Source organism: Streptomyces sp. NPDC001231, from assembly GCF_042896885.1.
Taxonomy (GTDB): domain Bacteria; phylum Actinomycetota; class Actinomycetes; order Streptomycetales; family Streptomycetaceae; genus Streptomyces.
The window spans coordinates 1-114516 of record NZ_JBIAXS010000002.1 but is presented as its reverse complement, the minus strand read 5'-3'; the positions used below and the strand labels follow the sequence as shown (position 1 = coordinate 114516).

Sequence of the window (114516 nt, the reverse complement as noted above, 5' to 3'; positions counted from 1 at the left end):
CCAGAAGCCCTGCGCGGTGGCGATGAACAGGTAGTTCGACAGGTCGGTGCGCTCGTCGGTGGCGAACATCGACTCCCAGGCCGCGCGCTTGGCCTCGGCGTCGGGCAGCGCGGCCCGGCAGCGGGCGGCGCCCTCCTGACCGGTGGCGGACGGGTCACGGTCGAGTTCCCGGGCGATGGCGGCCTCGTCGACGGCGCCGAGGACGGCGAGGCGGCCCAGGACGCGCCAGCGCAGCTCCGGGTCGAGTTCGGGGCCGCCGGGGACGGTGCCGTCGGCGAGCCAGGCGGCGATGGTGTCCGGGTGCGCGGCGACGTCGATGAAGTGGCGCACGGCGATCAGGCGCAGACCGGGGTTGTCGCCGTCCTCGGTGCGGCGGATGAGGTCGCGGCACAGGGAGCCGAGGGCGGCCAGGGCGGCGGGCCGCTGCCCGGGGTGGACGTACCGGTCGGCGATCTGCCCGGTGGCGAAGGCCAGGACGCCCTGGACGAGGGCGAGGTCGGTCTCCTCGGGCAGGTGGGCGGAGGCGGTCGCCAGGTAGTCGGCGGGGGCGAGTTCACCGTCGCGGACCATGTCGCGCAGCGTGTTCCACACCACGGCGCGGGTGAGCGCGTCGGGGACGCCGGACAGGCCGCGCAGGGCGGTCTCCAGCGAGGTCTCGTCCAGGCGGATCTTGGCGTAGGTCAGGTCCTGGTCGTTGGGCACGATCAGGGCGGGCCGGGTGCCGGAGCGTGGTTGGCCGGTGCCGTCCTGCGGGACGTCGGTCTCGTAGCGCTCCCGGACGACCAGGCTGTGGCCGTCGCCCAGGTCGCGGTCGTAGACGCCGACGGTGACGCGGTGCGGGCGGCTGCCGTCGCGGTCGAGGGCGAGGGTCCACTGGCCGGGCGCGGCGTCGACGGACGCGGTGAGCGTGTCCACGCCGGTGGTGCGCAGCCAGGCCTCGGCCCAGGCGTGCACGTCGCGGTCGGTGGCGGAGGCGAGGGAGTCGATGAAGTCGGCGAGGGTGGCGTTGGCGAACCGGTGCCGCTTGAAGTGGGTGTTGATGCCGGCCAGGAAGTCCTTCTCGCCCAGCCAGGCGACCAGTTGCCGCAGGGCGGAGGCGCCCTTGGCGTAGGAGATGCCGTCGAAGTTGAGCAGGGCGGAGGCGGTGTCGTCGACGGCGTCGGGGGCGACGGGGTGGGTGGAGGGGCGCTGGTCGGCGTCGTAGCCCCAGGACTTGCGGGTGACGCCGAACTCGACCCAGGGTTCGGTGAAGCGGGTGGCTTCGAGGGTGGTCTGGTAGCCCATGTACTCGGCGAAGGACTCGTTCAGCCAGATGTCGTCCCACCACTTGAGGGTGACCAGGTCGCCGAACCACATGTGGGCCATCTCGTGGGCGATGACCATGGCGCGGGTCTGCCGCTCGGTATCGGTGACGGCGGAGCGGTAGACGAACTCGTCGCGGAAGGTGACCAGGCCCGGGTTCTCCATGGCGCCCGCGTTGAACTCGGGGACGAAGGCCTGGTCGTAGGAGTCGAAGGGGTAGGGCTCGTCGAACTTCTCGTGGTAGCGGTCGAAGCAGGCGCGGGTGACGTCGAGGATCTCGTCGGCGTCCGCGTCGAGGTGGGGCGCCAGCGAGCGGCGGCAGTGGATGCCGAAGGGCAGGCCGCGGTGCTCGGTGCGTACGGAGTGCCAGGGGCCGGCGGCGACGGCGACGAGGTAGGTGGAGATCAGCGGGGTGGGCGCGGCCCTCCAGACACCGTCGCCGGTGTGCTCGGTGACGCCGTTGGCGAGGACGGTCCAGCCCTCGGGGGCGGTGACGGCGAGTTCGAAGACGGCCTTGAGGTCGGGCTGGTCGAAGGCGGCGAAGACGCGCTGGACGTCTTCCATGAACAGCTGGGTGTAGACGTAGGTCTCGCCGTCGGTGGGGTCGGTGAAGCGGTGCATGCCCTCGCCGGTGCGGGAGTAGCGCATGGCGGCGTCGACGCGCAGCTCGTGTTCACCGGGGGCGAGGTTCTTCAGCGGCAGGCGGTTGCCGGTGAGATCGCGCGGGTCGAGGGGCTGTCCGTCGAGGGTGGCGGAGCGCAGGTGGGCGGGCTTGAGCTCGACGAACGTGTCCGTGCTGTCCCGGTCTGCCCGTACGGTGAACCGGATCACGGTCCGGGAGTCGAAGGTGTCGTCCCCGCCGGTCAGGTCGAGGTCGACGGTGTAGCGGTGGACGTCGAGGAGCTTGGCACGGGTATGCGCTTCGTCGCGCGTGAGTACGGACATGTACGCCATGCTGCCTGATGGCCCGGAGCGGGCACGAGGGGGTGTCGCCGACGGACGCAAGGCGTTCGCGGTCCGCGGGGGGCGCGTTCGGCGGCGCGCGGGCGGGCGGGGGTCAGGTCGCCGGGGTCTCGCCGTTGCCGGCGTCCTCCGCGATGCGCTCGTGGTGGCGGATCACCTCGGCGATGATGAAGTTCAGGAACTTCTCGGCGAACGCCGGGTCCAGTTTGGCGTCCTCGGCGAGGGCGCGCAGCCGGGCGATCTGCCGGGCCTCGCGGGCCGGGTCGGCGGGTGGCAGCTGGTGGGCGGCCTTGAGGTGGCCGACCTGCTGGGTCGCCTTGAACCGCTCGGCGAGCATGTGGACGACGGCCGCGTCGATGTTGTCGATGCTGTCGCGCAGGCGCGCGAGCTCCTCGTGAACGGCGGGGGCGACGTCACCGGTACCGGTGCTGCTGGTGGTCATGGGCTCCAACCCTACGGGGTGGGCGGCGCTCCGATCATGAGCGTCCGACCCGTGGTCAACGGCGGGCACCGGGCGCCACGGGGCGCGGACGCCGGGCGGAATCGGGGCTCCCGCGCATAAAGTGGGAGAGAGTTCAGGGCGTCTTTGGGGGTTCGGACGTGGCGAACGGCGGACCGGTGGTGCACGGCTACCCGCATCTGGAGACGGTGCGGGCCGCGATCACCTCCCTGTACAAGCGGCTCTCGTACGGCACCGTGCAGACGTTCGCGACCAGCGTGGCCCCGGCCGACGTGGCCTTCTGCGACACCGACGACCTGCATCTGGGGGCCCAGCGCGTGGCCCGCGAACTGGTCCGCCACTACCGGCTGCCGGACGCCCGCATGATCGTCAGCTTCCGCGAGATGACGCACGCGGCGAACGTCGAGCTGGCGGCGGGCCCCGAGTACTTCGTCGAGCTGAACGACCGCTTCCGCACCCACCGCCGGGACATCGGCGCGGCCCTCGCCCACGAGGTGGCCCACGTCTACCTGCACCGGCTGGACCTGTCCTTCCCCGGCACCCGCGACAACGAGATCCTCACGGACACGGTGGCGACGTACCTGGGCGCGGGCTGGCTGCTGCTGGACGCCTTCCGGGAGGACGGCGTGTCGTCGCAGAAGCTCGGCTACCTCACTCCGGAGGAGTTCGGCTACGTGCTGGCCAAGCGGGCGCTGGTGTTCGGCGAGGATCCCTCGACGTGGTTCACCAGCCCCCAGGGATACGAGGCGTACGTCAAGGGCATGGCCCGGGCCCGCGGTGACGAGCAGCAGCCGCCCCTGACGGCGGCGGGCTGGGCGGGCCGCCGCCGGTACGCCCGCGACCGCCGGCACGCCCAGGACCACGGCCGTGCGCCGCTCGCCCAGCCGGAGGCGCCGTACTCCTTCAGCCGCGGCGGCCGGGAGCCCCTGCGGGTGTCCTTCTCCTGCCCCACCTGCCACCAGCTCATCAGGGTCCCGGTCGGAGGCCGTATGCGCGCCCGGTGCGCCCTGTGCCGCACCGTCCTGGAGTGCGACACCTGACCTGATCGCGGTTCCGGGATCGCGGGCCCCACCTTTACCATCTGTCACAGCACTTCGCTATTTTGTTCGCCGCCGTCCCCACCGGCTCAGCCATGTCCCCGCGTTTTCCGAGGAGCCGGCCGTGGATGCCGAATCCGCCGTCACCACCTGCTACCGCCACAGCAGAGTGGAGTCCCACGTCCGCTGCGTCCGCTGCGACCGGTACATCTGCCCGGACTGCATGCGGGAGGCCTCCGTCGGCCACCAGTGCGTGGAGTGTGTGAAGGAGGGCGCCCGGTCGGTACGGCAGGCACGGACGGCGTTCGGCGGCCGGATCAGCGCGGTGCCGGTCGTGACGTACGTTCTGATCGGGCTCAACGTCCTCGCCTATCTGGGCGAGTTGGTGCGCCCGGCGGTCGTGGACAGTCTGGGGATGCTCGGGCGCGGACTGGCGGGAACCGACGGCGGGCACTACCTGTGGGAGTACCCGTACGGCCCCGACGTGCACGCGGAGGGGCTGGTCGGCGGCGAGTGGTACCGGCTGCTGACCGGCGCGTTCCTGCATGTGCCGGTCACCGAGGGGACGTTCGGCATCCTGCACATCGTGATGAACATGACGGCGCTGTGGAGCATCGGCCGCGTGGTCGAGGCGCAGTTGGGCCGCGCCCGCCACCTCGCCCTGTACCTGCTGTCGGCGCTCGGCGGCTCCGTCCTGGTCCTGCTGATCGATCCGGACGCCCTGACGGTCGGCGCGTCCGGCGCGATCTTCGGTCTCGGCGCCGCGTACTACGTCATGGCCCGCCGTCTGGGCTACGACATGAGCGGGGTCAACCGGTACATGGCGGGCCTGCTGCTGTGGCTGGTGATCTCCGCCGGGCTCACTTCCTGGCAGGCGCACCTCGGTGGCCTGCTGGCGGGCGGCGTGGTGACCCTGGCGTACGCGTACGCGCCGCGCGGCGGCCGTCGCACTCTGGTCCAGGCGGGCGTGTGCGTGGCCCTGCTGGTCCTGCTCATGGCGCTCAGCTGGGCGAAGGTCTCGGAACTGTCGGGAGGAGCGGCCTGATCAGGGCCGTAGGTATCTGTCATGAAACGTCCTGGAATATTGTTTTTGGTGGCCACCCCGGTCCTCGCGTTGGCGGTGCTGCTCGCCTTCGATCCGCGGGACCCGGAGCCGGCCGCGGCGAAGCGGCACACGGCCGCGCACGAGTCCCGTGAGGACGCCAAGGCGCGGGCCGAACGGTCGGAGAAGGGCCAGGACGAAGAGGTGGTCTCCGAGGCGCCCCCGGGCCTGACCGCGCCCGCGAAGAAGGAGCTGGCCCAGCGGCTCGTGGCGAGCGCCGAGAACTCCACGCCCGACTGGCGCAGCACCTACGGCCACATCCAGGACGCGGGCGACGGCGACGGCTACACCGCGGGGATCATCGGCTACTGCACCGGGACCCACGACCTGCTCATCCTGGTCGAGCGCTACACCAGGGCCCACCCGGACAACGGCCTCGCCCGGTTCCTGCCGGCGCTGCGCGAGGTGGACGGCACGGACTCCCACGAGGGCCTGGACCCGGACTTCACCGCGGCGTGGAAGGCGGAGTCGGAACGTCCGGCCTTCCGCAAGGCCCAGGAGGACGAGCGCGACCGCGCCTACTTCAATCCGGCCGTCCGCCTCGCCAAGCTCGACGGCCTCGGCACGCTGGGCCAGTTCATCTACTACGACGCGATGGTCTTCCACGGCCCCGGCGTCGACAAGGACGGTTTCTACGCCCTGCGCGAGCGCGCCCTGAAGGAGGCCGACACCCCGGCCGCGGGCGGCCGGGAGAAGAGCTACCTCGACGTCTTCCTGGACATCCGCCGCGAGGCCATGAAGGCCCGGAGGACGAACCGCGACACCAGCCGTATCGACACCGCCCAGCGGCAGTTCCTGTACGACGGGAACATGGACCTGAAGACCCCGCTGGTGTGGAAGGTGTACGGGGAGACGTACAAGGCGCCGTAGTCCTTCGGACATGCGGCGGCGCCTGCCCTGTGGTCCGGTCGGGGACTGGGCAGGCGCCGCCTGTGTTCCACACGCCTTTGTGTGGGACGTATGTGAGTGACCGTCAGGTCACCGTTGTGCCGTCAGACCGTCAGCGCGCGGTCCGTCGGGCAGATCGGGGCCGGCAGGTCGCCGGCGCCCATGAGGTGGCGGTCGACGCCGCGGGCGGCCGAGCGGCCTTCGGCGATCGCCCACACGATGAGGGACTGGCCGCGGCCGGCGTCACCGGCGACGAAGACACCGGGCACATTGGTCTGGAAGTCCGCGTCACGGGCGATGTTACCGCGCTCGTCCAGCTCCAGGCCGAACTGGTCGACCAAGCCGTTCTCCCGGTCGGTGCCGGTGAAGCCCATGGCGAGGGTGACCAGCTGGGCCGGGATCCTGCGCTCGCTGCCCGGCTTCCGGGTCGGCCTGCCGTCCACGAACTCGACCTCGGCCAGGTGCAGCCACTGCACGTTGCCGTCCTCGTCGCCCTCGAAGTGGGTCGTGGAGGCCGAGTAGATCCGCTCGCCGCCCTCCTCGTGGGCCGAGGTGACCTTGTAGAGGATCGGGAAGGTCGGCCAGGGCTGGTCGACCGGGTGCCGCTCGTCGTTCGGGCGGGGCATGATCTCCAACTGGGTGACGGAGGCCGCGCCCTGGCGGTGGGCGGTGCCCACGCAGTCCGCGCCGGTGTCACCGCCGCCGATCACGACGACGTGCTTGCCCTCCGCCGAGATCGGCGCCACCACGTAGTCGCCCTCCTGGACCTTGTTGGCCAGAGGCAGGTACTCCATCGCCTGGTGGACGCCCCCCAGTTCGCGACCGGGGACGGGAAGGTCGCGGGCGGTGGTGGAGCCGGCGGCGATGACGACCGCGTCGTAGCGCTTCTTCAGGTCGGTGGCCTTCAGGTCGCGGCCGATCTCGACGCCGGTACGGAAGCGGGTGCCCTCCGCGCGCATCTGCTCGATACGGCGGTTGATGTGCCGCTTCTCCATCTTGAACTCGGGGATGCCGTAGCGCAGGAGGCCTCCGACGCGGTCCGCGCGCTCGTAGACGGCGACCGTGTGGCCCGCCCTGGTCAGCTGCTGGGCGGCGGCCAGGCCCGCCGGGCCGGAGCCGATGACCGCGACCGTCTTGCCGGACAGGCGCTCGGGGATCCGCGGGGCGACGTCGCCGTTCTCCCACGCCTTGTCGATGATCGAGACCTCGACGTTCTTGATGGTGACCGGCGGCTGGTTGATGCCGAGCACACAGGCCGACTCGCAGGGCGCCGGGCACAACCGGCCCGTGAACTCGGGGAAGTTGTTCGTCGCGTGCAGCCGCTCGGAGGCGGCGGCCCAGTCCCCGCGGTAGGCGTAGTCGTTCCACTCCGGGATCAGGTTCCCGAGCGGGCAGCCGTTGTGGCAGAACGGGATGCCGCAGTCCATGCACCGGCCGGCCTGCTTGCTGATGATCGGCAGCAGCGAGCCGGGGACGTAGACCTCGTTCCAGTCCCTCTTGCGCTCCTCGACCGGACGGGACTCGGCGACCTCACGGCCGTGGTTCAGAAAGCCCTTCGGGTCAGCCATGGATCGCCGCCTCCATCATCTTCTCGGTGATCTCGGTCTCGGACAGACCGGCCCGCTCGGCGGCGTCCTTGGCGGCGAGCACTGCCTTGTACGTGCTGGGAATGATCTTGCTGAAGCGCTCCACCGCGGTGTCCCACTCGGCGAGCAGCTTCTCGGCGACGGTCGAGCCCGTCTCCTCCTGGTGCCGGCGCACCACGTCGTGCAGCCACTGCCGGTCGGAGTCGTCCAGCGGCTCGACCGCGTCGGCGTTGCCGGGGTTGACGTTGTCCCGGTCGAGGTCGATGACGTAGGCGATGCCGCCGGACATGCCGGCCGCGAAGTTGCGGCCGGTCTCGCCGAGGACCACCGCGCGCCCGCCGGTCATGTACTCGCAGCCGTGGTCGCCCACGCCCTCGGATACGACCAGCGCGCCGGAGTTGCGCACGCAGAACCGCTCACCGGTCCTGCCGCGCAGGAACATCTCGCCGCCGGTCGCGCCGTAGGCGAGGGTGTTGCCCGCGATGACGCTGTACTCGGCGAGGTGGTCGGCGGCGCGGTCCGGGCGGACCACGATCCGGCCGCCCGAAAGACCCTTGCCGACGTAGTCGTTGGCGTCGCCCTCCAGGCGCAGTGTGACGCCGCGCGGGACGAAGGCGCCGAAGGACTGGCCGGCCGAGCCGGTGAAGGTGATGTCGATGGTGTCGTCGGGCAGTCCCGCACCGCCGAACTTCTTCGTCACCTCGTGGCCGAGCATGGTGCCGACGGTGCGGTTGATGTTGCGGATGGCGACCTGGGCGCGCACCGGCTGGGCGTCGGCGGCGCCGGGCGCGGCCAGGGCGTCGGCGGCGAGCCTGATCAGCTCGTTGTCGAGCGCCTTCTCCAGGCCGTGGTCCTGGGCGGTCACCTGGTGGCGCACCGCACCCTCGGGCAGATCGGGCACGTGGAACAGCGGCTCCAGGTCCAGGCCCTGCGCCTTCCAGTGGTCGACCGCCCGGGTCACGTCGAGGACCTCGGCGTGGCCGACGGCCTCCTCCACGGAGCGGAAGCCCAGTTCGGCGAGCAGCTGGCGGACCTCCTCGGCGATGAACCGGAAGAAGTTCACCACGTATTCGGCCTGGCCGGAGAACCGCTCGCGCAGCACCGGGTTCTGGGTGGCGATGCCGACCGGGCAGGTGTCCAGGTGGCACACGCGCATCATGACGCAGCCGGAGACGACCAGCGGAGCGGTCGCGAAGCCGAACTCCTCGGCGCCCAGCAGCGCCGCGATCACCACGTCACGGCCGGTCTTGAGCTGACCGTCGGTCTGCACGACGATGCGGTCCCGCAGTCCGTTGAGGAGAAGCGTCTGCTGGGTCTCGGCCAGGCCCAGCTCCCAGGGGCCGCCCGCGTGCTTCAGCGAGGTCAGCGGGGAGGCACCGGTACCACCGTCGTGGCCGGAGATCAGGACCACGTCCGCGTGCGCCTTGGAGACGCCCGCGGCGACCGTGCCGACACCGACCTCGGAGACTAGCTTGACGTGGATCCGCGCCCGCGGGTTCGCGTTCTTCAGGTCGTGTATCAGCTGGGCCAGGTCCTCGATGGAGTAGATGTCGTGGTGCGGCGGCGGGGAGATCAGGCCGACGCCGGGGGTCGAGTGCCGGGTCCTGGCGACCCACGGGTAGACCTTGTGGCCGGGCAGCTGGCCGCCCTCGCCGGGCTTGGCGCCCTGGGCCATCTTGATCTGGATGTCGTCGGAGTTGACGAGGTACTCGCTGGTCACCCCGAAGCGGCCGGAGGCCACCTGCTTGATGGCGGACCGGCGGGCCGGGTCGTACAGGCGGTCCGCGTCCTCGCCGCCCTCACCGGTGTTGGACTTGCCGCCCAGCTGGTTCATGGCGATGGCGAGGGTCTCGTGCGCCTCCTTGGAGATGGAGCCGTACGACATGGCGCCGGTGGAGAAGCGCTTGACGATCTCGCCGACCGGCTCGACCTCCTCGACGGGGATCGGCGCGCGGCCGGAAGCGAAGCCGAAAAGTCCGCGCAGCGTCATCAGGCGCTCGGACTGCTCGTTCACCCGGTCCGTGTACTTCTTGAAGATGTCGTAGCGGCCGGAGCGCGTGGAGTGCTGGAGGCGGAAGACCGTCTCCGGGTCGAACAGGTGCGGCTCGCCCTCGCGGCGCCACTGGTACTCGCCGCCGATCTCCAGCGCGCGGTGCGCCGGGGCGATCCCGGAGGCCGGGTAGGCCTTGGCGTGGCGGGCGGCGACCTCCTTGGCGACGACGTCGATGCCGACACCGCCGATCTTGGTGGCGGTGCCGTTGAAGTACTTGTCGACGAAGGCCTCGTCCAGGCCGACGGCCTCGAAGACCTGGGCACCCCGGTAGGAGGCGACGGTGGAGATGCCCATCTTGGACATGACCTTCAGCACGCCCTTGCCGAGGGCGTGGATCAGGTTGCGCAGGGCGCTCTCGGGCTCGCCGCCCGGCAGGAAGGTGCCCGCGCGGACCAGGTCCTCGACGGACTCCATCGCCAGGTACGGGTTGACCGCGGCGGCGCCGTAGCCGATCAGCAGGGCGACGTGGTGGACCTCGCGGACGTCGCCGGCCTCCACCAGCAGGCCCACGTGGGTGCGCTGCTTGGTGCGGATCAGATGGTGGTGGACGGCCGCGGTGAGCAGCAGCGACGGGATCGGGGCGTGCTCGGCGTCCGAGTGGCGGTCGGACAGGACGATCAGGCGGGCGCCGTTGCCGATGGCGGCGTCGGCCTCGGCGCAGATCTCCTCGATGCGCGCGGCCAGCGTCTCGCCGCCGCCGGAGACCCGGTACAGGCCGGAGAGGGTCGCGGCCTTCAAGCCGGGCATGTCGCCGTCGGCGTTGATGTGGATGAGCTTGGCCAGCTCGTCGTTGTCGATCACCGGGAAGGGCAGGACGACGCTGCGGCAGGAGGCCGCGGTCGGCTCGAGCAGGTTGCCCTGCGGGCCGAGCGAGCTGCGCAGCGAGGTGACCAGCTCCTCGCGGATCGCGTCCAGCGGCGGGTTGGTGACCTGCGCGAACAGCTGGGTGAAGTAGTCGAAGAGCAGCCGCGGGCGCTCGGAGAGGGCCGCGATCGGCGAGTCGGTGCCCATGGAGCCGATCGGCTCGGCGCCGGTCTTGGCCATCGGCGCGAGCAGGACGCGCAGTTCCTCCTCGGTGTAGCCGAAGGTCTGCTGGCGGCGGGTGACCGAGGCGTGGGTGTGCACGATGTGCTCGCGCTCGGGCAGGTCGCCCAGCTCGATCTCGCCGGCCTGGACCCACTCGGCGTAGGGCTGCTCGGCGGCGAGGGTCGCCTTGATCTCGTCGTCCTCGATGATGCGGTGCTCGGCGGTGTCGACGAGGAACATGCGGCCGGGCTGGAGCCGGCCCTTGCGGACGACCCTGGCCGGGTCGATGTCGAGCACGCCGACCTCGGAGCCGAGGACGACGAGGCCGTCGTCGGTGACCCAGTAGCGGCCGGGGCGCAGGCCGTTGCGGTCGAGCACGGCGCCGACCTGGGTGCCGTCGGTGAAGGTGACGCAGGCCGGGCCGTCCCAGGGCTCCATCATCGTGGAGTGGTACTCGTAGAAGGCGCGCCGGGCCGGGTCCATGGCGTCGTGGTTCTCCCACGCCTCCGGGATCATCATCAGCACGGAGTGCGGCAGCGAGCGGCCGCCGAGGTGGAGCAGCTCCAGGACCTCGTCGAAGGAGGCGGAGTCGGAGGCGCCCGGCGTGCACACCGGGAAGATCCGCTCCAGCGTCTCCTGGGAACCGAACAGGCCGGAGGCCAGCCGGGACTCACGGGCGCGCATCCAGTTGCGGTTGCCCTGGACGGTGTTGATCTCGCCGTTGTGCGCGACGAAGCGGTACGGGTGCGCGAGCGGCCAGCTCGGGAAGGTGTTCGTGGAGAAGCGGGAGTGGACGAGCGCGATGGCCGAGGCGAAGCGGCGGTCGGACAGGTCCGGGAAGAAGGGCTCCAGCTGGCCGGTGGTGAGCATGCCCTTGTAGACGAGGGTGCGGGCCGACAGCGACGGGAAGTAGACGCCGGCCTCGCGCTCGGCGCGCTTGCGCAGCACGAACGCCTTGCGGTCCAGGGCGATGCCCTCGCTGACGCGGTCGGTGACGAACAGCTGGCGGAAGACGGGCATGGTGGAGCGGGCGGTGGCGCCGAGCAGCTCTGGGGCGACCGGGACCTCACGCCAGCCGAGGACGGTCAGGCCCTCGTCGCCCGCGATCGCCTCGATGCGCGAGACGGTGTCCTCGGTGCCGTCCTCGGGCAGGAAGGCGATGCCGACGGCGTAGGCACCGGCCGCGGGCAGTTCGAATCCGGCCACCTCGCGCAGGAACGCGTCGGGCACCTGGGAGAGCAGACCGGCGCCGTCGCCGGAGTCGGGCTCTGAGCCGGTCGCGCCGCGGTGTTCCAGGTTGCGCAGAACCGTGAGCGCCTGTTCGACCAGCGCATGGCTCGCCTCGCCGGTGAGGGTGGCCACGAAGCCGACGCCGCAGGCGTCGTGCTCGTTGCGGGGGTCGTACATACCCTGCGCGGCAGGGCGGGCATCCATGAACGACCAGTTCTGGTCGTTCGCGGGATGCTGGGACGGCTGGCGCGGCATACGCATCGGCTCTCCCGTCGTCGTCATGTGGCTGTGGGTCCCTCCCAGGCCGTTCAGGCTCTGGGGGAGCGAGTGCCGAGGGACGACGTTGGCCCTCTGCCTGAAATGCGAAATTTCGTGCAGATTACATGATGGGGGGTTTCTCGGGAATCGGAAACTCCGTTCCAGCATGCGGGCACCGGGGGTCGCCAGGGGGTACCGCGACCGGCGGTGAAAGATGTGGGGCGGGCGGCGGACGAGATCGGTCGGATCCGTGTCCGTCGGCCCAGAAGGAACAGGGAGGGCGAAGTCGCCCGGCCCTGCGCATGCGCGACAGGCCTCATTGCCTGCGGGTGCTTACGGCTCATGCCCCGTGGTCACGCGGCCGAAACCAACGGGTAAACAAGCAACAGCGTACTTATACGACTATCCGCATAAGTTCCAGCGCCCTATCCTACGGCGGTTCCGAACAGGGTGCCCAGGGCGTAGGTCACACCGGCGGCGGCACCACCCAGGGCGAACTGCCGCAAACCGCTGTACCACCAGGTCCGCGCCGTCACCTTGGCCACCACCGCGCCACAGGCGAAGAGCCCCAGGAGGGCGAGCAGCACGGCCGGCCACAACGCGTTAGCGCCCAGCAGATACGGCATCACCGGCAGAAGCGCGCCGAGCGCGAACGAGCCGAACGACGACACCGCGGCGACCAGCGGGGAGGGCAGGTCGCCGGGGTCAACGCCCAGCTCCTCGCGGGCGTGTATCTCCAGGGCCTGCTCCGGGTCCTTCGACAGCTGCCGGGCCACCTCCTCGGCGAGCCCGGGCTCCACGCCGCGCGAGACGTAGAGCGCGGCCAGCTCCCGCTCCTCGTCCTCCGGGTGCTTGCGCAGCTCGCGGCGCTCGACGTCCAGCTCGGCCTCGACCAGCTCACGCTGCGAGGCGACGGAGGTGTACTCGCCGGCCGCCATGGAGAAGGCACCCGCGGCCAGGCCCGCGAGGCCGGTGAGGACAATGGTCTGCTGGCCCACCGCGCCGCCCGCCACACCGGTCATCAGGGCGAGGTTGGAGACCAGGCCGTCCATCGCGCCGAAGACCGCGGGACGCAGCCAGCCACCGTTCACGTCGCGGTGCGTGTGGTTGTCACGGTGCGCCTCGTGGAGCGTCGCTTCGGTGTCGATGATGGCCATGAAGAGGTCCCCCTGAGCTGGGCGAGAACTTAGGTAAGGCTGACTTTTGGACGAGTTCTATTTTTTGACAACAACGAATCTACGCTGGAAATTTCGCCGCCGCCAGCAAGGGAAGGCTGGGCTAACCTGCGGTTTTATGCTGCGGCGCTCATCCGTGAAGCAAGGCGCACAGATGTCGTATGGGTGATGGTGAGGTTCCCGAGGCTGCACAGGGCCCCACGCCGGGGACAGTTCCGCTGAGGGCTCCCCGCCCTGCGGGGCGCCCCGAGAGGAGAGCCCGCCATGGGATCGACCATCCACGCCCCGCAGACCCCGGCGCCGACCCCGGCCGCCTCGCGTGAACGGGCACGCGGCGCACTGCTCGGCCTCGCCGTCGGAGACGCGCTCGGGGCGCCCGCGGAGAACCTGAAGCCGTCCGAGATCCGCGCCCGCTGGGGCCGGATCACCGGCTACGTCACCGACCGGCCGGCCGGCACGGACGACACCGAGTACGCCATCTTCTCCGGGCTGCTGCTGGCCCGGCACGGCCATGCGCTCACGCCCGCCCTGGTGGAGGCCGCCTGGCACGAGTTCATCGCCGACCGCGCCGAGGGCCCCTTCCGCGGGGCCGGGTTCAGCGAGCGGGGCACGCTGGAGAACCTGCGCCGGGGGCTGGCCGCCCCCATCTCCGCCCAGCACCGGCACGCCTGGAGCGACGGGCTCGCCATGCGGGCGGCGCCGTTCGGGGTGTTCGCCGCCGGGCGGCCCGCCGAGGCGGCCCGGCTGGTGGCGATCGACGGCTCGGTCAGCCACGAGGGCGAGGGCATCCACGGCGGCCGGGCGGTGGCCGCCGGGGTCGCGGCGGCGATGGCGGGCGCGCCGCCGGTCGCGGTCGTGGCCGCCGCCCTCGCCGTCGTCCCCGACGACTCCTGGACGGCCCGCTCGCTGCGCCGGGCCACGGCCGCCGCCCACCGCGGCGAACGCGCGGTCCGCTCCGCGGTGGTCATCGGCGGCTATCCCTGGACCGACCTGGCCCCCGAAGCGGTCGCCCTCGCCTTCGGCGCGTACGCCGCCGCCGACGGCGACTTCCGCGAGGCGGTCCTCACCGCCGTCAACATGGGCCGCGACGCGGACACCACGGCGGCGGTCGCGGGCGCGCTGGCCGGCGCGACGCAGGGCCTCTCGGCCATTCCGGACGAGTGGGCGACGGCCATCGGCCCCGCCCGGGGCAGCTGCCTGCCGTCGATGGCGGGCCGGCACGTACTGGACGTGGCGGACCTGCTGGTGAGCGCCTCCACCGGTCTCCCCCGCCACGAAGCCCCCGTACGACGTGAGGCACTCCCCGTTCCGGACCGGTCGGCGTACGCGCTCACCGCCGGCGAAGAGGAGACACAGCCGTGAGCCACCGGACGGGGCCCGCCGCGGGGGACGCCCCCGAGCGCCCAGCCACACGGGGTCACCCCGCCGCAACGACGACCGATCACCCGGCCCGGAACGGCCACCCGCCGATGACACCACCCTGCACGCCCGGCACAACCACGCCCCCACCAGCAACGAAGGCGAGGCGCGACCATGAGCCCCCGGACCGACGAGCCGGCGGTCGATCACCCGGTACGGAACAGCCAGCCGCCGGTGACGGCAGCCCGCACGCCCGGCGCAACCACGCTCCCCACCAGCGACGAGGACGAGGCGCAACCATGAGCCGCCGGATCGAGAAGCCCGTGGCCGACCACCCGGCACGCAGCAGCCACCCGCCGGTGACGGCAAGCCCGCACGCCCGGCACAGTCACGCGCCCACCGAACGCGAGGCGCGGCCGTGACGCGGCGGGTCGAAGGGCTGTTGTTGGGGCTGGCCGCCGGGGACGCCGCCGGGTGGCCCGCCGCGCGGCACCGGGCCGCTCGGATGCCGGAGTGGACCCGGCGGCTCACCCGCGAGCTGGACACGTTCGCCGAACTGAACGCGACGACGACGCTGCCCGTGCCCATCGCGCTCAACCAGCCTCCGGAGCCGCTGCGCCTCGGCCCCTCCGACGACGCCGAGTGGGCGGTGTTCGCCGCGGAGGCCCTGCTGCGGGCGGGGGACGACGGGGCGCTCGGCGACCTCGGCCGGGAGCGGCGTATCCGGGCCGCGATCGACCTGACCTGGAACGCCGTCGCCGGCGAGGTCGCGGCGGCGGCCGAACGCGCCCCCGAGGTCGAGTCGGCGGTGCTGCCGCTGCGCGCCCGAATCTCCGTCCGGGCCGGGCTCGGCAACCTGGCGACCGGACTGCGCCCGCCGGCCAGCGGGCACGACAACCCGCACTACTTCGACGACGCCGCCTGCGTACGGGCCTGTGTGCTGGCCACGGCCCACCCGGGCGACCCCGGGTGCGCCGCCGAACTGGCCGAGTTCGACGCCCGGTACACCCAGGACGGCGACGGCGTCCACGGAGCCCGCGCGATGGCGGCGGCACTCGCCGAGGCGCTGGCGGGCGCGGAGGTCGGGGCGTGCGTCACGGCGGCGCTGGCCGAGCTGCCCGAGCGGACGGAGATCGGCCGCAACGCGCGGCACGCGCTGCGCCTGGCCCGGGACACCGAGGGCGCGTTCGCGCTCGTCCCGCTCCTTGAGCACCGAATCGTCGACCACGTCTACAGCTACGGCATCGCCGCCGCCGAGACGGTTCCGGTCGCCCTCGCCCTGGCCACGGCGGCGGACGGCCGGATCGCCGAGGCGCTTCCGGCGGCGGCCTGCCTGTCCCGGGTCGCCGACTCCGCCCCGGCCCTGGCGGGCGCGCTGACCGGTGCGCTGGGCGGCGGCGAGGCGATCCCGGCGTCCTGGCGGGATGCCTGCCGCACCCTGTCCGGCTGCGTGCTGCCCCGCCTCACCGGCACCGACCTCGTGGAACTCGCCGAACTCCTGGAAGCCGCACAACCGGCCCCTCCAGGAGGATGATTCCGGGCATGACGCCCAAAGGAGAACAGAGCCGAGGCGTGGTCCGGGACGCGGACCTGGAGGAGCGGATCGCCGGCGCGCTCGTGGGAGCGGCCGTCGGCGACGCGCTCGGCGGCCCCGTCGAGGGCTACTCCCCCGACCAGATCCTCGAGCGCCACGGCGGCCGCGTGCACGGCGTCGTCGGCCCCTGGCACGGCGAACGGTGGCGCACCGCCCGCCCCATCGCCCCGTACCACAAGGGCGACGGCCACGTCACCGACGACACCTTGATGACGCACGCCCTGGTGCGGGTGTACGCACGCGTCCGCGACCATCTCGACGCCCACGCGATCGCCGACCACCTGGTGCCCGACCTGATGACGAACCCGCGCTGGATCCCGGAGCTCCAGGCGGAGGCGCTGCCGCTGCACCGGGTCTTCCTGGCGGAGAAGTGGCTCGTGGCACGGCTGCACTACGGCCACGTCGACCCACGCGAGGCCGGCACCGGAAACATCGTCAACTGCGGTGCCGCGATGTACATGGCGCCGGTGGGACTGGTCAACGCCGCCAATCCGGCGGCCGCTTACGCCGAGGCCCTGGACATCGCGGGCGCCCACCAGTCGTCGTACGGCAGGGAGGCGGCGGGCGTCCTGGCGGCCGGGGTGGCGGCGGCGTGCGCGCCGGGGGCGAGCCCGGACTCGGTGGTGACGGCGTGCCTGTCGCTGGCGAAGGACGGTACCCGCGCCGCGATCGAGCGGGTCTGCGAAGTGGCCCGCGGCCACACGGACTTCGAGTCGGCGCTGGGCCCGCTGCGGGAGGCGGTGGCGCCGTACGACACGGTCGGGCCGGACTACCGGAACCCGTCCCTGGGCGCCCGCCGCCCCTCCCGACTGCACGCGATCGAGGAACTGCCCATCGCGCTGGGCATGTTGACGGTGGCGCGCGGCGACTTCCGGCAGGCCGTTCTCGGCGCGGTGAACTACGGCCGCGACTGCGACTCCACCGCGACGATGGCCGGGGCGCTGGCGGGAGCGCTGGGCTCGCCCGTCCCGGAGGACTGGGCGAAGACGGTGGCCGAGGCCAGCCGCCTGGACCTGGGGGAACCGGCGCGCACACTGGCCGGGGTGACCCGGGAGGTCTTCGAGAAGGACGTACGGCGGCGGCGCGCCCACGAGCGGGCGTTCGCCGGAATGGGAGGCCCGGAATGCTCCGAGTGACCTGGGTCCAGCCGGAGGACCTGCTCGGCCACGAGGTGCGCCAGGCGGTGCAGGACGGCCGCGAACCGTCGGCGATCGCCGCCCGCTGGCGCGCGGCGGGCGGACCCGAGGCGCCGGCGCGTGCGGGCGCGTCCCCCGGGCGCGCCTCCCGCTACCTGCGCCTCCTGGCGGAGGACCTCCTGGACGAACTGGCCGAGCTCCCCAGCCGGCTGGCGGACGCGGAACCGACGGACCTGGCCGCGATCAAGGCCCTGTGCCCGGCCTGGCCCGGGCAGCCGGGCGCCCCCGCGCCCCCGGCGACCGCCGAGCGCCTGGAGGCCGCCTGGCTCGGCCGGGCCGCCGGCTGCCTGCTGGGCAAACCCGTGGAGAAGCTGCCCCTCACCGGCATCCGCCAACTCGCCCGGGCCACCGGCAACTGGCCCCTCAGCACCTGGTTCACCGGCAAGGGCGTACCCGAGGACCTGACCGCCGCGTACCCCTGGAACCGCCGCTCGGCGGCCGGCTCCCTGGCCGAGAACATCGACGGCATGCCCGAGGACGACGACCTCAACTACCCCCTGCTCAACCTCCTCCTGCTGCAACGCCACGGGAAGCGGTTCACGACCACCGACACCGCCCGCCTCTGGCTGGACGAACTCCCCGCGGGCCGCACCTTCACCGCCGAACGCGTCGCCTACCGCAATCTGCTGCTCGGCATCGAACCCCCGCTGACCGCCCGGCAGCGCAACCCCTTCCGCGAGTGGATCGGCGCTCTGATCCGCGCCGACATGCACGGCTGGACCAACGCCGGCGACCCGGCGGCCGCGGCCGCACAGGCCCACCGCGACGCCACCCTCACCCACACCGCGAACGGCGTCTACTCCGCGATGTTCGCCGCCGCCGTCATCTCCACCGCGGCGACCGGAACCCACGACGTCCACACCTGCCTGGCCACCGGCCTGACCGTCGTGCCGCCCGGCTCCCGGCTCGCCCGCGCCGTGCGCCACGCCGTCCAACTGGCCCAAACCCACGAGGACTTCGACACGGTCGTGGACGAACTCCACGCCACCCACGCCGACTGTCACTGGGTGCACGCCGTCCCCAACACCGCGCTGGTCGCCGCCGCCCTGACCCACGCCGACGGCGACTTCACCGGCTCCGTCTGCCGCGCCGTCTCCGGCGGCTGGGACACCGACTCGAACGGTGCCACGGCCGGCGGTGTCGCGGCCCTCCTCGCCGGTTCCCCGAACGAGCTGCCCGACCGCTGGACGGCGCCCCTCAAAAACCGGCTGGCCACATCGGTGGGCGACTTCGACGGCACCGGCTTCGACACCCTGGCCCACCTCACGCACCTGGAGGCGTCCCGCCCCATGAGCGACATCGACCGGCCCGCCTCATGACCGCGCCCCACGACGCCGCGCCCCACGACACCGCACCCGACGCCTCCGGGCCGCTCGCCGGTCTGCGCGTGCTCGACCTCGCCACCCTCTTCGCCGGACCCATCGCCGCCACCATGCTCGGTGACTTCGGCGCCGAGGTGATCAAGGTGGAACACCCGGTCAAGCCGGACCCGTCCCGGGGCCACGGGCCGTCGAAGGACGGAGTCGGCCTGTGGTGGAAACTGCTCGGCCGGAACAAGCACACCATCACGCTGGACCTGTCGAAACCCGGTGGCCGCCGCACCCTGCTGCGGCTGGCCGCCACCGCCGACGTGATCGTGGAGAACTTCCGGCCCGGCACCCTGGAGAAGTGGGAGCTCGGCTGGCCGGAGCTGTCGGCGGCCAATCCGCGCCTGGTGCTGGCCCGGGTCACCGGGTTCGGGCAGTTCGGTCCGCACGCCTCCCGGCCCGGGTTCGGCACCCTGGCGGAGGCGCTGAGCGGGTTCGCCGCGATCACCGGCGAGCCGGACGCGCCACCGACGCTCCCGCCGTTCGGGCTCGCCGACTCGATCGCGGGCCTGGCCACGGCGTACGCGGTGATGACCGCGCTCGCGGCGCGGGAGCGCACCGGGGCCGGCCAGATCGTGGACATGGCGATCATCGAGCCGATCCTGACCGTCCTCGGCCCGCAGCCCCTCTGGTACGACCAGCTCGGCTACGTCCAGCCCCGCACCGGCAACCGCACCCGGAACAACGCTCCGCGCAACACCTACCGCACCAGTGACGGCACCTGGGTGGCGGTCTCCACCTCGGCGCAGTCGGTCGCGGAACGCGTGATGCGGCTGGTGGGCCGCCCCGAGCTGATCGACGAGCCCTGGTTCGCGACCGGCGCGGAGCGGGCCGCGCACGCCGACGTGCTCGACGAGGCGGTGGGCGGCTGGATCGCCCGGCACACCCGCACCGAGGTCCTGGCCGCCTTCGAGAAGGCCCAGGCGGCGATCGCGCCGATCCAGGACGTACGGGACGTGATGGCCGACCCGCAGTACCGGGCCCTCGGCACCCTGACCACGCTGCACGATCCGGAACTCGGCCGGATGCGCATGCAGAACGTCCTCTTCCGGCTCTCCGCCACCCCGGGCGCGATCCGCTGGGCGGGCCGCCCGCACGGCGCCGACACGGACGCGGTCCTGACCGAACTCGGCCTCACCCCGGAGGAACTGGCCGCACTGCGTGCGGAGGGCGCTCTGTGACGGCGACCGCCTTCTGCCCGCTCACCTGGCTGTACGCCCCCGGTGACCGCCCGCACGTCGTGGCCAATGCCCTGGCCTCCGGCGCGGACGTGGTGATCGTCGACCTGGAGGACGCGGTCGCCCCGGACCGCAAGGAGTACGCCCGCGCGGCGACCGCCGAGCTGCTGACCGAGCCGCCGCCGGTCCCGGTGCACGTGCGGATCAACGCGGTCGACGGGCCGCTGGCCGCCGCGGACCTGGCTGCGGTGGCCCCCCGGCCGGGCCTGGCCGGGCTGCGGCTGCCGAAGGTGACGTGCGCCGGGCAGGTCGCCCGGGTCGCGGCGCGGACGGAGACCGTGCAGGGCCCGCCGCCGGCGGACGGTTCGGGGCCCCCGCTGTACGCCCTCCTGGAGACCGCGCTGGCCATCGAGCGCGCCTACGCCATCGCCTCCGCGCATCCCTCGCTGCGCGGCGTCTCGATCGGCGAGTCCGACCTCCGCGCCGACCTGGGCGTACGGCAGGATTCCGGTCTGGACTGGTGCCGCGCCCGGGTCGTCGTGGCCGCCCGCGCGGCCGGCCTCTCCCCGCCGCCCCAGTCCGTCCACCCCGACATCCGGGACCTGGAGGGCCTGGCGGCCTCCTGCGCACACGGCCGCGCCCTGGGCTTCCTCGGCCGCGCTGCCATCCATCCGCGCCAGCTCCCGATCATCGAGCGCGCCTATCTGCCGACCGACCGGGAACTCGAGGAGGCCGAGACGGTCATCAAGGCGGCCACCGCGGACCTGGGCGCGCAGGCCCTCCCCGACGGCCGCTTCATCGACGCGGCGGTGGTGGCGGCGGCCCGGCGCACCCTCGCGCTGGCCCGGCGGTGCTGACACCACGAGGGCGCCCCCGTGATCCGGGGCGCCGTCGTCGGTGTACGGCCGCTTTCGAGGGGCGTCAAGGCCGGTCGTCGGTCGGGGAGAGGCAAACCCATCGTCCGTCGTGGCCGGCGGCCCCCCGACCGGGTCCGGCGCGGCGCCGGAGCGCCTCGAACCCGGATCGACCAGCGCGCTGGATCCGAGGCCACAGCACAGCACCCAGGAGCAACGCAGGTCCCCAGCGGCGAGGTGGCGCAGCAGCCATACGGCGGTGGCGGCCGTGACCAGCACGGTCGCCACCGCCATCGGCACGGTCGTCATTCGGCCCGGCGGTCACGCCCCGTGAGTTCAGCAGGCAGACTCCACTACGAGCGGGGCTTCCGCTGCTTCTCCCCCGACATCACTGGAGCCTCACCAGCCACCGCATCCTGACCGGAGATGGACGTTTCCTCACTCGCGGTCTCCGGAGCGTCCTTGTCCAGCACCACGGGACCCTCCGCGCCTGCGCCCTCTTCCGCGTCCTGCGTGCCGTCCGTGGCATCCGTGGCATCCGTGGCATCCGGCTCGACAGTCTCCTCCCGGCCGGGCCGGAGCCGGGCCGAGAGGACCATGTAGATCACGGCCGCGATGAAGACGATCAACGCGGTCCAGTTGTTCAGCCGCAGGCCCAGGATGTGGTGGGCCTCGTCGACCCGCATGTACTCGATCCAGAACCGGCCCGCGCAGTACGCGGCGACGTACAGGGCGAACGCCCTTCCGTGGCCCATCTTGAACCGGCGGTCCGCCCAGAACACCAGCAGCGCGACGCCGACGCACCACAGCGACTCGTACAGGAACGTCGGGTGGTAGTACCCCGGCACCCGGCCGTCCGCCGAGGACGTGATGTGCAGGGCCCACGGAAGGTCCGTCTCCCGCCCGTACAGCTCCTGGTTGAACCAGTTGCCCCAGCGCCCGAACGCCTGCGCGATCGCCAGGCCGGGAGCCACGGCGTCGGCATACGGCGGCAGCGCGATACCCCGGCGCCGGCAGCCGATCCAGGCACCGAGCGCGCCCAGCGCGACGGCTCCCCAGATACCGAGTCCGCCTTCCCAGATCTTGAAGGCGTCGACCCAGTTCCGGCCTTCACCGAAATAGAGTTCGTAGTCGGTGATCACGTGGTAAAGGCGACCGCCCAGCAGGCCGAACGGGACGGCCCAGACGGCGATGTCCCAGGCGGTGCCCTTCTTCCCACCACGCGCGACCCACCGGCGGTCGACGATCCAGAGGGCGACGAAGAGACCGACGAGGATGCTGAAGGCATAGCCGCGCAGCGGAATGGGACCGAGGTACAGCACACCGCGCGACGGGCTGGGGATGTAGGCAAGTTCCATGGCAGGGTCGACGCTACCGCAGCCGGAGCGGGGCCAAGGCAAGCAGTCCGGCTACGGGTCCATAACGGGCGGCTCGTGCCTCACTCATTTGCTGGCGGCCGCCTCCACCATCTGCTTCAGCTTCGCCGGGGTCATCGTCCGGTCCTGGAGGATGTTCTTCCCGTTCAACAGGACGGTCGGGGTGCCCGAGAAGCCGCCGGCCTCGAAGGCCTGGTTGGACTTGTCGACCCAGCTGTCGTGCGTGCCGTCCTTGACGCACTTGTCGAAGGCCGGGGTGTTCAGTCCGCTCACCTTGCCCGCGAGCTGGATGAGCTTGCCGTTGTCGGCGAAGGCGTCGTCGGACTCCTTGGGCTGGTTCCGGTAGAGCACGTCGTGGTAGGCGGGGAACTTGCCCGCGTCCTGGGCGCAGGCCGCCGCGTTGGCCGCGCGCAGGGAGCCGGTGCCCCCGAGGCCGCCGTCGATCAGTCTGACCAGGCGGTACTCGACTTTGAGCTTGCCGGCGTCGGCCAGCTCGTGGACCGTCGGCCGGTACACCGTCTCGAAGGCCTGGCAGGCCGGGCAGCGGAAGTCCTCCCACACGGTGAGCGTCGACTTGGCTCCGTCCCGGCCGACCGGGATCGCCAGGCTGTCCTTGCCCCGCGCGCCGGAGGGCGCCACGACCGGGCCCGCGCTGCTGCTCTTGTGCTTGCCGGAGTTGGCGGCGACCACGCCGATCACCGCCGCCAGGCCCAGGACGCACACGACGGTCGCGGCCACGATCAGTGTGCGCCGTCGCCTCTCCGCGTTCTTCTGCTTCTCACGCTCGGCCGCCAGTCGCTGCCGGGCGATGCGTTTTCCCTGATGGTTCTTCTCGCTCACACCCCCTGAACGAACCGGGGAGGCGCATTGCGCCTCCCCGGTGCCAGGACCACCCGTTCGGGCGATCGAAGGATGTGCCGCGGCCGTCGTTACGCCTGTCCGCGCACCCCGCTCGCCAGCTCGCCCGCGAGAGCGCGGACGGCCTCGACGCCGGCCGCCGGGTCCGGGGCCTCCAGCATCCGCTTGACGAAGGCCGAACCGACGATCACGCCGTCCGCGAAGCCGGCGACCTCGGCGGCCTGGGCTCGGCTGGAGACGCCGAGGCCGACGCAGACGGGCAGGCCGGTGCCGGTGGCCCGGGTGCGTTCCACCAGGTCCTGGGCCTGCGTGCCCACCGACTCACGGGTGCCGGTGACGCCCATCAGGGAGGCGGCGTAGACGAATCCGGAGCCGGCCGCGGTGATCTCGGCGAGCCGCTCGTCCCTGCTGCTGGGCGCGACGACGAACACCGTCGCCAGGCCGTGCTTCTCGGCGTGCTCCCGCCACAGGGCCGACTCCTGGACCGGCAGGTCCGGCAGGATGCAGCCGGCGCCGCCCGCCTCGGCGAGTTCCGCGGTGAACCGCTCGACGCCGTAGCGGTCGACCGGGTTCCAGTAAGTCATGACGAGCACCGGCTTGCCGGTGGCCGCGTGGGCCTCCCTCACCGTCCGCATGACGTCCGCGATCCTGACGCCGCCGCGCAGCGCGATGTCGTCCGCGGTCTGGATGACCGGACCGTCCAGGACCGGGTCGCTGTGCGGCAGCCCGACCTCGACGACGTCGGCGCCGCCGTCGAAGACGGCCTTGATCGCCTCGATGCCGCCGTCCACGGTCGGGAACCCGGCCGGCAGGTAGGCGATGAGCGCGGACCGGCCCTCCGCCTTGGCGGCGGCCAGGGTGTCGGCCAGCAGCCGGCCCTGTCCACCGGTCGATGCAGTCCCGCTCACTTGGCGTCCCCCTCGATCTCGGCGGTGTCGGCTTCGTCGGCGGCCACCTCGGCGTCGGTGTCGTACAGGCCGAAGTAGCGGGCGGCGGTGTCCATGTCCTTGTCGCCGCGTCCGGAGAGGTTGACCACGATCAGTCCGTCCTCGCCCAGTTCCCGGCCCACTTCCAGGGCACCGGCCAGCGCGTGCGCGCTCTCGATCGCCGGGATGATGCCCTCGGTCCGCGACAGCAGGCGCAGCGCCTGCATGGCCGCGTCGTCGGTGATCGCGCGGTACTCGCCGCGGCCGGAGTCCTTGAGGTAGGAGTGCTCGGGGCCGATGCCCGGGTAGTCGAGGCCGGCGGAGATGGAGTACGGCTCGGTGATCTGGCCCTCGTCGTCCTGGAGGACGTAGGAGCGGGAGCCGTGCAGGATGCCGGGCTCGCCCGCGGTCAGGGTGGCCGCGTGCTCGCCGCTCTCGATGCCGTGCCCGGCGGGCTCGCACCCGATGAGGCGGACGCCGGTGTCCGGGATGAAGGCGTGGAAGAGGCCGATGGCGTTGGAGCCGCCGCCGACACAGGCGACGGCTGCGTCGGGCAGGCGCCCGGCGCGCTCCAGCAGCTGGCGGCGCGCCTCGACGCCGATGACCCGGTGGAAGTCGCGGACCATGGCCGGGAAGGGGTGCGGTCCTGCGACCGTCCCGAACAGGTAGTGGGTGTGGTCGACGTTGGCGACCCAGTCGCGGAACGCCTCGTTGATGGCGTCCTTCAGGGTGCGGCTGCCGGACTTCACGGCGACGACCTCGGCGCCGAGCATGCGCATCCGGGCCACGTTCAGGGCCTGCCGCTCCGTGTCGATCTCACCCATGTAGATCGTGCACTGGAGACCGAAGAGCGCGCAGGCGGTGGCGGTGGCGACGCCGTGCTGTCCGGCGCCGGTCTCGGCGATCACCCGGGTCTTGCCCATCCGCTTGGTGAGCAGGGCCTGGCCGAGCACGTTGTTGATCTTGTGGGAGCCGGTGTGGTTGAGGTCCTCGCGCTTGAGGAACACGCGGGCGCCGCCGGCGTGCTCGGCGAAGCGGGGCACCTCGGTGAGGGCGCTGGGACGGCCGGTGTAGTGGGCGAGCAGGTCGTCGAGTTCGCGGGCGAACTCGGGATCGGCCTTCGCCTTGTCGTACTCGACGGCGACCTCGTCCACGGCGGCGACGAGCGCCTCCGGGATGAACTTGCCGCCGAACGCGCCGAAGTAGCCCTCGGCGCTCGGCACCTGGCCCTCCGGGTCGGGAATGAAGAACTCGCTGGGCATGCGGATACCTCACAGGGGCGTCTGCCCCGGGATCGGTGGGTCTGACGGTCACGGTGGTCGCGTGCGCGTGCCGTGCTCCGGGTGTGCGGGCACGGGCGTCAGCGGGCGGGCCACTCGGCCGGCGGGCGGACCGCGGTCGCGGTACGGCGGCACGGGCCGGGAGCGGCGGAGACGGGGCGACCGGCCCGGGGCCGGACGACGCTGCTCAGCTCACCGCTGGTGGCGCGCACGCGGGCGACGCCATCGCATGCCGTTGACCTGGCCCGGTTCGTCACCGATGACGTACCGCACCCTGCGGCCGTGCACACGGCGTGCGGGCGCGCGGCAGCCACGGGGCCGGCAGCCGCGCGCGAGGCGGGCGTACGGGTCCCGGAAGGGTTCGGCGATCGGGAGGGTCATCGGGGCACACTCTACCGGCGTACGGCCACTCGGGTGAGCGGCTCGCTCAGCTCCGCCCGTGCCGCAGTGCCGGGTGCGCCCCGGCCGCCACCAGGTCGGCGACCGCCGTCTTCGGGTCGCGGCCGGTGACGAGGGACTCGCCGACCAGTACCGCGTCGGCGCCGGCGTTGGCGTAGGCGATGAGGTCGTGCGGGCCGCGCACGCCGGACTCGGCGATCTTGACGAGATCGTCCGGGATCTCCGGGGCCACCCGCTCGAAAGTGTCGCGGTCGACCTCGAGCGTCTTCAGGTTGCGCGCGTTGACGCCGATCACCTTGGCGCCCGCGTCGACCGCGCGCTCGACCTCCTCCTCGTCGTGGACCTCGACGAGCGGGGTGAGTCCGATGGACACCGCGCGCTCGATCAGCGACCCCAGGGCCGACTGGTCCAGGGCGGCGACGATCAGCAGGGCGAGGTCGGCGCCGTAGGCCCGGGCCTCCCACAGCTGGTACGAGGTGACGATGAAGTCCTTGCGCAGGACCGGGATGTCCACGCGCGCGCGGACCGCCTCCAGGTCGGCCAGCGAGCCGCCGAAGCGGCGCTGCTCGGTCAGCACCGAGATGACGGAGGCGCCGCCCGCCTCGTAGTCCGCGGCGAGCCCGGCCGGGTCGGCGATCGCGGCCAGTGCGCCCTTGGACGGGCTGGAGCGCTTGACCTCGCAGATCACCTTGACGCCGTCGCCACGCAGCGCGGCGGCCCCGTCCTTGGCCGCGGGTGCCTTCGCCGCGCGCTCCTTGAGCTCGTCGAGGCTGACGCGCGCCTGCCGCTCCGAAAGGTCGGCACGGACTCCGTCGATGATCTCGTCGAGCACACTCACGCGAGCGGCCCCCTTCCAGACGGTGGACTGTTCCAGCGGGTCGAACGGCCTCCGGCGGTCCGCCGCGAACCGATCAGGCGGGCGGAACCGGTGGTTACTGCGATGGTATCCGGAGGCGGGCGCCGACCTCGCATCCGGTGGACGGCGGTCCCACTACCTGGACATACCGGGCCCGATCAAGGATGGAGCCAGCCACCGAACGGCAGGTTCCGGACAACGGTGAACACCAGCAGCAGGGCACCGAGGCTCCACAGGTGCGCCGTCCCGAGTGCGAGGCGCGGCGGCCGCCCGCGCACGGCGCGCAGGACCCACAGCGTCCACACCACGGCGAAGACCGGATAGCCCGCGGTGGCCAGGGCGTTGTCGTGCAGGGCCGTCACGAAGTCGCCGTGGACGAAGGCGTGGGCGCTGCGCAGCCCGCCGCAGCCGGGGCAGTAGAGACCGGCGTAACGCAACAGGGGGCAGACCGGGTAGTGGCCGGGCTGGTTGGGGTCCACGGCCCCGACGTAGGCGAAGGCGCCGGCGACGGCGGTCAGGACCCCGGCCGGGACCGCGAGCCGCCTGAGCACGGCCGTGGCGTGCAGGGGAACGGCGGTGGCGTCCTGGGTGCGCCGCGGGCGGGGTATGGGCGTCCGGCCGTGCGTCACCCTCCGGCTGTCGGGATTCACGCCTCGCATTCTCCCCCGGACCGGTCGCACACGCGCGAGGGGCGGCACCGGGCCGCCCCTTGGACTGTCGAGTGGTACGGGTCCGCCCCGTGCGGACCTCAGCTCTCGGCGCGGGCCGGCTCGCGCGGGCCGACCTGGTGCACCGGGTGCTCGTTCTTCTGGCCGAGGCCCATCATGCGCATGATGCCGCCGACGACGCCGCCGACCAGCACGATCCCCATGCCGGCCCAGAAGCCGACCGGCTGGGCCATCACCATGAAGGCGCCCGCGACGCAGAAACCGATGAAGGCGATGATGACACCGGTCCAGGCGGCCGGGGTGTGACCGTGGCTGCTGCCCGCCATGACTTGCTCCTCGTTGCTGTGTTCTTGTCTGAGCCGGACGCTCGGCTCCATTGTCCCGTACGCGTGCACACGACGTGAGCGGGGGTGGCTCCTCGCGACCGCCGTCCGGGCACGGCGGGAGGCGCGCCCCGGCCGGCTCGCGGTCAGGCGGGTCCGGAGCCGGTCGGGTCCTCGCCCCGGTCGAGGGCCTTCCACAGGTCCTCGGGGCGGTCGGGGTCGACCGGGCGGGTCGCGCGGGCGCGGGGGGCGCCGGAGCGCTCGTAGCGGCCGGACATGGCCGGCCACAGGCGGCCGTAGCGCAGGGCGAGCAGGCCGGCCAGGAGCAGCAGCGCCCCGCCGACGGCCGCGACGTAGGGCCAGCCGGTGTGGCTGAGCGCGGCGGCGGTCGCGGCGGTGTCGCCGGAGACCTGGGCGGCCTTCTCGTCGAGGGCGCCGCCGTCGTCGGCGCCGAGCAGGGCGGCGGCGACCGTGCCCGCGCCGGAGAGCGCGAGCAGCACGGCGACCAGGACGCGGCCGGAGCGGCGGACGGCGAAGACGGCGACGAGCGCGGCCAGGCCCACTATGGCCAGCGCCGCGGGCACGCCCGTGACCTCGCTGCCCTTGGCGGTCAGCGGGAAGGCGCCGCCGGCCACCGTCGCGGTGCCCTCCGCCCAGCGCTGCCGGGTGGCGAGCAGCGCCACGGCCGCGCCGAGCGCGCCGCACAGCAGGGCGACGGCGAGGCTGCGGCGGCCGGACCGGGCGGGTGCGGCGGCTTCGGAACGGGGGTGAGGTAGGGCAGTCACGTACTCCACTATCGCTCGGACCGCGGGCGCCGTGTCATCCGGGGTTCATGTGCCGGACGTGAGAAACGCCCTACTGTCCCAGCCGGTTCGCGGTGTGCACCGCCCGCAGCACGGCCGCCGCCTTGTTGCGGCACTCGGTGTCCTCGGCCACCGGGTCGGAGTCGGCGACGATGCCCGCGCCCGCCTGGACGTAGGCGGTGCCGTCGCGCAGCAGGGCGGTGCGGATGGCGATGGCGGTGTCGGAGTCGCCGGCGAAGTCCAGATAGCCCACGCAGCCGCCGTACAACCCCCGCCGGGACGGCTCGAGTTCGTCGATGATCTGCATGGCCCGCGGCTTCGGCGCGCCCGAGAGGGTGCCGGCCGGGAAGCAGGCGGTCAGCACGTCGAAGGCGGTGCGGCCCGCCGCGACCCGGCCGGTCACGGTGGAGACGATGTGCATGACGTGCGAGTACCGCTCGACGGACATGAAGTCGACGACCTCCACGGAGCCCGGCTCACAGACCCGGCCCAGGTCGTTGCGCCCGAGGTCGACGAGCATCAGGTGCTCGGCGCGCTCCTTGGGGTCGGCGAGCAGTTCCTCGGCGAGGGCCTGGTCCTGCTGCGGGGTGGCGCCGCGCGGCCGGGTGCCGGCGATGGGGTGGACCATGGCCCGCCCGTCCTCGACCTTCACCAGCGCTTCCGGGCTGGACCCGACGACGTCGAAGGCGTCTCCGTCACCGCAGGGGAACCGGAACAGGTACATGTACGGCGAGGGGTTGGTGGCCCTGAGCACCCGGTAGACGTCCAGCGCGCTCGCCGTGCACGGCGTTTCGAAGCGCTGCGAGGGGACGACCTGGAAGGCCTCGCCCGCGCGGATGCGCTCCTTGACGTCCTCCACGGCCGCCTGGAAGTCCTCGCCGCCCCACAGCGCGGTGTACTCGGGCAGTTCGGAGGGCGGCAGCGCGGCGGGCGGCTGGACGACCGGGCGGGACAGGTCCGCCTCCATGGCGTCCAGGCGGGCCACGGCGTCGGCGTACGCCTCGTCGACGCCGGTGTCCAGGTCGTTGTGGTTGATCGCGTTGGCGATCAGCAGGACCGTGCCGTCCCAGTGGTCGAGGACCGCGAGGTCGGAGGTGAGCAGCATGGTCAGCTCGGGCAGCCGCAGGTCGTCGCGCTCGCCGGGGCCGATCTTCTCCAGGCGGCGCACGATGTCGTAGCCGAGGTAGCCGACCATGCCTCCGGTGAAGGGCGGCAGGCCCAGGTCGTGGGCCAGGTCGCGGGGAGTGTGCAGGGTCTCGACGGTGGTGCGCAGGGCGGCGAGCGGGTCGCCCTCGGCGGGGACGCCGACGGGCGGGGCGCCGAGCCAGTGGGCCTGGCCGCCGCGCTCGGTGAGGGTGGCGTCGCTGCGGACTCCGACGAAGGAGTACCGGGACCAGGTGTACGCGGTACTGCCGTTCTCCGCGGACTCCAGCAGGAAGGTGCCGGGGCGCTCGGCGGCGAGCTTGCGGTAGAGCCCGACCGGGGTGTCGCCGTCGGCGAGGAGCTTGCGGGTGACCGGGATGACGCGGCGGTCGGTGGCGAGCTTGCGGAACGTCTCGAGGTCCATGGCGGCCGACCTTACTGACCTTCGGCCGGCGCGCCGGAACCGGCGTCCTTCAGCAGGACGTCGGCGTCGAAGCAGGTGCGGTCGCCAGTGTGGCAGGCGGCGCCCACCTGGTCGACCTTGACCAGCACGGTGTCGGCGTCGCAGTCCAGGGCGACGGACTTGACGTGCTGCACGTGCCCGGAGGTGTCGCCCTTGACCCAGTACTCCCGGCGGCTGCGCGACCAGTAGGTGCAGCGGCCGGTGGTCAGCGTGCGGTGCAGCGCCTCGTCGTCCATCCAGCCGAGCATCAGCACCTCGCCGGTGTCGTACTGCTGGGCGATGGCGGGCAGGAGCCCGTCGGCGCTGCGCTTGAGGCGGCGGGCGATCTCCTGGTCGAGGCTGCTGGGCGCGGGCGTACCGGGCGTGCTGGTCATGGGTGCCATTGTGCCGCGCGGGACCGACGGCCGGGGCGGCGTTCCACTGACTGGGCGCCGCGGCGCGACGGGGCCCTTCGGGCGCCGGGCGCTTGGGCGGCTCGGCGCCGTGGGGTGGCCGGTCGACGGGTGGGCGGACTCGCTGCGTGGTCGTAGGCTGACCACATGTCGACCTTTGCCAAGCGTGAACGGCTCCTTCTCGCCGATCTCTTGGAGACCGCCGGTCCTGAGGCGCCCACTCTCTGCGAGGGGTGGCTCACCCGGGATCTGGCGGCGCACGTGGTGGTGCGCGAGCGGCGTCCCGACGCGGCCGGGGGCGTGCTGATCAAGCCGCTGGCGCCCCGCCTCCAGAAGGTGATGGAGGAGTACGCGGCGAAGCCGTACGAGGAGCTGATCCAGCTGATCCGTACCGGCCCGCCCCGCTTCTCACCCTTCCAGCTCAAGCAGATCGACGAGGCGGCCAACACCGTCGAGTTCTACGTCCACACCGAGGACGTGCGCCGCGCCCAGCCCGACTGGACGCCGCGCGAGCTCGACCCGGTCTTCCAGGAGACCCTGTGGTCCCGGCTGGAGCGCACCGCCCGGCTGCTGGGCCGGGGCATCCCCACCGGCCTGGTCCTGCGCCGCCCCGACGGCCGGACTGCCGTCGCGCACCGGGGCACGCCGGTGGTGACGGTGACGGGCGAGCCGTCGGAGCTGCTGCTGTTCGCGTTCGGCCGGCAGGGTACGGCGCGGGTCGAGACGGTCGGTGACCAGGACGCGATCACGAAGCTGTCGGAGACCAAGCAGCTGGGGCTCTGAACCCCGCCGCGACGCTTCGGCGGGGTCAGTGGGGCAGTTCGGCGCGGCGCAGGGCGGGGGCGGCCAGGACCACGACCCCGCCCAGGCCGCACACCGCCGCGCTGACGACGAACACCGGGCCGGTCCCCCAGGCCCCGATCGCGGCGGCCGACAGCGGCATGCTGAGCGGGGCGAAGCCGAGGCTGATCAGGCCGCCCACGGCGGTGACCCGCCCGAGGTAGGCCGGATCGGTCTGGGTCTGCAGCAGTGCGCCGCACAGGGCGCCGCTGAGTCCGACGAGGAGGCCGATCAGTACGGCCACCGAGGCGGCGGCGACGACGCTCGGGACGAAGGCGAGGGCGCCGATGGCCACGGAGCCGGCCAGGATCATGTACGCGGCCACGTGCCCGGCGTGCGACAGCCGGCCGCGCACCGCCAGCAGCAGGGAGGCCGCGCCCGCCCCGGTGCCGAATCCTGCCAGTACCCAGCCCATCCCGGAGGCACCCCAGCCGCGCTGGTCGGCCAGCAGGGCCAGGCCCACGTTGAGCGGGGCGACGAAGCCGAGGTCGCCGAAGACGATGGCCAGCATCAGCGGGCCGAGGACACGGTGGCGGCGGATGTAGCGCAGGCCCGCCACCAGGTCGCGCCAGGGGGTGCTGTCGGCGGCGTCGGCGGCGTCGTCCTGCGGCAGGTCCCGGATCCGTACGGAGAGCAGCAGTGGCAGGGACACGGCGATCAGCAGTCCGGCGCACCCGAACGCCGCCGCCGCGCCGCCGAGTGCGACGCCGAGGCCGCCGAGCGGCGCGCCGACGACGCTCGCGAACCGGATCGCCAGCCCCCGCATGCCCTGCACGCGCGCGAGCTGGTCCCGGCTCGTCACCCGCGCGGGCAGGGCGCCCACCGCGGGCATGAACACGGCGTCCACGGTGCCGAAGACCAGGGCGAGCAGGGCCAGCAGCCACAGACCGGGGCTGGCGAGCCACAGCAGGGCGGCCACCGCCAGGACGGCGACGCAGCGTACGGCGTCGCTGCCGATCACCACTCTGCGCGGCCCGAGCCGGTCGGCGACCACTCCCCCGCCCAGCATCAGCAGCGCCCTGGGCAGCGCGCCGACCGCCATCACCACTCCGGCCTGCGCGGGCGACCCGGCACGGATGGCCGCCCAGGACAGGGCGAGGTAGTAGACGTTGTCCCCCATCATCGAGGCGGTGTAGGCGGCGAGCCAGCGCAGAACGTTGCCGTCGCGGTGGGCGGGGCGCCCGGCGGCGCGCTCGCCGGCGGATATCGCAGACGCGGTGGTCAAGGCAGTGACCTCTCTCAGACGCGGAACGGGAATCCGTACATGTGCAGCGCGACGTGTTCGCGCCCTTCGGTGTCACCGGCCGCCTCGCGGGCCCGGCCCAGCTCGTCGTACTTCGTCACCAGGTCGTGCATGGCTTTGTTGAGCTCGGCCAGTTCGGCGGCCGTCAGCCGCAGCAGCGACTCCGAGTCGAACGCGGCCTCGTTCCACTCCGCTCCCCAGTGGGGGCGCTCGTCGAGGTAGGTGCGGTACATCTCGACGCGCTGCTCCAGGAAGAGCCGGGAGGCCGCGAGGTGCGCCGCCAACTTCTCCGGCGCGTCCCGGAAGTCCTCGTCGCGGATGGAGACGCCGTCCGAGGCCGGCTGCCACCAGCGTTCCCGCGCGTCCCCGCTGCGCGGCTCGGCCGCCTCGATCAGACCGTGCTCGGCGAGCTTGCGCAGGTGGTAGCTGACCAGGGACACAGCTTCGTCCACCTGTTCGGCCAGGTGTGAGGCGGTCGCCGCCTCGGCCACGAACAGCAGCCGGTAGAGCTTCATGCGCAATGGATGGGCGAGCGCCTTGAGCGTGCCCAGATCAGTGACTTTCCGATTCTCCTCGCGTGGCATGCGCCCACCATAGATGCGAAAGGAAAGTTGCACAACAAGAATTGCGCAACTTCTCTTTCGCGTATCGGCACGAGAAGGCCCCGGCCGCTTCGGGGCGACCGGGGCCATGCGCTGCCTCGGGCTACCGAACGGGGTGTCCCGCCCCGCGCAGTGCCTCCTTGACCTGGCCGATGCGCAGGTCGCCGAAGTGGAAGACCGAGGCGGCCAGGACCGCGTCCGCGCCCGCTGTGACGGCCGGAGGGAAGTCGGCGAGCTTGCCGGCGCCGCCCGAGGCGATCACCGGTACCGTCACGTGCTTGCGGACGGCCGCGATCATCTCCAGGTCGTAGCCGTCCTTGGTGCCGTCCGCGTCCATCGAGTTGAGCAGGATCTCGCCCGCGCCCAGCTCCGCCGCCCGGTGCGCCCACTCCACCGCGTCGATGCCGGTGCCCCGGCGGCCGCCGTGGGTGGTCACCTCGAAGCTCCCGGAGGGAGTACGGCGGGCGTCCACCGACAGGACCAGCACCTGGCGGCCGAAGCGCTCGGCGATCTCCCGGATCAGGTCCGGACGGGCGATCGCGGCCGTGTTGACGCCCACCTTGTCCGCGCCCGCCCGCAGCAGCTTGTCCACGTCCTCGGTGGTGCGGACGCCGCCACCCACCGTCAGCGGGATGAACACCTGCTCGGCGGTGCGGCGCACCACGTCGTACGTCGTCTCCCGGTCGCCCGAGGACGCGGTGATGTCCAGGAACGTCAACTCGTCGGCGCCCTCGGCGTCGTACACCTTGGCCATCTCGACGGGGTCGCCGGCGTCACGCAGGTTCTGGAAGTTGACGCCCTTGACCACCCGGCCGCCGTCCACGTCCAGGCAGGGGATGACTCGGACCGCCAGGGTCATGAATCCACGGCTCCTCTGTATGCCTCTAGCTCGATCTCGACCAGGATGCGCGGATCCACGAAGCCCTCGACCACCAGCAGGGTCGAGACCGGACGCACCAGGTCGAACAGTTCCTTGTGGGCCCTGCCCACCTCGTCCACGTCCCGCAGATGGGTCAGGTACATCCGGGTCCGGACCACCGCCCCGGGGCCCAGTCCGAACTCGGCGATCGCCTCCAGCGCGCTGGTGAGCGCTACCTTCGCCTGCTCGTACGGATCGCCCTCCCCGTACAGCACACGGCCCTTGAAGGCCGTCGTGCCGGCCACCAGGACCCGGTCGCCCGCCGCTACGGCGCGCGCGTAACCGAATGTCTCTTCCCAAGGACTTTCGCTCTGCACGCGCCGTACGGCTTCCGACGTCATGACGCCACTGCCTCCAAGGCCTCTTCCAGGGTGAACGCCTTCGCATACAGGGCCTTCCCGACGATGGCGCCCTCGACACCGAGCGGCACGAGGCCGGCGAGCGCCCGCAGGTCGTCGAGCGAGGAGACACCGCCCGACGCCACCACCGGGCGGTCGGTCGCCGCGCAGACGTTCTTCAGCAGCTCCAGGTTGGGGCCCTGAAGGGTGCCGTCCTTGGCGATGTCGGTGACGACGTAGCGCGCGCAGCCCTCCTTGTCGAGGCGCTCCAGCGTCTCGTACAGGTCGCCGCCGTCGCGGGTCCAGCCGCGGCCGCGCAGCGTGGTGCCCCGTACGTCCAGGCCGACCGCGATCCTGTCGCCGTGCCGGGCGATGACCTCGGCGACCCACTCGGGGGACTCCAGGGCTGCGGTGCCGAGGTTCACGCGGGTGCAGCCGGTGGCCAGGGCGGCGGCGAGGGTGTCGTCGTCGCGGATGCCACCGGACAGCTCCACCTTGATGTCCATGGCCTTGGCGACCTCGGAGATCAGCTCGCGGTTGTCGCCGGTGCCGAACGCGGCGTCCAGGTCCACCAGGTGCAGCCACTCGGCGCCCGAGCGCTGCCAGGCCAGGGCGGCCTCCAGCGGAGAGCCGTACGAGGTCTCCGTGCCGGACTCGCCGTGCACGAGGCGCACGGCCTGGCCGTCGCGGACGTCGACGGCGGGGAGGAGTTCGAGCTTGGCCATGTCTCTACAGGGTTCCGATCCAGTTGGTGAGCAGCTGCGCTCCGGCGTCGCCGGACTTCTCGGGGTGGAACTGGGTGGCCCACAGGGCGCCGTTCTCCACGGCGGCCACGAAGGGCTTGCCGTGCGTCGCCCAGGTCACCCTGGGGGCGTTCAGCACCGGGTTGTGGGTCTCCAGCCGCCAGTCGTGGACGGCGTAGGAGTGCACGAAGTAGAAGCGGGCGTCCGCGTCCAGGCCGGCGAACAGCTCCGAGCCGGCCGGCGCCTGAACGGTGTTCCAGCCCATGTGGGGCACGATGTCCGCCTGGAGCGGCTCTACCGTGCCGGGCCACTCGTCCAGGCCCTCGGCCTCCACCCCGTGCTCGATGCCGCGCGCGAAGAGGACCTGCATACCGACGCAGATGCCCATCACCGGGCGCCCGCCGGACAGCCGGCGGTCGATGATCCAGTCGCCGCGCACGTCCTTCAGGCCCCGCATGCAGGCGGCGAACGCACCCACGCCCGGCACCAGCAGACCGTCGGCGTTCATCGCCGCGTCGTAGTCGCGGGTGATCTCGACGTCGGCTCCCGCGCGGGCGAGGGCCCGCTCGGCCGAGCGGACGTTGCCGAAGCCGTAGTCGAAGACCACCACCCTTTTCGCGCCGGTGCTCAATTCCACACCTCCAGCCGCATCACGCCCGCGACGAGGCACATCGCCGCACCGATGGACAGCAGCACGATGAGGCTCTTCGGCATCTGCTGCTTGACGAAGGAGATGATGCCGCCGAGCAGGAACAGGCCGACGACGATCAGCAGGGTGGACAGACCGGTCACAGCGCGCCCTTCGTGGAAGGGATGATGCCGGCCGCGCGCCGGTCGCGCTCGGACGCGTACCGCAGGGCCCGGGCCAGCGCCTTGAACTGGCACTCCACGATGTGGTGCGCGTTGCGCCCGTAGGGCACGTGCACGTGCAGCGCGATCTGCGCCTGGGCGACGAAGGACTCCAGGATGTGGCGGGTCATCGTGGTGTCGTACTCGCCGATCATCGGCGCCATGTTCTCGGGCTCGGTGTGCACGAGGTACGGGCGGCCGGACAGGTCGACGGTGACCTGGGCGAGGGACTCGTCCAGCGGGACCGTGCAGTTGCCGAAGCGGTAGATGCCCACCTTGTCGCCGAGCGCCTGCTTGAAGGCGGCACCCAGCGCGAGGGCGGTGTCCTCGATGGTGTGGTGGGAGTCGATGTGCAGGTCGCCGTCCGTCTTCACGGTCAGGTCGAACAGACCGTGCCGGCCGAGCTGGTCGAGCATGTGGTCGTAGAAGCCGACGCCGGTGGCGATGTCGGTCCTGCCGGTGCCGTCGAGGTCGATCTCGACCAGGACCGAGGTCTCCTTGGTGGTGCGCTCGACCCTTCCGATGCGTCCCTCGCGAGTCATCCGCTCTGCTCCTGTTCCTTCTTCAGTTCCCGTACCGCGTCGAGGAACGCGTCGTTCTCCTCCGGCGTTCCCGCGGTGACCCGCAGCCATCCCGGTACGCCGTTGTCCCGGACCAGGACGCCCCGGTCCAGGATCCGCCGCCAGGCGGTGTGGGCGTCCTCGAACCGCCCGAACTGGATGAAGTTGGCGTCCGACTCGATCACGTCGTAGCCGATCGCGCGCAGTTCGCCGACCAGCCGGTCCCGCTCGGCCTTCAGCTGCTCGACATAGCCCAGCAGCGTGTCGGTGTGTTCCAGGGCGGCCAGTGCCGTCGCCTGCGTGATCGCCGAGAGGTGGTACGGCAGCCGGACCAGCTGCACGGCGTCCACGACCGCCGGGTGCGCCGCGAGGTAGCCCAGGCGCAGACCGGCGGCGCCGAACGCCTTGGACATGGTGCGGGAGACGACCAGGTGCGGCCGGCCCTCGAGCAGCGGCAGCAGCGAGGCGCCGTGGCTGAACTCGATGTACGCCTCGTCCACGATCACCATGGACGGCCTGGCGGCCTGCGCCGCCTCGTACAGCGCGAGGACCGTCTCCGGCGACACCGCGTTGCCGGTGGGGTTGTTGGGGGTGGTGACGAAGACGACGTCCGGGCGGTGCTCCGCGATCGCCCGCTCGGCGGCGGCGAGGTCGATCGTGAAGTCCTCGCGGCGCGGCCCGGAGATCCAGCCCGTGCCCGTGCCGCGCGCGATGAGCGCGTGCATGGAGTACGAGGGCTCGAAGCCGATCGCGGTGCGGCCCGGACCGCCGAAGGTCTGGAGCAGCTGCTGGATGACCTCGTTGGAGCCGTTGGCCGCCCAGACGTTCTCGGCGCCGACCCGGTGGCCGCCCGTCCTCGTCAGGTACCTGGCGAGCTCGGTGCGCAGCTCCACCGCGTCCCGGTCGGGATAGCGGTTGAGGCTGCGGGCGGCCTCGCGCACCCGCTCGGCGATCCGCTCGACCAGCGGCTCGGGCAGCGGGTAGGGGTTCTCGTTCGTGTTCAGCCGTACGGGGACGTCCAACTGGGGCGCGCCATAGGGGGACTTGCCGCGCAGCTCGTCCCGTACGGGAAGATCGTCGATTCCGAAGCTCACTTGCCGCTCACTTGCTCGTCGGTACCTTCCAGCCGAACCTCGCCTTGATCGCCGCGCCGTGCGCCGGGAGGTCCTCCGCCTCCGCCAGCGTCACCACGTGGTGGGCGACCTCGGCGAGGGCGTCCCGGGTGTAGTCCACGATGTGGATGCCGCGCAGGAAGGACTGGACGGACAGGCCCGAGGAGTGGCAGGCGCAGCCGCCGGTGGGGAGCACGTGGTTGGACCCGGCCGCGTAGTCGCCGAGCGAGACCGGCGCCCAGGGGCCGACGAAGACCGCTCCGGCGTTGCGCACCCGGTCGGCGACCGCCGCCGCGTCGGCCGTCTGGATCTCCAGGTGCTCGGCGCCGTAGGCGTCGACCACCTTCAGGCCCTCGTCGAGGCCGTCGACCAGGACGATCGCGGACTGCTTGCCGGACAGGGCCGGGCGGATCCGGTCCTCGATGTGCTTCGTCGCCTCGACCTGCGGCCCCAGCTCCCTCTCGACCGCGTCCGCGAGCCCCACGGAGTCGGTGACCAGGACGGCGGCGGCCAGCGGGTCGTGCTCGGCCTGGCTGATCAGGTCGGAGGCCACGTGCACCGGGTCGGCGGTGGCGTCCGCGAGGATCGCGATCTCGGTGGGGCCGGCCTCGGTGTCGATGCCGATCTTGCCGGTGAAGTGGCGCTTGGCGGCGGCGACCCAGATGTTGCCGGGGCCGGTGACCATGTTGGCGGGCGGGCAGGACTCGGTGCCGTGGGCGAACATCGCCACGGCGGTGGCGCCGCCCGCCGCGTACACCTCGTCGACGCCGAGCAGGGCGCAGGCGGCGAGGATCGTCGGGTGCGGCAGCCCGTCGAACTCGGCCTGGGGCGGCGAGGCGAGCGCGATGGACTCGACGCCGGCCTCCTGGGCGGGCACGACGTTCATGACCACGGAGGACGGGTAGACCGACCGGCCGCCCGGCGCGTACAGCCCGACGCGCTCGACGGGCACCCACTTCTCGGTCACCGAGCCGCCGGGCACCACCTGGGTGGTGTGCGTGGCGCGGCGCTGCTCGCGGTGGACGAGCCGGGCGCGCCGGACGGACTCCTCCAGGGCCGCGCGCACGTCCGGGTCGAGCTTCTCCAGCGCGTCCTCGAGTGCCTGGATCGGGACCCGCACCGACTCCAGACGTACGCCGTCGAACTTCTCGGCGAAGTCGATCAGCGCCGCGTCGCCGCGATGATGCACGGCCTCGCAGATCGGGCGCACCTTCTCCAGGGCGGCCGAGACGTCGAAGTCGGCTCGGGGCAGCAGGTCGCGCAGGGCGGGTCCCTCGGGGAGGGCGTCGCCGCGCAGATCGATTCGGGAGATCACGGTGTCAATTCTCTCAGACCGCGCGCGGGCACCGTCCGTCCGTATCAGTGGCTGATACAGAACGCCGTACCAGTGGCTGGTACGGAACACGGAAGGTCCCCTTCACATTTCGTGTTCAGAGCGTCACCGATCGGGCATGACCGGTTGTACGAAGCGTAATCAACCAGCGAGTAGCCGGGGAGGGAGGGAGGACCGTGTCCGAGGGGGCCGGCTTAGGCTCCGGTGACCTGCCCGACGACCTGACCGCCACCGAGGCGGGAATGTGGCAGGCCTTCCGCAACGGCAGCCTGTACGACCTGCGCAGCGGCGACGCCGTGGTGGACGATCCGCACGGCGGGCAGCCGTGGGGGCCCGAGCGGACCGTGCGGGCGCGTGTCGTCTGCTGGCTGCTGCTGGACGGGCCGCCCGCGCTCGCCGGGCGCGTGTCGTCCCTGAAGCTCCGCGGCCTGCGGATCACGGGCGCCCTGGACCTCGCCGGGGGCGCGGTGCTGCCGTACATGGAGCTGAACGGCTGCCGGTTCGACCAGGAGGTCCTGCTGCCGGAGGCGCACTTCACCACCGTGCGGCTGGTGGACTGCTCGGTGCCGCGGCTGGAGGCGGCCCGCGTGCGCACCGAGGGCGACCTCCATCTGCCGCGCTGCCGGTTCACCGGCGGGATACGGCTGACCGACGCGCACATCGGCACGGACCTGCTGCTCAACCAGGCGGTCGTGCACCGGGACCGCGCCGGCCGCTCGATCGCCGCCGACGGGATGACGGTGGGCCAGGACCTCCAGGCGGAGCTGCTGGAGTCGTACGGCGAGTTCAGCCTGCGCAGCGCGAAGATCGGCGTGTCGCTGAGCCTGCGCGGCGCGCGGCTCGCCAACCCGCGGGAGCGGTTCGCGCTGAACGCGCCGCAGCTCACCGTGGAGCGCACGCTGTACCTCACGCCGGCAGGCGTCGGCGGACCGCTGAGCGGGGTGACGCCCGCGCACGGGACGCGGATTCAGCCCTTCGAGTGCCGGGGCGGGGTGCGCCTGGACGACGGGCGGTTCGGTGACGCCGTCGATCTGGAGCGGGCCCGATTCACCCTCACCGACGAGCAGGTGCTGTCGCTGCGCCGGGTGCAGACGCCGGAGCTGCGCTTCCTCGGGGAGCGGCCGCCGCGCGGGCAGGTGCTGCTGTCCGGGGCGCGGGTCGTCACCCTCGTCGACCGGGCGAGCAGCTGGCCCGCGCCCGGCAGCCTGCACATGGGCGGCTTCGCCTACGAGAACCTGGTGCCGCGGGGCCCGTTCCCGCTGACCGAGCGGCTGAACTGGGTGGCGGCGGCGACCGCCGAGTACAACCCGGAACCGTACGAGCGGCTCGCCGCCGTGCTGCGGGAGGCGGGCGAGGACGTGGACGCGCGCGAGGTGCTGCTCGCCAAGCAGCGCCGCCGCCGCGAGACCCTGCCGCTCGCCGCCAAGCTCGTGGGCTACCTCCAGGACTGGACGGTAGCCTACGGGTACCGGCCGGGCCGCGCCGCGGTGTGGATGGCGGTGCTGTGGGCGGCCGGCTCGCTCGCCTTCGCGCGCGCGGGCCCGCCCCCGGCCGACTCCGGCGGCCACCCGGAGTGGAACCCCGCCCTGTTCGCCCTGGACCTGCTGCTGCCGGTCGTCGATCTGGGCCAGGCGGGCGAGTGGCAGCTGCGCGGCGGCTGGCAGTGGCTCGCGGCGGCACTGATCCTGCTCGGCTGGACCCTGGCCACGACGGTGGCGGCGGGCGCGACGCGGCTGCTGCGGCGGAGCTAGTGCCGCGGCAGGCAACGTTTGCCCGTAAAGGAGCGGCGCCCGGTGCGTTGCCCGTCGGGGCACTGGTGCTGTGACCGGAAAGGTTTGCCGGGAAGCAACGTTCGTGATCAATGCACCTGGGGGCTCTCGTTCGCAACCCTGGGCCCGAGTGGCGCTCCCGCGCGGGACTGGGTTCGCGCGGCTCCTCCGGTGGAGCCGTTCTTGTCGAACCACAGCTTGTGCACGGCGACCTCGAGCATGCACTCGGTCTCGATCACGCCGTCGAGGGGGCGAACGCGCTCCTGGAGGAACCTCCACAGCTCGGTGTCGTCGGCGGTGAGGACCTGGGCGAAGACATCGGCCCTGCCGAGCGTCGTGGAGACGTAACTGACCTCGGCGCACGCCGTCAGCTCCGTCACGACGTGGTCGTGGTGCTCGGGGGCGACCTTGAGGAACAGCAGCGCCAGCCGGGCGGTGCTGAAGCGGCCTGGGTCGGCGAAGGCGGTGATCTTGAGGATGCCGCCGTCCTCGAGCCGGCGGAACCGGCTGCGCACGGTGCCCTCGGAGACGTCCAGCGACCGCGCGATCTCCCGGAAGGCCCGGCGTCCGTCCTGCTCCAGCTCGGCGATGATCGCCCGGTCGAGGCTGTCGAGTTCGATGGTCATGGCCAGATCCTAGGCCGCCCGGACGGCGCACGGACCACGCATTGCGAGGCCTGGACGGGCATTCGCTCCATCATCGCGCACCGCAGCGGGCTAAAACTTTTCGCATTACGTAGCATCGACCCCTTGCGTCCACGCATTGCGGGCTCTAGCGTCCCGGCTTAACGCAATGCGCATCCCCAGAGACACATCACTGCCTGGATGCGCAGCTTCATGCATCTCTGGATACGCAAGGAGCAGACCATGTCGCTGCCCGCACCCGCCCCGCCCCCCATACCGTCCGGGACCGACTTCGCCTGGCCCTCGGGAGCCGAGGCCGCCGTGTCGTTCACCTTCGACGTGGACGCGGAGGCGGGCCGGCTCGGCGAGGGCGAGGCGTACGCCCGCCGTCTGACGACCCTGTCCGAAGGGCGCTACGGAGTCGTCCGCGGCATGCCGCGCATTCTGCGGCTGCTCGCCGAGCACGGCGTCCGCGGCACGTTCTTCGTGCCCGGTTTCACCGCCGAGCTGTACCCGGGCACCGTGGTGGACATCCTCGAGGCCGGGCACGAGATCGCCCACCACGGCCATCTGCACCTGCGCAGCGACAAGGTGTCCGCGGCCGAGCAGCGGGCCGGGATCGAGAAGGGGCTGGCCGCGCTCACCGCCGCCGGGGCGCCCGTACCGGCCGGCTACCGCTCGACCTCCTGCGAGCTGACCCCGGAGACGTTCGACCTGCTGATCGAGCACGGATTCGGCTACGACTCGTCCTGCATGGGCGACGACCGGCCCTACTACGAGACGTACGGGGGGCGTTCCCTCCTGGAGCTGCCCGTGCACTGGTCGCGGGACGACTGGCCGCGCTACGGCTGGAACATCGACACCGGGGGCAACAGGGCCGCTCCCGGGGAGCTGTTCACCTCCTGGCTCGCCGAGTACCAGTGGGCCAAGGCCGAGCGGCGCCACGTCTGCTACACCATGCACCCCGAGGTGATCGGCCGGCCGCAGCGCTTCGCCGAACTCGCCCGGCTCGTCGAGGCCGTGGCCGGGGACGGCCGGGCCTGGACCGCCCCGCTCGCCGACGTCGCCGCGCATGTGCGCCCGCTGCTGCCGCCACCCTCCGCCCCGGCCCCGGCCCCGGCGGTGGACCGGTGAGCAGCAACGGCACCCACACCCGGTTCGTCTCGACCGCGGTCGAACCGCGCGAGCGCGGACGGGAGTTCGGCGAGACCTGGCGCCAACGGGTGGCCGCCACCGCCGACGGCTACCGGGAGCTGTTCGCCCGCGCCGGTGTGCGGGACCTGTCCGGCCCCGGGGCCTGCGCGCTGGCCGCCGTCGAGGGCTGGGCCCCGCGCCTGGCCGCCGAGATCCGGGGCATCGCCGAGGGCGCCGCCCTGCCCGTGGAGACCGTCGCGGCGGTCAACGCCCGTACCGAGATCCTCGCGAGCACCCGCGCGGGGGGCGAGTGCTCGACGGTCGTCGCGCTGCGCGACGGCGACGAGGAACCGGTGGCCGCGCAGAACTGGGACTGGTACGCGGGCCTCGCGGCGAACTGGCTGGAGTGGGAGATCCCGCACGCCGGCGGCGGGCGCACCACGACGCTCACCGAGTACGGGATCGTCGGCAAGATCGGCGTGAACGACCGCGGGGTGGGCTGCCTGTTCGACATCCTCCACCACCGCGCCGACACCGGCGCCCACGGCGTCCCCGTGCACGTCGTCGCCCGCCGGCTGCTCGACGAGGCCGACACCGTCGCCGACGGGCTGCGGATCATCGGCGGGGCGCGGACCTCCGCGTCCACCACGATCACCGTCGTCGGCGGGCGGCGGGCCGGACGCGGTGCCGTGGCCGCCGAGTTGTGGCCCGACGGACCCGGGCACGTGCTGCCGGACCCCGACGGGCTGCTGCTGCACACCAACCACTTCCTGAGCCGGCCCGGCGCGGACGGCGACACCGAGCCGCGCACCGACCCCGACACGCTCGTGCGCTACGAGGTGCTGCGCCGGGCCCTGCACGGGCGCGGCCGGGACCTGACCCCCGCGCAGGCGCTGGCGGCGCTGGCCGACCACGGCGGAGGCGTGTGCGTGCACGCCCCCGGGGGACGCGACGACGCCTTCCAGACCCTGGCCGCCGTCCGCATCGACTTCACCACCCGCCGGCTGGACATCCACGCCGGCCCGCCCTGCCGCACCCACGGCAACCGGACCGACGCCAACGGCGACTGACCCGGCACCTACGTCAACCGACCCGACCGACCAAGCACTTCGACCCGAGGAGCGAGCAGTGCTTCAGCTCAAGCGCATCGACAACACGGACATCCTCACCCACGACGTCCAACGGCTCGTGGACTTCTACCACGGCGTCCTGGGGCTGCCCTTCCACCTGCCGTACGTGCCCGAGGAGAAGTGGGCCGCCATCGACCTGGGCAACGTGACGCTCTACCTGTTCGCCTCCGAGGCGGGCGAGCACGCCCCGCGCCGCACCGAGGTCAACGCCGAGAACCCGCCCGGCCTGGACTCGTTCGCCTTCGAGGTGGACGACCTCGACGCCGCGTACGCCGCACTGGACGGCCGGGTCGAGTGGGTCACCGACAAGGAGATCGTCTGGAACCACCCGTCGGGCGTGTGGTACCGCTACCGGCCGTTCTACGACCCGGACGGCAACATGCTGTACATCACCGAGCCGCACCGGGCGCGGGCGTGAGCGCCCCCGCCGCCGGCTCGCTGGCCGGCCGCAGCGCCCTGATCACCGGTGCCGCCCGCGGCATGGGCCGTACCCACGCCCTGGCGCTCGCCGCCCGCGGCGCGGCCCTCGCCCTGGCCGACCTGGACGCCGACGCGCTGGACCGCACGGTCGCCGAGGTCCGGGCGGCCGGCGGGCGGGCGGAACGCTTCACCGCGGACATCACCGCACGCGACCGCGCCGAGGACCTGGTCTCCCGCGCCGCCGAGGCGCTGGGCGGGCTGGACGTCCTGGTGCACAACGCCGGGCTGATGTTCTCCATGACGGGCCTCGCCGAGACCGACGACGCCGACTTCGAACGGCTGCTCGCGGTCAACGTCCGCGCGCCGCTGTACCTGACCCGGGCCGCCCTGCCGCACCTGCGCGCGAGCGGGGCGGGCCGCGTCATCTTCATCTCGTCGCAGTGGGGCCAGGTTCCCGACGGGCACTCCTACGGCTACATGGTCTCCAAGGCCGCCCAGCTCGGGCTGATGAAGACCCTCGCCCAGGAGTTCGCGAGCGAGCGGATCATGGTCAACGCCGTGGCCCCCGGCGCCGTCGCCACCCGCATGGTGCCCGACTCCAACTACGAGGCCGAGGTCGCGGCCGTACCCATCGGGCGCCTCGCCGAGCCGTCGGAGATCTCCGAGGTGGTGGCCTTCCTCGCCGCCGACACGGGCTCCTTCATCACCGGCCAGACCATCCCCGTCAACGGCGGCGCGCTCGTCGTCGGCATCTGACCACTTGTCGGTACGCCCCTCCCAAGGACACCCTCATGTCTTCTTCCACCTCCCCTCTCACCAAACGCGAGCAGGCCGAGCGCGCCATGCGCCACTCCTGGTTCCCCGTCGCCCGTTCCATCGACCTCGCCACCCCGCGGCCCGCCACGCTGCTCGGCGAGAAGCTCGTGGTGTGGCGCTCGTCCGACGGCACCGCCCACGTCAGCGCACGGCGCTGCCCGCACCGCGGCGCCGACCTGTCGCAGGGCGTCGTCACCGACGGCTCCCTCGGCTGCCCCTACCACGGCTGGCGGTTCGACGGCACGGACGGCCGCTGCACCCGCGTCCCCTCGCTCGCCGACCAGTCGGGCATCCCGCCGAAGGCCGCGATCCGCACCTACCCGGCCGTGGAGCGGTTCGGCCATGTGTGGACGGTCCTGGAGAACCCGGTCACCGGGCTGTACGACCCGGAGGAGTGGCGCGACCGGGACCTGGTGTGGCTCGCCGCCGAACCTCTGTCGTCGCCCACCGGCGTCGCCGTGGCGATCGAGAACTTCCGCGACGTGGCGCACTTCCCCTTCGTCCACCAGGTGTCGATGGGCCCCACGCCGGAGGTCGTCGCGCCGCTGACGGTGCGCCGCGACGGGATCGACGTGTACATGGACCACCAGCTGGACGCCGGCACGGGCGACTGGGCCGCGCAGGGCGACTGCCTGATGGCGTACCACTGCGCCGCCCCGGGCTTCGCGTCCATCAGCTACCACTACGGCGACGCCGGTCTGCGCGTGGTCGCGGGCTTCCCCTCCCCCGTGTCCTACGAGGAGGTGCGGATCTTCTGGGGTGTCGCCAACGAGCGGGACTTCAAGGGCGCCTCGCTGGAGGAGTGCCTGCGGGTCGAGGAGATGGTCTACCTGGAGGACCTGCCGATCACCGCGAACATCGAGCCGCGCGAGGTGCCCTGGGACGCCGAGGTGCCGGAGTTCTCCGCGCCCGCGGACCTGTTCACGCTCAACTACCGGCGCGCCTTCAACGAGTTGATGCGCCGCACCGCCGACCTGGTGGACGCGGAAGGCACACGACCATGAGCCGGCCCGCCGACACCCCGCGCGAACTGCGCGTCGCGGCACGGGAGGACGCCGCCGACGGGGTCGTCGCGCTCACCCTGGTCGATCCCGGCGGCGGCCGGCTGCCGGTGTGGGCACCCGGCGCGCACCTGGACCTGCATCTGGCCGGCGGCCTGGTCCGGCAGTACTCGCTGTGCTCCGACCCGGAGGACCTGTCCCACTACCGGATCGGGGTGCTGCGGGTCGAGGACGGCCGCGGCGGCTCGCGGCTGGTGCACTCCGCGCTGCGTCCGGGCACGGTGCTGCCGGTCTCGGCGCCGCGCAACAACTTCCCGCTGGTCGAGGACGCGGACGAGTACGTACTGATCGCGGGCGGGATCGGCATCACACCGCTGCTGCCCATGGCCGGGCGCCTCACGGCGCTCGGCCGGCCCTGGCGGATGCTGTACGCGGGCCGCTCGCGCACCACGATGGCGTTCCTCGGCGAGCTGCCGCCGCGGCACGTCACGGTCGTCCCGGAGGACGAGGCGGGCCGCCCGGACCTCGCCGCCCACCTCGCACCGAGTCCCGGGGCGACGGTGTACGCCTGCGGCCCGGGCGGGCTGCTCGACGCCGTACGCGCCCTGCATCCCGGCCCGTTGCACACCGAGCGCTTCACGGCCGCCCCGGCGGCGCCCGGTCCGACCGGCGCGGGCGCCTTCACCGTCGAGCTGGCCCGCTCCGGCACCGAGGTGACCGTCCCGGCCGACCGCAGCGTCCTCGACGCGGTGCGCGAGGCGGGGACACCGGTTCCGTCCTCCTGCGAGATGGGCATCTGCGGCACCTGCGAGACCAAGGTCCTCGCCGGAACGCCGGACCACCGCGACGATCTGCTCACCCCCGAGGAGCAGGCCGCCGGCGACACGATGATGATCTGCGTCTCGCGCAGCGCGGGCGCACGGCTCGTCCTCGATCTGTAAGGCCCCTGCTCCGAGCACCCCTGAAGGGGGATCCCCATGCCTGTTGCGTCACACCCCGAGCCACCCGTGCGAGGGGACCGAGAAGACGGGGCCGCGCCCGCGCTGCCGAAGAAGATGCGCTGGTACGACGGTTTCGCCCTGTCCCTGACCATGCCGGCCGCGCTGGTCGCCTCGCTGGGCGGTTCCATCGGCGGCCTCGGCGGCTGGGGCGCGGTCGCGCTGTGGGCGACCGCGATGGTGCTGGCCGCCGTCACCAACTGGATCTACACCGAACTGGCGGCGATGTTCCCCGAGTCCTCCGGGGGCATCGCGCACTACGCGACGGAGGGCTGGAAACGGCGTGCGCCCGTCGTCGGGCCGCTGGCGTCCTTCGGCTACTGGTTCCCGTGGACCACCGCGCTGTCGGTGTACGCCGGGATCGTGGGCTCGCTGGTCCAGGCGCAGTGGTTCCCCGGGCAGCGGTGGAGCCTGACGTTCGGCCCGGTGCAGCTCACCTTCCCGATCGGCGTCGGTCTCGGCGTGATCGTGCTGCTGTTCGCGGCGGCCATGGTCGGCCTGCACGCGGCGATGTGGGTGGTGTACCTGACCGGCGGGATGCTGCTCGTGCCGCTGCTGGTGTTCATGGTCGGCCCCTTCCTCAGCGGCCGGTGGGACGCCTCCCGGCTGCACTGGGACCTGCACGGCGCGGCCGGTCTGCACGAGGCGCTGGTCTGGCTGTACATCATGGCGTGGACCTGCTTCTGCGTGGAGGTGTGCGCCACCTTCGCGCCGGAGTACCGGGACACCGTGAAGGACACCTCGCGGGCGCTGCGGGCGGGCGCGCTGTTCGGTCTCGGCGTGTTCGTGCTGATGCCGCTGGCGCTCGCCGGCTACGTCGGCGAGAAGCCGATCGCGGACGAGCCGACGACGTTCTACGTCAGGGCCTTCCAGGACCTGATCGGCGGCGGGGCCGACCTGATGGTGGTGTTCCTGATCGGCTCGCTGCTGCTCATCATGGTCACCGGTCTCGCCGACGGCTCCCGGGTGCTCTACACGATGGGCGTGGAGGGGACGACGATCCGGCAGTTCGGTGTGCTGAACGGGCGGGGTGTGCCGGTGCGCGCGCTGGTCGTCGCCCTGGTCCTGAACATCACGACCCTGACGGTGCTGAAGACACCGCTGGCGATCATCGTGGCGGGCAACCTGGGCTACATCCTCACGCACGTGCTGGCGCTGTCGGCGTTCGCCCTGCTGCGCCGGGACCGGCCGGACGCGGTGCGGCCGATCCGCCTGCCGTCGTTCCTCGTGCCGGTGGCGTGGGTGCTGGCCGCGCTGCTGAGCGTGATCCTGGTCGTCGGTGCGACCGGGTTCTCGGTGAGCGGGTACGGCGGTTTCACGGAACTGGGCGTGGCGATCGGGGTGCTGGCGACGGGTGTGGCCCTGTGGCTGTACCGGACCCGGGTGCAGGACCGCGGGAGTGCCGGGGACCCCGGAAGTGCCGGGGACCGCGGAGAGACCGCCGCTCCCGCACAGCGCGCCGACAGTTGTTGAAACCGTGACCTTTTACTTGACCTTGACCATCCGCCGTACAACTTTCCTCGCCTTGCCCGAACCCCCTGGCGCGTCCGCGACCTGCGTCTTTCAATGGTCGGCACCATGGCATCGCTGCCCGCGTTCATCCGCCCCACCCGGATGACAAGAACCGCCTCCAGCCCCGCCGCCGGGCTCACCGCCGCCGGGCTCCCCTCCGACGACGAGGTACTCCTCGACGCGCCGGACGAACATCTCGGCCCGGCGCTGGTCGCCGCCGCCCGGGGCGCGTACGGCCCGGCCGCGGCGCTGCTCGCCGGCACCCGGGAGGGGGCCCGGTGGGAGGAGCGCGACCGGTACGCGACGCGGCTGGCGGCCATCGCCCGCTCCCGCCCGGAATGGCTGGACACCTGGCAGGCCGTCGCCCCGCACGACCCGGACGCGCTGCTGGTCGCCGCCCAGCTCGCGGTCGACCGGGCCTGGGCCTCGCCCGCGCGGGCCGAGCTGCTGCGCTCGGTCAGCCCGCTGATCACGGCCGCCGCACGCGCCGACGGCCGCGACCCGGTGCCGTGGAGGGTCGCACTGGACCACGCGCGCGGCAGCCGCGCCGGGCACCGGTACTTCGAGGAGCTGTGGGAGGCCGCGGTCCGCCGTGCCCCGCACCACTACGGCTGCCATGTGGCCGCCCTGCGCTATCTGGCCGCCTCCTGGCACGGCTCGCACCGCGAATGCTTCGACTTCGCCGACCTCGCCGCCCAGGACGCCCCTGCCGACTCGCTCGTACAAGCGCTGCCGGTGCGGGCCGCCTTCGCCTATCTGACCGACGGTTGCGGGCCGCGGGTGCCGCGGGCCCGGCTGCACGCGGCGGCCGACCGGGCGATCGCCTTCTCCGCCCGCTTCCCGGCGGCCGTGACCTGGCCCGCAGAGATCCGCAACCTGCTGGCCTGCGTCCTGCTCCGGCTCGAACGCCACGAGGACGCCCTCGCGCAGCTGCGCCTGGTCGGCCCGTACGCCACCTCCTTCCCCTGGGACCGGCTGTCGGACGACCCCCTCGGCCTCTTCCTGAAACTGCGCGTCAGCCTGGGGTCGGTGCCGCCCGCACGGCCGTCCCGGCGCCCGCGATACGGCCTCGGCGGACGCGCCCGTCGCGGCGAGCATTAGGCTTTTGCGCCGTGACCACCGTCCGCCTTCCGCTCTTCCCCCTGAACACGGTGCTGTTCCCGGGACTGGTGCTGCCCCTGAACGTCTTCGAGGAGCGCTACCGCGCCATGATGCGCGCGCTCCTGAAGACGCCCGAGGACGAACCGCGCCGGTTCGCCGTCGTGGCGATCCGCGACGGCCACGAAGTGGCCGTGAGCGCCCCGGGCATGCCCGATCCGACCACACTGCCCGAACGCGGCCCCGCCGCCGGCTTCGGCCCCGATCCGGCCAAGGCCTTCCACTCCGTGGGCTGCGTGGCGGACGCGGCGACGATACGGGAGCGGGCCGACGGCACCTTCGAGGTGCTGGCCACGGGAACGACCCGGGTCCGGCTGCTGTCGGTGGACGCCTCCGGTCCGTACCTCGTGGCGGAACTGCAGGAGCTGACCGAGGAGCCCGGCGACGAGGCGGGCGCGCTGGCCGAGGGGGTGCTGCGGTCCTTCCGCCAGTACCAGAAGCGGCTGGCGGGAGCCCGGGAGCGGTCGCTGGCGACCGGTGCGGACCTGCCGGACGAGCCGGACGTCGTCTCCTATCTCGTCGCCGCCGCGATGATGCTGGACACACCGACGCGGCAGCGTCTGCTCCAGGCCCCGGACACGGCCTCACGGCTGCGCGACGAGCTGCGGCTCCTGCGCTCGGAGACGGCCATCATCCGCAGCCTGCCGTCCTTGCCCGCGGCCGACCTGACAAGGGCTCCGACCAGCCAGAACTGACGCAAGGATCAATGGCACGCGCCCTGTCCGCCTGCCTGTGACCACTGCGGTCATGATCATGACCGCACACACGCGGGGAGGACAATCGGGCCGTCGCGCCGTTCCGGGCGGAGGCGACCGCCTCCCGTTCCGGTCCGTCTGGGAGGATGCGGCGGGTGGCGAAGAAGTCGAAGAAGCACCAAGGGGAAGAAGGGGCGCGTGGAGCGCGTCCGAACAAGGGCGGCGGGCGGCAGGCGGGCGGTACACCCGCGACGGTGGCGCTCACCGCGGCCGGGGTGGCGTTCACGGTCCACTCCTACGACCACGACCCCTCCCACCCCTCCTACGGCGAGGAGGCGGCCGAGGCGATGGGTGTGTCCCCGGACCGGGTCTTCAAGACGCTGGTGGCGGACGTCGACGGCGCCCTGACGGTGGCCGTGGTGCCGGTCGCGGGCTCCCTGGACCTCAAGGCCCTGGCGGCGGCGGTCGGCGGCAAGCGCGCGGCGATGGCCGACCCGGCCCTCGCGGAGCGCACCACCGGCTATGTCCGCGGCGGCATCTCCCCCCTCGGCCAGCGCAAGAGGCTCCCCACGGTCCTGGACGACTCGGCCCCCGCCCACGACACCATCTGCGTCTCGGCGGGCCGCCGCGGCCTGGAGGTGGAACTGTCCCCCGGCGATCTGGTGGGTCTCACGCACGCGACCCTCGCGGCGATCGGACGCGCCTGACCGGCCTGACCGGCCGGCCCTCCCAGGGCCTGCCCGGCGCCGGTGAAACCGAGCACGAGCGCACACACCCGCCCGCGTCCGGCCCTCGACGACGAAGGCCGTCGTCGAGCCCCGGAGACCGCACGGCCGCCCGGCCACGTCCTGCCGTCGGCCGGATCACCGCGCCTCACACGCCGGCGCGGTGCACCACGCGGCCACCGACCACTGTGGCTGCCACCGGCAGCAGCGGCGGCTCGTCGGCCGGGCAGTTCGGGCGGGCAGTTCGGGCGGGCAGTTCGGGCGGGGCAGCCACAGCCCGCCGGCGTGGCACCGCCCACTCGCCGAACGGCCCGGGCTGGGCTGGGCTGGACTGGGCTGGGCTGGGCTGGGCTGGGCTGGAAACTTCTCGAAGAGGACGCGCAAGCGCAAGGGGCCCATGCCGAAGGATCATGCGAATCGGCCACCGCCCGGCGCGACCGGACGGGTGCACGGCGACGGGTCGCGCCCTGCGGTCGCGGCCCGAGGTAAGAGTTCGGAACCGGGAAACGACTCGCGACCGGTACTCGCGGCGCCCGCGCGGGCGGCACGAACCCGATGGCGGTCCCGTCCGGCGGCCGGCCCGCCGAGAACGACCGGGACGCGCGCGGACGGCAAACCGAGGAGCCGGGCCGTCCGCCCCGCGCGTGCGGCTACCCGCTACGGCTCACTTCGGCGGCAACGTGGGTCCGAACGGTGTCGTGTCCGGCTCCGGGTCCCGCGGCCCGAACAGGGCCGTCAACCCCAGGTGGACGATGAGCGCGGCCAGCGACCAGGCCAGCAGCGCCCCCAGGGCTTCGAGCTTCAGCGGTGCCGGGAACGTCACCCCTTTGCCCACGGCCTTGGCGTGGGCGACTACGTCCTGCTCGGGCCCGAGCCACACCCCGAGCCGCCACGCCAGCAGCGACCCGAGCAGTCCTCCGACGCACAGGGCCACCACCAGCGGCACGCCTCCGCGCCGCCGCACCAGGAAGACGGTCACGGCGCTCAGCACACCGAAGGCCAGAGCCAGCAGCGTGAACGTGCCGTCGACGCCGATCGCCTGCTCCCCCTCGGTGTCCTTGAGGTAGACGACCCAGTTGCTCCCGGACACATCGGCGATCAGCGGCACCCGGGGTGCCAGCCGCAGCCAGAGCAGTCCCAGCGGTACCCCGCAGAGCGCCACGGCGACCATGACGACGACGGCCTCCCGGATCTCGGCCGCCCATCCGGGCCCGTCCTGTTCGTACGCGCTCACCGGCCGGGCTCCGGCGGGCGGCACCTGCCAGGACTGCCAGGGCGAGACCGGCCCCGGCTGCGGGGCCTGCCCGGATCCCGATCCCGAGGACTCTGAGGACCCGGAATGCTGTGAGGAGCGCCGGTTCGGCGGTGGTGGCGGAGTCAACGGAGCGGTCACCTTGTCATCGTGCCAGTTGCGGGGGACGGCCGCGTCACCGGACGGCGGCCCGGCGATAGGCCCAGGTGGCGACGGCCAGCGAGACCACCCCGACCCCGGCGCAGACGGCCATGTCACCGGCCACCAGGGCCCAGTCGGGACGGGCCGCGAAGGTGTGCGCGTAGGCCTCCACGCCGTACGTGGACGGCAGCAGGTCGCGCAGCAGCCGTACCGCCTCGGGCATGCGGTCGGGCGGCAGCACGCCCAGCAGCAGCGCCGCCGACATGCCCAACTGGCCCAGCAGGGTGGCCAGTTCCGGGCGCGGCGCAAGCAGCCCACAGGCCGCGCCGAGCCCGGAGAGCGCGGCACCGGCGAGCGGGATCACCGCCACCAGCACCCACAGGTTGCCGAGCGGCAGCCCGAACAGCACGCACCCGAACACGGCGGTCACCAGCGTGCCCGGGACCGTGAAGGAGGCGTACGCGGCCGCCGCGCCCAGCACCACGGCCGCGGGTGGCACCGGCAGCGTCGCGTAGTGGTCGAGCCCGCCGCTGGCCCGCAGCTGCCCGAAGTACTGGGCGAGCAGGTTCAGGGCCACATAGGCGACGACGACGACCGAGGCGCCGGACACCACGAACCAGGCCTCACTGCCACCGCTGACCACGCCCCGCATCATGATCATGATGCCGACGGACTGGAAGGTCGCCACGAACAGCAGCGGGATCCGCGCCACCCGCGCCCGGGACAGCTGGGCCCGGTACACGGCGGCCAGCGACGGCCACAGCCGCGCCCGCGGCCCGAGCACGGCCGCCTCACCGGCGCCGCCGTCCTGTACGGCCGTCGCGCCCGGCAGCACACCGGCGGGTACGACACTCACGTCGAACTGCTCCCTTTCCCTGCGGCAGCGCACGCGGCCGGCTTGCCTCCGGCGGCGAACGACGCCGGGTTACCGCCGGCAGCGAACGCGGCCGGATCACTCGCGGCGGCGAACGACGCGGCCGGCTTGTCTGCGGCGGCGCACGCGGCCGGCACGGCGGGCGCCGTGGCGTCTCCCGCACCGGACTGGTTCCCACCGGCGCCCGCGTAGTCCTCCACGGATCCGTCGCTCCCCGCGCTCATGCCACTGATGGTGCCCACACGGCTCATGACTTCACCAGCCCCTGCCGGGCGGCGCCGCCCAGGGCCAGGTACACGTCCTCCAGACTGGGCGTGGTCAGGGTGAAGTCGTCCAGGGCGGCGAAGGCGGCCCCGCCGGTGACCGTGGCGACGGCGGCGCGGGCCTCCTCGGGCGCCAGCCGCAGCGTCCAGCGGCGGCCCGACTCCACGGCCCGCTCCCTGAGCACGGCGACCTCCGCCACCTCCAGGGGCGCCCGCTCCCGCCACACCAGCTCGACCCGCACCTCGCCGGAGACCCGCTCCTTGAGCCGGGCCGGGGTGTCGCAGGCGATGACCCGGCCCTGGTCGAGGACGGCGACCCGGTCCAGGACCGTCTCGGCCTCGATGACGTTGTGGGTGACCAGGACGACGGTCGTGCCGTGTTCGGCGCGCCGCCGGTCGACGGCGGACCACACCGCCCGCCGGGCCACCGGATCCATCCCGCTGGTCGGCTCGTCGAGCACCAGCAGCGGGCGTTCGCCGACCAGCGCGGCCGCGAAGCAGGCGAGCCGCCGCTGGCCGCCGGAGAGCTTCTTCAGCGGGCGCCCGGCGATCGGCGCGAGACCCAGTTCGTCGAGGACGGCGTCCCGCTCGGCCCGCGCCCGCCTGAGGTCCAGGCCGCGCAGCCGCCCGGTGGTCTCGGCGGCGAGCGAGACGGTCAGCTCGTCCAGGGCGGTGGACTCCTGTCCGAGGTAGGCGAGGATCCGCGCGGCCCGCTCGGGGTGCGCCACGATGTCGTGGCCGAGGATCTCGACCGTGCCGCTGTCGGGGCGCAGCAGTCCGGTGAGCTGGCGTACGAGGGTGGACTTGCCGGCGCCGTTCGGTCCCAGCAGCCCGAAGATCTCGCCGCGCCGGACGTCGAGCTCGACCGCGTCGGTGGCCAGCACCGCGGGCGTCCCGGGGGCGCCGCGCCGGCCGCGTACCGCGGGGTAGGTCCGGGTCAGTCCGCGCACCGCGCACACGACGTCGTCCCGGGGCCGAAATGCCTGTGCCGTGCGCGTACTCACAAGGGACGAGGGTACGTGGTCGCGGAGCCTCACTCGCCCTCGGGGCGCCCCGAGCCGGTCCGGTCCGCGCTTCAGTCGCCGACGGGAGCGCGCTCGGTGGACGTCCGTACGTCGATCTCCCGCCAGAACCCGGCCCGGATGGCGTACCGGTCGTGCTCGTCGATCTGGTCGTCCTTGTGCGCGAGCAGCCCGAAGCGGGCGGCGTAGCGCAGCAGCTCGCCGTCGACGCGGTGCGGGATCCGGGGGTACATCGACGACAGTTTCTGAAGGTGCGACTGGTCGCCCAGCCGGTCCACCCAGCGCCGGGCGAAGACCTGTCCCACCTCGTACGGGTCGCCGCCGACGGTCGTGATGTCCTCCTCCCGGTCCGCCCACCGCTGCTCGGCCGTCGTCAGCTGGGCGAGCGTCGGCATGGAGGCGGCCTCGGGGGGCTCGGCGGGCAGGCCCGGCCGGTCCACCCAGCCCCGGTCCGAGGACCAGCGCAGGGTCGCCGTGGAGGGGTGCTGCGGCGGGGTGCCGGGGGCGCGCAGGGCGGCGAGGTCCTTGGGGGTGGGCACGCCCTTGGCGGCGGGCATCCGCTCCTCGGTGCCGCCGCGCCCCGCGACGGCGGCCGGGTGCTGCCGCTGTTCGGCGGGGCCTTCGGCGGCCTGGGTGAGCGTGGACTCGGGCAGCGGCGCGGAGAGGATCGCGGCGATCTCGGGGCGGGGCGCGGGCGGTGGCGCGCAGATGCCGCCGAGTTCCTTGGCGCGCACGGCCTTCGTGATCCATGTGCGGTCCAGCACGCGCCGCTCGTCGGCCTCGGCGACCAGGTCCTCGGACTGGTTGTAGTCGCCGTCGGCGGCCTGCACCGCCCACAGGTGGACGGCGACGCCGTGCTCCTTGGCGGCCATCATGCCGGGCAGCAGATCGCCGTCGCCGGTGACGAGGACGACATCGGAGCAGGCGCGGTTGCGGGCCAGCTCGGTCAGTTCGGCGTGCATCGCGGCGTCCACGCCCTTCTGCGCCCAGCGCCCGTCGCTGCGGGTGAGCGCGCCGAGCCGGACGGTGACCCGGGGCATCACGCGCAGCCGGCGGTGCTCGGGCTGCGGTACGCGGTCGGGCGCGCCGTCGAACCAGTAGATGCGCAGCAGGGGCCGCTCCGTGTCGGACTCGGCCTGTTCACGCAGCCCCTGCACAAGGGCGGTGTGGTCGACGGTGATCCGGGACCGCGACGGCTCCCCGGCGAGAAGACTGGCCGCGGCGCCCAGCAGATACCCGGCGTCCACCAGGACGATGCAGCGGTCCACGCGATCCACCCTCTTTCCGGGAGGTTGCTTCGGCATGTGCTTCGGGATGTGCTTCGGGATGTGCTTCGAGTCTGCCCGACCCGGCCGGGGTTAACGGCCCGAACTCGATCTTCGGCGTGGCGTTTCGGGCGCCCGCGTCCCGACGCCCCGCGTTACATACGGTAATTATCCAACATGCGTTCATTGTCGGCCTATGTGAATCTGGTCCCGGCCCTGGCCCCTAGATCCCCCACAGGAGGCACACCATGGCCAAGAACCGCAAGCAGGACCGCAGCCGGCAGAAGGCGTCCGTGGCCGCGAACGGCCCGCAGGAGACGGAGCACTCCGCGTCGGAGTCGCAACCCGAGCATCACGCCCAGGGGCCGCAGACGAGTCCGACTGCCATGGCCCGCAAGGGACGTCAGAAGCGCTTCGGCCACAACTGAGTCCGGTCCATGAGCTGTTGAACAAAGCGCGGTAATCGACGAGGGGGCGTACCCGATGCGCACGGGTACGCCCCTCGTTCACGTCAGCCGGCCAGGCAGGACGGGCCGAGCAGGACCTTCAGATCGCCGAACAACGCCGGATCCGGCTTGACCCGGTGCCGGTCCAGACGCAGCACCGTCGTCCTGCTCGGCCCCTGGAGCTTGATGCGGACCTCGCTGTCGCCCTTGTGGTGACTGAGGATCTCACCGAGGCGGCTCACCATGGGCGGGGTCACCTTCAGTGCCGGGATGGTGAGGATCACCGGTGCGTTGCTCCCCGCGTTCGACAGGTCGGGGATCATCAGCTCCATCGCCACCAGGCGCGGCACGTCCTCCCGCTTGTCGAGGCGGCCCTTGACGAACACCACGGCGTCCTCGACGAGTTGGGTCGACACCAGCTGGTAGGTCGCCGGGAAGAACATGCACTCGATGGAGCCCGCCAGGTCCTCGACGGTGGCGATCGCCCAGGCGTTGCCCTGCTTGGTCATCTTGCGCTGGAGGCCGGAGATGATGCCGCCGATGGTGACGACCGCGCCGTCGGCGTGCTCGCCACCGGTCAGCTGGGAGATGCCCGCGTCGGCCTTGTCCGCGAGCACGTGCTCCAGACCGAACAGCGGGTGGTCGGAGACGTAGAGACCGAGCATCTCCCGCTCCTGGGCGAGCAGGTACGTCTTGTCCCACTCCTCGGCGGAGAACTCCACGTCCAGCCCGAAGCCGGGCTCGCCGCTGGTCTCCTCGCCCATCCCGCCGAAGAGGTCGAACTGGCCCTCGGCCTCCTTGCGCTTGACCGCGACCACGTTGTCGATCATCGGCTCGTACTGCGCGGTGAGGCCCTTGCGGGTGTGCCCCATCTCGTCGAAGGCGCCCGCCTTGATGAGCGACTCCGTGGTGCGCTTGTTGCACACCACCGCCTCGACCTTGTCGAGGTAGTCGGGGAACGAGGCGTACTTCCCCTTGGCCTTGCGCGACTTGATGATGGACTCGACCACGTTGGTGCCGACGTTGCGCACGGCGGACAGGCCGAAGAGGATCACGTCGTCGCCCTGCGCGGCGAAGTTCGACTGGGACTCGTTGACGTTGGGCGGGAGCACCCGGATGCCCATGCGGCGGCACTCGTTGAGGTAGACCGCCGACTTGTCCTTGTCGTCCTTCACGGAGGTCAGCAGGCCGGCCATGTACTCGGCGGGGTGGTTGGCCTTCAGATAGGCGGTCCAGTACGACACCAGGCCGTACGCGGCCGAGTGGGCCTTGTTGAACGCGTAGCCGGCGAAGGGGACCAGCACGTCCCACAGGGCCTGGATGGCCTCGTCGCTGAAGCCCTTCTTGCGGGCGCCCTCCTGGAAGATGGTGAAGTTCTTCGCCAGTTCCTCGGGCTTCTTCTTGCCCATCACACGCCGCAGCACGTCGGCCTCGCCGAGCGAGTAGCCGGCGACGATCTGGGCGGCCTTCTGCACCTGCTCCTGGTAGACGATCAGGCCGTAGGTGACGTCCAGGACCTCCTTGAGCGGCTCCTCCAGCTCCGGGTGGATGGGCGTGATCTCCTGCTGGCCGTTCTTGCGCAGGGCGTAGTTGGTGTGGGAGTTCATGCCCATCGGACCCGGCCGGTACAGGGCCGAGACGGCGGAGATGTCCTCGAAGTTGTCCGGCTTCATCAGGCGCAGCAGGGAGCGCATGGGGCCGCCGTCGAACTGGAAGACGCCGAGGGTGTCGCCGCGCTGGAGCAGTTCGAAGGTCTTGGGGTCGTCCAGCTCCAGGCCCAGGAGATCGATGTCGATCCCCTTGTTGGACTTCACCATCTTCACGGCGTCGTCCATGATCGTCAGGTTGCGCAGGCCGAGGAAGTCCATCTTCAGCAGGCCGAGCGACTCGCAGCTCGGGTAGTCCCACTGCGTGATGGTCACGCCGTCGGTGTGCCTGACCCAGACCGGGACGTGCTCGGTGATGGTCTCGCTGGACATGATCACGCCGGCCGCGTGCACGCCCATCTGCCGCACCAGGCCCTCCACACCGCGTGCGGTGTCGATGACCTTCTTCACGTCGGGCTCGTTCTCGTACATCCCGCGGACCTCGCCCGCCTCCGAGTAGCGGGGGTGCTCGGGGTCGGTGATGCCGGACAGCGGGATGCCCTTGCCGAGGACGTCGGCGGGCATGGCCTTGGTGATGCGGTCGCCCATCGCGTACGGGTAGCCCAGCACGCGCGCGGAGTCCTTGATCGCGTTCTTGGCCTTGATGGTGCCGTAGGTGCCGATCATGGCGACCTTGTCGGCGCCGTACTTCTCCGTCACGTACCTGATCACCTCGACGCGCCTGCGCTCGTCGAAGTCGATGTCGACGTCGGGCATGGAGATGCGCTCGGGGTTGAGGAACCGCTCGAAGATCAGGCCGTGCGGGATCGGGTCGAGGTCGGTGATGCCGAGCGCGTAGGCGACGATCGAGCCGGCCGCGGAGCCACGGCCGGGGCCGACCGCGATGCCGTTGTTCTTGGCCCACATGATGAAGTCGGCGACCACGAGGAAGTAGCCCGGGAACCCCATCTGGATGATGACGTCCATCTCGTACTCGACCTGCTTCTGGCGGTCCTCGGGGATGCCGCCGGGGAAGCGGCGCTCCATGCCGCGGCGGACCTCCTCCTTGAACCAGGTGACCTCGGTGTAGCCCTCGGGGATGTCGAACTTGGGCATGAGGTCGCGCTTCTCGAACATGCCGGTGGTGTCGACCATCTCGGCGACCAGGAGGGTGTTGGCGCAGCCCTCCTGCCAGGCGTCCGAGGAGTCGATGGCGTACATCTCCTCGGTGGACTTCAGGTAGTAGCCGGTGCCGTCGAACTTGAAGCGGTCGGGGTCGGAGAGGTTCTTGCCGGTCTGGATGCACAGCAGGGCGTCGTGGGCGCCGGCCTCGTGCGCGTAGGTGTAGTGCGAGTCGTTGGTGACCAGGGGCGGGATGCCGAGCTTCTTGCCGATCTCCAGCAGGCCGTCGCGGACCTTGCGCTCGATGTCGATGCCGTGGTCCATCAGCTCCAGGAAGTAGCGGTCCTTGCCGAAGATGTCCTGGTAGTCGGCGGCGGCCTTCAGGGCCTCGTCGAAGTGGCCGAGGCGCAGCCGCGTCTGGACCTCGCCGGAGGGGCAGCCGGTGGAGGCGACGATGCCCTCGGACCACTGGGCGATCGTCTCCTTGTCCATCCGGGGCCACTTCTGGAGCCATCCCTCGGCGTAGGCGTCCGAGGAGAGGCGGAAGAGGTTGTGCAGGCCGGTCCTGTTCACGGCCCACATCGTCTTGTGGGTGTAACCGCCGGAACCGGAGATGTCGTCCCGCTTCTGGTGCGGCTGACCCCATAGGATCTTGCGCTTGTTGCGCCGGGACTCAGGGGCGACATACGCCTCGATCCCGATGATCGGGGTGACTCCGGCCTTCTTCGCGGAGTGGAAGAAGTCGTACGCCCCGTGGAGGTTTCCGTGGTCGGACATGGCGATGTGCGTCATGCCCATCTCGTTGCAGGCGTTGAACATGTCCTTCAGCCGCGCGGCACCGTCCAGCAGCGAGTACTGGGTGTGGACGTGCAGGTGCGTGAACGGCGGCTTCGACACGGTTCGGCCTCCATGGACAACATAGACGACGTGCTGCGGACAGTCCGGGGGACAGCGTCGAAGTCTATGCCCCGGCACTGACACGCGGCCGCGTTTGCGCCGTACCTTCAGGCGGGACAGCGCGGGCACTCCGCCGCACCGCCGGACGTTGGTGTGGTGGAACGCCCAAGCCGGACCCACTCCACACGTCATGCACCACCTGCACCAGGAGGCACTCCGCGATGTCGGTCCCCCAGCTCAGCGACGAGCAGCGCGGCAAGGAGATCATCGCCGTCCTCGACACCGCCTTCGGCGAGCTCCTGGCCGACGATCCGGCCGCGTTCGGCACGAGGCTGCGGAGGATGGCGGCCTCGGCCCTCGCGTTCCACCGGGGCACGGCCTGCCTCTTCCACCACGACCAGGGCGCCGACCGGCGCGGCGGACCCTACCTCGACGACCGCACCTCGCGCGTGTGGATCCACGGCGACCTGCACACGGAGAGCTTCGGCACCTACATGGACGCCGACGGCCGGCTGGTCTTCAGCGCCACCGGTTTCGACGAGGCCTACGTGGGCCCCTTCACCTGGGACCTCAAGCGGTTCGCCGCCTCCCTCGCCCTCGTCGGGTACGCCAAGGCGCTCAGTGACGACCGGATCACCGAGCTGGTGACGCTCTACGCGACCGCCTACCGCGACCGGATCCACGCCCTGGCCACCGGTGCCAAGAGCGACGAGGTGCCGCCCTTCACGCTGGACACCGCCGACGGCCCCCTCCTGGACACGCTGCGTGACGCCCGTTCGCTGACCCGTGCCGGGCTGCTGGAGTCGATGACCGAGATCCGTGATTTCGAGCGCCGCTTCGCGTCCGGCGGCGGCGCGGTCGAGCTGGACGCCGCCACCCGCTACAAGGTCCTCGCGGCGTTCGATGGCTATCTGGAGACCCTGCCGGACGCGTCGCTGGCCCGCCCGGAGTCCTACCGCGTCAAGGACGTCGTCGGCCGCCACGGGATCGGCCCGGCCGGTCTGTCGTACGACATCCTCCTGGAGGGCCACAGCGACGCCCTGGAGCACGACGTGGTGATCTCCATCCAGCGGGCCCGGACCGCGGCGGCCGCCCGGCACATCACGGACCAGGCGATCCACGACCACTTCCAGCACGAGGGCCACCGCTCGGTGGTCTGCCGGCGTGCCCTCCAGGCGCACACCGACCCGTGGCTGGGCTGGACCGAGCTGGACGGCGCGGGCCGGCTGGTCACCGAGGTCTCGCCGTACGCCGTGGACCTGGACTGGGACCACGTCGACGACCCGGAGGAGATCGAGCAGGTGGTCGCCGACCTGGGCCGGGCCACCGCCGCCATGCACGCGGCGGCGGACGACACCTCGGGCGAGTCGCTGGTGCCGTTCTCCACCGAGCGGGCCATCGACGCGGCGATCGCGGGCGACGAGGAGGGCTTCGCACCGCTGCTCGTCGACTTCGCGCACGCCTACGGCGCACGCGCGCGTGCCGACCACCGCATCTTCGTGGACCTGCTGCGCAACGGAGGGATTCCGGGTCTGTGACGGATGGGCCGCACACAGGAACCCTTTAGGAGTCCCTTACCGGCCCGCATGACAGACTCTTGTCTCGCTATGGACATATCCGGGACCAGACTCAGAGCCGTGCGCGCGGCGCTGTTCACGGCCGTGGTCGTGACGCTCAGCACCGCGTCGCACGTGCTGCTGTCACGGGTCCCGCTGCCGCTGAACACGGTGGCGGCGGTCGCGGTCGCCGTTTTCCTGCTCTCCTACGCCCTGGCCGGCCGCGAGCGCGGCTTCGGGCGGATCGCCGCCCTGCTGGTCCCGTTGGAGCTGGCGGCCGACACCGTCTTCACCACCGGCCAGCACCTCTGCTACGGCCCCGCGGGCGGCCCGGTCGCCGGTCCCCTGCGCTCGGTCGGCTTCGACGTGCTGTGCGGCGGGCAGACCGACGTCGGCACCCCGCTGGCCCAGATGACCGGCACCGACACCGGCCGGCTGACCGCACTGCTCGCGCACGCCGACCCGGCCACGGCCTGGCTGCTGCTGGCCGCGCACGTCGGCGTCGGACTGGTCGCGGCCGGCTGGCTGCGCCGCGGCGAGCGGGCGCTCGCCCAGCTGCTGTGCGCGGTGGCCGCCACGACCTTCCGGCCGCTGCTGCTCGCGGTGGCGGCGGTCAGGGTGCGCCACACCCGCTCGGTGGGCCGGCCGGCGCGTCCCGCGCCGCGGATCGCCGCGCTGCGCGCCCGCATCCTCGTGCACTCCCTGGGACGGCGCGGACCTCCGTGCCCGGACGCCCTCGCGCTCGTCTGAGCGACGACCCCGGGCGCCCCGAGCACGACCAGTCCCCATTCGTAGTCCCGCGCACGAAGCTGCGCGTCCCACAGGAGAACACCACCATGAGCAAGCGGAACAGCCAGTCGGCGAAGACGGCGGCCCGGGAGCGGCTGCGCGCCGAGCGCGAGCGCGAGGCCAAGCGGGCCAAGGTCAAGCGGCAGATAACCGTGGCCTGCGCGGTCGTGGCCGTGCTGGCGGCGGCCGGCGGCATCGGCTACGCCGTCGTCCAGGCCAACAAGCCCAGCCACTGGGAGGCCGTGAAGGACGAGAAGGTCGTCGCCCCGGCCAACACCACCGGCACCGACGGCACGACCGTGGTCATCGGCAAGAGCTCGGCCCAGAAGACCCTCAAGATCTACGAGGACCCGCGCTGCCCGATCTGCGGCCAGTTCGAGGAAGCGGTCGGCGCGACCGTCAAGAAGGACGTCGACGACGGCAAGTTCAAGCTCCAGTACATCGGCGGCACCTTCATCGACAACCACGACAACGGCGAGGGCTCCAAGAACTCGATGAGCGCCATGGGCGCCGCGCTCAACGTCAGCCCCGAGGCGTTCCTCGAGTACAAGGCCGCGCTGTACTCGAAGAAGTGGCACCCGGAGGAGACCGACGACAAGTTCAAGAGCGACGACTACCTCATCAAGGTGGCGGACACCGTGCCGGCCCTGAAGAACAACGCGTCGTTCCGCGACGACGTCAAGAGCGGCAAGTACGACGCCTGGGCGGTCGCCATGTCGAAGACCTTCGACAACAACAAGGACGGTGTGGACGGCACCCCGAGCCTGGTCATGGACGGCAAGAAGGTGACCACCCCCGGCACCCAGAACCCGCCGATGACGGCGGACGAGTTCAACGCGGCGATGGACGCGGCCCTCAAGGGCTGATCCCCGGGCGGGCGGCACCGCCGCCGCCGTGAATCCCGCGCGAAGAGCGGGCGAACCTTTTCCGGTTCGCCCGCTCTTCGCACTTACCGGTCAGTAATCTGATCGCCCGTGACCAGTCGACAGAGCCACCTCGAGAGCGCCGACTCACCCGTCGCGCGCCGCCGTACGTTCGTCAAGGCCGCGGCGGCGAGCGCCGTGCTGGCGGGCCCGCTCGCCGCCGCGCTGCCCGCACGCGCCACCACCGGTGCGCCCGCCTTCCTGCACGGCGTCGCCTCCGGCGATCCCCTGCCGGATGGCATCCTGCTGTGGACCCGCGTGACCCCCACCCCCGAGGCGGCACCCGGCTCCGGGCTGGGCCCGGACACCGAGGTGCGCTGGGCGGTGGCCGGGGACAGGGGGTTCACCGACGTCGTCGCCGAGGGCTCGACCACCGCGACGGCCGCCTCCGACCACACCGTCAAGGCCGACGTCCGGGGACTGCGCCCGGCCACCGACTACTGGTTCCGCTTCTCGGCCGGGGGCACCGACTCCCCCATCGCCCGCACCCGCACCGCGCCCGCCGCCGACGCCGCCGTCGCCAACCTGCGCTTCGGCGTGGTCTCCTGCGCCAACTGGGAGGCCGGCCACTTCGCGGCCTACCGCCACCTCGCGGCCCGCGGCGACCTCGACGCCTGGCTGCACCTGGGCGACTACATCTACGAGTACGAGTCGGGGGAGTTCACGGCCCGCGGCAAGGTGGTGCGTCCGCACGTCCCCGCGCACGAGATCCTCGACCTCGCCGACTACCGCACCCGGCACGCGACGTACAAGACCGACCCCGATCTGCGGGCGCTGCACCACAGCGCGCCGGTCATCGCCATCTGGGACGACCACGAGTTCGCGGACAACGCCTGGTCGGGCGGCGCGGTCAACCACACCGAGGGCGCCGAGGGGACCTGGACCGCCCGCGCGGCGGCCGCCCGGCAGGCCTACTTCGAGTGGATGCCGGTGCGCACGGCGGTCGAGGGCACCACCTACCGGCGGCTGCGCTTCGGCAAGCTGGCCGATCTGTCCCTGCTGGATCTGCGTTCCTTCCGCTCGCAGCAGGCCGCCACGGGCAGCGGCTCGGTCGATGATCCGGACCGCACGATCACCGGCCGCGCTCAACTCGACTGGCTCAAGGCCGGGTTGAAGACGTCGAACACCACCTGGCGACTGGTCGGCAACTCGGTGATGATCGCGCCGTTCGCCATCGGCTCGCTCTCCGCGGACCTGCTGAGGCCGCTCGCCGAGCTGCTCGGGCTGCCGCGGGAGGGCCTGGCCATCAACACCGACCAGTGGGACGGCTACACCGACGACCGCCGCGAACTGCTGGCTCATCTGCGCGCGAACGCCATCCGCAACACCGTCTTCCTGACCGGCGACATCCACATGGCGTGGGCCAACGACGTCCCGGTGGACGCCGGCACGTACCCGCTGTCGGCGTCCGCCGCCACGGAGTTCGTGGTCACCTCGGTGACCTCCGACAACCTGGACGACTTCGTCAAGGTTCCCGAGGGCACGGTCTCGGCGATCGCCGCACCGGTGATCCGCGCCGCCAACCGGCACGTCCACTGGGTCGACACCGACCGCCACGGCTACGGCGTGCTGGACCTGACCGCCGACCGCGCGCAGATGGACTACTACGTGCTGTCCGACCGCACCAGCCCGAACGCGACCTCGGCCTGGACCCGTTCGTACCGCACACGCAGCGGCACGCAGAGGATCGAGCGCACCTACGACCCGGTCTGAGCCCTGGCCGGCGGCCCTAGTCGGTTTCGAGCTCCGCGAGGAAGCCGAGCGCCACCCGCCAGGTGGCCTCGGCGGCCTCCTCGTCGTAGTCCGGCAGGTCGGGGTCGGTGTAGAGGTGGCCGGCCCCGGCGTAGCGGTAGACCTCCACGTCGGCGCCGGTCCGGCCCATCCGGAGGTACCAGGCGCTCAGCCAGTCGTCCGGCTCGAACGGGTCGGGTTCGGCCACGTGCAGCTGGACGGGCAGGCCCTCGGCGCTCGCGTTCGGCGCGATGTCCGAGGTGCCGTGCAGCAGGAGCAGTCCGCGGGCCTTCTCGTCGCCGAGGGCGAGCGTCTGCGCGGTGGCGGCCCCGAACGAGAACCCGGCGTAGACCAGGCCCCGCTCCGAGTAGGGCGCCACGGCCAGCACGGCCCGCTTGAGCAGCTCGTCCTTGCCGATCGATTCCTGGCAGGCCCTGCCCTCCTCGACGGTGTCGAACGTACGGCCCTCGAAGAGATCCGGCGTCCACACCTCGTGCCCGGCGGCACGCAGCCGGTCCGCGGCCTGGCGCACCGCGGGTCTGAGGCCGTAGGTCGAGTGGAAGAGCACGATGTTCATGGGCCCATGGTGCCAGCCGGGTACGACGGCGCCGGCCCACCGCGGTGCGCGTCAGCCCGAAGAGAGCCTCGTCACACCGCCCCGCCCTACCCGCGATCTTCACATCCACACATGTTCACACCGCGCGTCGCGGGTTAGGTTCGCAGGCATGGAGAACGTACTCCGCCCTCTGATCGTCGTCGGCGGCTCGGTCGTCCTCACACTGGTCATCGGCTGGGCCACCGACCTGCTGCTGCGCAAGGCCGACGAACGGCACCGCGACAAACCGTTGTGGGGCCTGCTGCGCCGTGCCCGCGTCCCCTACCAGCTCGTACTGTGCGCCGCCCTGCTGCGCGGCTCCTACGACCAGGCCCAGTTGCTGGAGCAGCACCGGGTCGGCGTCGGCCGGACGCTGACCCTGGTGCTGATCGGGTCGGCGGCCTGGCTGGTGATCCGGATCGCGGGGGCCATCGTCGAGACCACGTACACGCGCTACGCCAACGCCCGGGCACACCGGGATCCGGCCCGGGTGCGGCGGGTGCGCACCCAGGTCGAGCTGATCATGCGCGTGGTCACGGCGGTGGTCATCGTGGTGGCGGCGGCCTCGATGCTGCTGACCTTCCCGGCGATGCGCGCGGCCGGTGCCTCGCTGCTGGCCTCGGCCGGCCTCCTCGGCATCGTCGCCGGTGTCGCCGCGCAGTCCACGCTGAGCAACATGTTCGCGGGGCTGCAGATCGCCTTCGGCGACATGGTGCGGATCGGCGACACCGTGGTCGTCAACGGCGAGTGGGGCACGGTCGAGGAGATCACGCTGACCTTCCTGACGGTACGGACCTGGGACGAGCGCCGGATCACCATGCCGGTGTCGTACTTCACGTCCAACCCGTTCGAGAACTGGTCGCGCGGCACCCCGCAGATGACCGGCACCGTCTTCTTCCACCTTGACCACCGGGCGCCGATGGACGCGATGCGCGAGAAGCTGCGCGACATCCTGCGCGAGTGCCCGGCCTGGGACGGCCGCGCCTACAACCTGGTGGTCACGGACACGACGCCGACCACGATGCAGGTACGGGCGCTGGTGACGGCGAAGGACGCCGACGACATCTGGACGGTACGGGTCGTGGTCCGCGAGCAGATGCTCCGCTGGCTCTCCGAACACCACCCCTACGCCCTTCCCCGCGTCACCACAGCCAACGCCACCCCACCCCACGACGGCACGGCCCACCCCGCCTTCGACAACTCCCGGACCGCCTCCGGCTGACCACCCACCGCCGGCGCCCGAGCCCCGCGCTCTCCTGACCGGCGGGCGCGCTGCATCGGGGTCGGGCCCGCCGTCGGCGGGCCGGTCGCCGCGTACCGCCCGCGGTGATCGTCGGCCGCCCAGCGGCGCGTGTTCGGTGGCCGTGGCCGCGTTGCGGGCTCAGTGGCCGCGTTCTGCGCCGCCGTTCACCTGGATGATCTGGGAGGTGATGTGCGCGGCGGACGGGGAGGCGAGCCAGTGGAGGGTGGCCGCGATGTCGCCCGGGGTGCCGGGGCGGCCGGTGGAGGTCTCGGCGATGAGCCGTTCGCGGCGGGCGTCGTCCATCGCGTCGCCGAAGAAGTCGGTGTCCTCGACGTACCCGGGCGCGACCAGGTTCACCGTGATCCCGCGCGGGCCCAACTGGCGGGCCAGGTCGTGGGCGTAGGGGTGCAGGGCGGCCTTGGAGGCGGCGTAGGCGCCGCTGCCCGAACCGCGGTAGGCGGCGATGGAGCTGAGGAACAGCACCCGGCCGCCCGGTTCGGCGAGCCGCTCCTTGAGTGCCTCCGTGAGCAGCACGGCGGTCAGGGTGTTGATCCGGAAGTTGACCAACCAGTTGTCGGCGACGAGGTCGAGCGGATCCTCCCGCTCCACCCGGGGCTCCAGCCGCCCCGACCCCCCGGCGCTGTGGATCAGCACGTCCACCGCCCCGAGCTCGTCGGCCACGAACCGGGCGACCGACCGCACCCCGGCCACGTCACCCACGTCCGCGGCGAAGGTCAGCGCGCCCGGCACGCCGGCCCGGTGCAGCACCTCGCCCCGCCGCCCGAGCAGCAGCACCCGGTCCCCGTCGGCCGCGAAGGTCCGCGCCGCGGCGAGTCCGATCCCCGTTCCGCCCCCGCTGATGACGACGTTGCGACTCATGGTCGCGAGCGTACCGAGACGACACCGGCCGGTCCCGTACGCCGAGCGGGGCTCACCGCAGACTGCGTACATCCAGGTGGCGCAGTACCCGGTCCACGATCTCCGGGTCGGCCCCCGGCTCCCGGCGCGCCGCCAGCACCTCGTGCCGCGCCGCGCTGAGCATCTCGCTCTGGATCCGCCGCAACCGCTTCTGCCGCCGTACGCGCTTGTCGTGGCCCTCCCGGCGCTCCTCCTCCCCCCACTGCGGGCTGATCCGCAGCCCGATGTCGAAGGCCCGCCGCAGCATCTGCTCGGACAGCTCCTCCGGAAGTTCCTCGACCGCCTCGATCTCCCGCAGCCGTCGCCTGGCCGCCCGCGCCGCCCGCGCCGCCAGCTCCTCCTCGAACGCCTTCTCCCGTTCGGTGTCCGCCCGCACCCCCAGCCGTTTGACCAGCCACGGCAGTGTGAGCCCCTGGAGCACGAGCGTCGCCATGATCACCCCGAAGGCGATGAACACGATCTCGTCCCGGTCGGGGAAGGGCGCGCCGCTGTCCGTCTTCAGCGGAATGGCCAGGGCGAGCGCCACCGAGGCGACACCGCGCATTCCGGACCACCACATGACGACGCTCTCCCGCCAGGTCATGGGGATGTCCTCCTCGTAGTCCCGCAGCGCGTGCAGCCGTCTGGTGAGCCAGGAGGCCGGCAGCAGCCACACCAGCCGTACGAGCACCACCACGGCCACGACCGCGCCCGCCCAGCCCAGCAACTCGCCCCACCGGCCCGAGGCGGTGCGCAGCGCGTTGTGCAGTTCGAGGCCGATCAGCCCGAACGCGACCCCGGTGACGAGCGTGTCCACGACGTCCCAGACGGTGTGCCCGGCCAGCCGGGTCAGCACGTCGTCGGCGTCGGAGGCGTACTCGGCGAGGAACAGCGCGGTGGTGAGCACGGCGAGGACGCCGGAGCCGTGGAGCTCCTCGGCCAGCACGTAGGAGGCGTACGGCACGAGCAGCGTCAGCCCGATCTGCAGGGTCGGGTCCCCCAGCAGGTCCAGCACCTTGTTCGTGCCCCAGCCGAGCGCCATGCCCACGGCCACCGCCACCACCGCGGACAGCACCAGGTCCAGCCCGGCCCGCCAGGCCGAGAACTCCCCGCTGACGGCGGCGGCGATCGCCACGTGGTAGAGGACGATGGCGGTGACGTCGTTGAACAGCCCCTCGCCCTCCAGGATCGACACCAGGCGGCGCGGCAGCCCGAGCTGCCCGGCCACCGCGGTCGCCGCGACCGGGTCGGGCGGCGCGACCAGCGCGCCCAGGGCCACGGCCGCGGCGACGGACAGCCCCGGCACGATGGCGTGCGAGACGAGGGCGACGCAGAAGGTGGTGACGAACACCAGCGCCACGGCCAGCAGGAAGATCGGCCGTTTGTGCGCCGTGAACTGCCGCCAGGAGGTACGCCGTACCGCGGCGTAGAGCAGCGGCGGCAGCAGGGTGGGCAGGATCAGAGCGGGCGGGATGTCGACGTTCGGCACGAAGCCGAGCACCGCGAGGACGATCCCGAGCAACGTCATCAGGACCGGCGCGGGCAGCCCGAACCGGTCGCCGACCGGGACGCTGATCACGGCCCCCAGCAACACGACGAACAGCAGGGCCAACTGATCCACGCTCAGCGCTCCGGGACGTCGGACGTTCACACGACAGGCTTCAAGCCTGCCACGCCACCCCGCTCACCGGCCGCTTCGCGCCCGTGGACTACAAGGCGCGCCGCATCGCCCGGTGCGGGATGCCCGCGTCGGGGAACTCCGGTCCGTACGCCTCGTATCCCAGTCGCTCGTAGAAGCCGAGCGCGTGGCTCTGCGCGTGCAGGTCCACCGCCGAGAGGCCGCGCGCGCGTGCCGCGTCCTCGATGGCGCGCACCAGGGCCGCGCCGACACCCAGCCCGCGCGTGTCCCCGGTGACGGCGAGCCGCCCCAGGGAGCCGACCGCCGGGTCGCCGCCCGTCTTCGCGGCGGCCTCCGCGCCGTACAGCAGCCGCCCGGTGCCGAGCGGCACGCCGTCCTCGCGGACCGCGAGCACGTGCACCGCGAGGGCGTCGTACTCGTCGTACTCGATGTCCTGCGGAACGCCCTGCTCCACCACGAAGACCTCCTTGCGCACCGCGAAGCAGGCCTCGCGGTCGGCGGGGTCCTCGGCGACACGCACCTCGTACGGCAGGCTCATGCGTACGTCTCCTCGCGGACCTGGTCCAGGGCCTTCTGAAGGTCCTCGGGGTAGTCGCTGGCGAACTCCACCCACTGGCCGTCGCCGGGGTGCTCGAAGCCGAGCCGCACCGCGTGCAGCCACTGGCGGGTCAGCCTCAGCCGCTTGGCGAGGGTGGGGTCGGCGCCGTAGGTCAGGTCGCCGACGCAGGGGTGGCGGTGGGCGGCCATGTGGACGCGGATCTGGTGGGTGCGCCCGGTCTCCAGCTTGACGTCGAGCAGGGAGGCGGCGCGGAACGCCTCGATCAGGTCGTAGTGCGTGACGGAGGGCTTGCCGTCGGCGGTGACCGCCCACTTGTAGTCGTGGTTCGGGTGCCGGCCGATGGGCGCGTCGATGGTGCCGCTGGTCGGGTCGGGGTGGCCCTGGACCAGGGTGTGGTACCGCTTGTCGACCGTGCGCTCCTTGAACTGGCGCTTGAGCGACGTGTACGCGTACTCGGACTTGGCGACCACCATCAGGCCCGAGGTGCCGACGTCGAGGCGGTGCACGATGCCCTGGCGCTCGGCGGCGCCGGAGGTGGAGATGCGGTAGCCGGCCGCCGCGAGGCCGCCGATCACGGTCGGGCCGGACCAGCCGGGGCTGGGGTGCGCGGCGACGCCGACCGGCTTGACGATCACGACCACGTCATCGTCGTCGTGCACGATCTCCATGCCCTCGACCGGCTCGGCGACCACCTGCACGGGCGCGGGCGCCTGCGGCATCTCGACCTCGAGCCAGGCACCGCCTCGCACCCGCTCGGACTTGGCGGCCACCGTGCCGTCGACCAGCACCTTGCCCGCGGCGGCCAGCTCCGCCGCCTTCGTACGGGAGAAGCCGAACATCCGGGAGATGGCGGCGTCGACGCGCTCGCCCTCCAGGCCTTCGGGCACGGGCAGGGTACGGATCTCGGGAAGCGTGCTCACCCGTCGAGTATGCCGGACCGGTCCGGCGGTCCCGTCCCGGGCTCAGTCCTTGTGGACGGTCCCGTCCGGGTCCAGGCCGCGGAAGGAGAGCAGCACGATCAGGATGCCGCCGCACACGATCGCCGAGTCGGCGAGGTTGAACACGGCGAAGTGCTTGGGCGAGATGAAGTCGACGACCGCGCCCTCGAAGACGCCCGGCGCGCGGAAGAGCCGGTCGGTGAGGTTGCCCAGCGCACCGCCGAGCAGCAGGCCGAGCGCGATGGCCCAGGGCAGGCTGTAGAGCTTGCGCGCGAGGCGGGTGATCACCACGATCACGGCGGCCGCGATGACCGTGAAGATCACGGTGAAGGCCTCGCCGAAGCCGAAGGCGGCGCCCGCGTTGCGGATCGCCTCCAGTTGCAGCCAGTCGCCGATGAGCTGGATCGGCGGGCGGTGCTCCAGCTTGGCCACCACAAGCATCTTGCTGGCCAGATCGAGGGCGTAGGCGATGGCCGCGACCGTGAACAGCACGGCGATCCGCCGCCGGCCGCGGGGCCGCTCGGCGGCGGTTGCCCGTCCCTCCGCGCCGGCCGGCGCCCCGCTCGTCCCGTCCGCGCCCGCCGCCGTGTGGTCGGTGCCGGGCCCGCCGGCCGGGGCGTGTGCCCCTCCGGCGCCGGACGGGCCGCCCCGCCCGGCGTTCCCTCCGGGGCGCTGCCGCCCCGCTCCCGCCGCGTCCGGAGTGTCCGGCGTACCGATGATGCGCTCCGCCTCTGCCACGTGAGTCCCTTGACCTAGGTACCTGACTGAGGACGAGACTACGGCACGCCTCGCACCCGGTTCAGTACCGGCGTTCCTGCTTCTGCTTGCACGCCACGCACAGGGTGGCGCGCGGGAAGGCCTGCATGCGGGCCTTGCCGATGGGGTCGCCGCAGTTCTCGCACAGGCCGTAGGTGCCCGCGTCGAGCCGTTGCAGGGCGCGCTCGGTCTGGGTGAGCATCTCGCGCGCGTTGGCGGCCAGCGCCATCTCGTGCTCGCGCGTGATGTTCTTGCTGCCGGTGTCGGCCTCGTCGTCGCCCGCGCCGTCGCCGGAGTCACGCATCAGGCCCGCGAGGGACTCCTCGGACGAGGTGATCTCGGTGCTCAGCCGCTCCATCTCGGACTCCAGCTCCGCGCGGGCCTCCGAGACCTCCTCCGGGGTCCAGGGATCCTCGCCCGGGCGGACCGGGAGGTCGCCCGGTTCCACCGCCGCGGCGATGCGCGCCTTGGGCACGGCGGTCTTCGCCGCCGCGGCCGTGCCAGGAGTCTTCTTCGCAACCACCGTCGTGGCTCCCGTCTGCTTCGCGGCCCGCGCCGCGCCCACCTTCTTGGCCGTCCTCTTCCTGCCCCCACCCGCTCCGGAGACACCAGGAGCCGCCACGCGACCCGCGCCGTCCCCATCCCCCCGCGCCCCCGTATCCGCCCCGCCGCCCCGGTCGGGGACCGTCCCCGCGGTCGCCCTCCTGGCCGCCTTCCGCCGTCCACCCGCCCCCGCCGCGCCCTCGCCGACACCCGCCCCGACGCCCCGCTCCCGCGCGTCCACCTCCCCGGCAGCCACACCCCCACCGGCCGCGCCCGCCCTCCCGCGAGAACCCTTCCCACCCGCCTTCTCGGCGGCAGCGGCGCTCCGGCCACCCGTCCCCGCCCCGGCCGTCTCCCGCACCGAAGCCTCGCCGGCCCCCGTCCCGTCACGGACGGACTGCTCCCGCGCACCCACATCCCCGGCAGCCACGCCCCCACCGGCCGCGCCCGCCCTCCCGCGAGAACTCTTCCCACCCGCCTTCTTCCGGGCATCCACCTTCTCGACGGCAGCGACGCTCCGGGCGCCGGAGTGCGCGCCCCCGACGCGCCCAGCGGTCGTCTCCTCGGCGCCCGCTTCCCCGTCGGCCGCCGCCCCGGCACCCGGCCGCTCGGCGGACGCCTTCTTCGCGGCCGTCCGACCGGTACGGGCGCCCCTGCCGGCGGCCTTCGCCGTCCCGAGGCCCTCGGCGGCCTTCTCCTCCCCGTCCGGGGCTTCGGCGGCGGACTTCTTCGCCGTGGCCCGCCTGCTCGGGGACTTCTTCGCCGCGGCGCCCTTTGCGGCGGGCTGCTCGGCGGCGGGCCGCTTCTCCGACGCCGCCTTGCCCGCCCCGGGCTTCTTCGCGGCCGTCCTCTTCGCCGTCGTCTTCCGCGCGCTCTTCGCGGGAGCCGCCTCCGCGGATTCCGGAAGGGCCGCCGGCCTCTCCCCCACGGCCTCCGACGCGGTGGCCTTCCGCGCCTCGCCCGACCTCGCGGCAGCCGGTTCCTCCCCCGGCGCACCGGTACCGGCCGGCCGGGACCGGCCCGGCTTGGCCGTGTTCGCCCTGGTCGTCGGGCCCCTGCGTCCGCGTCCCGTCGCCGGTCCGGCCTTGGCCGTGTGCTTCGGCGTGACCCTGTCATTCATGGCCACCGCCTCCTTCGCGACCGTGCCTGATGCCCTGGCCGCCGCTCGGGTGGTCTTCCTGGCCGCGCCGCCGACGGAATCGGGGACGGTGCCCCGGGACCTGCCGGACGCCGACTGCTCGGCGGTCTTCTTCGCCACCATGGCCGCGGCCCCTTCACATATTGTGATCTTGCTCGCGAATCGTGCTGGGACGATAAATCGACTCGAGTCCCGCGGCAACGGGGCACGCCGCCCGATTCGCCCGCCTCGCGCGGATCGCGCGGCCGGCATGCATGCGTTGTGCCCAGCTCGCCGCCACGTAATCCGACCAGCCACACGTCCTACGATCCGGACGGCACCGCCGCGCCGTCCGGGTCACCCCCCGGCGCGGAAATCGGGTCGGCCCCGGTCGCCGGGGCGCCGTACACTGGGCGGAGCGAAAAGCGTGGATGGGGACGAGTAGCGGCGTGAGCAGCCCAGAGCGACCCGGGGACGGTGTGAGCCCGGGGGCGAGCGCGACGTGAAGATCACCCCGGAGCCGCCGGAAGAACGCCCCAGCACGGAGCCAGGGGCCGGTAGAACCGGCATCGCGACCCCAATGAGGGGGCTCGTCGGAGCGAACGGCGCACCGGTGAGCCAAGGAGGGTGGTACCGCGGGAGCGCGCCGCACACGGCGTGGACAGCTCAAAGGCTCTCGTCCCTCCGACGGAAGGCAGCACATCCGCCGGAGGAAGCTCGTTGAATACGCAGCCGCAGTACCGCCAGGTGCCCGCGCAGGTCGACCTGACCGCCCTCGAGCACGCCGTGCTCGACTTCTGGCGCGAGCAGAAGATCTTCGCCAAGAGCCTGGAGCAGTCCGAGGGACGCCCCGAATGGGTGTTCTACGAGGGCCCGCCGACCGCCAACGGCATGCCGGGCGCCCACCACATCGAGGCACGCGTCTTCAAGGACGTCTTCCCCCGCTTCCGCACCATGCGCGGCTACCACGTGGCCCGCAAGGCCGGCTGGGACTGCCACGGCCTCCCGGTGGAGTTGGCGGTCGAGAAGGAGCTCGGCTTCAGCGGCAAGAAGGACATCGAGGCGTACGGCATCGCCGAGTTCAACGACAAGTGCCGCGAGTCCGTGCTCCGCCACACCGACGCGTTCTCCGAGCTGACGACCCGCATGGGCTACTGGGTCGACCTCGACGAGGCGTACGTCACCATGGAGCCCGAGTACATCGAGTCCGTCTGGTGGTCGCTGAAGGAGATCTTCAACAAGGGCCTGCTGGTCCAGGACCACCGGGTCGCCCCCTGGTGCCCGCGCTGCGGCACGGGCCTGTCGGACCACGAGCTGGCCCAGGGCTACGAGACGGTCGTCGACCCCTCCGTCTTCGTCCGCTTCCCGCTCACCTCCGGTCCGCTCGCCGGCCAGGCCTCGCTCCTGGTGTGGACGACGACCCCGTGGACGCTGGTGTCCAACACCGCGGTCGCCGCGCACCCCGACGTGACGTATGTGGTCGCGACGAACGGCGAAGAGAAGCTCGTCGTCGCCGAACCGCTCGTCGGCAAGGCGCTCGGCGAAGGCTGGGAGACCGCGGGCGAGACCTTCACCGGCGCCGAGATGGAGCACTGGACGTACCAACGCCCCTTCGAACTCGTGGAGTTCACGGAGCCGGCGCACTACGTGGTCAACGCCGAGTACGTCACCACCGAGGACGGCACGGGTCTGGTCCACCAGTCCCCCGCCTTCGGTGAGGACGACCTGAGGGTCTGCCGGTCCTACGGCCTGCCGGTGGTCAACCCCGTCCGCCCGGACGGCACGTTCGAGGAGGACGTCCCGCTGGTCGGCGGCGTCTTCTTCAAGAAGGCGGACGAGAAGCTCACCGAGGACCTCGGCGACCGCGGCCTGCTCTTCGAGCACGTGCCGTACGAGCACAGCTACCCGCACTGCTGGCGCTGCCACACCGCGCTGCTGTACTACGCGCAGCCGTCCTGGTACATCCGCACCACCGCGATCAAGGACCGGCTGCTCGAGGAGAACGAGAAGACGAACTGGTTCCCTTCGAGCGTCAAGCACGGCCGGTACGGCGACTGGCTGAACAACAACATCGACTGGGCGCTGTCCCGCAACCGCTACTGGGGCACCCCGCTGCCCATCTGGCGCTGCGAGGACGGCCACCTCACCTGTGTCGGCTCCCGCGCGGAGCTGACCGGGCTGACCGGCACCGACCAGTCGGAGCTCGACCCGCACCGCCCGTTCATCGACGAGGTCACCTTCCCGTGCCCGCAGTGCGAGAAGACGGCCACGCGCGTGCCCGAGGTCATCGACGCCTGGTACGACTCGGGTTCGATGCCGTTCGCGCAGTGGGGCTACCCGTACAAGAACAAGGAGCTGTTCGAGAGCCGGTACCCGGCGCAGTTCATCTCGGAGGCGATCGACCAGACCCGCGGCTGGTTCTACACGCTGATGGCGGTCGGCACCCTGGTCTTCGACAAGTCGTCGTACGAGAACGTCGTGTGCCTCGGTCACATCCTCGCCGAGGACGGCCGGAAGATGTCCAAGCACCTGGGCAACATCCTCCAGCCGATCCCGCTCATGGACCAGCACGGCGCGGACGCGGTGCGCTGGTTCATGGCTGCCGGCGGCTCGCCGTGGGCGGCCCGCCGGGTGGGCCACGGCACCATCCAGGAGGTCGTCCGCAAGACGCTGCTGACCTACTGGAACACGGTCGCGTTCCAGGCCCTGTACGCCCGTACGTCCGCCTGGGCGCCCACCGCGGCCGACCCGGCCCCGGCCGACCGCCCGCTGCTCGACCGCTGGCTGCTCAGTGAGCTGCACGCGCTGACCGACCAGGTCACTCAGGCCCTGGAGGCGTACGACACCCAGCGCGCCGGCAAGCTGCTGTCGGCGTTCGTCGACGACCTGTCGAACTGGTACGTCCGCCGCTCGCGCCGCCGGTTCTGGCAGGGCGACAAGGCCGCGCTGCGCACGCTGCACGAGGTGCTGGAGACGGTGACCAGGCTGATGGCGCCGATCACCCCGTTCATCACCGAGCGGGTCTGGCAGGACCTGGTCGTGCCGGTGACCCCGGGCGCCCCGGAGTCGGTGCACCTGGCCACCTGGCCGGAGGCGGACCTGCCCGCGATCGACCCGGAGCTGTCGAAGCAGATGGTGCTGGTGCGCCGCCTGGTGGAGCTGGGCCGTGCCACGCGCGCGGAGTCGGGCGTCAAGACCCGCCAGCCGCTGTCCCGGGCGCTGGTCGCGGCGGTCGGCTTCGAGTCCCTGGACCGGGAGCTGCACACGCAGATCACGGAAGAGCTGAACGTCTCCTCCCTGGCGTCGCTGAGCGAGGTCGGCGGGTCCCTGGTGGACACCACCGCCAAGGCCAACTTCCGTGCGCTGGGCAAGCGGTTCGGCAAGCGGGTGCAGGACGTCGCCAAGGCCATCGCGGGCGCGGACGCGGCAGCGCTGTCGCTGGCGCTGCGCGAGGGCACGGCGTCGGTGGAGGTCGACGGCGAGACGGTGACGCTCGCGCCGGACGAGGTCATCATCACCGAGACCCCGCGCGAGGGCTGGTCGGTGGCGTCCGACTCCGGCGCCACGGTCGCCCTGGACCTGGAGATCACGGAGGAACTGCGCCGTGCCGGCCTGGCCCGGGACGCTATCCGGCTGATCCAGGAGGCCCGCAAGAACAGCGGCCTCGACGTGGCCGACCGGATCGCGCTGCGCTGGACCGCGACGGACCCGGCGACCATCGCCGCCCTGAGCGAGCACGCGTCGCTGATCGCCGAGGAGGTCCTGGCGACGGACTTCGCCCAGGGCGAGGCGGACACCACCTACGGCGACGCCTTCACCGACGAGGGCCTGTCCCTGGTCTTCCGCCTCCGCAAGGCATGACCCACCGGGGGACGACGCCCGAGGGCGCCCGTCCCCCGTCCCGGCGGGGAGCCCGCCCGGCCACGAACCGGCGGACTCCCCGCACGGCTTGACGGGGCGCAGCCCCTGGGTGGGGCAGCGGGCGCGCGACCCCGGCATACGAGAACGGCCCCGGAGGGATGTCCCTCCGGGGCCGTTCTCTCAGGCTGCCGACGCCTAGTCACCAGAACCCTTCAGGGTTCCCTCAGTTGTCGTCCTCGTCGATCAGGAAGCCGCGCATGGGCGAGGGTGCCTGACCCATCGGGGCCGGTCCCTGCGGACGCACCGGGGCCATCGGCTGGGTCATCGCCGGGGCCATCTGCTGCTGACCGCCGTAGGACGGACCGGACGGGCCGGGCCCACCGCCCATCGGCTGGCCGCCGCCGTACGACGGAGCGCTCGCGCCGGCCGGGGCCATGGAGGGCGCCGGGGACGGCGGGAGGGACGGGGCCGCAGGCGTGCGCGGCGGGGCGAGGGAGTCGTCGGCCTGGGTCTCCAGCTGACGCAGCTGCGACTCCAGGTACGACTTCAGGCGCGTGCGGTACTCGCGCTCGAAGCCGCGCAGGTCCTCGACCTTGCGCTCCAGCGTGGCGCGGGCGGACTCCAGGGAGCCCATCGCGACGCGGTGCTTCTCCTGCGCGTCCCGCTCCAGGGCGTCGGCCTTGGCACGGGCGTCACGCTCCAGACCCTCGGCACGCGAACGCGCCTCGCCGACGATCTTGTTGGCCTCGGACCGGGCCTCGGCGATCGCCTGGTCGGCGGTCTGCTGGGCCAGCGACAGGACGCGCGCGGCGCTGTCGCCACCGGGACCCTGACCCATCGGGCCGGGGCCGCCCATGGGACCGGGACCCTGACCCATCGGACCGGGACCCTGACCCATCGGACCGGGGCCGCCGCCCATCGGGCCGGGACCCATCTGGCCCTGCATCTGGCCCTGCATCTGACCCTGCATCTGACCCTGCATCGGACCCTGGCCCATCGGACCCTGGCCCATCGGTCCAGGACCCATCTGCCCGGGGCCGGGGCCGGGACCCTGGGGGCCCTGGCCGCCCGGGCCGGCGGGCAGCTGCGGAGCACCGCTGGGCAGCTGGGGCGGGCCACCCATGGGGCCGCCCATCTGCTGCTGCGGCGGGCCCGATATCCCGGCGGGAACCGGAGCGCCCGGCCCTCGCATGCCCTGCTGCTGAGGATGCGGTGGTTGCTGGTCCTCCGGAGGCTTGCGCATGTTCTGCTGGTTCTGGGCAGCAGCGCGCGTGGCCGCGGCCAGTTTGGCGCGCAGGTCCTCGTTCTCGCGGAGCAGTCGGGTCAGCTCGGCTTCGACCTCGTCGAGGAAGGCATCGACCTCGTCCTCGTCATAGCCTTCTCGGAGGCGGACGGTCGTGAACTGCTTGTTCCGCACGTCCTCGGGGGTCAACGGCATCTCTTCACCTCAACGTAGTCATCGGCAGTCGGCAAGACCGTATCGTCCACAGTCACCTCGCGAGGTTCCCCACGATGGAGATCAGGATGTAGACGATGATCATCAGTACGAAGAAGGACAGGTCGAGCGCCACGCCCCCGAGACGCAGCGGCGGAATGAACCGCCGCAGAAGCTTCAGCGGTGGATCGGTGACAGTGTAGGTGGCCTCCAGAACGACCACCATCGCCTTGCCGGGTTGCCATGAGCGGGCGAACTGGAACACATAGTCCATGACCAGCCGAAAGATCAGCACGATGAGGAACACCATCAGCGCGATGTAAAGAACCTCCATGGCCACACGCATGATCGGTGCTTCCCTCTCCCCTGTTCCGTGCCAGTTCTACGGTGTTGCGTCTCAGCTCTGGTTGAAGAACCCGCCCTCTGCGATGCGGGCCTTGTCCTCCGCCGTGACATCGACGTTAGCAGGCGACAACAGGAACACCTTCTGCGTCACCCGCTCGATACTGCCGTGAAGACCAAACACCAAACCGGCGGCAAAGTCGACAAGTCGCTTCGCGTCTGTGTCATCCATCTCAGTCAGATTCATGATCACCGGGGTGCCCTCACGGAAGTGTTCCCCGATGGTACGGGCCTCGTTGTAGGTCCGGGGGTGAAGTGTGGTGATCCGGTACGGCTCTCGTTCCGACACGACCTTGGGCATGATCACCGGTGCGTTCTTCTCCAGGCTTGCGCGGTCTTGTGTGATGGACGCCACGGGCGCGATGCGCGCCGGACGCCCGGATTCCGCCGGGAGCGAAGCGGAATGCGACACCGGTTCGCGGGGCGCCGGAGGCTGCACCACTCGCACCGGTTCATCCCTTTGGGGCTGATGCACCCCATGCGACTGGTGCGGTGGGTCGTGCCGTCGGCGGTCCCGCTCGGGTTCCGGGTCCAGCTCGGGTTCAAAGTCGTCATCGGGGTCGAATCCCCGGCCGTCGTACCCATCGTCCTCCACGAGGCCGAGGTAGACCGCCATCTTGCGCATCGCGCCGGCCATGCTCTGAGTCCTCCGCTCTGTGGTGGATCCGCTGACGACCGCCAAGTGCCCGCGATCCACAAGGTCGTTGCGCCCCGCTGGGCGATATTGACCATATTTTCTGCTGTGGTCCGACTTCTTGGCGACGTTACCCGAGCCTGGGGCGGACTCCGAGTACCGCGCTGCCGACGCGCACATGTGTCGCACCGGCGGCCACGGCCTGCTCGAGGTCCCCACTCATCCCTGCCGAGACCATGGTGGCAGCCGGATGGGCCGCGCGCAGGTCGGTCGACAAATCCATGAGGCGCTCGAACGCGGCCTGTTGCCGGCCGGCGTACTCCCCGGTCAGCGGGGCGACGGTCATCAGCCCGTCGAGCCGCAGCGCTTCGGAGCGGGCGACGAGGTCGGCCAACTCTTCGATTCCGCCGGGCCCGACGCCTCCCCGCTCCCCGCGTCCGACCCCTCCCACCGCAGGTTCCCCCGCGTCCAGCGCCACCTGGATGAGGCAGCCGACCTCGCGCTCCGCCCGCACGGCCTCCCTGGAGAGCGCGGTGACGAGCCGGGAACGGTCGATCGACTGTACGACATCGGCGTAACCGACCACGGATCGCACTTTATTGGTCTGAAGTTGACCAACAAAATGCCACGTCAGGGGCAAATCCGCACATTCGGCGGCCTTGGGTGCCGCCTCCTGGTCCCGGTTCTCGGCGGTGTGGCGCACGCCGAGTTCCGACAGGATCCGCACATCCGAGGCCGGGTACGTCTTGGTGACCACGATGAGGGTCACCTCCTCCCGCGCCCGGCCCGCGGCCGCGCACGCGGCGGCGATACGCCGCTCCACCTTCGCCAGGTTCGCGGCGAGTTCGTTCCTACGGTCCGTCATGCCCCATCAGTCCAGCCATACATAGCCCGCGAGCCGACCGGTGGTGCGGTCGCGGCGGTACGAGAAGTGATCACCCGATTCCCGCGTGCACACCGGCGACTGCTCCCGGTCGTGCACCCCGAGGCGCTCGAGTTGCGCGTGCACGCCGGCGCCCACATCGACGGCCGGTGTACCCCAACTCGTCTCGGAATGCGCCGCCGGCTCGACGGCGGCCACCTCGGCGCGCATCGCCTCCGGCACCTCGTAGCACCGGCCGCACACGGCGGGTCCGGTGCGGGCGGTGATGCGGTCGGGCCGGGCGCCGAGCGACTCCATCGCGTCGACCGCGGCCGGAACGACGCCCTTGACCATGCCGGGCCGCCCGGCGTGGACCGCGGCGACCACACCGGCGACCGGGTCGGCGAGCAGCACCGGAACGCAGTCGGCGGTGAGCACGGCGAGGGCGAGCCCGCGGGTCGCGGTCACCAGACCGTCGACCGGCGGGGTGAGCCGCGTGGTCCACGGCCCGTCGACCTCGGCGACGTCGTTGCCGTGCACCTGGTTCATCCAGACGACCCGGTCCGGGTCGAGTCCGAGGGACTTGGCGGCCAGTTCGCGGTTGGCGCGTACCGCGCCGGGGTCGTCGCCGACCGCGCCGCCGAGATTGAGCTCCTCGAACGGAACGGCGCTCACCCCGCCCCACCGGTCGGTGAAGGCGAAGTGCGCGCCGTTCACGGTGTCGTGCCGACCTATCACTTGAGGAAGTCCGGTACGTCCAGCTCCTCGGCCGCGCTGTCGGAGTAGCTGCGCGGCGACGGCGTGATGGGCGGGGTCACGGGCGGCAGGTCCTGCACCGGCTCGGGGGCCACGGGCTCCGGCTCCTCCTTCGGCGTCACGCTGCCGAGCGAACCGAAGGTCGGGCGGCTCTCGGGCTGGCGCACCGGGGTCGGCTCCTCGCGGCGGGCCGGGGGCGGGGTGGAGGACGAGCCGAGGACGTTGTCCCGCCGGGCCGGAGGCTGGCCGCCGTCGAAGCCGGCCGCGATCACGGTGACCCGGACCTCGTCGCCGAGGGCGTCGTCGATGACCGCGCCGAAGATGATGTTGGCCTCGGGGTGCGCCGCCTCGCTGACCAGCTGGGCGGCCTCGTTGATCTCGAACAGACCGAGGTCCGAGCCGCCGGAGATGGACAGGAGCACGCCCCGGGCGCCGTCGATGGAGGCCTCGAGGAGCGGGGAGGAGATCGCCATCTCGGCCGCGGCCACCGCGCGGTCGTCACCGCGGGCCGAGCCGATGCCCATGAGCGCCGAGCCGGCCTCGGACATGACCGACTTGACGTCGGCGAAGTCGAGGTTGATCAGGCCGGGGGTGGTGATCAGGTCGGTGATGCCCTGTACACCGGACAGCAGCACCTGGTCCGCGGACTTGAACGCGTCGAGCACACTGACCTGGCGGTCCGAGATGGACAGCAGCCGGTCGTTGGGGATGACGATGAGGGTGTCGACCTCTTCGCGGAGCTCGGCGATACCGTCCTCGGCCTGGTTCGCCCGGCGCCGCCCCTCGAAGGTGAACGGGCGCGTGACCACGCCGATGGTGAGGGCACCCAGCGAGCGCGCGATGTTGGCCACGACGGGCGCGCCGCCGGTACCGGTGCCGCCGCCCTCACCGGCCGTCACGAAGACCATGTCGGCCCCCTTGAGGACCTCCTCGATCTCCTCACGGTGGTCCTCGGCGGCCTTGCGGCCGACTGCCGGGTTGGCCCCGGCGCCGAGTCCGCGCGTGAGTTCGCGGCCGACATCGAGCTTGACGTCGGCGTCGCTCATCAACAGCGCCTGCGCGTCGGTGTTGATGGCGATGAACTCGACGCCCTTGAGACCGACCTCGATCATCCGGTTGATGGCATTGACACCACCGCCGCCGACACCGATGACTTTGATGACTGCGAGGTAGTTCTGCGGTGCTGCCACGTCGAAGGCCTCTCGCCTCGAGTTACGTGTCGCCGCCTCGCGGTCCTGCCGCGATCCGACGACTGATGCCGAATGGGACGGTCCGAACGCCGACCCGAACCCTAACCCTGAAGTTTAGGGTTACCAGTGTGTCTGTTCCCTGAAGTCTTCGGAACAGGACACTAAGTCGACAAGTGGCGCCCGTTCAACGAACACGCCGAACCTCCCGTTTTTCTTTTCACCCTATGTGATCAGCCATAGCGGCGCTCAACCAGGGTGTTGGCCTGCGCTGATGTGCGTCAACTCCCCGATGACGCCGGGGCGGTGGGGACCCGGACGTCGAAGTGCCGCGCGCCGGGCGCCGCTTTCATCAGCGCGGTCAGGGTGCGGGCCTTCAGCCGGCCGTTCTCGCCGCTGCCCCAGGAGACGGTGCGGCCGCCGCTCAACTCCAGTGAGATGTCGTCGTAGGTACGGACCTTGACGACCCGGGTCTCACGGGCGACCGCGGCGGGAATCCGCCCGGCGACCGCGACGGCCTCGCGCACCAGCCGGGCCTCGCCGAAGCGCCGCAGGCTCGCGGCGGCCGTACTCGAGCGGGAAAGCGACAATTCCAGCAGGGGCACGCCTTTCGGCGCCTGTGAAACGGTGGCGAACCGGACACCCTTCGCGTCCACTTCGACGAACTTTCCGCCCTTTTCCTCCACCATGACCGGAGTGCGCTCGACGACTTTCAACCCGATTCCGTGCGGCCACGAGCGCACCACGTCAACCGAGTCAATTCGGGGCAATTCACGGCGCAGCCGGGTCTCGACCGCATCGGTGTCGACGGAAATCAGCTGCGTTCCGAGCCGCACCCTGGCGACCGCGCTTACCTGAGCGGGCGTCAGAACCGTGGTACCTGAGACGGATACGTGCTCCACGCGCGTCCACTGCGAGCCGTACAGCACCCACAGGGAGCCGGCGCCCAGGCAGGTCAGGGCCACCGAAAGGATGACGATCGTACGAGGGCTCATCCGTCTCAGCCGGTGGATCAGAGGCGGGCCGGACGACGACTCCTGCTGACGTTCACCGCGCTCCGCGGTCGCCGGTCCGGCCACGCTCTCAAGCCCTTTCGTGCATACGGTCCTAACGGTGCGAGGCGATGGCCTCGTACACCATGCCGACGAGCAGCTCGTCGGCGTCCCGGCGGCCGAACTCCCCGGCGGCGCGGGACATCTGGTACAGCCGGTGCGGATCGGCGAGCACGGGCAGGACGTTCTGCTGCACCCACTCGGGGGTGAGTTCCGCGTCGTCGACCAGCAGTCCGCCGCCGGCCTTGACCACCGGCTGGGCGTTCAGCCGCTGTTCACCGTTGCCGATGGGCAGCGGGACGTAGGCGGCCGGGAGCCCGACGGCGGAGAGTTCGGCGACGGTCATCGCGCCGGCGCGGCACAGCATCATGTCGGCCGCGGCGTACGCGAGGTCCATCCGGTCAAGGTAACTTACCGGGATGTAGGGCGGCATTCCCGGCATCTGCTGCACCTGGGGCAGTTCGTTCTTCGGGCCGACCACGTGCAGGATCTGGATGCCCGCCTGCTGCATCCAGGGCGCGACCTGCTGGACCACCTCGTTGAGCCGGCGGGCGCCCTGGGAGCCGCCGGAGACCAGCAGCGTGGGCAGGTTCGGGTCGAGCCCGAACGCCGCACGGGCCTCGGGGCGCACGGCCGCCCGGTCCAGGGTGGCGATGGCGCGGCGCAGCGGGATACCGATGTAACGGGCGCCGCGCAGCTTGCTGTCGGGCGTGGAGACGGCGACCTGCGCGGCGTACCGCGAACCGATCTTGTTGGCCAGGCCCGGGCGGGCGTTGGCCTCGTGGATGACGATGGGCACACCGAGCCGCTTGGCGGCCAGGTAGCCGGGCAGGGCGACGTAGCCGCCGAATCCGACCACGGCGTCCGCCTTGGTGCGCTCCAGGACCTGCTCGGCCGCCTTGATCGTGCCGCGCAGCCGGCCCGGGACGGTGATCAGCTCGGGGGTGGGCTTGCGCGGCAGCGGCACCGCCGGGATGAGCGCGAGCTCGTAGCCCCGCTCGGGGACGAGCCGGGTCTCCAGGCCGCGCTCCGTGCCCAGGGCCGTGATCCCCACGGTCGGGTCCTGCCTGCGCAGGGCGTCCGCGAGGGCGAGCGCGGGCTCGATGTGGCCCGCGGTACCTCCGCCGGCGAGTACGACATGCACCGAAATTCACCGCTCTCCGGACGGACGCGCCGCCGAGGCACGCCGTCGCATCGTGTTCCATCTCCGAGGCTCGCGACCGGATCCGCGGTCGGATCTCCGGCCGGGCGCGGAGCCTCCTGCCCGCTTTCTACCAAAGCGAGGTTGCCGCATGGCAAGCGCCGCCCGCGCAGCGGGCTCGTCACGCGCGAAGGCGATCAGCAGCCCGATGGCGAACATGGTCGGCAGCAGGGCGGATCCTCCGTAGGAGAACAGCGGGAGCGGGACGCCGGCGATCGGCAGCAGACCGAGCACCGCACCGATGTTGATCACCGCCTGCGCGGTGATCCAGGTGGTCACGCCTCCCGCGGCGTACCTCACGAAGGGGTCCTCCGTGCCTCCGGCCACGCGGATGCCCGCATAGCCTAGAGCGGCGAACAGGGCGAGCACCGACAGCGTCCCCCCGAGGCCCAGTTCCTCGCCGGTGACGGCGAAGATGAAGTCGGTGTGGGCTTCGGGGAGTTGGCCCCATTTCTCCACGCTTGCACCGAGTCCCGAACCGAACAGTCCGCCGGAGGCCAGGGCGTAGATGCCGTGCACCGCCTGCCAGCACTTGGTCGCGTCGCTGGAGCCGACGCAGGCGAACCGGCCGAGGCGGTTGGGGCTCATCTGGATCAGCAGGAAGCCGATCACGCCGGCGAACGACAGCACCCCCACGAAGAGCCGGGTGGGCGCCCCTGCCAGCCAGAGCAGGCCGAACAGGATCGCGGTGAGGATGATCGCGGTCCCCATGTCGCCGCCGAGCATGATCAGCCCGAGCAGCATGAAGGCGACCGGGACGAGCGGCACCAGCATGTGCTTCCACTGGGTCAGCAGCCGCTTGTCCTGTTTGCGCGCGATCAGGTCGGCGCCCCACAGCACCAGTGCCAGCTTGCCGATCTCGCTGGGCTGGATCTGGAAGGAGCCGCCGAGCGAGATCCAGTTCTGGTTGCCGTTGACCGCCATCCCTATCCCCGGCACCTGCACCAGCGCCATCAGGGCCACCGCGCCCGCCAGGATCGGGTAGGCCAGCGCCCGGTGCAGTCTGACCGGCATCCGGGCGGCGAGCAGCAGCAGCCCGGCGCCGATCGCGGCCGCGAGCAGCTGCTTGCGGAAGAAGTAGGAGCCCGGCAGTGCCTTCTGCAGCGCGGTGATCTGGGAGGCCGAGTAGACCATCACCAGACCCAGCACGGTGAGCAGCAGACTGGCGCCGAGGATCAGGTAGTAGGCGGTCAGCGGCCGGTCCCAGGCCCGGCGCGCGCGATCGATCAGGCTCCCCGCGGGGCGCCGGCCGGGGGTCCGGTCGGCCGTCGGGCGCTTGACGGTCCGCTGCACGGGCGGGCGACCGGTACGACTGCTGCCGGGGCTACCGGGCATCGGGTCCTCCGCTGTACGTCGGCCGCGCAAGTCCGCCTCGGCTCACGGGTCCCACGCCTCCCTCCCGAGGTCGGCCGGCAGCGGGGGCGGCCGGGATCAGGCGCCGAGTCCGGATACGGCCTCCGCGAACGCCTCGCCGCGCCTGTTGTAGTTGGCGAACATGTCCATGGAGGCGCAGGCCGGGGCCAGCAGTACCGTGTCGCCGGGCCGTGCGAGCCGCCGCGCCTCCTGGACGGCCTGGAGCATCGCCCCAGTGTCGGTCCGGTCGAGGTCGACGACGGGTACCTCCGGGGCGTGTCGCGCGAGGGCGTCACGGATGAGCGCGCGATCGGCTCCGATGAGGACGGCGCCGCGCAGCCGCTTCGCCGAGTTCGCGACGAGCTCGTCGAAGGTCGCGCCCTTCGCCAGACCGCCCGCGATCCACACGATCGACTCGTACGCCGCCAACGAGGCCTGAGCCGCGTGGGTGTTGGTGGCCTTGGAGTCGTCGACGTAGGCCACGCCGTCCACGTCGGCCACGTGCGCGATGCGGTGGGCGTCCGGGGTGAAGGCCCGCAGGCCGTCCCGGACGGCCTGCGCCGGGACGCCGAAGGCGCGTGCCAGGGCCGCCGCGGCGAGGGCGTTGGCGATGTTGTGGGGGGCGGGCGGGTGGACGTCGGAGACCTCGGCCAGCTCCTGGGCGTTCTTGTGCCGGTTCTCGACGAAGGCGCGGTCGACGAGGATGCCGTCCACGACGCCGAGTTGGGAGGGGCCGGGCGTGCCGAGCGTGAACCCGACGGCGCGGCAGCCCTCCTCGACGTCCGCCTCGCGCACCAGGTCCTCGGTGGCCTTGTCGGCGGCGTTGTAGACGCAGGCGACGCGGTTGCCCTCGTAGATACGGCCCTTGTCGGCGGCGTAGGCCTCCATGGAGCCGTGCCAGTCGAGGTGGTCGGGGGCGAGGTTGAGGACGGCGGCGGAGTGGGCGCGCAGCGAGGGCGCCCAGTGCAGCTGGTAGCTCGACAGCTCCACCGCCAGGACGTCGTAGCGCTCCTCGCCGAGGACGGCGTCCAGCAGGGAGACGCCGATGTTGCCGACGGCCGCCGTGCGCAGGCCCGCCGCCTCGAGGATGGAGGCGAGCATCTGCACGGTGGTGGTCTTGCCGTTGGTGCCGGTCACGGCGAGCCACGGGGCTGCTTTTCTGCCGTCCCGGCCGCGCAGCCGCCAGGCGAGTTCGACGTCCCCCCAGACGGGTACGCCGGCCTGCCCGGCGGCGCGGAAGAGCGGCTTGTCCGGCCGCCAGCCGGGCGCGGTGACGATCAGCTCGGTGCCCTCCGGCAGGGTGTCCCCGTCACCGAGGCGCACGGTCACACCGAGCGCCTCCAGCTCTGCCGCCTGGGTCCGGGCGCGCTCGTCGTCGCCGTCGTTGACGACGGTGACGTCCGCGCCGAGACCATGCAGGACCTTGGCCGCCGGGACACCGGAGACGCCGAGTCCCGCGACGGTGACGTTCTTACCCTGCCAGTCGGTCACTTGTCCGCTGCCCATCCCGCATAGAAGAGGCCCAGTCCGACAATCACACAAATGCCTTGGATGATCCAGAAACGGACCACGACAAGCACTTCGGACCAGCCTTTGAGTTCGAAGTGGTGCTGGAGCGGTGCCATCCGGAAGACCCGCTTCCCGGTGAGCCGGAAGGAGCCGACCTGGATGACCACCGACATGGTGATGAGCACGAACAGACCGCCGAGCAGCGCGAGCAGCAGCTCGGTGCGGGAGCAGATCGCCAGGCCCGCGAGCACACCGCCGAGCGCGAGCGAACCGGTGTCGCCCATGAAGATCTTGGCCGGCGAGGTGTTCCACCACAGGAAGCCGAGGCAGGCGCCCATCAGCGCGGAGGCCACGACCGCGAGGTCGAGCGGGTCGCGCACCTCGTAGCAGGCGTTGGGGTTGGTCAGGGTCTGCGCGTTGGCGCAGGACTCCTGGAACTGCCACACGCCGATGAAGGTGTAGGCGCCGAAGACGAGCACGGAGGCACCGGTGGCCAGACCGTCCAGACCGTCGGTGAGGTTCACGCCGTTCGACATCGCGAGGATCATGAACAGCGCCCAGATCACGAACAGCACCGGGCCGATCGTCCAGCCGAAGTCCGTGATGAACGACAGCTTCGTGGAGGCGGGGGTGTTGCCGCGGTTGTCGGAGAACTGCAGTGCGAGCACCGCGAAGGCGATGCCGACGATCAGCTGGCCGGCCATCTTCGCCTTGGCGCGCAGACCCAGCGAACGGCGCTTGACGATCTTGATGTAGTCGTCGAGGAAGCCGACCAGGCCCATGCCGATCATCAGGCCGAGCACCAGCAGACCGGAGTAGGTCGGGCTGTAGCCGGTGATCACCTTGGACAGGAAGTAGGCGGCGACCGTGGCCAGGATGAAGGCGATGCCGCCCATGGTCGGCGTACCGCGCTTGCTGGCGTGCTCGCGCGGTCCGTCGTCGCGGATGTACTGGCCATAGCCCTTGCGGGCCAGGAGCTTGATCAGCAGCGGGGTGCCGACCAGCGTCAGGAAGAGGCCAATGACTCCCGCGAACAGGATCTGCTTCATCATCGGGCTGCGACCTCGCCCTCGGTACCGGTCTCGAGCAGCGCCTGGGCGACACTCTCCAGGCCGACCGAACGGGACGCCTTCACGAGGACGACGTCCCCCGGGCGCAACTCGCTGCGCAACAGGTCGATCGCCGCCTGTGCGTCGGACACGTGCACCGACTCCTCACCCCACGAACCCTCGTTATATGCGCCCAGTTGCAGCCAGGACGCTTCCCTGCCCCCGACCGCGACGAGCTTGCTGACGTTGAGCCGGACGGCGAGCCGTCCGACCGCGTCGTGCTCGGCTAGCGCCTCGTCCCCGAGCTCGGCCATCTTGCCGAGCACCGCCCAGGTCCGCCGTCCCCCGCCCATGGCCACGAGCGCGCGCAGCGCGGCCCGCATGGACTCGGGGTTGGCGTTGTAGGCGTCGTTGACGACCGTTACGCCGTCCGGGCGCTCGGTGACCTCCATCCGCCAGCGGGAGAGGGAGCCCGCCTCGGAGAGCGCGGTGGCGATCTCAGTTGCGGACATGCCCAGCTCATGGGCGACGGCGGCCGCGGCGAGCGCGTTCGACACGTGATGCTCACCGTACAGGCGCATCGTCACATCGCTTGCACCGGAGGGTGTGTGAAGCCTGAAGGCGGGCTGCCCGCTGTCCGTGAGTCTCACGTTCTCGGCGCGTACGTCCGCTTCGCCGGACTCTCCGAAAAGGATCACCTTCGCCTTCGTACGGGAGGCCATGGCCCGTACCAATGGGTCGTCGGCGTTGAGGATCGCGGTTCCGCCGTCCTCGGCGGCCGGCAGGCTCTCCACCAACTCGCCCTTCGCCTGGGCGATCTGCTCACGGCCGCCGAACTCGCCGATGTGGGCGGTGCCGACGTTGAGCACCAGGCCGACCTTCGGCGGGGTCAGTTCGGTCAGGTAGCGGATGTGGCCGATGCCGCGGGCGCCCATCTCCAGCACGAGGAACCTCGTCTCCTCGGTGGCGCTCAGCGCGGTCAGCGGCAGCCCGATCTCGTTGTTGAGGGAGCCGGGCGTGAACACGGTCGGCGCCTTGCGTCGCAGCACCTGGGCGATGAGGTCCTTGGTGCTCGTCTTGCCCGCTGAGCCGGTGAGGGCGACGAGGGTCGCGCCCAGCCGCTCGACGACGTGACGGGCGAGGGCGCCGAGCGCCGCCTGCACGTCCTCGACGACGATCGCGGGCACGCCGACCGGGCGGGACGCCAGCACGGCGACCGCGCCCGTCTCGACGACGGCCGCGGCGAAGTCGTGGCCGTCCACGCGCTCGCCGACGAAGGCGACGAAGAGGCTGCCGGGCACCACCTCGCGGGAGTCCCGGACCACGGGCCCGGTGACCTCCGCGGACGGATCCGGTATGTCGTACGTCTGCCCGCCGACGACTGCTGCGATCTCGGCGAGGGAGAGGGCGATCACAAGTTCATCCCTGGGTCTTCTGGATAGCTTCGCGAAGCACCTGGCGGTCGTCGAAGGGACGGACCACTCCGGCGATGTCCTGGCCCTGTTCGTGGCCCTTGCCCGCGACCAGCACGGTGTCCCCGGGCTGCGCGCGGTCGACGGCGGCGGCGATCGCGGCGGCCCGCTCCTCGAAGAGGAGCACCTCGCCGCGCTCGTGCGCGGGCACCGAGGCCGCGCCCTCGAGCATGGTGGCGAGGATCGCCAGGGGATCCTCGGAGCGGGGGTTGTCGGAGGTCAGCACGGCGACGTCGGCGAGCCGGGCCGCGGCGGCGCCCATCGGCGCGCGCTTGGTCTGGTCGCGGTCCCCGCCGCAGCCGAGCACGATGTGCAGCCGGCCCTTGGTGACCTTGCGCAGCGCCTTGAGGACCGACTCGACGGCGTCCGTCTTGTGCGCGTAGTCGACGACCGCGAGGTACGGCTGGCCGACGTCGACGCGCTCCAGCCGGCCCGGTACGCCCGGAACGGCGGCGATGCCGTCGGCGGCGGACTGCGGGTCGAGGCCCGCGGCGGCCAGGGCGACCACCGCGGCCAGCGTGTTGGCGACGTTGAACGGGCCCGGCAGCGGCGACCTGGCGGCGATCCGCCGGCCCTCGGGGCCGACCACGGTGAAGGTGGAGTCGACCGGGCCGACCTGGACGTCCTCCGCGCGCCAGTCGGCGTCGGGGTGGCCCTCGGCGGAGAAGGTGACGACCGGGACCGTGGCCTCCCCGGCCAGCCGGCGACCGTACTCGTCGTCGAAGTTGACCACGCCGAGCCTGCTGCGCTCCGGCGTGAACAGCTGCGCCTTGGCCCGGAAGTAGTCCTCCATGTCGGAGTGGAACTCCATGTGTTCCGGGCTGAGGTTGGTGAAGACACCGATGTCGAAGACGCAGCCGTCGACGCGGCCGAGCACGAGGGCGTGGCTGGAGACCTCCATGGCGACCGCCTCGACCCCGCGCTCGCGCATGACCGCGAACAGGGCCTGGAGGTCGGTGGCCTCGGGGGTGGTGCGCTCGGACTTGATGCGCTCCCCGCCGATGCGCATCTCGACGGTGCCGATCAGTCCGGTGGACTTCACGGTCTTCAGGCCGCCCTCGACGAGGTAGGCGGTGGTGGTCTTGCCGGAGGTGCCGGTGATGCCGATCTGGAGCAGATCGCGGCCGGGCTTGCCGTAGATCGTGGCCGCCAGCTCGCCCATGCGACCGCGCGGGTCGTCCACGGCCAGGACCGGCAGGCCGGTGGCGGCGGCGCGCTCGCTGCCGGACGGGTCGGTGAGCACGGCGACCGCGCCCAGGCTCGCCGCCTGGGTGACGAAGTCGGCGCCGTGCGTGCGGGCGCCGGGCAGGGCTGCGTACAGGTCGCCGGGGCGCACGGCGCGCGAGTCGTGGGTGATGCCCGTGACCTCGGCGGCGCCGTCCGGAGCGGTGACCCCCAGCTGATCGGCGAGCTCCGCGAGGGGTGCGGCGGAGACCTGAACCGGTCGCGGCGGTCCCGGATATGTCACGGAAGCGCCCTTCTGGGTGGTTTGGGACTGATCAGCGTGTGGCACGGCGGTGAGCGTACCGGGAGTACCCGCCGTGGAGCTAAAAAGGGGATCGCGCGCAGCGCCGTCCGGCGCGGACGAGGGCCGGTGCGACGGGCGGTTCCCGGGGCCGGGAGTGATCGTTGTCACGGGCTGGTTCCTGGTCGTTCTGTTCCGGTCACGGCTTGAAGTCGACGGGCAGGTTCGCGGCCTGCGCACCGGTCGGCGGCACCTGGAGCGTCTTCAACGCGAACTCCATGACCTCCTTGTAGATCGGGCCGCAGATCTGGCCGCCGAAGTAGCTGCCCTTGGTGGCGTTCTGGATCGCGCAGTAGACGGTGACGCGGGGGTTGTCGGCGGGCGCGAACCCGGCGAAGGAGGAGGTGTAGCCACGGTATCTGCCGGTGTCCGGATCCACACGGTTGGCCGTGCCGGTCTTGCCCGCCACGCGGTAGCCGGGGATGCGCGCCTTGGCACCGGTGCCCTGCTCGTCGTCGACCACGGACTCCAGCATGTGCGCGAGCGTCTTCGCCGTCTTCGCGCTCACGACCCGCGTGCTCTCCGGCTTGTCGGCCGGTGCGAAGCGGCCGTCGGCCCCCTTGGTCCCGCGCACCAGCGTCGGCTGCACGCGCACTCCGCCGTTGGCGATCGTGGAGTAGACGGAGGCCGCCTGCACGGCGTTGATGGAGAAGCCCTGGCCGAAAGGAATCGTGTACTGCTGCGAGGTGGACCACTTGTCGGGGGGTGCGAGGATGCCCCGGGTCTCGCCGGGGAAGCCGAGTCCGGTCGGCTCGCCGATGCCGAACTTGCGCAGGTAGGAGTAGAGGACCTTGTTGGCCTCCGGCTGGGTCTTGCCGAGCTGGCCGGTGGCCAGGATGGTGCCGATGTTGCTGGACTTGGCGAGCACGCCGTTCAGCGTGAGGTACCAGGTGTCGTGGTCGACGTCGTCCTGGAAGAGCCGGTCGCCGCGGTGCAGCCGGTTGGGCACGACGACGTGGGTGAGCGGCGTCGCCGCGTTCTCCTCCAATACGGCGGCCATGGACATGACCTTGGCGGTGGAGCCGGGCTCGTAGGCGTCCTGGACGGCGGCGTTGCCCAGCGCGGCCGGGTCGGCGTGGGACAGGTCGCCCGGGTCGAAGCCCGGGGAGTTGGCCATGGCGAGGATCTCGCCGGTGCGGGTGTCCTGCACGATGACGTAGCCGCGGTCCGCCCCGGACTTCGCCACCTGCTCGGTGATGGCGTTCTGGGCGGCCCACTGGATGTCGCGGTCGATGGTGAGCTCGGTGTCGGAGCCGGGCACCGCGCGCGTCTCGGTGGAGCCCGCGGTGGGCACCTCGCGGCCGCCGGACTGGGCGTAGCGGATCTTGCCGGGCTTGCCGGCCAGCTGCTCGTTCAGCTGTTGCTCGATGCCGCCCCCGCCCTTGCCGTCGGCGTTGACCCAGCCCAGTATCCCGGCGGCGAGGCCGCTGTTGGGGTAGACCCGCTTGCTGCTGGGGTCGGAGAAGACGCCGGCGAGCACGTTGACGGTGGTCTTGTCCTTCTGGGCCTTCTTCGCCAGGGCCGTCTTCAGGTCCTTGATCTGCTTCCAGACCTGCGGGGTCTCGCGCCGGGCGAGCAGCACGTAGCGGGTGTTCGGCGTGCGGAGCTTCGCGGTGAGGGCCGCCTGGTCCTGGCCGAGGATCGGGGCGAGCAGAGCGGCCGCCTGCTCGGGGCCGTCGCCGATGTGCAGCTGGTCGCGGCTGAACATGGTGGGGTCGGCGGTGATGTCGTCGGCGTCCACGCTGGTCGCCAGGTCGACGCCGTTGCGGTCGGTGATGCGGCCCCGCTCGGCGGCCAGGGTGTGCACCACGTACCGGTTCTCCTCGGCCTTGGCGGCGTACGCGCTCGCGTCGACGGCCTGTACCTGCAACAGCCGTGCGGCGAAGACGAGCAGCACCAGGGTCAGCGCGAGGGCGACCAGCCGCAACCGGGGGCGGGGGCTGCCGAGCCGGATGCGCGCGGCCTGGGGCCGGGCCGGGGCCGGGCGGCGGGCCGGCCGGGCCCCGGGGCCGGGCCGCTGCCGCGCGGCCGGACGCGCCTGCCTGGCGGGTCCGGGCACCCGGCGACGCGGCGGTTCCCTGTCGGACACGTCCGTCACCTGCCGAAAGTCGAGATCGAAGCGAACCGGAACACAGCGACGCCGACCGGGGCGCCGCCGGAAACCGAGCACGACCGCACCCCCGGCCCAGCAGACCCGGACAGGCCAGACACCCGGCGACGCGGAGGTTCCCTGTCGAGCACGTCAGCCCGGGACAGCCCGGGGACCGGACGGCGCGGTGGTTCGCGGTCGGACACGCCCGCCAACCTGCCAAGAGTCCAGGTCGGATCGCACCTGGACACAGCGACGCCGACCGGGGCGCCGGCCACGACACCCCCGGAAACCGAGCACGACCGCACCCCCGGCCCAGCAGACCCGGACAGGCCAGGCGCCCGGCGACGCGGTGGTTCCCTGTCGAGCACGTCAGCCCGGGACAGCCCGGGGACCGGACGGCGCGGTGGTTCGCGGTCGGACACGTCCGTCACCTGCCGGGGGTCGGGGTCGGGGCGGGTGAAGGTGCGGCCGGGAGGGCCGGGGTGATGTTCTCCGTGGTCGGGGCGGGGCCCTGGGCGGGTGGCGGTGCCAGGTCCGCGGTTGCCGGGGCGGTGCCGTCCGTGGCGGACGGCGAGGGGGCGAGCGCCTCGGGCGGCAGGAGCGAGAGCGGCGTCTCCTGCGCGGGGGGCGGCGCGGTGGCGGCCGAGGGAACGCCCTTGACGGTCCCGTCGGCTCCCAGGAAGGCCGGGTCGCCGCCGGGCACCATGCCCAGTTGCCGGGCGCGGCGCTGGAGGGCGTCCGGGGCGGAGTAGAAGTCGATGTCCCGCTGGAGGGCCTGCTCCTCGTCGGTGAGGTTCTTGGCGTCCTTCTGGAGTGCCTCCCGCTGGAACGCGCCTTCGCTCAGGGCGGAGTTCAGCAGCAGCAGCCCGATGAGGCCGCCGCCGAGCAGGAGCACGACGAGGAGGACGAACGGGGTGCGGGCGGCCTGGCCCCGGCCGGCCGGGAAGAGCCGGGCGAGCCGGGCGGCACGGCCCCTCAGCTCGGGTTTCCTGCTCACTGGTCCCCCTGCCTCACTCGGCGTCCTCCCTGACGCGCTCGGCGCCGCGCAGCCGCGCCGGCGCCGCCCGCCGGTTCTCGGCGATCTCTTCCTCGGTCGGAAGTTCGGCACCGCGGGTGAGCAGCTTGAGCCGGGGCTGGTAGCGCTCGGGCACGACCGGAAGCCCGGGGGGCGCACTCGACGCGGCACCGGCCGCGAACACCTGCTTGACCAGGCGGTCCTCGAGGGAGTGGTACGACAGCACGGCGATCCGCCCGCCGACCTCCAGCGCCTTCACCGCGGCCGGGATCGCCCGCTCCAGCACGGCGAGCTCGCCGTTGACCTCGATCCGCAGCGCCTGGAAGGTGCGCTTGGCCGGATTGCCGCCGGTGCGCTTGGCGGCCTGCGGCAGCGCGTCGCGGATCAGCTCCACCAGCCGGGCGCTGTTGGTGAACGGCTCCTTGTCGCGCTCGCGCACGACGGCGGCCACGATCCGCTTGGCCTGCTTCTCCTCGCCGTACGCCCGCAGGATGCGGACCAGCTCGCCGGGCGGGTAGGTGTTGAGGACCTCGGCGGCGCTCATCCCGGTGCTCTGGTCCATGCGCATGTCCAGGGGGGCGTCCTGGGCGTAGGCGAAGCCGCGGTCGGCCTCGTCGAGCTGCATCGAGGACACCCCGAGGTCGAACAGGACGCCCCGCACGCGCGGGACGCCCAGCCGGTCGAGCACGTCGGGCAGCTCGTCGTAGACGGCGTGCACCAGGGTGGCCCGGTCGCCGAAGGGCGCCAGGCGCTCGCCGGACAGGCGCAGGGCCTCCTTGTCGCGGTCGAGGGCCACCAGCCGTGCCTCGGGGAAGCGGGTGAGCAGCGCCTCGCTGTGTCCGCCGAGGCCGAGGGTGCAGTCGACGACCACCGCTCCCGGCCGCTCCAGGGCGGGCGCCAGCAGATCCAGGCACCGCTGGAGCATCACGGGGACGTGTCGGCTGTCGCTCAAGGAGCCCTCTCAGTCCGGCGCGTCCCGCACGCACCGCCGGGTCCCCGACCGCTCAGGAAAGAAAAGGGCCTGCCGGCGCCGGAAGCGTCAGCCGACCGGAAGCGGGAGGAGGCCGAGCCGTACGTACGCGCCGCGCACGTGGGGAGACCGCCGGCGCGTAGGCCGGGGCCTGTCGGGAATGCAGTCCAGCAGGAAGAGCCACGCCTCCCGCTTCGCGTCACTTTAGTGCACCCTGTCTTGCGGTCAATCAACCGGCCTGCGCGTCGCCCGACGGAGTAGCGGCCGCACGGCAAGAGCGAAATTCACTCGTACGGGTGTGGGTACACCCTACGTGTGGGGTGCCTCACAACAAGCCATGACGGGGTTCTTTGTACCGTCTCACAACAGGACCCGGGCCCGGGCGCCCACTAACGTCATGGGTATGACGACTTCTGCATCAGTTCCCGCCGGGTCCGAGGGCGCCATAGACCGGCGTGGCACCGTCACCGACCGTCTCGCGGAGGCCAACCAGCAGTACGCCGCCGCGTTCACCGATCCGGGGATGGACGCCCGGCCCGTACTGAGGGTCGCCGTCGTGGCCTGCATGGACGCCCGTCTCGACCTGCACGCCGCGCTCGGCCTGGAACTCGGCGACTGCCACACCATCCGCAACGCGGGCGGTGTGGTCACCGACGACGTCATCCGCTCGCTCACCATCAGCCAGCGGGCCCTGGGCACCCGCAGCGTCGTGCTGATCCACCACACCAACTGCGGCCTGGAGTCCATCACCGAGGAGTTCCGGCACGAGCTGGAGATGGAGGTCGGGCAGCGTCCGGCCTGGGCCGTGGAGGCCTTCCGGGACGTCGACCAGGACGTGCGGCAGTCGATGCAGCGCGTGCGCACCTCGCCGTTCCTGGTGCACACCGACGACGTGCGCGGTTTCGTCTTCGACGTCAGGACGGGCCGGCTGCGCGAGATCGACCCCGCCTGACCACCGCACGCGCGCCGGGAGTCCGGTGCGCGGCATGCCTCCGTCACCAGCGAAAGCCGCAAGACCCGACATATCGCGGCCAGTTGTCCACAGGCGAGTGACACGAATCGGTAACGGCGGCAAGAATGCGGGGGTGGCCTCACGCGGAACGTTTCACGCGTGGTGCCTGATTCGGGGTGGGCCGGTCCGCACAGCGGAGCGTCGGCCTGGAAAGTTGGGGTATCCCCCGCTCGCCGACGAGCGTGGGGGAGGGCCGAGGAGGGCCGCCGGGTGACGACCTATGACGATCGAGCGAGCCATGGGGGTGCCCCCGCTCGAGCGGAGCCGAGAGTGGGGGGCGATCTGACCGCCACGGTGGAGCGGGTCCGCCGTTCGGTGGAAGAAGTGATCGAGGGCAAGCCCGAGGTCGTACGGCTTTCGCTGACCGTGCTGCTCGCCGAGGGGCATCTTCTGATCGAGGACGTTCCCGGGGTGGGCAAGACGATGCTCGCCAAGGCGCTGGCGCGGTCCATCGACTGTTCGGTGCGGCGTATCCAGTTCACGCCCGACCTGCTGCCGTCGGACATCACGGGCGTGTCCATCTGGGACCAGCAGCGCCGGGACTTCGAGTTCAAGCCGGGCGCCATCTTCGCGCAGATCGTGATCGGCGACGAGATCAACCGGGCCTCGCCCAAGACCCAGTCGGCGCTGCTGGAGTCCCTGGAGGAGCGGCAGGTCACCATCGACGGGCAGACCTACGAACTGCCCTCGCCGTTCATGGTGGTGGCCACCCAGAACCCGGTCGAGATGGAGGGCACCTATCCGCTGCCCGAGGCTCAGCGCGACCGCTTCATGGCCCGGGTGTCCATCGGCTACCCGAGCCCGGACGCCGAGTTGCAGATGCTGGACGTGCACGGCGGGGTGAGCCCGCTGGACGACCTCCAGCCGGTGGCGCACGCGCACGAGATCGTGAAACTGATCGAGGCCGTGCGCGGGGTGCACGTCGCCGAGACGGTGCGGCGATACGCGGTGGACCTGGTCTCCGCCACCCGCACCCATCCCGACCTCAGACTCGGCGCCTCGCCGCGCGCGACGCTGCACCTGCTGCGCGCGGCGAAGGCGTCCGCCGCGCTGAGCGGCCGGGATTACGCGCTGCCGGACGATCTGCAGGCGCTGGCCGTGGCCGTCCTGGCCCACCGGCTGCTGCCCACCGCCCAGGCCCAGCTCAACCGCCGCACCGCCGAGCAGGTCGTCCAGGAGATCCTCCAGCGCACCCCGGTGCCCGCGGCGCCCCAGCAGTCCGGCGGCTTCGGCCTGGGCCGCGGCGCGCTCGCGTACGGCCAGCAGCCGCCGCGGAGCCTGTGATGTCCGACGCGGGGACGGCGCACGCGGACGACGACCGCAGGGAGCGGGGCGGCGTCCGCACCGCGCTGGCCGGTCTGACCACCCGCGGGCGCTCCTTCCTGGCCGCCGGAATCGCCGCCGCGATCTGCGCCTACGTCCTCGGCCAGAGCGACCTGCTGCGGGTCGGGCTGCTGCTGGCGGCGCTGCCGCTGGTGTGCGCCACGGTGCTCTTCCGCACGCGCTACCGGGTCGCCGGCAGCCGCCGACTCTCCCCCGCGCGCGTGCCCGCCGGCAGCGAGGCCCGGGTGCATCTGCGGATGGACAACGTCTCACGGCTGCCCACCGGCCTGCTGATGCTCCAGGACCGGGTGCCGTACGTGCTCGGACCGCGGCCGCGTTTCGTGCTCGACCGGGTCGAGCCGGGCGGCCGCCGTGAGGTGTCCTACCGGGTCCGCTCCGACCTGCGCGGACGGTATCCGCTGGGCCCGCTGCAACTGCGGCTGACCGACCCCTTCGGGATGTGCGAACTGACCCGTTCCTTCTCGGCCCACGACACCCTGACCGTGATCCCTCGGGTGGAGCCGCTGTCGCCGGTGCGCCTGAGCGGGGAGGCCAAGGGGTACGGCGACGGGCGGCAGCGCTCACTGGCACTGGCCGGCGAGGACGACGTCATCCCGCGCGGGTACCGCTACGGCGACGATCTGCGCCGTGTGCACTGGCGGTCCACCGCGCGCTACGGCGAGCTGATGGTGCGCCGCGAGGAGCAGCCGCAGCGCGCCCGCTGCACGGTGCTCCTCGACACCCGGACGCTCGCCTACCGGGGCGCGGGCCCCGACTCGGCCTTCGAGTGGGCCGTGTCCGGCGCCGCGTCGGTCCTGGTGCACATGCTGGAGCGGGGCTTCTCGGTACGGCTGCTGACCGACACCGGCAACTCCGTGCCCGGCGAGGGCGGCGACGGGTTCGCGGGCGCCAGCCAGGAGTCGGCGGACGCGGCCGGACTGATGATGGACACCCTCGCCGTGATCGACCACTCCGACGGGGCGGGCCTGTCCCGCGCCTACGACGTGCTGCGCGGCGGCAACGAGGGACTGCTGGTGGCCTTCCTCGGCGACCTCGACGAGGCGCAGGCCGGGGTCGCGGCCAAGATGCGGCAGCGCAGCGGCGGCGCGGTCGCCTTCGTCCTGGACAGCGAGACCTGGGTCAGGGAACCGGGCGACGTACCGGGACCCGCGTCCCAGACCGACGACCGCCTCCGGCTGCTGCGCGACGCGGGCTGGACCGCCGTGCCGGTGCCCCGGGGCGCCGGGCTGGACGACCTGTGGCGCCGCGCGGACCAGGAGCGCACCAGCGCGGGCGCGGCCGGCGGGACGGGGCCGGGCGGGGGATGGGCATGATCGACGTGACGGACCGGGCAACCCCGAACCAGTGCCAGAACCAGCACGACGCACCCACGAGCGGCAGCCGCGCGATGACCATGAACGACGTGACGGACCGGGCAACCCCGAACCAGTGCCAGAACCAGCACGACGCACCCACGAGCGGCACCGGCGTCGGGGAGGGGTGGGTATGAGCGGGCGGACGCGGTTGACGCTGTGTGCGGCGGCGGCGACGTTGGCGGCGTCGTGCGCGCTGCTGCCGCTGGTCTCCCCCGCCTCGTGGATCCTCCAGGCCGTCCTGATGCTGGCGGTGCAGTCGGGGGTCGGCGCGGTGGCCCGACGGGTGCCGCTCGCGCGACCGCTGACCGTGGCGGCACAGGCCCTGGCCACGCTGATGCTGCTCACTCTGGTCTTCGCCCGGGGGCAGGCCTTCGCCGGGCTGTTCCCGGGCCCGGAGGCCTTCCGGCACCTGGCCGAACTGCTGCGGGAGGGCGCGGACGACGTCGGGCGGTACGCCATCCCGGCGCCGCAGACCGACGGCATCCGCCTGATGCTCGTCGGCGGCGTCCTGGTGATCGGGCTGATCGTTGACACGCTCGCGGTGACCTTCCGCAGCGCGGCCCCGGCGGGCCTGCCGCTGCTCGCCGTGTACTCCGTGGCCGCGGGCCTGTCCGACGGCGGCACCGGCTGGTGGTGGTTCCTGATCGCGGCCGCCGGCTACCTGATACTGCTGCTGGCCGAGGGCCGGGACCGGCTCTCGCAGTGGGGGCGGGTGTTCTCCGGGGCACCGCGCGCGGGGGGCGGCGAGCAGGGCGGCGCGACCGCTCCGGTGCGCACCGGGCGCCGGATCGGCGCCCTCGCCCTCGGCATCGCCCTGGTGGTGCCGCTCGCCCTGCCGGCGATGCAGGGCGGGCTGCTCGGCGCCACCGGAGCCGGGGTCGGCTCGGGCAGCGGCAACGGCGGCACGATCTCCGCGGTGAACCCGCTGGTGTCGCTGCGCGACAGCCTGAACGTCGACGAGGACCGCACGGTCATCACGCTGCGCACGGACACGTCCGACACCTCGAACCTGTACCTGCGGATCGTGTCCCTGGACGACTTCGACGGCACCACCTGGAAGCCGTCCCAGCGGCACATCGTCGGCGTGCCCGACCCGCTGCCCGCCCCACTGGGCCTGGACGGCGGCGTCAAGCGCACGGAGATCACCACGACGATCTCGGCGGCGGACTGGTACGTCCAGGACTGGCTGCCGATGCCGTACCCGCCGAGCGGCGTGCGGATCAAGGGCAGTTGGCGCTACGAGCCCGTGGGCATGACCCTCGTCGGCGACCACAAGCAGACCACGCGCGGGCTGACCTACGAGGTGAAGAGCCTTCAGGTGCGGCCGACCGTCGAGCAGCTCGCCACGGCGCCGGAACCGTCGGCGGCACTGGAGCGCGAGTACACCAAAGTGCCCAAGTCGCTGCCGGCGGACGTCGCGAGCACCGCCCGCCGGGTCACCGAGGGCGCGACGAACCACTACGAGCAGGCGGTCGAGCTCCAGGACTGGTTCACCCTCGACGGCGGCTTCCAGTACGACACGCAGGTCGAGGCGGGCAGCGGACCGCAGGCCATCTCGCGGTTCCTGAAGGACAAGCGCGGCTTCTGCGTGCACTACTCCTTCGCGATGGCCGCCATGGCCCGCACCCTGGGCATACCGGCCCGGGTCGCGGTGGGCTTCGCGCCCGGCACCGCGCAGAGCGACGGAACCGTGGCGGTGGGCCTGAAGGACGCGCACGCCTGGCCCGAGCTGTACTTCGAGGGCGTCGGCTGGACCCGCTTCGAGCCGACCCCGACGCGCGGCTCGGTGCCGGCGTACACCCAGTCGGACACTCCGGGCACCAGCCTGCCGGAGCAGACGGCGCCGTCCCAGGACGCGAGCACGGCGCCCTCCGCCACGACGTCGGCGAACCAGAGCTGCCCGCCGGAGCTGCGGCGGCTCCAGGAGTGCGGCGGCCCCTCCGCGCAGGCCGTGCAGCTCCAGGGCGACGGCGGCCCGAGGTGGTACGCCGTCCTGGGGTGGACGCTGGGCGGCCTGCTGGTCCTCGCCCTGCCGCTGTCGCCGCTGCTGTGGCGCCGGCGGATGCGTGCCGTGCGGCTGGGCGCGCACGGGCGCGGCGAGGCGGACGCGGGGCCGCACATCCTGGCGGTCTGGCAGGAACTGGGCGACACCGCCTGGGACTTCGGGATCCTGCCGGACGAGTCGCAGACCCCGCGCAAGGCGGCCGCCCGGATCATCCGCCTCGGGCACCTCGACGAGGTGGCCGCCGCCTCGGCGCACCGGCTGGCGGACGCGGTGGAGCAGGTCCTCTACGCGCCGCGCCCGCGTCCGGTGGCGGGGCTCGCCGAGGACGTCCGGCGGGTCGCCGGTGGCCTGCGGGACACGTCGTCCCGGCGCACCAGGCTGCGGGCCGCGCTCGCCCCGCGCTCCATGGTGCGCGTGGTCTGGGCGGCGTCGGCCCGGTGGAACGCGCTCGGGTCCCGTGTCAGTGCCCGTGTCGCCGCCGCCCGGACGACGCTGCGCCGGCCGTCGGAGCAGCAGGACTCGGGGGACGGGGCCGAGGCCTCCGGCTGAGGGGCCCTGCCGAGGTCTCCGGCCGGGGCTCCGGCCGGCTGGGGTCCCGGCTGAGGCGCCCGGCGCCCGTGGCGGCTCCCGGACATGCGTGAGGGGGTGACCACCGCTGGTGGTCACCCCCTCGTGCAGAACTGTGGTGCTCGGCTGGCTACCGGCCGCCCTGCTCGTCGCGGCGGCGCTGCCAGCGCTCCTCGATGCGGTCCATCATGGAACGCTTCGCACGGGCCTGACGGCGGGCCTGCGGGCCGCCGGCGGCCTGCTCGCCCGGCTTGGGCGCCTTGCGCCAGCCGGTCACGACCAGTACGGCGCAGCCCAGCATGACCAGGAAGCCCACCACACTGACCCAGATGAGCTTCTGGACGACCATTCCTGCCATGAGGAGCGCGATACCTACGAGGAAGCCCACGACCGCCTGGTAGACCCGCCGCCGGGTGTACGTACGCAGCCCGCTTCCCTCGAGCGCCGACGCGAACTTGGGATCTTCGGCGTACAGCGCTCGCTCCATCTGCTCGAGCATGCGCTGCTCGTGCTCCGAGAGCGGCACGGAGTCCTCCTCATCGTGCAGTCGCCGGGGCGACTCGGGGGGTCCCTTCAGGATAGGCAGGGAATCGCCCCCGTGAAACCCGCCCCTCTGCGCCAATTGGCCAACCGGAATCCGCCATGTCGTCCCGGTCCGCTGAGGCTTCCATTCCCCGGCGGGCGGGCCGTCATGCCGGACGGTCTCCCTCGATCATACGGCGCGAAGCGGCCGACCGGGCGGCCTGTGGCGGACTGCATCCCCGGCCGAAGGGCCGGTCGGCGGCCCGCCCCGCGAAGCGGCTCAGTCCTCCGCCGCACCCCGGGTCTCACCGAGTACGTGGAGCTGCGTGGCCACGGAGTGGAACGCGGGCCGTTCCGCCGCCGCCGCCTCCAGCTTCAGCAGGGCGTCCAGCGCTCCGGGCTCGGTGTCCACGAGCACGCCGGGCACCAGGTCGGCGAAGATCCGCACCCCGTGCACGGCGCCGACCCGCAGGCCCGCGCCCTCGACGAGCGCGGTCAGCTGCTCGGCGGTGAAGCGGCGCGGCACCGGGTCGCCCTCGCCCCAACGCCCGTCGGGGTCGTCGAGCGCCTGCCGGGCCTCCTTGAAGTGCCCGGCCAGAGCGCGTGCGAGCACGGCGCCGCCGAGGCCGGCGGCGAGCACGCTCAGGACGCCCTCGGCGCGCAGGGCGGCCACCGCGTTGCGCACGCCCTCGGCGGGATCGTCGACGTACTCCAGGACGCCGTGGCACAGCACGGCGTCGTAGCCGCCGCGCTCGACCACGTCGAAGAGGCCGCGGGCGTCGCCCTGGACGCCCCGCACCCGGTCGGCCACGCCGGCCTCGGCGGCACGGCGCTCCAGCGCGAACAGCGCGTTGGGGCTGGGGTCGACGACGGTGACCCGGTGGCCGAGCCGGGCGGCGGGCACGGCGAAGTTGCCGCTGCCGCCGCCGGTGTCGAGGACGTCCAGGGACTCCCGGCCCGTGGCCTTGACCCGGCGGTCGAGGGCGTCGTGCAGGACCTCCCAGACCACGGCGGTACGGAGAGAAGCGCGGGGGCGAGGGGGGTCGGAGCGCGGCGACGGCGACTGAGGGGGGTGGGAGACGGGCGGGCGCATCGGGTCCGACACGGCAGTTGACTCCTCGGCGCGGCACCGCCTCTTGCACGGCGGAGCGATCGGACTGCCCCTCCCCGCCCGGCGCACGGGAACTGGAAGGGCTTCAGGCGCCTTCCACCCTATTGCCTCCACCCCCCGACCTGCCGCTCGGCTCCGCCGCCGCCGCAGTCGCCACCCCGCCGTGGCCGTTCGCCGGGGCGGCAACTGCCGTACGGGCGCGCGCCGTGCGTGTCAGCCCGCGTCCGGCAGGTCGCGGGACGGGGTGCGCTCGGGGTGGGAGGGGTTCGCTCCGGTTGGTTCGCCCGCCCCGGTCGGGGGGTCGGTGTCGGCGCGGGGCTGGGGCAGGACCGGCTGGAGGAGGAGCATGCGTTCGACCAGGCGGATGAACATCGCCACGTCCCGTATCAGGTCGTCGGCGTCCCGCTGGCCGGTCGCGCCCCGGATCCCGGCCTCGGCACGGGCGCGGCGCGCGGCGCCCGCGGCGAACAGCGCGCTCCACTCGGCGAGTTCGGGCGCGATCTCGGGGAGCACTTCCCAGGCGCTCCTGATGCGGGCGCGGCGGCGCGGGGTGGGGTCCGGGCGCCCCCGCGCGGCGAGTACGGCGGCGGCGGTGCGCAGCGCGGCGAGGTGGGCCGTCGCGTACCGCTCGTTCGGGGTGCGGTGGGTGGTGGCCTCCTCCAGGCTCGCGCGGGCCTGGGCGAGCAGGCCGAGGGCGGCGGGAGGGGCCGAGGAGCGGCGCAGGACGGGGTGCACGTCGCTCGCCGGGCCGGTCAGTGAGGGGGCAGGGCCGGTGGCGCGGTGCCGCCGGGCGGCGGCTGCGGACGAGTTGGCCATGACGAACCTCCTGTCGTCTGGGTGACGGCACGGGTGCCTTATGTGCCCATCGTGAGGTATGGCACTGACAATCCCTTCTGACCTGGGATTTTGCTTCGCCCGTACGTTCGGTGGCGCGGAGTCGGCGGATTGCGGGGCGCGGCCCCGCGAACGCGTCGCCGGCCTCCCCTTCCGCGTCCTGCGGAAGGTGCCGACCTGTGACAATCAGGGCCATGGAACGCAGCAGCGCCACGCCGGGCGGCCGTACCCGCCGCGAGGCCACCCGGCAGAAGCTCTACGAGGCGGCCGTCACCCTCATCGCCGAGCAGGGGTTCTCCGCCACCACGGTGGACGAGATCGCCGAGCGGGCGGGGGTCGCCAAGGGCACGGTCTACTACAACTTCGCCAGCAAGTCCGTCCTCTTCGAGGAGCTGCTGCGGCACGGCGTGGGGCTGCTCACCGCCTCCCTGCGCGAGGCGGCCGAACGGACGGCGCGGGAGGGCGGCAACCGGGTGGACGCCCTGGACGCCATGGTCCGCGCCGGGCTCGTCTTCATCGACCGCTACCCGGCCTTCACCCAGCTCTACGTGGCCGAGCTGTGGCGCACCAACCGGTCCTGGCAGTCCACGCTCCTGGTGGTGCGGCAGGAGGCGGTCGCGGTCGTCGAGGGCGTACTGCGCGACGGCATGGCGAACGGGGAGTTCAGCGAGGACGTCGACGTGCCGCTGACCGCGGCCGCGCTGGTCGGCATGGTGCTGGTGGCCGCGCTGGACTGGAAGTCCTTCCAGCCCCAGCGTTCCCTGGACGACGTGCACGCGGCGCTGTCCCGGCTCCTCCAGGGACGGGTCAGCGGGCGCCTCTGATGCCGCGGCCGCCGGGCGCGCTCGGGCCGGGCACCCGAAAACGCCGGTGCGCCGTGGCCGCGTCCCCCGCGGGCCACCGCGCACCGGCGGGCCACCGCGCACCGGCGTTTCCCGTACCCCCGTCGAGCCCCGTCCGGTCGTTTCCCCCGGGCTCCCCCGTGCCTCGCTCCCGGCGGCCCTGGCCGGCGGAAGGAGCGGTCGAGGGCCGCGCCGTTCCGCCGCCCCGTGTCGGCGGTGCCGGCGCCGTGCCCCCTTCCGTGCTCCCACTCTCTCGTTCACGCGGTTCGCGGCCCATCCGCGCGCGTACTCATCTCGCTTGCTAGGTACGGATACTCAGTCCTGCGTGCCCGCCCCCAGGACGCCGGGCGGCCCACTGGTTACGATCGCCTCCGTGTCCGTACTCCCCATGGTGTTCACAAGCGGCTGGGCCAGCGGCATCAACGCGTACGCGGTGGTGCTGCTGCTCGGTGTGTTCGGCGCGACGGGACTGAGCGACGACGTCCCGGGCACCCTGCAGCGGCCGGAGGTGCTGATCGCGGCGGGCGTGCTGTTCCTTCTGGAGGCGGTCGCCGACAAGATCCCCTACGTGGACTCGGTGTGGGACACGGCGCACACCGTGATCCGCCCGGTCGCCGGGGCCTGGGTCGGCGCGCTGCTCGCGGGGCAGAGCGGCTCGCTGTCGGACGTCACGGCGGGCCTGGTCGGCGGCGGTACGGCGCTGGCCAGCCATTTGGTGAAGGCCGGGACGCGGATGGCGGTCAACACCTCCCCCGAGCCCGTGAGCAACATGGTCGTGAGCCTGGCCGAGGACCTCGGAGTGGCCGGACTCGTCACCTTCGCGATCTTCCATCCGGTGGCCGCGGCGGTCGTCGCGGGCGTCCTGCTGCTCGCCGGGGCCGTGATCGTCGCCTTCCTGGTCTCCCGGATCCGCCGCTTCCTGCGCCGCCGGGCCCAGCGCCGGGAGGAGAAGCGCCGGCTCGCGGCCGAGGCGGGGTCACCGCCGGGCTGACCGCGCGATGGTCCGGGAAACCGCTGGTCAACGCCCCCGTGACCGGGATTGTCGGTGGCGGCCGATAAAGTCGCGCACATGGCACGGATTGCGGTGATCGGCGCCGGGATGGGCGCGATGGCGGCCGCCGCCCGGCTGGCCGTCGCGGGCCACCGGGTGACGGTGTACGAGCGTACGGAGACGTACGGCGGCGCGCTGCGCCGTTTCGAGCGGGACGGTTTCGCCTTCGACACCGGCCCCGGGCTGCTCCCGCTGCCCGCGGTCTACCGCGATCTGTTCCTCAAGACCGGCAAGGAGCCGCTGGAGGACGGCGTCGAGCTGGTCCAGGTGGACCCGTCCGCACGGCACGTCTTCGCCGACGGCACCGAGGTGTCCCTGCCGAACGTCTCGCGCGCGGGCGTCGTCGCCGCTCTGGACGAAGCCCTCGGCGCGGGCGCCGGACGGCGCTGGGGCGACTTCCTGGTGCGGGCCCGCGAGGCCTGGGACCGCGCCCGCCGCCCGCTCCTGGAGGAGCCGCTGTGGCCCAACTGGCAGGTGCTGGCCGAGCGCGAGCCCTACCCGGCGGTGCCGCACAAGCGCCTGCTGCGCACCCGGCAGGCCGGCACGCTCGCCGAGGTAGGTGCCTGGGAACTGCGCGACACGCGCCTCGCCGCCCTCCTGGAGAGCCACGCGCTCGCGTACGGCCTCGATCCGCGGACCGCCCCGGCGAGCGCGGCCGTACTGCCGTACCTGGACCACGCCTTCGGCACCTGGTACGTGCGCGGCGGTCTGCGCGAACTGGCGCGCGCGGTGTACGAGCGGTGTCTGGCCCGCCGGGTCGAGTTCGTCCTCGACGCCGAGGTCACGGGGATCGTCGACAAGGACGGCCGGGCGGCGGGCGTGGGGCTCGCCGACGGGACCGTGGCCGAAGCGGAGTTCGTGGTCGCCGGAGTGCCTCCCCGGGCTCTGGAGGGCATGGTCCGGGGTACGGCCCTGCGGGATGCGGACGAGGTGCCGCCGCAGCCCGGTGCGCCCAGCCGCCTGACCGTGCTGCTGGCGCTGCGCGGCGGCCGCCCCGAGGGGACGGCCCACCGGACCGTGGTGCACACCGAGGACCGCGCGTCCGAACTCGACGCGCTGTTCGGTACGGCCCCCGGGTTGCCCGAGCGGCCGACGGTCGCGGTGTCGCGCCCCGACGATCCTGCGCTGGTCCCGGACCCGGAGCACGAGGCGGTCACGCTCACGGCGACGGTCCCGGCGTCCGCCTCGGCGGATCCGCAGAAGCAGGCCGACCGCATGATCGCCGTCGCCTCGCGGGCGATACCCGGCCTCCGCGACCGCCTGCTCTGGCACGAGGTGCGTACCCCTGCCGACATCGCCCGGGTGACGGGCGCGGAGGGCGGGGCCGTCCCCGCGCCGGCGCTCGCGGCCGCCCGGGGGCGCCTGCTGCACCCGGCGAACACCACGGGACTCGCCGGCCTGTTCACCGTGGGCGGCTGGTCGCACCCCGGGGGCGGGCTGCCGCACGCCGGGATGTCGGGGGCCCTGGTGGCCGGACTGATCGTGGAGGGACCGGAGTTCCGCGGCTCCCAGTGAGCCGGGGAGCGTTCAGAAACGGTACTGCTCGTCGAAGCCCGTGCCGTGCTGCGGCTGGCCGTGGTTGTTGTCCTGGTACGGGTAGGACTGCTGCTCCTGCGGGAGTTCGCCGCCGTAGGACTCGTCGGTGCGCTGCTGCGGGACCCATACCCCGCCGGCCGGGGTCTCACCGCCGTAGCCGCCGGCGTAGGCGTCCTGGGTGCCGTAGCCCTGCTGGCCGTACCCCTGCTGGCCGCCGTAGCCGGTGTCGTAGGAGTCGCCGCCGTAGGTCTGGGTGCCGGCGTACGGGTCGGAGTAGGCGGCGTACTGCTGCTGGCCGGAGGCGTCGTAGCCGTAACCCTGCTGCCCGTAGCCGGAGTAGTCGTACGTGTGGCTCTGGTCGGCGCCCTGGGCCGCGGTGGCGTACTGGTCCTGGGTCTGGTCGGCCGGGTAGGGCTGCGTGCCGCCCCGGTGGGCCGAGTCGCCGTAGACGCCGTAGGAACCGGTGTCGTCGGGCAGAGGCTGCGGCTCGTACACCGCGGTGGCCTCGGCGGCCGCGGGCTGGGTGGGGCGGGCGGGGGTGAAGACGTCGTCGCGGTCGTCGTCGCCATGGCCGTAGGACAGGCCGTCGCGGCTGGGCAGGGCCTCCATGGTGCCGGTCTCGCCGTCGGACACCTCGAGGTCGGAGACCTCCAGGGTCGGGTCCTGGTACTCGGCCTTGCCGCGGCGGCGCGGCTTGCCGCCCTCGGCGCCGGGACGGTTGACCGCCCAGCCCGCCGCGAAGCCGCGCCGGAAGGACAGCGTGACGTAGGTCTGGCCGACCGCGAAGGCGGCCGCGCCCAGACCGATCACGACGACGGACGGGATCAGGACCCCGAGGACGACACAGAGGAAGCCGGCGAAGGCCAGCAGCCGCCAGCGCAACCGTGCCTTGTACTGCAGCAGCACCTCGCCCAGCAGCCACAGCGCGACAATGCCGAACGCGATGTAGAGGACCGTCCAGCCCATGTACGCCCCTCTCCCAGTGGCCGCTACGCAGTGTGTCGTACGCGGGTGCGGCCGGTCTAGGTCCGCGGCCGGTGGTGCAGACCCAGGTTTTCGTAGATTTCCAGCGTCGCCGTGGAGTTGTTGAGCGTGATGAAGTGCAGCCCGGGCACTCCCTCGGCCTGCAGTCGCGCGCAGAACTCGGTGGCGAACTCGATCCCAAGGGAGCGTACCGCCGCCGGATCGTCCTCCGCCGCGCGGATCCGCTCTTTGAGGTCGTCCGGGATTGCGGCGTTGCTGAGTTGGGGCAGTCGCTCGAGCATCTTCACGCTCGTGACCGGCATGATCTCGGGAATGACGGGTGTCGCGCAACCGGCCGCGGCGACGCGGTCGCGCAGGCGGAGGTACGACTCCGGATCGAAGAACATCTGCGTGATCGCGTAGTCGGCGCCCGCGCGGCACTTGTCGACGAAGTGCGCGACGTCGGTGTCCCAGTCGGCGGAGCGGGGGTGCATCTCGGGGAAGGCCGCCACGCCGACGCAGAAGTCGCCCGACTCCTTGATGAGCCGGACGAGTTCGGCCGCGTACGTCAGTCCGCGGGGGTGCGGGACCCACTCGCCCATCGGGTCGCCGGGCGGGTCGCCGCGCACGGCGAGCATGTTGCGGATCCCGGCGTCGGCGTACTGGCCGATGATGTTGCGCAGCTCGGCCACGGAGTGGTTGACGGCAGTGAGGTGCGCCACAGGGGTGAGCGTGGTGTCGGACACGATCTGCTCGGTCGCCCTCACCGTGCCCGCGCGGGTGGAGCCGCCGGCGCCGTACGTCACCGAGACGAAGTCGGGGGCGACGGCCTCGATCCTGCGCAGCGCGTTCCACAGGCTGCGCTCGCCCTTCGCCGTCTTCGGCGCCCAGAACTCGAAGGAGTACGTGCTCTTGCCGGTGGCGAGCATGTCACGCACGGTGCGCGCGCGATCAGTCCTGGTGGATGCGGTTCCGAGGGCCATACTGGCAGGCTATCCAGGGCGCGGCGGTCTCCCAACCGAGCCCTGGAAATTTGCCTGAATTGCCGGTTTCTTGTCCACCCTTCGGACAGCGGGGCCGGAAATGACCGGGTCGGGCCGGGTCGGCCGTCCGAGTTATGAGACGACCGGACGCTCCGCCCGGCCGTGTCGCGCCACGCCCTGCCCCGCCTGCCGCAGCCGCGCGGCGAACTCGGCCGCCGCCGCTCCGGGATCGTCGGCCTCGGTGATCGCCCGGACCACGACGACACGGCGGGCGCCGGCCTCCAGGACCTGGTCCAGGTTGCCGAGGTCGATGCCGCCGATGGCGAACCAGGGCCGGTCGGTGCCGAGCGAGGCCGTGTACCGGACCAGGTCGAGGCCGGGGGCGGAGCGGCCGGGCTTGGTGGGCGTGGGCCAGCAGGGTCCGGTGCAGAAGTAGTCCACGCCGTCCTGCACGGCCGCGGCGGCGGCCTCGTCCTCGGCGTGCGTGGACCGGCCGATCAGGACGTTGTCGCCGAGGATCGCGCGGGCGGCCGGCACGGGGAGGTCCCCCTGCCCCAGGTGCAGCACATCGGCACGGGCCGCGTGGGCGACGTCCGCGCGGTCGTTGACCGCGAGCAGCTTCCCGTGCCGGGCACAGGCGTCGGCGAACACCTCCAGCCGGTCCAGCTCCTCCCCGGCCTCCATGCCCTTGTCCCGCAACTGCACGACGTCGACGCCCGCCGCCAGCACCGCGTCCAGGAACTCGGCCAGGTCCCCCTGCCGCCTCCGGGCGTCCGTGCACAGATACAGGCGCGCGTCACCGAGCCGGACACGGGCGTCGGCTACGGCAGCGGTCTCAGGCATACGCGGGTTCCCCCCGGCTCGTCGGTTGGGTGGCTCGTCCGACCACTCGGACGGACCCTACCCGCCGCGCCCGCCGGGCCGACGTGGACACCGAGGCCCCGGCGGGGGGAGCCGGGGCCGGGTGCGCAGGCGGGTGGCCGGGTCAGACGGCGAGGGCCTGGGCGCGGCGCTTCACCTCTGTGCCGCGGTTCTCATTGAGGGCCTGGGCGGGGGTGCCCGGCAGGGTCGGGTCGGGGGTGAACAGCCATTCGATCATCTCTTCGGCCGTGAAGCCGTCGTCCCTCAGGAGCGTCAGGGTGCCGGACAGGCCCTTGACGACCTTGTCGCCGTCGATGAAGGCGGCGGGGACGTGCAGCGCGCGGTTCTCACCCCTGCGTACGGCGATGAGCTGGCCCTCCTTGACCAGTTGCCGCACACGTGTCACCTCGACGCCGAGCTGTTCGGCGATGTCGGGAAGGGTGAGCCAGGCAGGGACGAGAGCGTCGATCTTCGTGTCAATCTCGGTCACGGAAACAAGCGTGCCATCTGCCACTGCCACTCGGAAGCCAGGCCCGTCCACTCGGGGCCGCGTGCCTCATGCCGTCGCCGTCTTCAGGGGCTTCGCCGGGTCCGCCAGCAGCCGCGGATCCATGGGCGTGCCGGACTCGATCAGCCGCCGCCCCTGCGCCAGATCCCGCGGTCGGCCGACGGCCAGCAGAGCGACGAGCCGGCCCTCGCGGAGCCAGCAGACCGTCCACGCCGGTCCGGTGCGATCGCCGCGCCAGACGACGGTGTCGGCCGACGTGTGGTGACCGGCGTACTGCACGAAGCGCCCGAACTGCTCGGACCAGAAGTACGGGACCGGGTCGTAGACCACGGGGGTGAGGCCGACGATGTCGGCCGCGACCGTGCGCGGGCCCTGGAGCGCGTTGTCCCAGTGGTGGATCAGCAGGCGCTCGCCGTACCTGCCCGAGGGGAAGGAGGCGCAGTCGCCGACCGCGTACACGTCCGGCACGGACGTGCGCAGGTGGTCGTCGGCCAGCACGTCCCCGTGCCGGCCCAGCTCGATGCCGGAGCCGGCCAGCCAGCCGGTGGCGGGGCGCGCGCCGATGCCGACCACGACGGCGCCCGCGGGCAGCCGCGCGCCGTCGTCGAGCACCACCGCGCCGGGTTCGACGCGCTCCACGCGCGCGTGGGTACGCAGTTCGGCGCCGCTGTCGGCGTACCAGGCGGTCATCGGCTCGGCCACCTCCGCGGGCAGCGCCCCCGCGAGCGGCCGGTCCGCGGCCTCCACGACGGTCACGGCGCAGCCCGCCTCGCGCGCGGCGGTGGCGAACTCGGCGCCGATCCAGCCCGCGCCGACGACCACGATGTCGTGCTGCTCGGTGAGCACCGGCCGCAGCCGTTCGGCGTCGTCCAGGGTGCGCAGCAGGTGGACCCCGGGAACGCCCTCCGCGCCGGGCAGCCGAATCGGTTCGGCACCGGTGGCCAGGACGAGGACGTCGTACGGCACCGGACCGGCCGAGGTCTCCAGCACATGCGCGTCGGGCCGCACGGCCAGCGCCTCGCAGCCGAGCCTCAGTTCGAGGTCGAGCGCCTCGAAGTCGATGTCGAAGGCGGAACCCTCGGCCTTGCCCAGCAGGACGGCCTTGGACAGCGGCGGCCGGTCGTAGGGCTGGTGGGGTTCGGCGCCGATCAGTGTCACGGTGCCGGTGAAGCCCTGCTCGCGCAGGGCGACCGCGGTCTGCACGCCGGCCATGCCCGCGCCCGCGACGACCACGCGCCGCGGCCCTGATGTGCCCTGTTCCTGCGTCTGGTCGCTCACCTGATCACCATAAGTCAACTGACAGGCCGTCAGTCAGGGGGCGTTCCGTCCCGCTTGGGCCGGCCGTACCGGAAGTCGAGCCGGTCGTCTCCCCTGGTACCCGCCGGATGGCCTCGTACGACGTCCCGTCTCCGCGTACTCGGCGTACCCGGCGTACTCGGCCCGGACGGAAGGCTCCCTTACTGGGGCGACGCTCCGCGGGCTAGGGTGGCCACCGTACAAGCACTCGCGGGAGCCCGGACGCACCGGGCTGAGAGGGAGGCTGGCGGCCTCCGACCGTACGAACCTGATCCGGGTCATGCCGGCGAAGGGAGGAGCTGGACGCCCATGTCGTTGCCACGTACATCAGACGTCCTCGTCGTGGGGGGCGGGATCATCGGGCTGGTGACGGCCTGGCGCTCGGCGCAGCGCGGGTTCACCACGGCCGTGGTGGACCCCGAGCCGGGCGGCGGGGCCGCACAGGTGGCCGCCGGGATGCTGGCCGCCGTCACCGAACTGCACTACGGCGAGCAGACCCTGCTCGGACTCAACCTGGCCTCCGCCCGCCGCTACCCGGACTTCGTGGCCGAGCTGACCGGGCTGACCGGCCACGACCTCGGCTACCGCCGCTGCGGCACCCTCGCCGTCGCACTGGACGCCGACGACCGCGCCCACCTGCGGGAACTGCACGACCTTCAACGCCGTTCGGGCCTGGACTCCGAGTGGCTGTCCGGGCGGGAGTGCCGCCGGCTCGAACCGATGCTCGCGCCGGGCGTCCGCGGCGGGCTGAGGGTGGACGGCGACCACCAGATCGACCCGCGGCGGCTCGCCGGCGCCCTGGTCACGGCCTGCGAGCGGGCGGGCGTGGTCTTCCACCGCGGGTGGGCCGAGCGGCTCACCGTCGCCCGCGACCGCGCCACGGGCTGTGTGCTGCGCGACGGCACCGCGCCGGCCGCGGACCGCGTGGTGCTCGCGGCGGGCAGCCACAGCGGACGGCTCGGGGGCGTCCCGGACGACGTGCTGCCGCCGGTGCGGCCGGTGAAGGGGCAGGTGCTGCGGCTGACGGTACCGAAGCGGTACGCGCCGTTCCTGAGCCGTACCGTGCGCGCCGTGGTGCGCGGCAGCCAGGTCTACCTGGTGCCGCGGCTCAGCGGCGAGCTGGTCGTCGGGGCCACGAGCGAGGAGCTGGGCTGGGACACGACGGTGACGGCGGGCGGCGTGTACGAGCTGCTGCGCGACGCGCACGAGCTGGTGCCCGGGATCACCGAGCTGCCGCTCACGGAGACCCGGGCGGGACTCCGGCCCGGCTCCCCCGACAACGCGCCGCTGCTCGGCCCGACCGGGCTGGACGGCCTGCTGCTGGCCACCGGGCACTTCCGCAACGGCGTGCTGCTCACGCCGGTCACCGGTGACGCCATGGCGCACGTCCTGACCACCGGCGAGCTGCCGGACGAGGTCCGTCCCTTCTCCCCCAGGCGTTTTCACACCACGGCACTCACGGAGCGGCCCGTATGAACATCTCCGTCAACGGCGAGCCCCGCCGGGTCACGCCCGGCACGTCCCTCGACACCGTCGTGCGGACCCTGAGCGCGGCGCCCTCCGGGGTGGCCGCCGCCCTCAACGAGACCGTCGTCCCGCGCGCGCGGTGGTCGTCCACGGCCCTGGCCGAGGGCGACCGCGTCGAAGTGCTGACCGCCGTCCAGGGAGGCTGAGCCATGGCCGACGATCCCTTCGTCCTCGGTGGTACGTCCTTCACCTCCCGGCTGATCATGGGCACCGGCGGCGCGCCCAGCCTGGAGGTACTGGAGCGGGCGCTCACAGCCTCCGGCACGGAGCTGACCACGGTCGCCATGCGGCGGGTGGACCCCTCGGTGCGCGGCTCCGTGCTGTCGGTGCTGGAGTCGCTCGGGATCCGGGTGCTGCCCAACACCGCGGGCTGCTTCACCGCGGGTGAGGCGGTGCTCACCGCCCGGCTGGCGCGGGAGGCGCTGGGCACGGACCTCGTCAAGCTGGAGGTCGTCGCCGACGAGCGCACGCTGCTGCCGGACCCGATCGAGCTGCTGGACGCGGCGGAGACGCTGGTCGACGACGGGTTCACGGTGCTGCCGTACACGAACGACGATCCGGTGCTGGCGCGGAAGCTGGAGGACGTGGGCTGCGCCGCGATCATGCCCCTGGGCTCGCCCATCGGGTCCGGGCTCGGCATCCGCAACCCGCACAACTTCCAGCTGATCGTGGAGCACGCGCGCGTGCCGGTGATTCTGGACGCCGGCGCCGGTACGGCCTCGGACGCGGCGCTGGCCATGGAGCTGGGGTGTGCCGGGGTGATGCTCGCCTCGGCGGTGACGCGGGCGCAGGAGCCCGTGATGATGGCCGCGGCGATGCGGTCCGCCGTCGAGGCGGGGCGGCTGGCCCGGCTGGCCGGGCGGATCCCCAAGCGGCACTTCGCTCAGGCGTCGTCCCCGGCGGAGGGCCTGGCCAGACTGGACCCGGAGCGGCCCGCGTTCTAGTAGGGCTTGGTCAGGTCCGTATTGGTGCTGGTATGTCGCGGTGGCAGGTCGGACAGGTGCCGGTCCAGACCGCGAGTAGTGTCTGTAGCTC

Annotated in this window: 104 protein-coding genes and 1 riboswitch (1 of these 105 only partly in view); of the genes, 40 read left to right on the top strand and 64 right to left on the bottom strand. The window is 72.4% G+C overall.

What is annotated here, in order from left to right; translation table 11 throughout:
- On the bottom strand, positions 1–2256 hold the 5' portion of the coding sequence (gene pepN / locus ACFY3J_RS03260) for an aminopeptidase N (protein WP_384180374.1). Its footprint begins 258 nt before the window's first position; 2256 of the gene's 2514 nt are visible here — the first part of the coding sequence; its start codon is at positions 2254–2256; its stop codon lies off the left edge, out of view.
- A 103-nt stretch (positions 2257–2359) separates the two neighbouring features.
- Entirely contained in the window at positions 2360–2707 is a 348-nt protein-coding gene (locus ACFY3J_RS03255) for a chorismate mutase (RefSeq protein WP_141361861.1), read from the bottom strand.
- 158 nt (positions 2708–2865) lie between these two features.
- Here ACFY3J_RS03255 and ACFY3J_RS03250 point away from each other — a divergent pair, with 158 nt between their 5' ends.
- From ACFY3J_RS03250 to ACFY3J_RS03240, 3 genes are all read left to right on the top strand, one after another.
- The gene (locus tag ACFY3J_RS03250) at positions 2866–3765 is read left to right on the top strand and encodes a hypothetical protein (protein WP_384180372.1); all 900 of its coding nucleotides are present in this window, start codon (positions 2866–2868) and stop codon (positions 3763–3765) included.
- Between the two features lie 121 nt (positions 3766–3886).
- Complete coding sequence (locus ACFY3J_RS03245; RefSeq protein WP_384180369.1) at positions 3887–4807, top strand: rhomboid family intramembrane serine protease; 921 nt, start codon at positions 3887–3889, stop codon at positions 4805–4807.
- Positions 4808–4828: 21 nt separating this feature from the next.
- Positions 4829–5734, top strand: a complete 906-nt coding sequence (locus tag ACFY3J_RS03240; RefSeq protein WP_390840071.1) for a chitosanase — start codon at positions 4829–4831, stop codon at positions 5732–5734.
- Between the two features lie 122 nt (positions 5735–5856).
- Here ACFY3J_RS03240 and ACFY3J_RS03235 read toward each other — a convergent pair whose 3' ends face one another.
- The 3 genes from ACFY3J_RS03235 to ACFY3J_RS03225 all read right to left on the bottom strand — a co-directional run bounded on the left by ACFY3J_RS03235 (position 5857) and on the right by ACFY3J_RS03225 (position 13062).
- Positions 5857–7320 (bottom strand): glutamate synthase subunit beta, encoded by a 1464-nt coding sequence (locus ACFY3J_RS03235; protein ID WP_390840069.1) that lies wholly within the window; start codon positions 7318–7320, stop codon positions 5857–5859.
- The gene (gene gltB / locus ACFY3J_RS03230; RefSeq protein ID WP_384180508.1) at positions 7313–11824 is read right to left on the bottom strand and encodes a glutamate synthase large subunit; all 4512 of its coding nucleotides are present in this window, start codon (positions 11822–11824) and stop codon (positions 7313–7315) included. The genes ACFY3J_RS03235 and gltB overlap by 8 nt, the downstream gene beginning before the upstream one ends.
- 506 nt (positions 11825–12330) lie before the next feature.
- The gene (locus ACFY3J_RS03225; protein WP_384180363.1) at positions 12331–13062 is read right to left on the bottom strand and encodes a VIT1/CCC1 transporter family protein; all 732 of its coding nucleotides are present in this window, start codon (positions 13060–13062) and stop codon (positions 12331–12333) included.
- Positions 13063–13344: 282 nt separating this feature from the next.
- Between ACFY3J_RS03225 and ACFY3J_RS03220 the strand changes: the two genes are divergently transcribed.
- From ACFY3J_RS03220 to ACFY3J_RS03190, 7 genes are all read left to right on the top strand, one after another.
- Positions 13345–14442 (top strand): ADP-ribosylglycohydrolase family protein, encoded by a 1098-nt coding sequence (locus tag ACFY3J_RS03220; protein WP_384180361.1) that lies wholly within the window; start codon positions 13345–13347, stop codon positions 14440–14442.
- A gap of 296 nt (positions 14443–14738) precedes the next feature.
- Positions 14739–14861: a hypothetical protein gene (locus ACFY3J_RS03215; protein ID WP_384180356.1), complete on the top strand. Its 123-nt coding sequence runs from the start codon at positions 14739–14741 to the stop codon at positions 14859–14861.
- Entirely contained in the window at positions 14858–15973 is a 1116-nt protein-coding gene (locus ACFY3J_RS03210; RefSeq protein ID WP_384180354.1) for an ADP-ribosylglycohydrolase family protein, read from the top strand. The genes ACFY3J_RS03215 and ACFY3J_RS03210 overlap by 4 nt, the downstream gene beginning before the upstream one ends.
- Positions 15974–15981: 8 nt before the next feature.
- Positions 15982–17169 carry an ADP-ribosylglycohydrolase family protein gene (locus tag ACFY3J_RS03205; RefSeq protein ID WP_390840066.1) on the top strand — a complete coding sequence of 396 codons (1188 nt, stop codon included), beginning with the start codon at positions 15982–15984 and terminating at the stop codon, positions 17167–17169.
- Positions 17157–18548: an ADP-ribosylglycohydrolase family protein gene (locus ACFY3J_RS03200; RefSeq protein WP_390840064.1), complete on the top strand. Its 1392-nt coding sequence runs from the start codon at positions 17157–17159 to the stop codon at positions 18546–18548. Before ACFY3J_RS03205 ends, ACFY3J_RS03200 begins: the two co-directional genes overlap by 13 nt.
- Positions 18545–19777, top strand: coding sequence for a CaiB/BaiF CoA transferase family protein (locus ACFY3J_RS03195; RefSeq protein ID WP_384180348.1), 1233 nt, complete (start codon positions 18545–18547; stop codon positions 19775–19777). Before ACFY3J_RS03200 ends, ACFY3J_RS03195 begins: the two co-directional genes overlap by 4 nt.
- A complete protein-coding gene (locus ACFY3J_RS03190) occupies positions 19774–20631 on the top strand; it encodes an HpcH/HpaI aldolase/citrate lyase family protein (protein ID WP_384180346.1) in 858 nt (285 codons plus the stop codon). Before ACFY3J_RS03195 ends, ACFY3J_RS03190 begins: the two co-directional genes overlap by 4 nt.
- Before the next feature lie 350 nt (positions 20632–20981).
- Here ACFY3J_RS03190 and lgt read toward each other — a convergent pair whose 3' ends face one another.
- The 11 genes from lgt to hisI form a co-directional block, all read right to left on the bottom strand.
- Complete coding sequence (gene lgt / locus ACFY3J_RS03185) at positions 20982–21986, bottom strand: prolipoprotein diacylglyceryl transferase (RefSeq protein ID WP_390840062.1); 1005 nt, start codon at positions 21984–21986, stop codon at positions 20982–20984.
- 84 nt (positions 21987–22070) lie between these two features.
- Positions 22071–22844, bottom strand: a complete 774-nt coding sequence (locus tag ACFY3J_RS03180; RefSeq protein WP_384180340.1) for a DsbA family protein — start codon at positions 22842–22844, stop codon at positions 22071–22073.
- 89 nt (positions 22845–22933) lie between these two features.
- On the bottom strand, positions 22934–23770 hold the full coding sequence (trpA, locus tag ACFY3J_RS03175) for a tryptophan synthase subunit alpha (protein WP_384180338.1): 837 nt from the start codon (positions 23768–23770) through the stop codon (positions 22934–22936).
- Positions 23767–25050, bottom strand: a complete 1284-nt coding sequence (trpB, locus tag ACFY3J_RS03170) for a tryptophan synthase subunit beta (protein ID WP_141361831.1) — start codon at positions 25048–25050, stop codon at positions 23767–23769. The genes trpA and trpB overlap by 4 nt, the downstream gene beginning before the upstream one ends.
- Before the next feature lie 210 nt (positions 25051–25260).
- Positions 25261–25449 (bottom strand): tryptophan biosynthesis modulator TrpM, encoded by a 189-nt coding sequence (gene trpM, locus ACFY3J_RS03165; RefSeq protein WP_141361829.1) that lies wholly within the window; start codon positions 25447–25449, stop codon positions 25261–25263.
- Positions 25450–25495: 46 nt separating this feature from the next.
- Positions 25496–26305 (bottom strand): indole-3-glycerol phosphate synthase TrpC, encoded by an 810-nt coding sequence (gene trpC, locus ACFY3J_RS03160; protein WP_390840059.1) that lies wholly within the window; start codon positions 26303–26305, stop codon positions 25496–25498.
- A gap of 176 nt (positions 26306–26481) precedes the next feature.
- Positions 26482–26982, bottom strand: a complete 501-nt coding sequence (locus ACFY3J_RS03155; RefSeq protein WP_390840057.1) for a DUF2752 domain-containing protein — start codon at positions 26980–26982, stop codon at positions 26482–26484.
- Positions 26983–27071: 89 nt separating this feature from the next.
- Positions 27072–27317 carry an HGxxPAAW family protein gene (locus tag ACFY3J_RS03150; RefSeq protein ID WP_384180331.1) on the bottom strand — a complete coding sequence of 82 codons (246 nt, stop codon included), beginning with the start codon at positions 27315–27317 and terminating at the stop codon, positions 27072–27074.
- Positions 27318–27460: 143 nt separating this feature from the next.
- Positions 27461–28108, bottom strand: a complete 648-nt coding sequence (locus tag ACFY3J_RS03145; RefSeq protein WP_384180328.1) for a TIGR02234 family membrane protein — start codon at positions 28106–28108, stop codon at positions 27461–27463.
- A gap of 61 nt (positions 28109–28169) precedes the next feature.
- On the bottom strand, positions 28170–29684 hold the full coding sequence (locus tag ACFY3J_RS03140) for an anthranilate synthase component I (protein WP_384180326.1): 1515 nt from the start codon (positions 29682–29684) through the stop codon (positions 28170–28172).
- Positions 29685–29695: 11 nt separating this feature from the next.
- Positions 29696–30097 (bottom strand): phosphoribosyl-AMP cyclohydrolase, encoded by a 402-nt coding sequence (hisI, locus tag ACFY3J_RS03135; RefSeq protein ID WP_390840053.1) that lies wholly within the window; start codon positions 30095–30097, stop codon positions 29696–29698.
- A gap of 165 nt (positions 30098–30262) precedes the next feature.
- Between hisI and ACFY3J_RS03130 the strand changes: the two genes are divergently transcribed.
- Positions 30263–30898: a TIGR03085 family metal-binding protein gene (locus tag ACFY3J_RS03130; protein ID WP_141361816.1), complete on the top strand. Its 636-nt coding sequence runs from the start codon at positions 30263–30265 to the stop codon at positions 30896–30898.
- Positions 30899–30923: 25 nt separating this feature from the next.
- On the opposite strand, the gene ACFY3J_RS03125 is transcribed toward ACFY3J_RS03130, so the two are convergent.
- From ACFY3J_RS03125 to hisD, 10 genes are all read right to left on the bottom strand, one after another.
- A complete protein-coding gene (locus ACFY3J_RS03125) occupies positions 30924–32180 on the bottom strand; it encodes an MFS transporter (RefSeq protein WP_384180322.1) in 1257 nt (418 codons plus the stop codon).
- A gap of 14 nt (positions 32181–32194) precedes the next feature.
- The gene (locus tag ACFY3J_RS03120; RefSeq protein ID WP_384180320.1) at positions 32195–32782 is read right to left on the bottom strand and encodes an ArsR/SmtB family transcription factor; all 588 of its coding nucleotides are present in this window, start codon (positions 32780–32782) and stop codon (positions 32195–32197) included.
- Positions 32783–32903: 121 nt separating this feature from the next.
- Positions 32904–33659, bottom strand: coding sequence for an imidazole glycerol phosphate synthase subunit HisF (gene hisF, locus ACFY3J_RS03115; RefSeq protein ID WP_361411606.1), 756 nt, complete (start codon positions 33657–33659; stop codon positions 32904–32906).
- Positions 33656–34060: a RidA family protein gene (locus tag ACFY3J_RS03110; protein ID WP_390840051.1), complete on the bottom strand. Its 405-nt coding sequence runs from the start codon at positions 34058–34060 to the stop codon at positions 33656–33658. The genes hisF and ACFY3J_RS03110 overlap by 4 nt, the downstream gene beginning before the upstream one ends.
- The gene (gene priA / locus ACFY3J_RS03105; RefSeq protein WP_384180315.1) at positions 34057–34782 is read right to left on the bottom strand and encodes a bifunctional 1-(5-phosphoribosyl)-5-((5-phosphoribosylamino)methylideneamino)imidazole-4-carboxamide isomerase/phosphoribosylanthranilate isomerase PriA; all 726 of its coding nucleotides are present in this window, start codon (positions 34780–34782) and stop codon (positions 34057–34059) included. Before priA ends, ACFY3J_RS03110 begins: the two co-directional genes overlap by 4 nt.
- Before the next feature lie 4 nt (positions 34783–34786).
- Positions 34787–35437, bottom strand: a complete 651-nt coding sequence (gene hisH / locus ACFY3J_RS03100) for an imidazole glycerol phosphate synthase subunit HisH (RefSeq protein ID WP_384180313.1) — start codon at positions 35435–35437, stop codon at positions 34787–34789.
- Positions 35428–35592 (bottom strand): hypothetical protein, encoded by a 165-nt coding sequence (locus ACFY3J_RS03095; RefSeq protein ID WP_172632997.1) that lies wholly within the window; start codon positions 35590–35592, stop codon positions 35428–35430. Before ACFY3J_RS03095 ends, hisH begins: the two co-directional genes overlap by 10 nt.
- The gene (hisB, locus tag ACFY3J_RS03090; RefSeq protein ID WP_384180310.1) at positions 35589–36191 is read right to left on the bottom strand and encodes an imidazoleglycerol-phosphate dehydratase HisB; all 603 of its coding nucleotides are present in this window, start codon (positions 36189–36191) and stop codon (positions 35589–35591) included. Before hisB ends, ACFY3J_RS03095 begins: the two co-directional genes overlap by 4 nt.
- Positions 36188–37303 carry a histidinol-phosphate transaminase gene (locus tag ACFY3J_RS03085; protein WP_390840049.1) on the bottom strand — a complete coding sequence of 372 codons (1116 nt, stop codon included), beginning with the start codon at positions 37301–37303 and terminating at the stop codon, positions 36188–36190. Before ACFY3J_RS03085 ends, hisB begins: the two co-directional genes overlap by 4 nt.
- Positions 37304–37310: 7 nt before the next feature.
- Entirely contained in the window at positions 37311–38636 is a 1326-nt protein-coding gene (hisD, locus tag ACFY3J_RS03080; protein ID WP_390840047.1) for a histidinol dehydrogenase, read from the bottom strand.
- 194 nt (positions 38637–38830) lie between these two features.
- Here hisD and ACFY3J_RS03075 point away from each other — a divergent pair, with 194 nt between their 5' ends.
- Positions 38831–40405, top strand: a complete 1575-nt coding sequence (locus ACFY3J_RS03075; RefSeq protein ID WP_384180303.1) for an oxidoreductase — start codon at positions 38831–38833, stop codon at positions 40403–40405.
- Positions 40406–40512: 107 nt separating this feature from the next.
- Here ACFY3J_RS03075 and ACFY3J_RS03070 read toward each other — a convergent pair whose 3' ends face one another.
- A complete protein-coding gene (locus ACFY3J_RS03070) occupies positions 40513–41049 on the bottom strand; it encodes an Lrp/AsnC family transcriptional regulator (protein WP_384180301.1) in 537 nt (178 codons plus the stop codon).
- A 210-nt stretch (positions 41050–41259) separates the two neighbouring features.
- Between ACFY3J_RS03070 and ACFY3J_RS03065 the strand changes: the two genes are divergently transcribed.
- The 10 genes from ACFY3J_RS03065 to ybaK all read left to right on the top strand — a co-directional run bounded on the left by ACFY3J_RS03065 (position 41260) and on the right by ybaK (position 50617).
- A complete protein-coding gene (locus ACFY3J_RS03065; protein ID WP_390840044.1) occupies positions 41260–42180 on the top strand; it encodes a polysaccharide deacetylase in 921 nt (306 codons plus the stop codon).
- Positions 42177–43250, top strand: coding sequence for a C45 family autoproteolytic acyltransferase/hydolase (locus ACFY3J_RS03060; protein ID WP_390840042.1), 1074 nt, complete (start codon positions 42177–42179; stop codon positions 43248–43250). Before ACFY3J_RS03065 ends, ACFY3J_RS03060 begins: the two co-directional genes overlap by 4 nt.
- A gap of 58 nt (positions 43251–43308) precedes the next feature.
- The gene (locus ACFY3J_RS03055; protein ID WP_225074252.1) at positions 43309–43728 is read left to right on the top strand and encodes a VOC family protein; all 420 of its coding nucleotides are present in this window, start codon (positions 43309–43311) and stop codon (positions 43726–43728) included.
- The gene (locus ACFY3J_RS03050; RefSeq protein WP_390840040.1) at positions 43725–44486 is read left to right on the top strand and encodes an SDR family NAD(P)-dependent oxidoreductase; all 762 of its coding nucleotides are present in this window, start codon (positions 43725–43727) and stop codon (positions 44484–44486) included. The genes ACFY3J_RS03055 and ACFY3J_RS03050 overlap by 4 nt, the downstream gene beginning before the upstream one ends.
- Positions 44487–44521: 35 nt before the next feature.
- Complete coding sequence (locus ACFY3J_RS03045) at positions 44522–45550, top strand: Rieske 2Fe-2S domain-containing protein (RefSeq protein WP_390840039.1); 1029 nt, start codon at positions 44522–44524, stop codon at positions 45548–45550.
- The gene (locus ACFY3J_RS03040) at positions 45547–46488 is read left to right on the top strand and encodes a PDR/VanB family oxidoreductase (protein ID WP_390840037.1); all 942 of its coding nucleotides are present in this window, start codon (positions 45547–45549) and stop codon (positions 46486–46488) included. Before ACFY3J_RS03045 ends, ACFY3J_RS03040 begins: the two co-directional genes overlap by 4 nt.
- Before the next feature lie 36 nt (positions 46489–46524).
- Positions 46525–48018 carry an APC family permease gene (locus tag ACFY3J_RS03035; protein ID WP_390840035.1) on the top strand — a complete coding sequence of 498 codons (1494 nt, stop codon included), beginning with the start codon at positions 46525–46527 and terminating at the stop codon, positions 48016–48018.
- 93 nt (positions 48019–48111) lie between these two features.
- Positions 48112–49158, top strand: coding sequence for a hypothetical protein (locus ACFY3J_RS03030; RefSeq protein ID WP_390840033.1), 1047 nt, complete (start codon positions 48112–48114; stop codon positions 49156–49158).
- A gap of 11 nt (positions 49159–49169) precedes the next feature.
- Positions 49170–49910, top strand: a complete 741-nt coding sequence (locus tag ACFY3J_RS03025; protein ID WP_384180284.1) for an LON peptidase substrate-binding domain-containing protein — start codon at positions 49170–49172, stop codon at positions 49908–49910.
- 155 nt (positions 49911–50065) lie between these two features.
- The gene (gene ybaK, locus ACFY3J_RS03020) at positions 50066–50617 is read left to right on the top strand and encodes a Cys-tRNA(Pro) deacylase (protein WP_390840031.1); all 552 of its coding nucleotides are present in this window, start codon (positions 50066–50068) and stop codon (positions 50615–50617) included.
- Positions 50618–51299: 682 nt separating this feature from the next.
- On the opposite strand, the gene ACFY3J_RS03015 is transcribed toward ybaK, so the two are convergent.
- From ACFY3J_RS03015 to ACFY3J_RS02995, 5 genes are all read right to left on the bottom strand, one after another.
- Entirely contained in the window at positions 51300–52028 is a 729-nt protein-coding gene (locus tag ACFY3J_RS03015) for an AAA family ATPase (RefSeq protein ID WP_384180280.1), read from the bottom strand.
- 34 nt (positions 52029–52062) lie between these two features.
- Complete coding sequence (locus ACFY3J_RS03010) at positions 52063–52884, bottom strand: ABC transporter permease (RefSeq protein WP_384180278.1); 822 nt, start codon at positions 52882–52884, stop codon at positions 52063–52065.
- On the bottom strand, positions 52881–53126 hold the full coding sequence (locus ACFY3J_RS03005) for a hypothetical protein (RefSeq protein ID WP_390840030.1): 246 nt from the start codon (positions 53124–53126) through the stop codon (positions 52881–52883). The genes ACFY3J_RS03010 and ACFY3J_RS03005 overlap by 4 nt, the downstream gene beginning before the upstream one ends.
- A 23-nt stretch (positions 53127–53149) precedes the next feature.
- Entirely contained in the window at positions 53150–54124 is a 975-nt protein-coding gene (locus ACFY3J_RS03000) for an ABC transporter ATP-binding protein (RefSeq protein ID WP_384180506.1), read from the bottom strand.
- A 116-nt stretch (positions 54125–54240) separates the two neighbouring features.
- Positions 54241–55455 carry an NYN domain-containing protein gene (locus ACFY3J_RS02995; protein ID WP_384180274.1) on the bottom strand — a complete coding sequence of 405 codons (1215 nt, stop codon included), beginning with the start codon at positions 55453–55455 and terminating at the stop codon, positions 54241–54243.
- A gap of 245 nt (positions 55456–55700) precedes the next feature.
- Between ACFY3J_RS02995 and ACFY3J_RS02990 the strand changes: the two genes are divergently transcribed.
- Positions 55701–55880 carry a hypothetical protein gene (locus ACFY3J_RS02990; RefSeq protein WP_384180272.1) on the top strand — a complete coding sequence of 60 codons (180 nt, stop codon included), beginning with the start codon at positions 55701–55703 and terminating at the stop codon, positions 55878–55880.
- Positions 55881–55963: 83 nt separating this feature from the next.
- Here the strand turns inward: ACFY3J_RS02990 and dnaE are convergent, their stop codons facing one another.
- Entirely contained in the window at positions 55964–59503 is a 3540-nt protein-coding gene (gene dnaE, locus ACFY3J_RS02985) for a DNA polymerase III subunit alpha (RefSeq protein WP_384180270.1), read from the bottom strand.
- Between the two features lie 221 nt (positions 59504–59724).
- Here dnaE and ACFY3J_RS02980 point away from each other — a divergent pair, with 221 nt between their 5' ends.
- From ACFY3J_RS02980 to ACFY3J_RS02965, 4 genes are all read left to right on the top strand, one after another.
- Entirely contained in the window at positions 59725–61041 is a 1317-nt protein-coding gene (locus ACFY3J_RS02980) for a DUF2252 domain-containing protein (RefSeq protein ID WP_384180268.1), read from the top strand.
- A gap of 69 nt (positions 61042–61110) precedes the next feature.
- Entirely contained in the window at positions 61111–61809 is a 699-nt protein-coding gene (locus ACFY3J_RS02975; protein WP_384180266.1) for a hypothetical protein, read from the top strand.
- 86 nt (positions 61810–61895) lie between these two features.
- Positions 61896–62714 carry a thioredoxin domain-containing protein gene (locus ACFY3J_RS02970; RefSeq protein ID WP_390840027.1) on the top strand — a complete coding sequence of 273 codons (819 nt, stop codon included), beginning with the start codon at positions 61896–61898 and terminating at the stop codon, positions 62712–62714.
- Positions 62715–62822: 108 nt separating this feature from the next.
- A complete protein-coding gene (locus tag ACFY3J_RS02965; RefSeq protein WP_390840025.1) occupies positions 62823–64484 on the top strand; it encodes an alkaline phosphatase D family protein in 1662 nt (553 codons plus the stop codon).
- 16 nt (positions 64485–64500) lie between these two features.
- Here ACFY3J_RS02965 and ACFY3J_RS02960 read toward each other — a convergent pair whose 3' ends face one another.
- On the bottom strand, positions 64501–65079 hold the full coding sequence (locus tag ACFY3J_RS02960; RefSeq protein ID WP_390840024.1) for a dienelactone hydrolase family protein: 579 nt from the start codon (positions 65077–65079) through the stop codon (positions 64501–64503).
- 148 nt (positions 65080–65227) lie between these two features.
- On the opposite strand from ACFY3J_RS02960, the gene ACFY3J_RS02955 reads away from it, so the two are divergent.
- On the top strand, positions 65228–66319 hold the full coding sequence (locus tag ACFY3J_RS02955) for a mechanosensitive ion channel family protein (protein WP_384180257.1): 1092 nt from the start codon (positions 65228–65230) through the stop codon (positions 66317–66319).
- A gap of 159 nt (positions 66320–66478) precedes the next feature.
- Here the strand turns inward: ACFY3J_RS02955 and ACFY3J_RS02950 are convergent, their stop codons facing one another.
- The 6 genes from ACFY3J_RS02950 to ACFY3J_RS02925 form a co-directional block, all read right to left on the bottom strand.
- Positions 66479–67219, bottom strand: coding sequence for an SDR family NAD(P)-dependent oxidoreductase (locus ACFY3J_RS02950; protein ID WP_384180254.1), 741 nt, complete (start codon positions 67217–67219; stop codon positions 66479–66481).
- 52 nt (positions 67220–67271) lie between these two features.
- Positions 67272–68858 carry a Na+/H+ antiporter gene (locus ACFY3J_RS02945; protein ID WP_384180252.1) on the bottom strand — a complete coding sequence of 529 codons (1587 nt, stop codon included), beginning with the start codon at positions 68856–68858 and terminating at the stop codon, positions 67272–67274.
- A gap of 88 nt (positions 68859–68946) precedes the next feature.
- Positions 68947–69414: a GNAT family N-acetyltransferase gene (locus ACFY3J_RS02940; protein ID WP_384180250.1), complete on the bottom strand. Its 468-nt coding sequence runs from the start codon at positions 69412–69414 to the stop codon at positions 68947–68949.
- On the bottom strand, positions 69411–70355 hold the full coding sequence (locus tag ACFY3J_RS02935; protein WP_384180248.1) for an RluA family pseudouridine synthase: 945 nt from the start codon (positions 70353–70355) through the stop codon (positions 69411–69413). The genes ACFY3J_RS02940 and ACFY3J_RS02935 overlap by 4 nt, the downstream gene beginning before the upstream one ends.
- Before the next feature lie 42 nt (positions 70356–70397).
- On the bottom strand, positions 70398–71111 hold the full coding sequence (gene lspA, locus ACFY3J_RS02930; protein ID WP_384180246.1) for a signal peptidase II: 714 nt from the start codon (positions 71109–71111) through the stop codon (positions 70398–70400).
- A gap of 61 nt (positions 71112–71172) precedes the next feature.
- Positions 71173–72168: a TraR/DksA family transcriptional regulator gene (locus ACFY3J_RS02925; protein WP_390840208.1), complete on the bottom strand. Its 996-nt coding sequence runs from the start codon at positions 72166–72168 to the stop codon at positions 71173–71175.
- Positions 72169–73509: 1341 nt separating this feature from the next.
- Between ACFY3J_RS02925 and ileS the strand changes: the two genes are divergently transcribed.
- Positions 73510–76650, top strand: a complete 3141-nt coding sequence (gene ileS / locus ACFY3J_RS02920; protein WP_384180244.1) for an isoleucine--tRNA ligase — start codon at positions 73510–73512, stop codon at positions 76648–76650.
- A gap of 223 nt (positions 76651–76873) precedes the next feature.
- Here ileS and ACFY3J_RS02915 read toward each other — a convergent pair whose 3' ends face one another.
- From ACFY3J_RS02915 to rsmH, 16 genes are all read right to left on the bottom strand, one after another.
- Positions 76874–78088: a DivIVA domain-containing protein gene (locus tag ACFY3J_RS02915; protein ID WP_384180242.1), complete on the bottom strand. Its 1215-nt coding sequence runs from the start codon at positions 78086–78088 to the stop codon at positions 76874–76876.
- A 52-nt stretch (positions 78089–78140) separates the two neighbouring features.
- Positions 78141–78431: a YggT family protein gene (locus tag ACFY3J_RS02910; RefSeq protein WP_361423815.1), complete on the bottom strand. Its 291-nt coding sequence runs from the start codon at positions 78429–78431 to the stop codon at positions 78141–78143.
- Between the two features lie 51 nt (positions 78432–78482).
- Positions 78483–79124, bottom strand: a complete 642-nt coding sequence (locus tag ACFY3J_RS02905; protein ID WP_384080746.1) for a cell division protein SepF — start codon at positions 79122–79124, stop codon at positions 78483–78485.
- 127 nt (positions 79125–79251) lie between these two features.
- Positions 79252–79986 carry a YggS family pyridoxal phosphate-dependent enzyme gene (locus tag ACFY3J_RS02900; protein ID WP_384180240.1) on the bottom strand — a complete coding sequence of 245 codons (735 nt, stop codon included), beginning with the start codon at positions 79984–79986 and terminating at the stop codon, positions 79252–79254.
- A 6-nt stretch (positions 79987–79992) separates the two neighbouring features.
- Positions 79993–80721, bottom strand: coding sequence for a peptidoglycan editing factor PgeF (pgeF, locus tag ACFY3J_RS02895; protein WP_384180238.1), 729 nt, complete (start codon positions 80719–80721; stop codon positions 79993–79995).
- Positions 80718–81929 (bottom strand): cell division protein FtsZ, encoded by a 1212-nt coding sequence (ftsZ, locus tag ACFY3J_RS02890; protein ID WP_384180236.1) that lies wholly within the window; start codon positions 81927–81929, stop codon positions 80718–80720. Before ftsZ ends, pgeF begins: the two co-directional genes overlap by 4 nt.
- A gap of 278 nt (positions 81930–82207) precedes the next feature.
- Positions 82208–83005, bottom strand: coding sequence for a cell division protein FtsQ/DivIB (locus ACFY3J_RS02885; RefSeq protein ID WP_390840020.1), 798 nt, complete (start codon positions 83003–83005; stop codon positions 82208–82210).
- 28 nt (positions 83006–83033) lie between these two features.
- Positions 83034–84122, bottom strand: a complete 1089-nt coding sequence (murG, locus tag ACFY3J_RS02880; protein ID WP_384180232.1) for an undecaprenyldiphospho-muramoylpentapeptide beta-N-acetylglucosaminyltransferase — start codon at positions 84120–84122, stop codon at positions 83034–83036.
- A gap of 6 nt (positions 84123–84128) precedes the next feature.
- Entirely contained in the window at positions 84129–85514 is a 1386-nt protein-coding gene (gene ftsW, locus ACFY3J_RS02875) for a putative lipid II flippase FtsW (protein WP_384180230.1), read from the bottom strand.
- A 96-nt stretch (positions 85515–85610) separates the two neighbouring features.
- Positions 85611–87038, bottom strand: coding sequence for a UDP-N-acetylmuramoyl-L-alanine--D-glutamate ligase (murD, locus tag ACFY3J_RS02870; RefSeq protein WP_384180228.1), 1428 nt, complete (start codon positions 87036–87038; stop codon positions 85611–85613).
- Positions 87020–88090: a phospho-N-acetylmuramoyl-pentapeptide-transferase gene (gene mraY / locus ACFY3J_RS02865; protein WP_384180503.1), complete on the bottom strand. Its 1071-nt coding sequence runs from the start codon at positions 88088–88090 to the stop codon at positions 87020–87022. Before mraY ends, murD begins: the two co-directional genes overlap by 19 nt.
- A complete protein-coding gene (gene murF / locus ACFY3J_RS02860) occupies positions 88090–89505 on the bottom strand; it encodes a UDP-N-acetylmuramoyl-tripeptide--D-alanyl-D-alanine ligase (protein WP_384180226.1) in 1416 nt (471 codons plus the stop codon). Before murF ends, mraY begins: the two co-directional genes overlap by 1 nt.
- A gap of 4 nt (positions 89506–89509) precedes the next feature.
- Positions 89510–91198: a UDP-N-acetylmuramoyl-L-alanyl-D-glutamate--2,6-diaminopimelate ligase gene (locus ACFY3J_RS02855; protein ID WP_390840017.1), complete on the bottom strand. Its 1689-nt coding sequence runs from the start codon at positions 91196–91198 to the stop codon at positions 89510–89512.
- A gap of 28 nt (positions 91199–91226) precedes the next feature.
- Complete coding sequence (locus ACFY3J_RS02850; protein ID WP_384180222.1) at positions 91227–93176, bottom strand: peptidoglycan D,D-transpeptidase FtsI family protein; 1950 nt, start codon at positions 93174–93176, stop codon at positions 91227–91229.
- A 430-nt stretch (positions 93177–93606) separates the two neighbouring features.
- A complete protein-coding gene (locus tag ACFY3J_RS02845; protein WP_390840016.1) occupies positions 93607–94176 on the bottom strand; it encodes a septum formation initiator family protein in 570 nt (189 codons plus the stop codon).
- Between the two features lie 13 nt (positions 94177–94189).
- Positions 94190–95146: a 16S rRNA (cytosine(1402)-N(4))-methyltransferase RsmH gene (rsmH, locus tag ACFY3J_RS02840; protein ID WP_384180219.1), complete on the bottom strand. Its 957-nt coding sequence runs from the start codon at positions 95144–95146 to the stop codon at positions 94190–94192.
- Between the two features lie 421 nt (positions 95147–95567).
- On the opposite strand from rsmH, the gene ACFY3J_RS02835 reads away from it, so the two are divergent.
- From ACFY3J_RS02835 to ACFY3J_RS02815, 5 genes are all read left to right on the top strand, one after another.
- A complete protein-coding gene (locus ACFY3J_RS02835) occupies positions 95568–96116 on the top strand; it encodes a beta-class carbonic anhydrase (RefSeq protein WP_384180217.1) in 549 nt (182 codons plus the stop codon).
- A 270-nt stretch (positions 96117–96386) separates the two neighbouring features.
- Positions 96387–97460 (top strand): AAA family ATPase, encoded by a 1074-nt coding sequence (locus tag ACFY3J_RS02830; protein ID WP_384180215.1) that lies wholly within the window; start codon positions 96387–96389, stop codon positions 97458–97460.
- On the top strand, positions 97460–98833 hold the full coding sequence (locus tag ACFY3J_RS02825; RefSeq protein WP_384180213.1) for a DUF58 domain-containing protein: 1374 nt from the start codon (positions 97460–97462) through the stop codon (positions 98831–98833). Before ACFY3J_RS02830 ends, ACFY3J_RS02825 begins: the two co-directional genes overlap by 1 nt.
- Positions 98830–99009: a hypothetical protein gene (locus ACFY3J_RS02820; protein WP_390840012.1), complete on the top strand. Its 180-nt coding sequence runs from the start codon at positions 98830–98832 to the stop codon at positions 99007–99009. Before ACFY3J_RS02825 ends, ACFY3J_RS02820 begins: the two co-directional genes overlap by 4 nt.
- Positions 99006–101429, top strand: coding sequence for a DUF3488 and DUF4129 domain-containing transglutaminase family protein (locus ACFY3J_RS02815; protein WP_384180211.1), 2424 nt, complete (start codon positions 99006–99008; stop codon positions 101427–101429). Before ACFY3J_RS02820 ends, ACFY3J_RS02815 begins: the two co-directional genes overlap by 4 nt.
- A 148-nt stretch (positions 101430–101577) precedes the next feature.
- Here ACFY3J_RS02815 and ACFY3J_RS02810 read toward each other — a convergent pair whose 3' ends face one another.
- The 3 genes from ACFY3J_RS02810 to ACFY3J_RS02800 form a co-directional block, all read right to left on the bottom strand.
- A complete protein-coding gene (locus tag ACFY3J_RS02810; protein WP_384180208.1) occupies positions 101578–101973 on the bottom strand; it encodes a DUF3040 domain-containing protein in 396 nt (131 codons plus the stop codon).
- 276 nt (positions 101974–102249) lie between these two features.
- Complete coding sequence (locus ACFY3J_RS02805) at positions 102250–103074, bottom strand: class I SAM-dependent methyltransferase (RefSeq protein WP_384180206.1); 825 nt, start codon at positions 103072–103074, stop codon at positions 102250–102252.
- A gap of 219 nt (positions 103075–103293) precedes the next feature.
- Positions 103294–103896 (bottom strand): SAV_6107 family HEPN domain-containing protein, encoded by a 603-nt coding sequence (locus tag ACFY3J_RS02800; protein ID WP_384180204.1) that lies wholly within the window; start codon positions 103894–103896, stop codon positions 103294–103296.
- A gap of 212 nt (positions 103897–104108) precedes the next feature.
- On the opposite strand from ACFY3J_RS02800, the gene ACFY3J_RS02795 reads away from it, so the two are divergent.
- The 3 genes from ACFY3J_RS02795 to ACFY3J_RS02785 all read left to right on the top strand — a co-directional run bounded on the left by ACFY3J_RS02795 (position 104109) and on the right by ACFY3J_RS02785 (position 107322).
- The gene (locus ACFY3J_RS02795; protein WP_384180202.1) at positions 104109–104738 is read left to right on the top strand and encodes a TetR/AcrR family transcriptional regulator; all 630 of its coding nucleotides are present in this window, start codon (positions 104109–104111) and stop codon (positions 104736–104738) included.
- 391 nt (positions 104739–105129) lie between these two features.
- Positions 105130–105747 carry a DUF4126 domain-containing protein gene (locus ACFY3J_RS02790; RefSeq protein WP_376547133.1) on the top strand — a complete coding sequence of 206 codons (618 nt, stop codon included), beginning with the start codon at positions 105130–105132 and terminating at the stop codon, positions 105745–105747.
- Between the two features lie 78 nt (positions 105748–105825).
- Positions 105826–107322: a phytoene desaturase family protein gene (locus tag ACFY3J_RS02785; protein ID WP_384180200.1), complete on the top strand. Its 1497-nt coding sequence runs from the start codon at positions 105826–105828 to the stop codon at positions 107320–107322.
- 12 nt (positions 107323–107334) lie between these two features.
- Here ACFY3J_RS02785 and ACFY3J_RS02780 read toward each other — a convergent pair whose 3' ends face one another.
- The 5 genes from ACFY3J_RS02780 to ACFY3J_RS02760 form a co-directional block, all read right to left on the bottom strand.
- Entirely contained in the window at positions 107335–108309 is a 975-nt protein-coding gene (locus ACFY3J_RS02780; protein ID WP_390840010.1) for a hypothetical protein, read from the bottom strand.
- Positions 108310–108365: 56 nt separating this feature from the next.
- Positions 108366–109289: a methylenetetrahydrofolate reductase [NAD(P)H] gene (gene metF, locus ACFY3J_RS02775; RefSeq protein WP_361409539.1), complete on the bottom strand. Its 924-nt coding sequence runs from the start codon at positions 109287–109289 to the stop codon at positions 108366–108368.
- 132 nt (positions 109290–109421) lie between these two features.
- Entirely contained in the window at positions 109422–110132 is a 711-nt protein-coding gene (thiE, locus tag ACFY3J_RS02770) for a thiamine phosphate synthase (RefSeq protein WP_390840008.1), read from the bottom strand.
- A gap of 142 nt (positions 110133–110274) precedes the next feature.
- A complete protein-coding gene (locus ACFY3J_RS02765) occupies positions 110275–110640 on the bottom strand; it encodes an Rv2175c family DNA-binding protein (RefSeq protein WP_384180194.1) in 366 nt (121 codons plus the stop codon).
- Between the two features lie 66 nt (positions 110641–110706).
- Entirely contained in the window at positions 110707–111936 is a 1230-nt protein-coding gene (locus ACFY3J_RS02760) for an NAD(P)/FAD-dependent oxidoreductase (protein ID WP_384180192.1), read from the bottom strand.
- A gap of 218 nt (positions 111937–112154) precedes the next feature.
- Positions 112155–112267: riboswitch (TPP riboswitch) on the top strand.
- Between ACFY3J_RS02760 and thiO the strand changes: the two genes are divergently transcribed.
- From thiO to ACFY3J_RS02745, 3 genes are all read left to right on the top strand, one after another.
- Entirely contained in the window at positions 112264–113430 is a 1167-nt protein-coding gene (thiO, locus tag ACFY3J_RS02755) for a glycine oxidase ThiO (protein WP_384180190.1), read from the top strand. It overlaps the preceding riboswitch by 4 nt.
- A complete protein-coding gene (thiS, locus tag ACFY3J_RS02750; protein WP_225074304.1) occupies positions 113427–113627 on the top strand; it encodes a sulfur carrier protein ThiS in 201 nt (66 codons plus the stop codon). Before thiO ends, thiS begins: the two co-directional genes overlap by 4 nt.
- Positions 113628–113630: 3 nt before the next feature.
- Entirely contained in the window at positions 113631–114425 is a 795-nt protein-coding gene (locus ACFY3J_RS02745; RefSeq protein WP_390840006.1) for a thiazole synthase, read from the top strand.
- The last annotated feature ends 91 nt before the right edge of the window (positions 114426–114516 follow it).

What these genes read in the sequence shown, in the direction of transcription:
- ACFY3J_RS03255 (WP_141361861.1), bottom strand. Translation starts at nt 2,707, where the DNA reads ATGACCACCAGCAGCACCGGTACCGGTGACGTCGCCCCCGCCGTTCAC.
- ACFY3J_RS03240 (WP_390840071.1), top strand. Translation starts at nt 4,829, where the DNA reads ATGAAACGTCCTGGAATATTGTTTTTGGTGGCCACCCCGGTCCTCGCG.
- ACFY3J_RS03235 (WP_390840069.1), bottom strand. Translation starts at nt 7,320, where the DNA reads ATGGCTGACCCGAAGGGCTTTCTGAACCACGGCCGTGAGGTCGCCGAG.
- gltB (WP_384180508.1), bottom strand. Translation starts at nt 11,824, where the DNA reads ATGTACGACCCCCGCAACGAGCACGACGCCTGCGGCGTCGGCTTCGTG.
- ACFY3J_RS03225 (WP_384180363.1), bottom strand. Translation starts at nt 13,062, where the DNA reads ATGGCCATCATCGACACCGAAGCGACGCTCCACGAGGCGCACCGTGAC.
- ACFY3J_RS03220 (WP_384180361.1), top strand. Translation starts at nt 13,345, where the DNA reads ATGGGATCGACCATCCACGCCCCGCAGACCCCGGCGCCGACCCCGGCC.
- ACFY3J_RS03215 (WP_384180356.1), top strand. Translation starts at nt 14,739, where the DNA reads ATGAGCCGCCGGATCGAGAAGCCCGTGGCCGACCACCCGGCACGCAGC.
- ACFY3J_RS03205 (WP_390840066.1), top strand. Translation starts at nt 15,982, where the DNA reads ATGACGCCCAAAGGAGAACAGAGCCGAGGCGTGGTCCGGGACGCGGAC.
- ACFY3J_RS03200 (WP_390840064.1), top strand. Translation starts at nt 17,157, where the DNA reads ATGCTCCGAGTGACCTGGGTCCAGCCGGAGGACCTGCTCGGCCACGAG.
- ACFY3J_RS03195 (WP_384180348.1), top strand. Translation starts at nt 18,545, where the DNA reads ATGACCGCGCCCCACGACGCCGCGCCCCACGACACCGCACCCGACGCC.
- lgt (WP_390840062.1), bottom strand. Translation starts at nt 21,986, where the DNA reads ATGGAACTTGCCTACATCCCCAGCCCGTCGCGCGGTGTGCTGTACCTC.
- trpB (WP_141361831.1), bottom strand. Translation starts at nt 25,050, where the DNA reads ATGCCCAGCGAGTTCTTCATTCCCGACCCGGAGGGCCAGGTGCCGAGC.
- trpM (WP_141361829.1), bottom strand. Translation starts at nt 25,449, where the DNA reads ATGACCCTCCCGATCGCCGAACCCTTCCGGGACCCGTACGCCCGCCTC.
- ACFY3J_RS03155 (WP_390840057.1), bottom strand. Translation starts at nt 26,982, where the DNA reads ATGCGAGGCGTGAATCCCGACAGCCGGAGGGTGACGCACGGCCGGACG.
- ACFY3J_RS03150 (WP_384180331.1), bottom strand. Translation starts at nt 27,317, where the DNA reads ATGGCGGGCAGCAGCCACGGTCACACCCCGGCCGCCTGGACCGGTGTC.
- ACFY3J_RS03140 (WP_384180326.1), bottom strand. Translation starts at nt 29,684, where the DNA reads ATGGACCTCGAGACGTTCCGCAAGCTCGCCACCGACCGCCGCGTCATC.
- hisI (WP_390840053.1), bottom strand. Translation starts at nt 30,097, where the DNA reads ATGACCAGCACGCCCGGTACGCCCGCGCCCAGCAGCCTCGACCAGGAG.
- ACFY3J_RS03130 (WP_141361816.1), top strand. Translation starts at nt 30,263, where the DNA reads ATGTCGACCTTTGCCAAGCGTGAACGGCTCCTTCTCGCCGATCTCTTG.
- ACFY3J_RS03120 (WP_384180320.1), bottom strand. Translation starts at nt 32,782, where the DNA reads ATGCCACGCGAGGAGAATCGGAAAGTCACTGATCTGGGCACGCTCAAG.
- hisF (WP_361411606.1), bottom strand. Translation starts at nt 33,659, where the DNA reads ATGACCCTGGCGGTCCGAGTCATCCCCTGCCTGGACGTGGACGGCGGC.
- ACFY3J_RS03110 (WP_390840051.1), bottom strand. Translation starts at nt 34,060, where the DNA reads ATGACGTCGGAAGCCGTACGGCGCGTGCAGAGCGAAAGTCCTTGGGAA.
- priA (WP_384180315.1), bottom strand. Translation starts at nt 34,782, where the DNA reads ATGGCCAAGCTCGAACTCCTCCCCGCCGTCGACGTCCGCGACGGCCAG.
- hisB (WP_384180310.1), bottom strand. Translation starts at nt 36,191, where the DNA reads ATGACTCGCGAGGGACGCATCGGAAGGGTCGAGCGCACCACCAAGGAG.
- ACFY3J_RS03070 (WP_384180301.1), bottom strand. Translation starts at nt 41,049, where the DNA reads ATGACCATCGAACTCGACAGCCTCGACCGGGCGATCATCGCCGAGCTG.
- ACFY3J_RS03065 (WP_390840044.1), top strand. Translation starts at nt 41,260, where the DNA reads ATGCATCTCTGGATACGCAAGGAGCAGACCATGTCGCTGCCCGCACCC.
- ACFY3J_RS03045 (WP_390840039.1), top strand. Translation starts at nt 44,522, where the DNA reads ATGTCTTCTTCCACCTCCCCTCTCACCAAACGCGAGCAGGCCGAGCGC.
- ACFY3J_RS03040 (WP_390840037.1), top strand. Translation starts at nt 45,547, where the DNA reads ATGAGCCGGCCCGCCGACACCCCGCGCGAACTGCGCGTCGCGGCACGG.
- ACFY3J_RS03035 (WP_390840035.1), top strand. Translation starts at nt 46,525, where the DNA reads ATGCCTGTTGCGTCACACCCCGAGCCACCCGTGCGAGGGGACCGAGAA.
- ACFY3J_RS03030 (WP_390840033.1), top strand. Translation starts at nt 48,112, where the DNA reads ATGGTCGGCACCATGGCATCGCTGCCCGCGTTCATCCGCCCCACCCGG.
- ACFY3J_RS03005 (WP_390840030.1), bottom strand. Translation starts at nt 53,126, where the DNA reads ATGAGCGCGGGGAGCGACGGATCCGTGGAGGACTACGCGGGCGCCGGT.
- ACFY3J_RS02990 (WP_384180272.1), top strand. Translation starts at nt 55,701, where the DNA reads ATGGCCAAGAACCGCAAGCAGGACCGCAGCCGGCAGAAGGCGTCCGTG.
- ACFY3J_RS02980 (WP_384180268.1), top strand. Translation starts at nt 59,725, where the DNA reads ATGTCGGTCCCCCAGCTCAGCGACGAGCAGCGCGGCAAGGAGATCATC.
- ACFY3J_RS02975 (WP_384180266.1), top strand. Translation starts at nt 61,111, where the DNA reads ATGGACATATCCGGGACCAGACTCAGAGCCGTGCGCGCGGCGCTGTTC.
- ACFY3J_RS02970 (WP_390840027.1), top strand. Translation starts at nt 61,896, where the DNA reads ATGAGCAAGCGGAACAGCCAGTCGGCGAAGACGGCGGCCCGGGAGCGG.
- ACFY3J_RS02960 (WP_390840024.1), bottom strand. Translation starts at nt 65,079, where the DNA reads ATGAACATCGTGCTCTTCCACTCGACCTACGGCCTCAGACCCGCGGTG.
- ACFY3J_RS02955 (WP_384180257.1), top strand. Translation starts at nt 65,228, where the DNA reads ATGGAGAACGTACTCCGCCCTCTGATCGTCGTCGGCGGCTCGGTCGTC.
- ACFY3J_RS02950 (WP_384180254.1), bottom strand. Translation starts at nt 67,219, where the DNA reads ATGAGTCGCAACGTCGTCATCAGCGGGGGCGGAACGGGGATCGGACTC.
- ACFY3J_RS02940 (WP_384180250.1), bottom strand. Translation starts at nt 69,414, where the DNA reads ATGAGCCTGCCGTACGAGGTGCGTGTCGCCGAGGACCCCGCCGACCGC.
- ACFY3J_RS02915 (WP_384180242.1), bottom strand. Translation starts at nt 78,088, where the DNA reads ATGCCGTTGACCCCCGAGGACGTGCGGAACAAGCAGTTCACGACCGTC.
- ACFY3J_RS02910 (WP_361423815.1), bottom strand. Translation starts at nt 78,431, where the DNA reads ATGCGTGTGGCCATGGAGGTTCTTTACATCGCGCTGATGGTGTTCCTC.
- ACFY3J_RS02905 (WP_384080746.1), bottom strand. Translation starts at nt 79,124, where the DNA reads ATGGCCGGCGCGATGCGCAAGATGGCGGTCTACCTCGGCCTCGTGGAG.
- ACFY3J_RS02900 (WP_384180240.1), bottom strand. Translation starts at nt 79,986, where the DNA reads ATGACGGACCGTAGGAACGAACTCGCCGCGAACCTGGCGAAGGTGGAG.
- ftsW (WP_384180230.1), bottom strand. Translation starts at nt 85,514, where the DNA reads ATGCCCGGTAGCCCCGGCAGCAGTCGTACCGGTCGCCCGCCCGTGCAG.
- murD (WP_384180228.1), bottom strand. Translation starts at nt 87,038, where the DNA reads ATGGGCAGCGGACAAGTGACCGACTGGCAGGGTAAGAACGTCACCGTC.
- mraY (WP_384180503.1), bottom strand. Translation starts at nt 88,090, where the DNA reads ATGAAGCAGATCCTGTTCGCGGGAGTCATTGGCCTCTTCCTGACGCTG.
- ACFY3J_RS02835 (WP_384180217.1), top strand. Translation starts at nt 95,568, where the DNA reads ATGACGACTTCTGCATCAGTTCCCGCCGGGTCCGAGGGCGCCATAGAC.
- ACFY3J_RS02825 (WP_384180213.1), top strand. Translation starts at nt 97,460, where the DNA reads ATGTCCGACGCGGGGACGGCGCACGCGGACGACGACCGCAGGGAGCGG.
- ACFY3J_RS02820 (WP_390840012.1), top strand. Translation starts at nt 98,830, where the DNA reads ATGATCGACGTGACGGACCGGGCAACCCCGAACCAGTGCCAGAACCAG.
- ACFY3J_RS02815 (WP_384180211.1), top strand. Translation starts at nt 99,006, where the DNA reads ATGAGCGGGCGGACGCGGTTGACGCTGTGTGCGGCGGCGGCGACGTTG.
- ACFY3J_RS02800 (WP_384180204.1), bottom strand. Translation starts at nt 103,896, where the DNA reads ATGGCCAACTCGTCCGCAGCCGCCGCCCGGCGGCACCGCGCCACCGGC.
- ACFY3J_RS02795 (WP_384180202.1), top strand. Translation starts at nt 104,109, where the DNA reads ATGGAACGCAGCAGCGCCACGCCGGGCGGCCGTACCCGCCGCGAGGCC.
- ACFY3J_RS02785 (WP_384180200.1), top strand. Translation starts at nt 105,826, where the DNA reads ATGGCACGGATTGCGGTGATCGGCGCCGGGATGGGCGCGATGGCGGCC.
- ACFY3J_RS02780 (WP_390840010.1), bottom strand. Translation starts at nt 108,309, where the DNA reads ATGGGCTGGACGGTCCTCTACATCGCGTTCGGCATTGTCGCGCTGTGG.
- metF (WP_361409539.1), bottom strand. Translation starts at nt 109,289, where the DNA reads ATGGCCCTCGGAACCGCATCCACCAGGACTGATCGCGCGCGCACCGTG.
- thiE (WP_390840008.1), bottom strand. Translation starts at nt 110,132, where the DNA reads ATGCCTGAGACCGCTGCCGTAGCCGACGCCCGTGTCCGGCTCGGTGAC.
- thiO (WP_384180190.1), top strand. Translation starts at nt 112,264, where the DNA reads ATGTCGTTGCCACGTACATCAGACGTCCTCGTCGTGGGGGGCGGGATC.
- thiS (WP_225074304.1), top strand. Translation starts at nt 113,427, where the DNA reads ATGAACATCTCCGTCAACGGCGAGCCCCGCCGGGTCACGCCCGGCACG.
- ACFY3J_RS02745 (WP_390840006.1), top strand. Translation starts at nt 113,631, where the DNA reads ATGGCCGACGATCCCTTCGTCCTCGGTGGTACGTCCTTCACCTCCCGG.